The sequence below is a fragment of the Kitasatospora sp. NPDC097605 genome (genome assembly GCF_040302725.1).
Taxonomy (GTDB): Bacteria; Actinomycetota; Actinomycetes; order Streptomycetales; family Streptomycetaceae; genus Kitasatospora.
Window position 1 is genome coordinate 226688 of sequence record NZ_JBEOSF010000006.1, and the last position, 92595, is coordinate 319282.

86 protein-coding genes and 1 riboswitch are annotated in these 92595 nt (G+C 75.2%); of the genes, 41 read left to right on the forward strand and 45 right to left on the reverse strand.

What is annotated here, in order from left to right; translation table 11 throughout:
- Positions 1-32: 32 nt before the first annotated feature.
- Positions 33-1682 (reverse strand): malate synthase A, encoded by a 1650-nt coding sequence (gene aceB, locus ABTX81_RS09880; protein WP_350542722.1) that lies wholly within the window; start codon positions 1680-1682, stop codon positions 33-35.
- A 145-nt stretch (positions 1683-1827) separates the two neighbouring features.
- Here aceB and ABTX81_RS09885 point away from each other — a divergent pair, with 145 nt between their 5' ends.
- Together ABTX81_RS09885 and ABTX81_RS09890 are read left to right on the forward strand one after the other, a co-directional pair.
- Positions 1828-2628, forward strand: a complete 801-nt coding sequence (locus ABTX81_RS09885; RefSeq protein ID WP_350542723.1) for an IclR family transcriptional regulator — start codon at positions 1828-1830, stop codon at positions 2626-2628.
- Between the two features lie 267 nt (positions 2629-2895).
- Positions 2896-3594: a hypothetical protein gene (locus tag ABTX81_RS09890; RefSeq protein ID WP_350542724.1), complete on the forward strand. Its 699-nt coding sequence runs from the start codon at positions 2896-2898 to the stop codon at positions 3592-3594.
- 7 nt (positions 3595-3601) lie between these two features.
- On the opposite strand, the gene ABTX81_RS09895 is transcribed toward ABTX81_RS09890, so the two are convergent.
- Complete coding sequence (locus ABTX81_RS09895; protein ID WP_350542725.1) at positions 3602-4987, reverse strand: glycoside hydrolase family 16 protein; 1386 nt, start codon at positions 4985-4987, stop codon at positions 3602-3604.
- Positions 4988-4992: 5 nt separating this feature from the next.
- Positions 4993-5116, reverse strand: a riboswitch (cyclic di-AMP (ydaO/yuaA leader).
- A gap of 376 nt (positions 5117-5492) precedes the next feature.
- Between ABTX81_RS09895 and ABTX81_RS09900 the strand changes: the two genes are divergently transcribed.
- Complete coding sequence (locus ABTX81_RS09900; RefSeq protein ID WP_350542726.1) at positions 5493-5822, forward strand: MoaF-related domain-containing protein; 330 nt, start codon at positions 5493-5495, stop codon at positions 5820-5822.
- 108 nt (positions 5823-5930) lie between these two features.
- On the opposite strand, the gene ABTX81_RS09905 is transcribed toward ABTX81_RS09900, so the two are convergent.
- Both ABTX81_RS09905 and ABTX81_RS09910 read right to left on the reverse strand, forming a co-directional pair.
- Entirely contained in the window at positions 5931-7079 is a 1149-nt protein-coding gene (locus ABTX81_RS09905; RefSeq protein ID WP_350542727.1) for an alpha/beta hydrolase, read from the reverse strand.
- A 214-nt stretch (positions 7080-7293) separates the two neighbouring features.
- The gene (locus ABTX81_RS09910) at positions 7294-7914 is read right to left on the reverse strand and encodes a TetR/AcrR family transcriptional regulator (RefSeq protein WP_350542728.1); all 621 of its coding nucleotides are present in this window, start codon (positions 7912-7914) and stop codon (positions 7294-7296) included.
- Between the two features lie 127 nt (positions 7915-8041).
- On the opposite strand from ABTX81_RS09910, the gene ABTX81_RS09915 reads away from it, so the two are divergent.
- Entirely contained in the window at positions 8042-8806 is a 765-nt protein-coding gene (locus tag ABTX81_RS09915; protein ID WP_350542729.1) for an SDR family NAD(P)-dependent oxidoreductase, read from the forward strand.
- Between the two features lie 459 nt (positions 8807-9265).
- On the opposite strand, the gene ABTX81_RS09920 is transcribed toward ABTX81_RS09915, so the two are convergent.
- The 5 genes from ABTX81_RS09920 to ABTX81_RS09940 all read right to left on the reverse strand — a co-directional run bounded on the left by ABTX81_RS09920 (position 9266) and on the right by ABTX81_RS09940 (position 13553).
- The gene (locus ABTX81_RS09920; RefSeq protein ID WP_350542824.1) at positions 9266-10438 is read right to left on the reverse strand and encodes a DUF6236 family protein; all 1173 of its coding nucleotides are present in this window, start codon (positions 10436-10438) and stop codon (positions 9266-9268) included.
- 506 nt (positions 10439-10944) lie between these two features.
- A complete protein-coding gene (locus ABTX81_RS09925) occupies positions 10945-11880 on the reverse strand; it encodes a phosphotriesterase family protein (protein ID WP_350542730.1) in 936 nt (311 codons plus the stop codon).
- Positions 11877-12335: a carboxymuconolactone decarboxylase family protein gene (locus ABTX81_RS09930; protein WP_350542731.1), complete on the reverse strand. Its 459-nt coding sequence runs from the start codon at positions 12333-12335 to the stop codon at positions 11877-11879. Before ABTX81_RS09930 ends, ABTX81_RS09925 begins: the two co-directional genes overlap by 4 nt.
- A 14-nt stretch (positions 12336-12349) precedes the next feature.
- Positions 12350-12955 carry a DUF4865 family protein gene (locus ABTX81_RS09935; RefSeq protein ID WP_350542732.1) on the reverse strand — a complete coding sequence of 202 codons (606 nt, stop codon included), beginning with the start codon at positions 12953-12955 and terminating at the stop codon, positions 12350-12352.
- Between the two features lie 31 nt (positions 12956-12986).
- Positions 12987-13553, reverse strand: a complete 567-nt coding sequence (locus ABTX81_RS09940) for a TetR/AcrR family transcriptional regulator (protein WP_350542733.1) — start codon at positions 13551-13553, stop codon at positions 12987-12989.
- 209 nt (positions 13554-13762) lie between these two features.
- Here ABTX81_RS09940 and mgrA point away from each other — a divergent pair, with 209 nt between their 5' ends.
- Positions 13763-14755 (forward strand): L-glyceraldehyde 3-phosphate reductase, encoded by a 993-nt coding sequence (gene mgrA / locus ABTX81_RS09945; protein ID WP_350542734.1) that lies wholly within the window; start codon positions 13763-13765, stop codon positions 14753-14755.
- Positions 14756-14910: 155 nt separating this feature from the next.
- Positions 14911-15120, forward strand: coding sequence for a hypothetical protein (locus ABTX81_RS09950; protein WP_350542735.1), 210 nt, complete (start codon positions 14911-14913; stop codon positions 15118-15120).
- Here ABTX81_RS09950 and ABTX81_RS09955 read toward each other — a convergent pair.
- From ABTX81_RS09955 to ABTX81_RS09980, 6 genes are all read right to left on the reverse strand, one after another.
- Positions 15070-16167, reverse strand: coding sequence for an LLM class flavin-dependent oxidoreductase (locus ABTX81_RS09955; RefSeq protein WP_350542736.1), 1098 nt, complete (start codon positions 16165-16167; stop codon positions 15070-15072). The genes ABTX81_RS09950 and ABTX81_RS09955 overlap by 51 nt on opposite strands.
- A 3-nt stretch (positions 16168-16170) precedes the next feature.
- On the reverse strand, positions 16171-17148 hold the full coding sequence (locus tag ABTX81_RS09960; protein WP_350542737.1) for an ABC transporter substrate-binding protein: 978 nt from the start codon (positions 17146-17148) through the stop codon (positions 16171-16173).
- 98 nt (positions 17149-17246) lie between these two features.
- Positions 17247-17969: an ABC transporter ATP-binding protein gene (locus ABTX81_RS09965; protein WP_350542738.1), complete on the reverse strand. Its 723-nt coding sequence runs from the start codon at positions 17967-17969 to the stop codon at positions 17247-17249.
- Positions 17966-18814: an ABC transporter permease gene (locus tag ABTX81_RS09970; RefSeq protein ID WP_502892741.1), complete on the reverse strand. Its 849-nt coding sequence runs from the start codon at positions 18812-18814 to the stop codon at positions 17966-17968. Before ABTX81_RS09970 ends, ABTX81_RS09965 begins: the two co-directional genes overlap by 4 nt.
- Before the next feature lie 86 nt (positions 18815-18900).
- Positions 18901-19920 (reverse strand): NrtA/SsuA/CpmA family ABC transporter substrate-binding protein, encoded by a 1020-nt coding sequence (locus ABTX81_RS09975; protein ID WP_350542739.1) that lies wholly within the window; start codon positions 19918-19920, stop codon positions 18901-18903.
- 189 nt (positions 19921-20109) lie between these two features.
- Entirely contained in the window at positions 20110-21171 is a 1062-nt protein-coding gene (locus ABTX81_RS09980; protein ID WP_350542740.1) for an ABC transporter substrate-binding protein, read from the reverse strand.
- A 398-nt stretch (positions 21172-21569) separates the two neighbouring features.
- Here ABTX81_RS09980 and ABTX81_RS09985 point away from each other — a divergent pair, with 398 nt between their 5' ends.
- A complete protein-coding gene (locus ABTX81_RS09985) occupies positions 21570-22352 on the forward strand; it encodes an IclR family transcriptional regulator (RefSeq protein ID WP_350542741.1) in 783 nt (260 codons plus the stop codon).
- A gap of 66 nt (positions 22353-22418) precedes the next feature.
- Here the strand turns inward: ABTX81_RS09985 and ABTX81_RS09990 are convergent, their stop codons facing one another.
- The 5 genes from ABTX81_RS09990 to ABTX81_RS10010 form a co-directional block, all read right to left on the reverse strand.
- A complete protein-coding gene (locus ABTX81_RS09990) occupies positions 22419-23267 on the reverse strand; it encodes a winged helix-turn-helix domain-containing protein (RefSeq protein WP_350542742.1) in 849 nt (282 codons plus the stop codon).
- A 944-nt stretch (positions 23268-24211) separates the two neighbouring features.
- On the reverse strand, positions 24212-24895 hold the full coding sequence (locus ABTX81_RS09995) for a GTP-binding protein (RefSeq protein WP_350542743.1): 684 nt from the start codon (positions 24893-24895) through the stop codon (positions 24212-24214).
- Positions 24876-25403 carry a DUF742 domain-containing protein gene (locus ABTX81_RS10000; RefSeq protein WP_350542744.1) on the reverse strand — a complete coding sequence of 176 codons (528 nt, stop codon included), beginning with the start codon at positions 25401-25403 and terminating at the stop codon, positions 24876-24878. The genes ABTX81_RS09995 and ABTX81_RS10000 overlap by 20 nt, the downstream gene beginning before the upstream one ends.
- 8 nt (positions 25404-25411) lie before the next feature.
- Positions 25412-25831, reverse strand: coding sequence for a roadblock/LC7 domain-containing protein (locus ABTX81_RS10005; protein WP_350542745.1), 420 nt, complete (start codon positions 25829-25831; stop codon positions 25412-25414).
- A complete protein-coding gene (locus ABTX81_RS10010) occupies positions 25828-28872 on the reverse strand; it encodes a sensor histidine kinase (protein WP_350542746.1) in 3045 nt (1014 codons plus the stop codon). Before ABTX81_RS10010 ends, ABTX81_RS10005 begins: the two co-directional genes overlap by 4 nt.
- A gap of 518 nt (positions 28873-29390) precedes the next feature.
- Between ABTX81_RS10010 and ABTX81_RS10015 the strand changes: the two genes are divergently transcribed.
- The 5 genes from ABTX81_RS10015 to ABTX81_RS10035 all read left to right on the forward strand — a co-directional run bounded on the left by ABTX81_RS10015 (position 29391) and on the right by ABTX81_RS10035 (position 34919).
- Positions 29391-31235, forward strand: coding sequence for an AMP-dependent synthetase/ligase (locus ABTX81_RS10015; RefSeq protein WP_350542747.1), 1845 nt, complete (start codon positions 29391-29393; stop codon positions 31233-31235).
- Between the two features lie 202 nt (positions 31236-31437).
- Positions 31438-32598, forward strand: a complete 1161-nt coding sequence (locus tag ABTX81_RS10020) for a polysaccharide deacetylase family protein (protein WP_350542748.1) — start codon at positions 31438-31440, stop codon at positions 32596-32598.
- A gap of 106 nt (positions 32599-32704) precedes the next feature.
- Positions 32705-33214: a hypothetical protein gene (locus tag ABTX81_RS10025; RefSeq protein WP_350542749.1), complete on the forward strand. Its 510-nt coding sequence runs from the start codon at positions 32705-32707 to the stop codon at positions 33212-33214.
- Positions 33208-33411, forward strand: a complete 204-nt coding sequence (locus tag ABTX81_RS10030; RefSeq protein ID WP_350542750.1) for a hypothetical protein — start codon at positions 33208-33210, stop codon at positions 33409-33411. Before ABTX81_RS10025 ends, ABTX81_RS10030 begins: the two co-directional genes overlap by 7 nt.
- 593 nt (positions 33412-34004) lie before the next feature.
- Positions 34005-34919 (forward strand): nitroreductase/quinone reductase family protein, encoded by a 915-nt coding sequence (locus ABTX81_RS10035; RefSeq protein WP_502892742.1) that lies wholly within the window; start codon positions 34005-34007, stop codon positions 34917-34919.
- 82 nt (positions 34920-35001) lie between these two features.
- Here ABTX81_RS10035 and ABTX81_RS10040 read toward each other — a convergent pair whose 3' ends face one another.
- From ABTX81_RS10040 to ABTX81_RS10055, 4 genes are all read right to left on the reverse strand, one after another.
- Positions 35002-35802 (reverse strand): SGNH/GDSL hydrolase family protein, encoded by an 801-nt coding sequence (locus ABTX81_RS10040; protein WP_350542752.1) that lies wholly within the window; start codon positions 35800-35802, stop codon positions 35002-35004.
- Positions 35803-36048: 246 nt separating this feature from the next.
- Positions 36049-36435, reverse strand: coding sequence for a VOC family protein (locus ABTX81_RS10045; RefSeq protein WP_350542753.1), 387 nt, complete (start codon positions 36433-36435; stop codon positions 36049-36051).
- A complete protein-coding gene (locus ABTX81_RS10050) occupies positions 36432-37154 on the reverse strand; it encodes a hypothetical protein (protein WP_350542754.1) in 723 nt (240 codons plus the stop codon). The genes ABTX81_RS10045 and ABTX81_RS10050 overlap by 4 nt, the downstream gene beginning before the upstream one ends.
- Positions 37155-37372: 218 nt before the next feature.
- Positions 37373-38221, reverse strand: a complete 849-nt coding sequence (locus ABTX81_RS10055; protein WP_350542755.1) for a DUF8829 domain-containing protein — start codon at positions 38219-38221, stop codon at positions 37373-37375.
- A 400-nt stretch (positions 38222-38621) separates the two neighbouring features.
- Between ABTX81_RS10055 and ABTX81_RS10060 the strand changes: the two genes are divergently transcribed.
- Positions 38622-39791 carry an exonuclease SbcCD subunit D gene (locus tag ABTX81_RS10060; RefSeq protein WP_350542756.1) on the forward strand — a complete coding sequence of 390 codons (1170 nt, stop codon included), beginning with the start codon at positions 38622-38624 and terminating at the stop codon, positions 39789-39791.
- A complete protein-coding gene (locus tag ABTX81_RS10065; protein WP_350542757.1) occupies positions 39788-42904 on the forward strand; it encodes an AAA family ATPase in 3117 nt (1038 codons plus the stop codon). The genes ABTX81_RS10060 and ABTX81_RS10065 overlap by 4 nt, the downstream gene beginning before the upstream one ends.
- Positions 42905-42960: 56 nt before the next feature.
- Here the strand turns inward: ABTX81_RS10065 and ABTX81_RS10070 are convergent, their stop codons facing one another.
- Entirely contained in the window at positions 42961-43230 is a 270-nt protein-coding gene (locus ABTX81_RS10070; protein ID WP_350542836.1) for a hypothetical protein, read from the reverse strand.
- A gap of 68 nt (positions 43231-43298) precedes the next feature.
- Here ABTX81_RS10070 and ABTX81_RS10075 point away from each other — a divergent pair, with 68 nt between their 5' ends.
- A complete protein-coding gene (locus tag ABTX81_RS10075; protein WP_350542758.1) occupies positions 43299-44003 on the forward strand; it encodes a DUF1990 domain-containing protein in 705 nt (234 codons plus the stop codon).
- A gap of 39 nt (positions 44004-44042) precedes the next feature.
- Here the strand turns inward: ABTX81_RS10075 and ABTX81_RS10080 are convergent, their stop codons facing one another.
- The 3 genes from ABTX81_RS10080 to ABTX81_RS10090 form a co-directional block, all read right to left on the reverse strand.
- A complete protein-coding gene (locus tag ABTX81_RS10080) occupies positions 44043-44492 on the reverse strand; it encodes a YjbQ family protein (protein WP_350542759.1) in 450 nt (149 codons plus the stop codon).
- Between the two features lie 218 nt (positions 44493-44710).
- Complete coding sequence (locus tag ABTX81_RS10085; protein ID WP_350542760.1) at positions 44711-44986, reverse strand: hypothetical protein; 276 nt, start codon at positions 44984-44986, stop codon at positions 44711-44713.
- A 453-nt stretch (positions 44987-45439) separates the two neighbouring features.
- The gene (locus tag ABTX81_RS10090; RefSeq protein WP_350542761.1) at positions 45440-45565 is read right to left on the reverse strand and encodes a hypothetical protein; all 126 of its coding nucleotides are present in this window, start codon (positions 45563-45565) and stop codon (positions 45440-45442) included.
- 65 nt (positions 45566-45630) lie between these two features.
- Here ABTX81_RS10090 and ABTX81_RS10095 point away from each other — a divergent pair, with 65 nt between their 5' ends.
- The gene (locus ABTX81_RS10095) at positions 45631-47841 is read left to right on the forward strand and encodes a bifunctional glycosyltransferase/CDP-glycerol:glycerophosphate glycerophosphotransferase (protein WP_350542762.1); all 2211 of its coding nucleotides are present in this window, start codon (positions 45631-45633) and stop codon (positions 47839-47841) included.
- A 93-nt stretch (positions 47842-47934) separates the two neighbouring features.
- On the opposite strand, the gene ABTX81_RS10100 is transcribed toward ABTX81_RS10095, so the two are convergent.
- The gene (locus ABTX81_RS10100; RefSeq protein ID WP_350542763.1) at positions 47935-48147 is read right to left on the reverse strand and encodes an EF-hand domain-containing protein; all 213 of its coding nucleotides are present in this window, start codon (positions 48145-48147) and stop codon (positions 47935-47937) included.
- Between the two features lie 217 nt (positions 48148-48364).
- Between ABTX81_RS10100 and ABTX81_RS10105 the strand changes: the two genes are divergently transcribed.
- Positions 48365-49033, forward strand: a complete 669-nt coding sequence (locus tag ABTX81_RS10105; RefSeq protein WP_350542764.1) for a lysophospholipid acyltransferase family protein — start codon at positions 48365-48367, stop codon at positions 49031-49033.
- Positions 49034-49082: 49 nt separating this feature from the next.
- Here ABTX81_RS10105 and ABTX81_RS10110 read toward each other — a convergent pair whose 3' ends face one another.
- Together ABTX81_RS10110 and ABTX81_RS10115 are read right to left on the reverse strand one after the other, a co-directional pair.
- Positions 49083-50897: an ABC transporter ATP-binding protein gene (locus tag ABTX81_RS10110; RefSeq protein WP_350542765.1), complete on the reverse strand. Its 1815-nt coding sequence runs from the start codon at positions 50895-50897 to the stop codon at positions 49083-49085.
- Between the two features lie 210 nt (positions 50898-51107).
- Positions 51108-51881 carry an SDR family NAD(P)-dependent oxidoreductase gene (locus tag ABTX81_RS10115; protein WP_350542766.1) on the reverse strand — a complete coding sequence of 258 codons (774 nt, stop codon included), beginning with the start codon at positions 51879-51881 and terminating at the stop codon, positions 51108-51110.
- A 187-nt stretch (positions 51882-52068) separates the two neighbouring features.
- Here ABTX81_RS10115 and ABTX81_RS10120 point away from each other — a divergent pair, with 187 nt between their 5' ends.
- The 4 genes from ABTX81_RS10120 to ABTX81_RS10135 all read left to right on the forward strand — a co-directional run bounded on the left by ABTX81_RS10120 (position 52069) and on the right by ABTX81_RS10135 (position 55365).
- Positions 52069-52269, forward strand: a complete 201-nt coding sequence (locus ABTX81_RS10120) for a hypothetical protein (protein WP_350542767.1) — start codon at positions 52069-52071, stop codon at positions 52267-52269.
- 127 nt (positions 52270-52396) lie between these two features.
- A complete protein-coding gene (locus ABTX81_RS10125) occupies positions 52397-53284 on the forward strand; it encodes a hypothetical protein (protein WP_350542768.1) in 888 nt (295 codons plus the stop codon).
- Positions 53281-54258, forward strand: a complete 978-nt coding sequence (locus tag ABTX81_RS10130; RefSeq protein ID WP_350542769.1) for a DUF6895 family protein — start codon at positions 53281-53283, stop codon at positions 54256-54258. Before ABTX81_RS10125 ends, ABTX81_RS10130 begins: the two co-directional genes overlap by 4 nt.
- A 57-nt stretch (positions 54259-54315) precedes the next feature.
- The gene (locus ABTX81_RS10135; protein WP_350542770.1) at positions 54316-55365 is read left to right on the forward strand and encodes a serine hydrolase domain-containing protein; all 1050 of its coding nucleotides are present in this window, start codon (positions 54316-54318) and stop codon (positions 55363-55365) included.
- Positions 55366-55465: 100 nt separating this feature from the next.
- On the opposite strand, the gene ABTX81_RS10140 is transcribed toward ABTX81_RS10135, so the two are convergent.
- The 3 genes from ABTX81_RS10140 to ABTX81_RS10150 are packed head-to-tail and all read right to left on the reverse strand — an operon-like array spanning position 55466 to position 59057.
- Positions 55466-56359 carry an SDR family oxidoreductase gene (locus ABTX81_RS10140; RefSeq protein WP_350542771.1) on the reverse strand — a complete coding sequence of 298 codons (894 nt, stop codon included), beginning with the start codon at positions 56357-56359 and terminating at the stop codon, positions 55466-55468.
- Complete coding sequence (locus ABTX81_RS10145) at positions 56356-57378, reverse strand: alpha/beta fold hydrolase (protein ID WP_350542772.1); 1023 nt, start codon at positions 57376-57378, stop codon at positions 56356-56358. The genes ABTX81_RS10140 and ABTX81_RS10145 overlap by 4 nt, the downstream gene beginning before the upstream one ends.
- Positions 57375-59057: a flavin-containing monooxygenase gene (locus tag ABTX81_RS10150; RefSeq protein WP_350542773.1), complete on the reverse strand. Its 1683-nt coding sequence runs from the start codon at positions 59055-59057 to the stop codon at positions 57375-57377. Before ABTX81_RS10150 ends, ABTX81_RS10145 begins: the two co-directional genes overlap by 4 nt.
- A 186-nt stretch (positions 59058-59243) precedes the next feature.
- Between ABTX81_RS10150 and ABTX81_RS10155 the strand changes: the two genes are divergently transcribed.
- The 3 genes from ABTX81_RS10155 to ABTX81_RS10165 all read left to right on the forward strand — a co-directional run bounded on the left by ABTX81_RS10155 (position 59244) and on the right by ABTX81_RS10165 (position 61974).
- A complete protein-coding gene (locus ABTX81_RS10155; protein WP_350542774.1) occupies positions 59244-60020 on the forward strand; it encodes a MerR family transcriptional regulator in 777 nt (258 codons plus the stop codon).
- A gap of 152 nt (positions 60021-60172) precedes the next feature.
- Positions 60173-61195, forward strand: a complete 1023-nt coding sequence (locus tag ABTX81_RS10160) for an ABC transporter substrate-binding protein (RefSeq protein WP_350542775.1) — start codon at positions 60173-60175, stop codon at positions 61193-61195.
- A gap of 32 nt (positions 61196-61227) precedes the next feature.
- Positions 61228-61974, forward strand: coding sequence for a GNAT family N-acetyltransferase (locus tag ABTX81_RS10165; protein WP_350542776.1), 747 nt, complete (start codon positions 61228-61230; stop codon positions 61972-61974).
- An 11-nt stretch (positions 61975-61985) separates the two neighbouring features.
- Here the strand turns inward: ABTX81_RS10165 and ABTX81_RS10170 are convergent, their stop codons facing one another.
- The gene (locus ABTX81_RS10170; protein ID WP_350542777.1) at positions 61986-62969 is read right to left on the reverse strand and encodes a tetratricopeptide repeat protein; all 984 of its coding nucleotides are present in this window, start codon (positions 62967-62969) and stop codon (positions 61986-61988) included.
- A gap of 20 nt (positions 62970-62989) precedes the next feature.
- Between ABTX81_RS10170 and ABTX81_RS10175 the strand changes: the two genes are divergently transcribed.
- Together ABTX81_RS10175 and ABTX81_RS10180 are read left to right on the forward strand one after the other, a co-directional pair.
- Positions 62990-63460, forward strand: coding sequence for an NUDIX domain-containing protein (locus tag ABTX81_RS10175; protein WP_350542778.1), 471 nt, complete (start codon positions 62990-62992; stop codon positions 63458-63460).
- Positions 63457-63951 carry a GNAT family N-acetyltransferase gene (locus tag ABTX81_RS10180; RefSeq protein ID WP_350542779.1) on the forward strand — a complete coding sequence of 165 codons (495 nt, stop codon included), beginning with the start codon at positions 63457-63459 and terminating at the stop codon, positions 63949-63951. The genes ABTX81_RS10175 and ABTX81_RS10180 overlap by 4 nt, the downstream gene beginning before the upstream one ends.
- Here the strand turns inward: ABTX81_RS10180 and ABTX81_RS10185 are convergent.
- The gene (locus tag ABTX81_RS10185; RefSeq protein ID WP_350542780.1) at positions 63941-64891 is read right to left on the reverse strand and encodes a LysR family transcriptional regulator; all 951 of its coding nucleotides are present in this window, start codon (positions 64889-64891) and stop codon (positions 63941-63943) included. The genes ABTX81_RS10180 and ABTX81_RS10185 overlap by 11 nt on opposite strands.
- Before the next feature lie 72 nt (positions 64892-64963).
- On the opposite strand from ABTX81_RS10185, the gene ABTX81_RS10190 reads away from it, so the two are divergent.
- Both ABTX81_RS10190 and ABTX81_RS10195 read left to right on the forward strand, forming a co-directional pair.
- Positions 64964-65578, forward strand: coding sequence for a maleylpyruvate isomerase family mycothiol-dependent enzyme (locus ABTX81_RS10190; protein ID WP_350542828.1), 615 nt, complete (start codon positions 64964-64966; stop codon positions 65576-65578).
- Between the two features lie 46 nt (positions 65579-65624).
- Positions 65625-66332, forward strand: a complete 708-nt coding sequence (locus tag ABTX81_RS10195) for a bleomycin resistance protein (protein WP_350542781.1) — start codon at positions 65625-65627, stop codon at positions 66330-66332.
- Between the two features lie 108 nt (positions 66333-66440).
- Here the strand turns inward: ABTX81_RS10195 and ABTX81_RS10200 are convergent, their stop codons facing one another.
- Positions 66441-66842, reverse strand: a complete 402-nt coding sequence (locus ABTX81_RS10200) for a VOC family protein (protein WP_350542782.1) — start codon at positions 66840-66842, stop codon at positions 66441-66443.
- Between the two features lie 98 nt (positions 66843-66940).
- Positions 66941-67795, reverse strand: coding sequence for a (2Fe-2S)-binding protein (locus tag ABTX81_RS10205; RefSeq protein WP_350542783.1), 855 nt, complete (start codon positions 67793-67795; stop codon positions 66941-66943).
- Between the two features lie 157 nt (positions 67796-67952).
- Here ABTX81_RS10205 and ABTX81_RS10210 point away from each other — a divergent pair, with 157 nt between their 5' ends.
- The 11 genes from ABTX81_RS10210 to ABTX81_RS10260 all read left to right on the forward strand — a co-directional run bounded on the left by ABTX81_RS10210 (position 67953) and on the right by ABTX81_RS10260 (position 81287).
- On the forward strand, positions 67953-68987 hold the full coding sequence (locus ABTX81_RS10210) for a FecCD family ABC transporter permease (protein ID WP_502892736.1): 1035 nt from the start codon (positions 67953-67955) through the stop codon (positions 68985-68987).
- Positions 68984-70042 (forward strand): FecCD family ABC transporter permease, encoded by a 1059-nt coding sequence (locus tag ABTX81_RS10215; RefSeq protein WP_350542784.1) that lies wholly within the window; start codon positions 68984-68986, stop codon positions 70040-70042. Before ABTX81_RS10210 ends, ABTX81_RS10215 begins: the two co-directional genes overlap by 4 nt.
- Positions 70042-70923: an ABC transporter ATP-binding protein gene (locus tag ABTX81_RS10220; protein WP_350542785.1), complete on the forward strand. Its 882-nt coding sequence runs from the start codon at positions 70042-70044 to the stop codon at positions 70921-70923. The genes ABTX81_RS10215 and ABTX81_RS10220 overlap by 1 nt, the downstream gene beginning before the upstream one ends.
- Before the next feature lie 171 nt (positions 70924-71094).
- Positions 71095-72117, forward strand: a complete 1023-nt coding sequence (locus ABTX81_RS10225; RefSeq protein ID WP_350542786.1) for an ABC transporter substrate-binding protein — start codon at positions 71095-71097, stop codon at positions 72115-72117.
- Positions 72118-72212: 95 nt separating this feature from the next.
- Positions 72213-73481 carry an ATP-grasp domain-containing protein gene (locus ABTX81_RS10230; protein ID WP_350542787.1) on the forward strand — a complete coding sequence of 423 codons (1269 nt, stop codon included), beginning with the start codon at positions 72213-72215 and terminating at the stop codon, positions 73479-73481.
- Positions 73478-75322, forward strand: coding sequence for an IucA/IucC family protein (locus ABTX81_RS10235; protein WP_350542788.1), 1845 nt, complete (start codon positions 73478-73480; stop codon positions 75320-75322). The genes ABTX81_RS10230 and ABTX81_RS10235 overlap by 4 nt, the downstream gene beginning before the upstream one ends.
- Positions 75319-76569 carry an MFS transporter gene (locus tag ABTX81_RS10240; protein ID WP_350542789.1) on the forward strand — a complete coding sequence of 417 codons (1251 nt, stop codon included), beginning with the start codon at positions 75319-75321 and terminating at the stop codon, positions 76567-76569. Before ABTX81_RS10235 ends, ABTX81_RS10240 begins: the two co-directional genes overlap by 4 nt.
- Positions 76566-78269: an IucA/IucC family protein gene (locus ABTX81_RS10245; RefSeq protein WP_350542790.1), complete on the forward strand. Its 1704-nt coding sequence runs from the start codon at positions 76566-76568 to the stop codon at positions 78267-78269. The genes ABTX81_RS10240 and ABTX81_RS10245 overlap by 4 nt, the downstream gene beginning before the upstream one ends.
- Positions 78266-79519, forward strand: coding sequence for a type III PLP-dependent enzyme (locus ABTX81_RS10250; protein ID WP_350542791.1), 1254 nt, complete (start codon positions 78266-78268; stop codon positions 79517-79519). Before ABTX81_RS10245 ends, ABTX81_RS10250 begins: the two co-directional genes overlap by 4 nt.
- 201 nt (positions 79520-79720) lie before the next feature.
- A complete protein-coding gene (locus ABTX81_RS10255) occupies positions 79721-80518 on the forward strand; it encodes an inositol monophosphatase family protein (RefSeq protein WP_350542832.1) in 798 nt (265 codons plus the stop codon).
- 82 nt (positions 80519-80600) lie between these two features.
- Positions 80601-81287, forward strand: coding sequence for a signal protein (locus ABTX81_RS10260; protein ID WP_350542792.1), 687 nt, complete (start codon positions 80601-80603; stop codon positions 81285-81287).
- Positions 81288-81333: 46 nt separating this feature from the next.
- Here ABTX81_RS10260 and ABTX81_RS10265 read toward each other — a convergent pair whose 3' ends face one another.
- Positions 81334-82869 (reverse strand): pyridoxal phosphate-dependent decarboxylase family protein, encoded by a 1536-nt coding sequence (locus ABTX81_RS10265; RefSeq protein WP_350542793.1) that lies wholly within the window; start codon positions 82867-82869, stop codon positions 81334-81336.
- Positions 82866-84293, reverse strand: coding sequence for a diaminobutyrate--2-oxoglutarate transaminase family protein (locus ABTX81_RS10270; RefSeq protein ID WP_502892737.1), 1428 nt, complete (start codon positions 84291-84293; stop codon positions 82866-82868). The genes ABTX81_RS10265 and ABTX81_RS10270 overlap by 4 nt, the downstream gene beginning before the upstream one ends.
- Before the next feature lie 169 nt (positions 84294-84462).
- Here ABTX81_RS10270 and ABTX81_RS10275 point away from each other — a divergent pair, with 169 nt between their 5' ends.
- Complete coding sequence (locus ABTX81_RS10275) at positions 84463-85152, forward strand: class I SAM-dependent methyltransferase (protein ID WP_350542794.1); 690 nt, start codon at positions 84463-84465, stop codon at positions 85150-85152.
- Between the two features lie 135 nt (positions 85153-85287).
- Here ABTX81_RS10275 and ABTX81_RS10280 read toward each other — a convergent pair whose 3' ends face one another.
- From ABTX81_RS10280 to ABTX81_RS10290, 3 genes are all read right to left on the reverse strand, one after another.
- A complete protein-coding gene (locus ABTX81_RS10280) occupies positions 85288-86238 on the reverse strand; it encodes a trypsin-like serine peptidase (protein ID WP_350542795.1) in 951 nt (316 codons plus the stop codon).
- Between the two features lie 142 nt (positions 86239-86380).
- Positions 86381-87127 carry a response regulator gene (locus ABTX81_RS10285; RefSeq protein ID WP_350542796.1) on the reverse strand — a complete coding sequence of 249 codons (747 nt, stop codon included), beginning with the start codon at positions 87125-87127 and terminating at the stop codon, positions 86381-86383.
- Positions 87124-88812, reverse strand: coding sequence for a sensor histidine kinase (locus tag ABTX81_RS10290; RefSeq protein ID WP_350542797.1), 1689 nt, complete (start codon positions 88810-88812; stop codon positions 87124-87126). The genes ABTX81_RS10285 and ABTX81_RS10290 overlap by 4 nt, the downstream gene beginning before the upstream one ends.
- A 273-nt stretch (positions 88813-89085) precedes the next feature.
- Here ABTX81_RS10290 and ABTX81_RS10295 point away from each other — a divergent pair, with 273 nt between their 5' ends.
- Positions 89086-90492, forward strand: coding sequence for a cation:dicarboxylate symporter family transporter (locus ABTX81_RS10295; protein WP_350542798.1), 1407 nt, complete (start codon positions 89086-89088; stop codon positions 90490-90492).
- Between the two features lie 130 nt (positions 90493-90622).
- Here the strand turns inward: ABTX81_RS10295 and ABTX81_RS10300 are convergent, their stop codons facing one another.
- Both ABTX81_RS10300 and ABTX81_RS10305 read right to left on the reverse strand, forming a co-directional pair.
- Positions 90623-91612, reverse strand: a complete 990-nt coding sequence (locus tag ABTX81_RS10300) for a hypothetical protein (RefSeq protein WP_350542799.1) — start codon at positions 91610-91612, stop codon at positions 90623-90625.
- Between the two features lie 44 nt (positions 91613-91656).
- Positions 91657-92211, reverse strand: coding sequence for an RNA polymerase sigma factor (locus ABTX81_RS10305; protein ID WP_350542800.1), 555 nt, complete (start codon positions 92209-92211; stop codon positions 91657-91659).
- Between the last annotated feature and the right edge of the window lie 384 nt (positions 92212-92595).

The window sequence follows — 92595 nt, forward strand, 5'->3', positions numbered from 1 at the left end:
AGCCCAGGAGGGGGCTCAGCCCGGTAGGGGGCTCAGCCCAGCAGGGGCAGCGCGGGCAGGGTCAGGAAGTCCACGAACTCCTCGTCCAGGGCGACCTGTTCGAAGAGCCGCGCGGCCTCGTCCCAGCGCCCGGCGGCGTAGGCCTTCTCGCCGAGCCCGGCCCGCAGCCGCGTCAGCTCCTCGGCGACCAGCCGGCGGACCAGGTCGGCGGTGGCCGGCTCACCGGTGTCGGCGAGGACGACGTCGTTGTGGATCCACTGCCAGATCTGCGAGCGGGAGATCTCGGCGGTGGCGACGTCCTCCATCATGTCGAAGACGGCGACCGCGCCGAGGCCGCGCAGCCAGGCCTCGATGTAGCGGAGGCCGACCTGGACGGCGTTGTGCAGCCCGTGGCGGGTGCAGCTGCCGCCCGCGCCGGCGATGTCGAGCAGCTGTGCGGCGGTGACCGGTCCGGCCGGTCCGGGCACGTCCTTCTGGTGCGGGCGCTTCCCGAGCACGGCGTCGAAGGACGCCCGGGCGACCGGGACCAGGTCGGGGTGGGCGACCCAGGAGCCGTCGAAGCCCTGCCCGGCCTCGCGGTCCTTGTCGGCCTTGACCTTCTCCAGGGCGGCCGCGTTGACCTCGGGATCCTTGCGGCTGGGGATGAAGGCGGCCATGCCGCCGATCGCGTGGGCGCCGCGCCGGTGGCAGGTCCGCACCAGCAGCCGGGTGTAGGCGGCCATGAACGGGGAGGCCATGGTGACGGTGTTGCGGTCCGGCAGGATGTAGTGGGCGCCGGCGTCGCGGAAGTTCTTGACGAGGGAGAACAGGTAGTCCCAGCGGCCGGCGTTGAGCCCGGCGGCGTGGTCGCGCAGTTCGAAGAGGATCTCGTCCATCTCGAACGCGGCGGTGACGGTCTCGATGAGCACGGTGGCGCGGATGGTTCCGTGCGGGATGCCGAGCGCGGCCTGGGCGTGGGTGAAGACGTCGTTCCAGAGCCTGGCCTCCAGGTGGCTCTCGGTCTTCGGGAGGTAGAAGTAGGGCCCGGAGTTGGGGTCGTCCGCGCCTCGGGCGAGCAGCCGGGCGGCGTTGTGGAAGAAGTAGAGGCCGAAGTCGAGGAGCGCGCCGGCCACCGGTTCGCCGTCGACCAGCAGGTGCTTCTCGTCGAGGTGCCAGCCGCGCGGACGGACCACGACGGTGGCGAGTTCGGCGGCGGGCCCGAGGGTGTAGGCCTTGCCGGCGGGGGTGGTGAAGTCGATCCGCCCCTCGAAGGCGTCGATCAGGTTGACCTGGCCGCCGATGACGTTCTCCCAGGTGGGGGCGGTGGCGTCCTCGAAGTCGGCGAGCCAGACCTTCGCGCCGGAGTTGAGCGCGTTGATCGCCATCTTCCGGTCGGTGGGCCCGGTGATCTCGACCCGGCGGTCCTGGAGCGCCCGGGGTGCCTCGGCGACCCGCCAGTCGGCGGCGCGGACGTCGGCCGTCCCGGGGAGGAAGTCCAGGGTGCCGGTGCGGGCGATCTCGACGCGGCGCTCCCGGCGGCGGGCGAGCAGCTCCCGTCGCCGGCCCTCGAACGCCCGGTGCAGGCCGGCGACGAAGGCGAGCGCCTGCGGGGTGAGCACCTCCTCGGCGCGGTCGACCCGCGGGCCCGCGACCGTGACGGCCGCGGTGACGCGAGACGCGCCGGTTCCCTGATCTCCAGCCATGAGCGGGACACTCCTAGGTGAAGGGCGTGATTCTGTAAGGTGGAGACTAGTTTCCGCAATGCAGAATTCCAACGGTTGTTGCGGCGATCGCCGGGACGGCAGCCCGCTCCCCTCCTCCCCCTCCCCGACCGCGAAGGGAACGCCGGTGGCCCCGACCTCCTCCGACAGCGCCGAGAGAACGACGACGGAGCGCGCGAGCAGCGGGGTGCAGTCCGTCGAGCGGGCCTTCCAGCTGCTGGAGGCGCTCGCCGACGCCGGCGGCGTGGCCACGCTCAGCGAGCTGTCCACCTCCTCGGGGCTACCGATGCCGACCATCCACCGTCTGGTTCGTACCCTCGTCCAGCAGGGCTATGTCCGCCAGGACGCCACCCGCCGCTACACCCTCGGCCCCCGGCTGATCCGGCTCGGCGAGACCGCCGGCCGGCTGCTCGGCAGCTGGGCCCGCCCCTATCTGGCGGAGCTGATGGAGGCCACCGGCGAGACCGCCAACCTCGCGGTCCTGGAGGGCGGCGAGGTGGTGTACGTCGGCCAGGTGCAGTCGCGGCGCTCGATGCGGATGTTCACCGAGGTCGGCCGCCGGGCGCAGCCGCACTGCACCGGCGTCGGCAAGGCGCTGCTGGCGCAGCTGCCGGAGGAGGAGGCGCGCGCCGTCCTCGGCCCCGGTCCGCTGCCCGCGCACACCCCGCACACGGTGACCGACCCGCGGGAGCTGATGCGCCGGCTGGCCGAGGTGCGCGAGCGGGGCTACGTGGTCGACGACCAGGAGCAAGAGATCGGGGTGCGCTGCATCGCGCTCGCCGTCCCCGGCGCGCCGGCCCCGACGGCGCTGTCGGTCTCCGGCCCGGAGGCCCGGATCCGGGCGCTGGAGGAGCAGTCCGGCACGGCGTCCCTGGTGCCGGTGATGCAGGGGATCGCGACCCGGCTCGGGCAGGTCCTGGCCCCCTGACGTCCTCCTGGCGTCCTCCTGACGTCCCCCTGTGGTCCTGTGCGCCCCTCTGGCGGCCGCCCGTGCGACAGGCGTTCGCCCGTTCGAGCCACCCGAGGGCGGGTTGCCCCCGGGTTGCCCCGGCCCCGGCGGACCCGTCGGCGACGCTGGTCCGGACGCGGCCCGCGACGGCGCGGGGCGCCGGACACGGAGGGCAGGGTGAGCGGGATGGCCCGCAGCGGATCCGTTCGAGGTCTCCTCGGTAGGTCCCTGGCAGTGGGATGCGCGATGGCGGCGCTGGCCGCCGGACAGGCGTGGGCGGACACCTGCGCGCCGGACGGCGAGGCGCCCGCGCGGGGGGCGAGCGCCCCGGCCGCGGAGCCGGCGGCCGATCCGGGCACGGCGGACACGGGCGGGACGGCGGCGGACGGGGCGGAGGCGGGTGCGGCGGACGCGGGTGCGGCGGCCGATCCGGCTGCGGCGGGCCCGGGCGCGGCCGCCGACCCGGCCGCGGCGGACGCGAGTGCGGCGGGCCCGGGCGCGGCCGCCGACCCGGCCGCGGCCGCCCCGACGTCGGACTCCGACCTCTACGTGGTCCGGATGGACCCGGACGCCGCCTCGCCCGGCGGCACCACCACGGTGCACGCCTTCGTCGGCAACCGCGGCCGGGACACCACGGCCTCGCCGTTCACCCTCGTGGTCACCCTCCCCGAGGGCGTCACCGCCGAGGGCCCGTACTTCCCGGAGAACTGCTACGCGTTCCAGGAGGGCCACCGGGTGCGCTGCTCCTTCCCGGCCGGCCTGGAGCGGTTCCGCAGCGCGACCGCGCTCGTCACGGTCCGGCTGGCGAGCACCGTCCCCGCCCCCGGCACGCTGACCGGGGGCTGGGTGTCGGTGCGCGGCGCCGACGACTGCAACGACGAGAACAACAAGCAGCCGTTCGAGATCCAGGTCGTCGAGACGACCGATCCGCGCCCGGCCGCCTGACCCGCGGCTACCGGTAGACGCGGAGGTAGTCCGCGGCGAAGGTGATCGGCGCGGTGCCCCGGGGCGCGGGGTGGTTCGTCCCCGCGCTCACGGACAGGTTGAGGACCGGGTACGCGGACCAGTCGGCGCCGACGCCCTTGCCGTCCGAGTACACCTTGACCCCGTTGACGTACCAGTCGACGGACGTGGCGCCGTAGTGGGTGCCGATGGTGACCCAGCCGCCCTTCGCGATCGCCCCGGCGTCGAGGTGGGACCGGTGGCCCGGGTTCACGTGGTTGGCCAGCTCCAGCAGGTTCGGGCGGTCGGGGTGGTACTCGAAGGAGTCGACCTGCCCGCCGCCGTCCTTCCACGTCCACAGCGCCGGCCGGGCGCCGGTGCCGGCCGGCAGCTTGACCCGGGCCTCGGTGTAGTCGCCGGCCTTCACCCGGAAGCCCTCGGCGGAGTACTCGGTGGTGAGCAGCCCGGTGTCCCAGGACCGCTTGCCGTTCTCCAGCGTGCCGGTGCCCGGTTCGGCGGTGAAGGTGGCGACGCCGCCGGAGACGGTGACGTTGTCCTGGTCGAGCCGGTCGAGCCGGTCGCCGTCCGGGTCGTGGTCACCGTAGCGGTAGGCGCTGCTCCGGTCACCGGTCCAGCGGGAGCCGTAGGCGACCGGTCCGCTGAACTCCTCGGACCAGGACAGCTTCCTGTCCTTGAAAGGCGCGGCCGTGGCGGGGACGGTGGTGGCGGGGCCGGCGGCGGACACCACGAGCTCCTGGGAGGGCAGGTTGTGCCAGGCGCCGTCGCCGTCCTGCCAGAAGCCGAACCGGGTGTAGGTGCCGACCGGCAGGGTGCGCGGGCCGGTGGTGACCGAGAGGCCGCCCGGGCAGATCCGTGCGTCGCCGACGCTGCCGGGGAAGTCGAGGTTCCGTCCGGCCTCGTCGCGGACGGCGACGCCGACGGTCTTCGCGGTGAAGCAGGCCGAGGAGTGGAGGGTGAGCGAGGCGGTCGACTCCTTGCCCGCGACCAGGGTGGCCGGGGTGAGCGCGTCCTGGGTGACGGTGGGCCGGGCCTCGGCCCGCGCGCCGGTGACGGCCGGGATGCCGAACAGCGCGGCGCCGGTGACGGCGAGCAGCCCGGCGGCGGCGAAGGCGGCGGCGCGGCCCCGGCGGGAGGGGCGGGCGTGGCGGGGCGCGGGGCGGCGTCGACGGCCGAACGCGCGCCGGTCGGACCGGTTGGGCTGATCCGACGGGTCCGGCTCGTTCTGCTGGTCCGGCTCGTTCTGCTGGTCCGGCTCGTTCGGCTCGTTCGGCTCGTTCGGCTGGTCCGACTGATCCTGCTGGCCCGGCTGATCCTGCTGGTCCGGTCGACGGGGCTGATCGGACTGGGCCGGACGGTGCTGCGGGGCGGTGGGCATGGCCGTGGTCCTCTGCGACGCCTGCGAGGTGAGCTGTCGGATTCGGGCGCTGAGGTTGCCCGGCCGCCCGGGGAGCGGCTTCACCCCTAGCCACGGCCCGCGCGCGCAAGCGCACGGCCGGGGCACACTGACCTGGGTCCCCCGCTCCCGTCCGCTGTCGTGCTCGACTGCCGGCCGGCGGGTGGACAGGACTCGGCGTCCCGGCGGCGGGGCTCCACGGTGGCGGAGGCCCCTGCAGGCTAGGCAGTCCGTCCGGACACGGACAACTTCACCGGGGCCGTTGTCGCACAGCTCACACCGATTCGCCCGCGGAATGATCAACGGTGCAGCGGAGTGGATCAGTTGGGGCGGGGGCGCGTTCCGTGGGGCGTCGCGGCGGGTGGCGGGGCCGGTGGCGGGGTCGGCCGGGGTGGTGGATCCGGCGGGGAAAGTGCGCCGCGCGGGCGGGGTGGTCGGATAGGTTGGAACTCCGTCCGCGCCGCCCGACAAGGAGACCCGCCCCACCATGACCGCGCCCCTGCCCGCCTTCGCCGGCCGTACCTACCTGTTCCGGGTCGACAACGGCGCGGCCTTCCGCAACGCCTACTCGGCCGACGGCAAGCGGCTGCGCTGGGAGGGCCTCGGCGAGTCGGCGGGCCAGTGGGAGGACGTCACCCTGCACGTCGCCGAGGTCGGCCCGCAGCTGTACTTCGTGAGCTGGACCGAGGTGAGCGGCATCACCGTCAGCCACGTCATGGACCTGGCCCGGATGACGGTCCGCGCGTTCTGGACGTACGAGGGCGAGGGCGGCCGGGTCGGCGAGCTGCACACCGGGACGCTGGAGCAGGTGGTCTGAGCCCTCGGCCGCACCGCGACGCACCGCACCGCGACGCGCCGCATCACGCCGGGCCGCATCACGCCGGGCCGTCCGGAACAGGTCCGGGACAGGTCCGGAACAGGTCCGTCAGACCGACTGCCCGGCGGCCGGGACGACCAGGTGCTGGGAGATCCACTCCAGCGAGGACGGGAGCAGCCTGCTCCAGGTCTCGAAGTTGTGGCCACCGGTCTCCAGCATGCTGTAGGAGACCTTCATCGGGCTGTGCGCGGCGGCCACGAACGCCTCGGTGTCGCGCCGGTAGTCGCCGTCGCCCTCCCGGGTGCCGGCCAGCAGGACGGCGACCTCGGGCTGCGGCAGGTTCTTCAGCCGCCACATCAGGTCGGCCTCGTTGCGCCGCTGGGCGCTGCCCTTGAAGAGGTCGCCGGTGGTCGGGTCCTCGGCGGCCTGGTAGTAGCCGGAGAGCGAGACGGCGGTCGGGAAGACCTCCGGGTGGCGCATCGCCAGCTTGAGGGCGCAGTAGCCGCCGGTCGAGTTGCCCATGAACGCCCAGGCCTGCGGGTCGGTCGACACCCGGTAGGTCGCCTGGACCGCCGAGGGCACGTCCTTGGTGAAGTACGTCTCGGACTGCGCGCCGCCCGGGATGTCCTCGCACTCGGTGTCCTGCGGCAGCGCCGGCGAGGGGCGCACCAGCACCATCACGGTCGGCTGCATCCGGCCCTCCTGGAGCAGCTTGAGCGCCGCGCCCGGGTAGTTGAGCCGGGTGACCAGGTTCTTGGCGATGCCGGGGAAGCCGGTGCTGACGATCAGGACCGGGAACTGCTTCTGCGCGTACTCCGGCTGGAAGTACTGCGGCGGCAGGTACACGTACCCCTCGGTGGAGAGCCGGGTGGTGGCGCCGTCGATGCGGACCTCGCGGATCTCGCCGGACTTCCCGGGGTCGCGGCCGAGCGCCCCGCCGCCCTGCACCTCGGCGTGGCCGATGGTCTCGACGCGCAGCCGGCCGGAGGCGTCCACCTTGTTCTGGATGACCACCGGGCCGTTGTCGCCGGTGCCCAGCAGGTCGTCCCAACTGCTGTAGAACGCGAAGTAGTTGTTGGCCACCAGGCCGAGCGCGGCGAGCACGGTCAGCTGGGTGGCGAGCAGCGTGCCGATCCGGCCGAGGACGGCCTGCCAGCTCCGCTTCGACAGTCTCGGCCACAGCCAGACCGTTCCGGCCATCGCCGCGACGGCGATCAGGACGGTCAACGCCAGCACCTTGTGGCTCGTCAGACCCATGTTCCGCTTGCTCCCACGCCTCGTACTCCCCCGCTCCCGGGGGAAGGACACCCGGGAGGGCCGCCCCGGTTCCCCCCGTCCGTAGCGAGGCCGTCGCCCGGGCGCGACCACTCAGCCTAGCGTTTGCGCGGGCCGCACCGCCCCCGCCGACCAGCGGTGACGCCCTCGGCCTGGAGGAGGAGGCCACCCGGGGAGGGGGGTGACGCGGGCGCCGTCAGCTGACGCGGTCCCAGAGGCCGAGGCCCCCGGTGAGTTCGCGTACGCAGCGGGCGCCGAGTTCGCGGGGCGAGCCGGGGCCGGTCGCCGGGGCGCCGGAGAGCGCCCACTGCTCCAGGGCGACCCGGATGGCGGCGGTCGCGGCGGCGGCGGCCAGCCGGATCTCCAGGGGGTCGGTCCCCGGCGGGCAGCGGTCGGCGATCGCGGCCCGCAGCCGCTCCTCGGAGTCGGCGTGCACCCGCTGCCAGACCGAGGCGAGGCGGGGGTCGCGCAGCAGCTCGCGGGTCCAGTGCATGGCCTCGCCGGCCCGCGGGTCGACCGGGCTCAGCGACTCGGCCGCCGAGCGCTCCAGCGCCTCGCGGACCGGCAGGTCGGCGGCGCTCTCGGTGAACAGCCGCACCCAGCGCTCGCCGCCGGCCGCGAGCAGCGGGGCGACGGCGTCCTCCTTCTCTGAGAAGTAGCGGTAGAAGGTGCGCAGCGAGATGCCCGAGGCGTTGGCGATCTCCTCGGCGGTGGTGGCCTCGGCGCCGCGCGCGGCGAACAGTTCGGCCGCGGTCTGGGCGATCTCCAGCCGGGTGGTCTCACGACGGCGCTGGGTCAGGGTGGGGCGTCCGGTCACGGGATCAGCGTACGCGAGGCGGCACGTCGAGACTTTTTGGCACAACGTGCCATTCAGGCGTACCGTGCCAGTCATTGCATGAGCACGTGCCCCCTGAGCACGGAGAACGGAACGGAGTACCACCACCATGGAGCGCTTCACCGGACGGAACGTCCTGATCACCGGCGGCGGCTCGGGCATCGGCCAGGCCACCGTGCACCGGATCCTCGCCGAGGGCGGGCGGGTCGCCGCCGTCGACGTCAACGAGGACGGCCTGAAGGCCACCCTGGAGCGCGCCACCGCCGACGGCGTCGCCGACCGCCTCACCACGGCGGTCCTGGACGTGTCGGACGAGGCCGCGGTGCGGGCCGGCGTCGCGGAGGCCGTGGCCGCGCTCGGCGGTCTGGACGTGCTGGTCAACGCGGCCGGCATCCTGCGTTCCGCGCACACCCACGCGACCAGCCTGGAGTTCTGGAACAAGGTGCTCGCGGTCAACCTGACCGGCACCTTCCTGATGACCCGCGAGGCGCTGCCGGCGCTGCTCGCGGGCGGCAAGGGCGTGGTGGTGAACTTCAGCTCCACCTCGGCGACCTTCGCCCACCCCTACATGGCCGCCTACGCCGCGTCCAAGGGCGGCATCCAGTCCTTCACCCACGCGATCGCCGCCGAGTACGCCAAGCAGGGGCTGCGCGCCGTCTGCGTCGCGCCGGGCAGCATCGACAGCGGCATGACCAACAACCCCGGTCTGCCGGCGGACGTCGACTTCAGCCACTTCGCCAAGCTCACCCCGGCGATCGGCCAGGGCTTCGCGGGCCCGGAGACCGTGGCCGGCGTGATCGCCATGCTCGCCTCCGACGACGGCGCCTTCGTCACCGGCACCGAGCTGCGGATCGACGGCGGCACCCACATGTGAGGTGGCCGTGAGGCTCGACGCGGAATTCGGCGCCTGACTCTTCGCCCCGCCGACCATTCGGCGGGGCGAAGAGCCGCCTGACGGGAGGCGCGGGTCGGGGCGTGTGAGTGGCCCGGGCGTCGGCGGTGAGCCGCGAACGGGGCAGGCTCATCGCCTGCCGCAATCCGGCCGAGTGGCCGCCGGTCGTGCTCGCGGCGCGGCGCGGGCCGTTCATGCTTCCCGTGGCAGGAGCGAAAGCCTGCCGGCCGACCGGACCTGGCAGTGCCGGCACCGGGCGCCCCGCCGCGACCGAAGCGGAAGTCGGTGAATCGAAGTCTCGGGGGCGCGGCCATCAGGAGTGTCCACGGAGCCACGTTCACGTGGCCTACGTGACCGATGTCCGGATTCGTAGGCCTGGCTCACATATGTCCGCTTGATTCAGGGCACCCGGCCCGCCGCTGAGTGCGCGTCGGCGTCGGTTCAGATGCCGACGCCGGTTGTGCGCGCGATGCTCCGGCCAGCGCGACGGAGCAAAGTCGCCGGCTTCACGTCCCGCTCGACCTTCAGCAGGTAGCCGGCAGGCGAGGACGTCACGAGGGCATCGCGTTCGCGGGCCACTGCCTGCCTGGTGGCGAGAGCGGCGAAGGCGATGCCGGTGCTGACCGCTGTAGCGGGTCCACCGGCCAGCCATGCGAGCCCCGTACCCGAAACGGTCACCTCCGGCTTGATGGTGAGCGCCGTCACGATGGTGTTCAGCTTGAGGCCGTTCATCGCCTTGCGCAGCGACGCCAGCGGTTGGGCGATGGAGCGTTCGAAGGCCCCCTGGAGGTGGAGTTCGAAGGCTGCCCGGTCGGTGACTTCGCGTGTGGCGTTGGCGATGTCGGCGGCGGCCGCCTCGATGGCGGCGGCGAACGCGGTGAACTCGTCGGCGTACTGGGTCCGCAGACGCAGGATCTTCTCGGTCGGGACGTTCCGCAGGTCTGCGGGCAGGACGCACTGTACGGCCATGAGGGCGAGCCGCGACTGGGCCGCCTCGCGGCCGATCCGCGGTTCCGCTCGGTCCAGGAGGGTGTCGGCGACGCGTTCGCTGGACCATTCGCCTGTGGCGGTGAAGGCGTTGAGCTGATCGGTGACCGGTGCGAACGCGGTGCGACGAGCCAGTTCCTCGGTGATCGCGCACTTGTACGCCCATGCCACGGCTGGGTCGACGGCCAACCACCACACCAGCCGATCCCCGACGTACCCCCGCGCGCTCCGACGGGCGAGCCCGGCCTCCCGCAGGGCTTCCTGCAGCGCATCCGGCACTTCCTCCGGGTACAGCCCCGTCAGGGTGCGGGCGGTCGCTGAGAGTGCCGGAGCCGACTGCCACCGCTCGGTGAAGCGTCGTTCCCCCACGGCGAAGCGGGCGCGCAGCGCGTCAGTGTTCTCCCGGATCGCCGAGACGAAGGCGGGTGCGACCGCCTCGGCGGCCGGCTGCGGGTCGGTGGTCCTGAGGAACCCCGCGTCGTTCAACTCCTTGATGGCGTCGCGGTCCCGCACCGGGAAACCGGGCGGGACCACCCGCGCCAGATTCCTCCAGTACAGGGCCGCCGCCTTGGCCCACGACTCGTCGCGCAGGTGTACGTATGGGTAGTAGAGCCCCGTCTGCAACATCACTGAATCGCCTTCTTTCCCCTCCGGACAGCGACCGACCGTGGTCGAAGCCCCGCAGGATGCTATTCGACCGCCCTCCCGCCCGACGGTCCGGCTACCGGTGGAAGGCTTCGAGTCGACGAGAACGACGTGGGCGTGGATCGGCTTGATCCTGGCCGGCCGCGGGCGGGAGATCGGACACGACACCGCATCGGCGACCAGGGTGGGCCCGCCTCGGTGTTCGAGGTCCCGGCGATGACGGCGCCACCGGAGTGGCGACGTCGTCCCCGAGCTCGCCCGGCAGAGACCGCGAGCTGCTCTTCTGGCTTGATCGGGGGGCACGGTCTGAGCACGATGCTGAAAGGTAGGACTCGAGCGACCCGTCCGCCTTCGGTATGGCGCTCCCAGTGCGTCCCGGTGTCTCCCGTATCGGTGACCGGGACGCCGTTGCGGGCCTCGACGTGGGCGAGATCCTCTCAAAGATCGCGCTCGGCTTTCAGTTGACAGATGACAGGTACTGCCAGCTGTCAGCCCGTCGTGTGGGCTGTCCGCCACTCGGCCGCGAAGGCTCGGGACGGGTTGGCGGTGAGGAGTTGGTGGGGGGCGTCGGGGCCGAACTCGCGGGAGAGGCGGGGCGCGAGGGTGGTGAGGAGGTGGGTGGGGCCGGGGGCGTGGCGGGCGGTGCGGGTGGTGGTGTCGCCGCCGAGGAGCAGGCGGTCGGCGTGGCCGGCCTCCAGGAGGGCGGCCACCGTGTCGAAGAGGTGGTGGTCGGTCGCGTGGTGCGCGCGGGAGGGGCCGTCCAGCGCCAGAAAGGCTCCGGTGGCGGCGAGTTGGCGGTGCAGGCGGAGGTCGGGGTGCCGGTTGAGGTGCCCGAGGATCACCCGCCGGGGCGGGACGCCGTGGTGTTCGCAGAGCAGGTCGAGGACGTCCGGCGCGGCGGTGCCGAGTTCATGGTGGACGGCGATCGGCGCGCCGGTGGCGTGGTGGGCCTCGGCGGCGGCCGTCATGACCCGTCGGGTGTGGGCGTCCAGGCCGTGGAAGTCGCCGGCCACCTTGATCAGCCCGGCGCGGACACCCTCGGGCGCGCCATGCAGGCCGGTGGTGAGCTCGGCGGTGAAGAAACCGGTGAGTCCGGCGTAACGCCGTTCGAGGTCCGACGGGTCGTAGTGGACGGCCTGGTGGAGCCCGGTGGCCGCGACCAGGTGGACGCCGGTCGCCCGGGACAGCGCCGGCAGCGTGTCGGCCCGCCGGCCCATCCCGGCGGGTGTCCACTGGACGAACGCCCGGCCGCCGGCCGCCGCGAAGGCACGCAGCACCTGTTCGGCGGCGGCCGGATCGTCGAGTTCCTCGCCTGGCAGCCTGGGGCTGCGCAGGAAGAGGTGGTCATGGGCGTCGCAGACGCCGAGTTCGGCGGGGTCGACGTCGCCGAGGACGGTGCGGACGGTGCCGACGGCGGCGCTCATTCGGTCTCGGCGAAGGTGGCGGCGGCGACCCGCAGTCCGGCCAGGGCCTTGGGGACGCCGACGTAGGGCGCGAGGTGGACCAGGACCTCGGTGACCTCCACCTTGGTCAGGCCGATCCGCAGGCTGTTGCGCACGTGGTCGGCGAGCTGCGGTTCCACGCCGCCGAGCGCGGTGAGGGCGGCCAGGTTGGCCACCTGACGGTCGCGCAGGGCGAGTCCGGGCCGCTGGTAGGTGCCGCCGAACAGCGCGGTGACGATCCAGTCGGGGAAGCCGGGGGCGAGTTCGTCGAGCGGTCCCAGGGTGTCGGCCCGGGTCCTCGGCCCGACGAGCTCGTCGAGCAGGGCGTAGCCGGCGGCCCGGTCGAGCGGGGCGGCGGTGGGTTCGGCGGCGGTGGGTTCGGCGGCGGTGGGTTCGGCGGGGGTGGGTTCGGCGGGGGTGGCAGGGGCCGGGTTCATCGGGCGGGGTCCTTTCACCAGTGGCGGCCGACGGGCAGCCGGTCGAGTTCGGGGCTGGAGAGGTGGTGCACGCGGTACCGGGTGCCGGGCGCGGCGTCCGGGGCGGCGCCGCGCCAGAGGGCGAAGCGCAGCAGTTCCCAGCGGGCCGGGTCGACGGCGACGGCGGCGGTGTGCAGGTCGGGGTGGTCGGGCAGCGCGGCGAGGGCGTCCTCGACGGCCTCGGCGGGGTCGGCGCCCTCCGGGAGGCGTTCGGCCTGCCGGGTGGCGGCGGTGGGGCGGTCGGCGGTGGGGTCACCTGCGGCAGGGTCGTCGGCGGCGGGGCCGCGACGCAGTCCCGCGCCGAGCCAGTGCCGCACGGCGGGGCGGCCGAAGTCGGCGCTGACGCCGCGGAAGCCGGGCCCCCAGAGGAAGGCGTTCATGCCCTCGGCGGTGCGCCAGAGGTAGAACGGCGCGTACTCGTTGACGGGCGAGCCGTCGAGGCCGCGTTCGCGGACCAGGTAGGCCTTGAGACCGAGGCCGGGGTGGTCGTCGAGCAGGTGGCCCCGGGTGGCGATCCGCCGGTGGATGATGCCCATGTCGTAGTCGGCGGGCAGGGTGATCTCGTACTGCATGGCGTGCACGGCGGGCTCCGTAAGGGGTCGGGCCGGCGGCTCAGCCGGTGCGGTGGGCGGCGAGCAGGGCGAGCGCGCCGCGTACGGCCCGCTCGAACGGTTCGGCGCTGCCGGCGGCGCGGGCGAGCACGTAGCCGCCCTGCACCACGGCGACCACGGCGGCGGCGAGGTCGGCGGGCTCGGCGCCCGGCCGCAGGTCGCCGGCCGCCCGCCCCTCGGCGATCACCTCGGCGATCCGGCCGCGCAGCCAGTCGAAGGTCTCCTCGACGGGCGCGCGCAGCCGGGGGTCGGCCACCACCTCGGGATCCTGGGCCATCCGGCCGATCCGGCAGCCGCGCAGCACGTCGCGCTCGCGCCGCAGGTAGGCGGCGACCCGGTCGTACGCGGTGCCGGGGCCGGCGAGGTCGGCCGCGGCGACGGCGCGCATCTGCTCGGCGCTGCGGCGCAGGGCGGCGGCGGCGAGGTCGGGCTTGCCGTCGAAGTGGTGGTACATGCTGCCCTGGCCGACGCCCGCCCGCTGCTGGATGGCCTTGGGGCTGGTGCCGACGTAGCCGCGTTCCCAGAGGAGTTCCTGGGTGCTCTCGATGAGGCGGTCCTGGGTTGCCATGCCGGTCACTGTACCTACTGGTACAGTCGAATGTACATACCAGTAGGTACAGAATCGGGCGACGGCCCGGGAAGCCACGGGCCGTGGGCCGCCCCCCGGCGGTCCACGGCCCCGTGTGATCGTCGTCCCCACCCGCCCCGCGCGGCACTCCTCGCCGGACGGTGGCGCGGATCACCCCGGGGCGGGTGCGGCCTGGCAGGATGGCACGCATGACCTACCTCGCCGCGGATGACCGCTACGCCTCGATGACCTACCGCCGGGCCGGCCGCAGTGGCGTGCTGCTCCCCGCCGTCTCGCTGGGCCTGTGGCACAACTTCGGTGACGCCCAGCCGCTCGACGTCCAGCGTGCGGTGCTGCGCCGCGCCTTCGACCGGGGTGTCACCCACTTCGACCTCGCCAACAACTACGGCCCGCCGTACGGCAGCGCGGAGCGCAACTTCGGCTACCTCTTCGCGCAGGACTTCCGCCCGTACCGCGACGAGCTGTTCATCGCCTCCAAGGCCGGCTACGACATGTGGCCCGGCCCGTACGGCGAGGGCGGCAGCCGCAAGTACCTGCTGGCCAGCCTGGACCAGTCGCTGGGCCGGATGGGCCTGGACTACGTGGATGTCTTCTACTCGCACCGCTACGACCCGCACACCCCGCTCGAGGAGACCATGGGCGCGCTGGCCTCGGCGGTCCGGGCGGGCAAGGCGCTGTACGCGGGCATCTCCAACTACCCGGCGCAGCAGCACCGGGAGGCGGTGGCGATCCTGCGCGAGCTGGGCACGCCGGTCCTGATGAACCAGTGCGCGTACTCCGTCCTCAACCGCTACGTCGAGGACGAGGGCGTGCTGGACGCCGTCGCCGACACCGGGACCAGCCTGATCGCCTACTCGCCGCTGGCGCAGGGCCTGTTGACCGACCGCTACCTGTCGGGGCAGGTGCCGGCCGGGTCGCGGATGTCGATCGGCAAGTTCCTGCGCGAGGAGGCGCTGACCGAGGCGAAGCTGGAGCAGCTGCGGGCGCTCGACAAGGTGGCGCAGCGGCGCGGGCAGAGCCTGGCGCAGCTGGCGCTGAGCTGGGTGCTGCGGGACCAGCGGGTGGTGTCGGTGATCATCGGCGCCAGCAGCGTGGCACAGCTGGACCAGAACCTCGACGCGCTGGCGGGCGGTCCGCTGACGGACGAGGAGCTGGCCGAGATCGACTCGCTGAGCCGCTGACCTCACGGACGCTCCGGGCCCGCCGGGCACAGTGAACGGGGGACGGCGCGCCACGGTGCCCGGCCGGTCCATGCGTGACCGGCCGGGCACTGCGCTCGTTGGACCGCCCGTACGGGACCGTCCGTACGCGTCCTTCGAGATCTCGGGAGCCCGCCGTGCGGACGTACCTCCTCCGAGCCGTGGCCCGCTTCGCCCGGCAGCTGGCGCTGACCTCGCCGCTGCCGTTCCCCGTCCTGCCCGGGGCGGCGCTGCCGTCGGGCATCCTGGGCGGAGCCCTGCCCGGCTCCCTGCCCGGCGCCCTGCCCGGCGTCCCGTCAGGCGTTCTCGCCGGTGCTCTGCCGCCGGTGGACGCCCAGCGCCGGTAGCACCGTCTCGGCGACCCGGTGGGCCTCCTCCAGCAGCGGGTTGCCGGAGAGGATGAAGGTGTCCACGCCGAGCGACTCGAACTCCTGGAGCCGCTCGATCACCTGGGCCGTCGAGCCGACCACGGCGGTCCCCGGGCCGGGGCGGAACAGGCTCATCCCGGGCCAGAGGTTCGGGTGGACCTCCAACTCCCGCGCCCGGGCCGGGACCTTGCCGCCGTGCTGGCGGAACTGCCGCTGCCAGCCGACCCCGTCCTCCCCGCGCGCCCCGCCGAGCTGACGGGCGTACGTCGCCTCGCTGGTGACGTCGAGCAACCGGTCGGCGGCGGCCCAGGCCTCGTCCTCGGTGTCGCGGACGATCAGGTGCAGCCGCAGGCCGATCCGCAGGCTGCGGCCGTGCGCGGCGGCGCGCTCGCGCACCAGGTCCAACTTCTCCTTCAGCTGCTGCGGCGGCTCGCCCCAGGTGAGGTAGACGTCCACGTGCTGGGCGGCCATCTCGATGCCGGCCGCGGAACTGCCGCCGAACCAGAGCGGGATGCCGCCCGGCTGGACCGGGGCGAGGTCGCGCAGGCTCGCACCGGCGTTCCGCAGGTCGTAGAACTCGCCCTTGTGGTCGAAGACCTCACCGGCGGTGAGACGCTTGACGACCGACCAGTACTCGGCGCTGAGGCGGTAGCGGTCGTCGTGCTCGACGTGCAGCCCGTACTCGCGCAGCTGCTCGGTGGAGCCGTTGACCACGTTGAAGCGCAGCCGGCCGCCGTGCAGGTGGTCGAAGCTGAGCGCCATCTTCGCCAGCAGGGTGGGCGAGATCAGCCCGGGGTGGACGGCCAGCAACGGCTTGAACGCCGGGGTGGTGGCGGCGGCGAGGGCGTTGCCGAGGTCCCACACGTCGTAGAGGTCGGTCGCCAGCAGCGCGCCGGTGTAGCCCAGGCGCTCGACGCTGCCGGCGAGTTGCTGGAGGTAGCGGAGGTCGACGGGGCGGCGGCCGGCCGGCTCCCAGGGGTAGTGGCCCTCGCGCGGGATGATGTACCAGAGGACTTCGGAGGCCATGGGTCAGACCGCCTCGGCGGCCGTGCCGTGTCCGGCTGCGCCGCTTCCGGCGTCTGCGACGGCGGCGGCGTCTGCGGCGGCGTCTGCGGTGACCGCGGCGGCCACCGGCGCCTCCAGCGCGGGCAGGTGGGCGTCGGCGACGGTCACCGCGCGGTCGATGAAGCCGACCCGGTGGAAGATGTCGGCCGCCTCCTGCTGCTCGGCGACGAACCCGGCGCTCGCCGGCTCCAGCCGCCACGGCAGCCCGGCCAGCGCCGTCCGCCAGTCCTCGGCGCTGCCGCCGAGCTCCTCGGCCGCGATCGCGGCGGCCTCCGGCAGGTGCCCGGCCACCCAGGCGTCCGCGCGGCGCAGGGCGGTGGCGATCGCGGCGACCACCTCGGGGCGGTCGGCCGCGAAGGCGCGGCGGGTGAAGAACACCGAGCGGTCGGTGATCACGTCGCCGGTGCGCACCAGCTCGCGGAACTCACCGCTTCGCCGGGCCGCCGCCAGCTCGGCGCCCTGGGCGATCCAGCCGGCGATCGCGCCCTCGCGCAGCCGCTGCGCCTGGTCCTCGCCGGCGGCCGGGCGGACGGCGGTGACGTCGGTGGCGTAGGAAAGCCCCTCGGCGTGCAGGGCCTTGGCGAGCAGGTGGGTCTGCCAGGAGCCGATGGCGAGGACGACGGTGCCGCCCTTGAGGTCGGCGACCGTCCGCACCGGGCCGTCGGCGCGCACCAGCAGCGCGCCGTGGTCGGGGCGGGGCGCGGAGACCGCCGCGTAGACGAGGTCGTGGCCGGCGGCCTGGGCGGTGAGCGGCGGGGTGGAGCCGGTACCGCCGAAGTCGATGGTGCCGTCGGCGAGCAGCTCGCCGGTGCGGGTGCCGTCACGGTAGTGGTGGAACGCGCCGGTCTCGCCGACCTTGGCCAACTCGTCGTCCAGGTAGTCGAGTCGGGAGAGGTAGTAGAGCGAGGGGTTGCTGGCGTGGACGCCGAGGGTGATGGCCAAGGGGATCAACTCCTGTGGTGCGAGCGGGGGGTCTGAGGGGGGTCGGGGGATCTGAGGGGTCTGGGGGTCGGGGTCTGAGGGGGGCGGGGCGTCGGGGTTCAGTGGACGCCGAGGTCGGCGAGCAGGCGGCGGCGCAGTTCGGCGAAGGCGGGGTCGGCCGGGTCGCGCGGGCGCTCGACGGTGACGCGTTCGTCGCGCACCAGCCCGCCGTCGCGGAGGACGGCGACCCGGTCGGCGAGCCGCACGGCCTCGTCCACGTCGTGGGTGACCAGCAGGACGGCCGGCCGGTGGCGGCGGACCAGGTCCCCCACGAGGTCCTGCATGCGCAACCGGGTGAGCGCGTCCAGTGCGGCGAACGGCTCGTCCAGCAGGAGCAGTTGGGGTTCGCGGACAAGCGCCCGGGCGAGTGCGGCGCGCTGCGCCTCGCCACCGGAGAGGGTGGCCGGCCAGGCGTCCGCGTGCCGGTCGAGGCCGACCTCGGCGAGTGCCTTGAGCCCGGTCTCCCGGGTGGCGGCGCCACGCGGCAGGCCGACGGTGACGTTGGCGAGCACCCGCTTCGAGGGGACCAGCCGCGGCTCCTGGAAGACCACCGTGCGCACCGGCGGCACCAGGACGGTGCCGGCGTCGGCCCGGTCGAGGGCGCCGAGGATGCGCAGCAGGGTGGTCTTGCCGGTGCCGCTGGCGCCGAGCAGGGCGACGAACTCGCCGCGGTCGATGGAGAGGTCGACGCCGTCGAGGACGGCCCGGGTGCCGAACACCCGGCGCAGGCCGCGCAGATGGACGGCGGGTGCGGCTTCGGCGGTGGTGGGTGCGGTGCTCATCGGGCACCTCCCTGGACGGCCTTGCGCCAGGGCATCAGGACGCGCTCCAGGAGGCGGACGACGCCGTCGGCGGTGAGTCCCAGCAGTCCGTAGATCAGGATGCAGACGGCGAGGATGTCGGTGCGGGAGTAGTTCTGGGCCTGGGCCATCAAGTAGCCGATGCCTTCGGTGGAGTTGATCTCCTCGGCGGCGATCAGCGCGATCACGCTGAGCGTCATGGACAGCCGCAGTCCGGACAGCAGCGCCGGCAGGGCGCCGGGCAGGACGACGGTGCGCACGATCGCCCAGCGGCCGAGGCCGAAACTGCGCATGGCCTCGATGAGTTTGCGGTCGGTGTTCCGGACGCCGCCGGAGGTCGACACGTACATCGGGAAGCTGGTGGCGACGCCGATCAGCGCGACCTTGGCGGTCTCGGTGATGCCGAACCAGACCATGAACAGCGGGACGAGCGCGAGGAAGGGGACGGTGCGCAGCACCTGGACGGCGGAGTCGAGCAGTTCCTCGCCGAGACGGAAGAAGCCGGTCACCACGCCGAGTACCAGACCCGTGGTGGCGCCGATCAGCAGGCCGAGGCCGGCCCGGGTGAGCGAGACGGTGAGGGCGTCGGCGAGTTGGCCGTTGCCCCACAGTTCGCCGACCGCCTCGGCGACCTGGGCGGGCGAGGCCAGCACGTCCTGGGTGAGCGCGCCGGTGGCGGAGGCGAGGGCCCAGCCGCCGAGCAGGGCCAGCGGGCCGAGGGTGCGCAGGGTGAGGGCGAGGGCCCGGGGGCGCGGGGCCTGGAGGCGGGTGCGGGGCTCGACCAGGCCGGCCGCGCGGGCGGCGGCGGTGCCGGGGTCGGCGTCCAGCCCGGTGGCGGCGGGTGCGGCGGACGCCGCGGGCGGTGCTGCGGGCGGTGCTGCGGGCGATGTGCTCAACGGGTCGGTGGTGGTGGTCACTTGGCACCGGCCCCGAGCTTGTCGACGTCGATCAGATAGGGCTTGACGTCGACCAGCTGCTTGGTGACCTTCTGGTCGGCGAAGAACGCGGCAACGGTGCCGAACCGGGTGACATCGGCCTCGCCGATGGCTCCGGCGGCGGAGCCCTGGCGGGCGACCTCGATCGCGACGCCCTTCTCGGCGGGGGTGACGGCGGTGGGCCCGGAGTCGGTGAAGACGTTCAGGTAGGCGGCCGGGTCGGCCTTCTCCTTGAGGCCGTTCTCGCGCAGGTAGTCGTAGAAGGCCTTGACCACTTCGGGGTGCTTGTCGGCGAAGCCGTTGCGGACGGCCCAGACGGCGTAGTTGTCGGAGCCGACCTGCTGGCCATTGACCAGGAAGTGGGCGCCGGAGTTGGCGATCGACGGGGTGGAGAAGGTGTTCCAGGTGGCCCAGGCGTCGACCTGGCCGGAGTTGAAGACGCCCGCGGTCTGGTCGGCGCGCAGGTAGACGCGCTCGACCTTGTCCGCCGGGACGCCGTTCTTCTCCAGCGCCTTGAGCAGGAGGTACTCGCTGGTGCCGCCCTGGCTGACGGCGACCTTGCGGCCGACGAGGTCCTGCACGCTCCTGATCGGCGAGTCGTTCTTCACCAGGATGCCCTCGCCGACGCCGTCGGGGGCGGTCTGGGCGAACAGCTTGAAGCCGGGCTTCTGGGCGAGCGCGGCGACGGCGGAGGTGATCGATCCCTGGGCGACATCGAGTTGGTCGGCGGAGAGCGCCTGGGCGGCGGGGGCGAACGGGCCGGCGCTGCCGGTCCAGGAGACCTTGGCGTGGACGGCGGCCAGCGCCCGGTCCAGCGAGCCGTCCTTCTTCCCGAGGGCGAGGAAGCCGTTGTTGCCGGGGTCGGGCACCCGGAGCACCACCTCGGCCTTGCCACCGGCGGCGGAGGCCTTCGCCCCGTCGGCGGAGGAGCCGCAGGCGGCCAGGGCGGTGGTGGCGAGCAGTGCGGTGGCGGCGAGGGCGAGGCGGGAGGGATTCACGGGGTCGACTCCTGAGGACGGATGACGGGGGCGGCGGGCCGGGGCGAGGCGGAGGGGGCGGCGGTCGGGGGTTGGGTGTCCGGGGTCCGGGGTCCGGGGGTGACAATTGACAGCTGACAGATTTCAGCTGACAGATAACAGATGATGAAATCTGTCAGCTGTCATCTGTTATCCGTCACTTGTCAGCTGTCAGCCGCCGTGCGTCCGCCCTTCGGCGCGGCGGGCGGCGAGGAGGGTGCGGGCGGCGCGGAGGGGGTCGGGGTCGGTCCAGGCCTGGACGTCCACCGGGCCGGCCAGGAATCCGTGCCGCTCAAGGAAACGCTTCTGCTGCTCCAGGAGGGCGAGGCGCTCCTCGGAGAGATCGAGGTGCAGGGTGCGGTGGCCGCCCCGCGCGTACGCGCCGGCGACGCCCTCCTCCCCCGCCCCGGTCTCGGCGCTCAGGATGCGCGCGACCTCCGACGGACGCTCCGCCGCCCAGTCGGCGGCCTCCAGCAGGACGGCGAGGAAGCGGGCCACCAGGTCCGGGTGCTCGTCCAGCAGCCGCTGGTGGACGGTGATCGGCCGGGGCGTCCCGTTGTTCACCCGGGCCCGGCGATCCGGCACCGCGTCCAGCTCGACGGCGACCTCCGCACCGATCCGGCGGGCCGCCTCGACGGCGAGCGCGCCCTTCACATAGACCGCGTCCACGGAGCCGTCGCGCAGCGCCGCGAGTTCCGCGGCCCACTGCCCGCCGTCCGGCGCGGCCGGCACGTCCACCAACTCGACGTCGTCCAGGGTGAGTCCGGCGAGCGAGAGCGCCCCGTGCAGGCCGGCGAGGGCCATCGCCCGCCAGAAGTCGATCGCGATCCCATGTCGTGGGACGGCGAGCCTGCGGCCGCGCAGCTGCGCGGCGCCGGTGATGCCGCTGCCGGCCCGGACCAGGACGACCTGGCGCTCCTCGATCCAGGTGAGCCCGATCAGCCTGGTCCGCTCGCCACGCGAACGGGCCCAGAGCGCCGGCACGTTGCCGCCCTCGCGGAACAGCCCGGTCAGGGCGTGGGTGTAGTGGTGGTCGGCGGCCACCTCCGGCGGCACGTCCTGGAGCGAGCGGACGGCGATGCCGTCGGCGGCGAACTCCCGGCCGAGCCAGCCCTGGTCGGCCGCGATGCCGGTCGCGGTGGGGACCGGGCAGCGGGTGAACCAGAGGGTGTCGGGCACGTCGGGGCCGGACGCGGTCGGCGCGGCGGCGGTGGGGCTGTCGTGGCTGGGCACGGTGGGCTGGTCCTCTGCGGCAGGGTGCGCGGACGCGGCGGGGCGCGGCACGGCACGGGTCACCAGGTGTGACGGGGCGGGGAGTTCGTAGGGTGGTCGGCGCGGACGGGGGCGGCGCGTCAGCGACAACAGGCGCAGGGGGAGGGGCACCGGCGGTTCATCACGGCGCTGCTCCTTCCCGCGGTCGGCGGCGCGGTGGACGGCTCTCGTCCGGTGCGCTGCGTCGAGCGTTCCACGACCGGCGGGCACCGGACAAGGGTTTGCCACATCATGGGATCGGTTGTTCATGAACGGCATCCTTTTGCAACGCCGTTGACACATTCCCGCAGCACGCGCTGCCATAGTCTGGGAGCGACTCCGGTGAACCGGCCGGAGCCAAGGACAGAACGAGAGGTGCCATGGCCGAGGCCGTCACCGCCGTCCAGAGCCCGCCGGCCGGCGCCCAGGCCGTCCAGCGGGCCCTCGGGTTGTTGCACTGCTTCCACGACAACGGCCCCGATCTGAGCGCCTCGGACCTGGCCCGCCGGATGGGTTTGTCGGTCTCCACGGCGCACCGGCTGGCCCGCACCCTGGTCAGCGCCGGATTCCTGGAGCAGGACGAGCAGACGGCCCGCTACCGGCTCGGCCCGGCCGTCGCCGAGCTCGGCCAACTCACCTTCCACCAGCGGGGTCTGCACCTGGCCGCGCCGGAACTCGACCTGCTGTCACGCCGCACCGGCGCCGCCGCCGACCTGGCGATCCGCAGCGGCCCGCACGCGGTGATCCTGGTCGGCGCCTCCGTCCGGCCGGACACCGGGCTGGGCCTGCGCCGCCCGCTGCACTCCACGGCGCTCGGCAAGGTACTGCTGGCCTGGCCGCGCCCGGGCGACACGGGGGTCTCGACGCTGGGCCCGCTGCCCCCGTTCACCGACCGGACCATCACCGAACCGGAGCTCCTGGACGAGGAGTTGGCGAAGGTCCGGACGGCCGGCTACGCGCTCAACGACGGCGAGTCGGCGGCCGGCGTGCGGACGGTGGCCGTGCCGGTGCTCGACGGCGCCGGGCAGGCCCGCTTCGCCCTGGCCGTCCGCTCGACGCCCGCCCACCTCACCGACGGGCGGCTGGACTGGTTCCTCGGCCACGCGCGGTCGTGCGCCGGCGCGCTCGCCGTCCTGCTGCTGCCGCCGGACCAGCGAATATGACGATGCGTCAATGAAGCTCCACGGGCCGGGCGTTCAGGGGGAACGCCCGGCCCCGGATACGAGGGATCAGGCGACCGGGGTGTACTTGTAGCCCACCCGGCGGACCGTCACGATGCTGTCCCGGTAGGCCACGCCGAGCTTGCGGCGCAGCCGGGCCACGTGGACGTCCACGGTGCGGCCGTCGCCGACGTGGCCGTAGCCCCAGACGGCGGAGACCAGGTGGTCGCGGGTGTGCACCCGCTGGGGGTGCTCGGTCAGGTGGGCGAGCAGCTCGAACTCCAGGTAGGTGAGGTCGAGCAGCCGCCCGTCCACGTAGGCGTTGCGGCGCTCCACGTCGACCGTGATGCCCCGGCCGGCGGGCCGCACCGGACGGACCGGGATCCCGGCGGCGGGCGCGGCGGCCACGGACGGGGCGTTGACGGACGGGGCGTTGACGGGCTGGGCAGCGGCGGACAGCCCGGAGGTGAAGGGCGCCGGGCCGAAGGGCGCGGCACCGGACGGGCCGGCGGCGGGGGCCGGGGCCGGCGCCGGGGCACCGATCGACGCGACCGGGAAGCCGGTCGGCGCGGCGCCGCCCTCGGTCGGGACGAGCACCAGGTAGCCGACCATCGACTGCCCCGCCGAGGCGCCGAACTGCGCCCCGTACTGGGCGAGCAGGGCCTGCGGCAGCGAGCCCTGCGGCAGCGCGGCGACCACCGCCGCGCCCTCCGGCAGCGCCGCGAGCAGCGCCTGCGGAGGGAGCGACGGCACGACCGGGGCCGGGCCGGGCGCCACCGGGGACACCGACGGGACCGCCGCGCCGGGCGGGACGGGCCCGCCGTGCCGGCGTTCGGGGTTCGGGGAGACGGAGCGGACCGCGCGCAGGTGCGGGGTCGCGGAGGGGAGGGAGAGGGTGGCGGTGGAGGTGGTGGACATGATGCCGCTCATTTCGCGCGTGACGGACGGGGTGGAGTCGTCTGCGCGTCGACCGGGCGTACTGCCGAGGACTGACCCGGGGTCAGCGGAGGGAGTGCCGGGACGCGCTGGGCGAACCCGGACACGTCTGGTCGAACAGGTGCGGCTGCCGGGACGTCCAGAACGGCTCGAGGTCGACGCGCCGACCTCTTCCTCCGTCCGCGGCGTGGTTCCCGCGCCGATCCGACCGGGTGGACCCCGCGCGCGGCCGCGTCGTCCCGACCGCCCCGGCCGTCCCCGCCGCGACGCGGGCGGCGGCGCTGACGGTGGCGGTGGTGACGGCGGACGGGTGGCGGGTGGTGCTGACGAGGTTCACTGGTGCTCTCCGCGAAGCGGGCAGGGACGACGGCGGCCCACCGGACGGCTGTCCGGTGCTGCCGGGTCGACGGTGCGAGGGGTCGCCGCGTTCCGCGGGGCCCGGTCGGACGATCCGGACGGGCCGGGCCGGCCGGGAGGGTTCCCCGGGCGGTGGGCGGCGGCGACGGTGAGGTGGTCGGCGAAGGGTGACGACGTCAGCGACAGCAGGCGCTGCAGATGAGCGCGTGGTCGATGTACCGCCGGACGGTCAGCGCCGGGGTGACCGGGACGGGACGGTCCGAAGAGGCGGACGCGGCCGGGGCGTGTCGCTGCTCGGCGTTCACGGTGCGGCCCTCCCCCCTCTGGTCCCGGTGCGCCGGCACGTTCCTGTGCCGTGCTGCGGCGCGCGTGCCGGACGCACTCGGTGTGTGGCACGTCGGAGGCATCCCGGCGACGGGCCGGGCGGCCTCCGTCCACAGAGCCTTCCACGCCGGGCCGGTCAAGGCAACCTGCCGGACGCCGACCGTCCGGCATGTGAACACCGAAATGAGACGCTGACGCGTCGCCACCCACCGTGGCGGGGACGGACGGCGCCGGCCGGGCCGGGCTCAGGCCGTGGCCGGCGCGCTCCCGCGGCGGGCCGCCGCGTGTTCGACCAGCGCCACCAGCAGCTCCTTGCCGTCCTCGCGCAGGCGAGCGTCGCAGAGCACCACCGGGATCCCCGGGTCCAGGTCGAGCGCGTCCCTGACCTCCTCGGGGGCGAAGACCTCACTGCCCTCGAAGCAGTTCACGGCCACCAGGAACGGGATGCCGCGCTGCTCGAAGAAGTCCACCGAGGGGAAGCAGTCCGCCAGCCGCCGGGTGTCGGCCAGCACCACCGCGCCGAGCGCGCCCCGGGCCAGCTCGTCCCAGACGAACCAGAACCGGTCCTGGCCGGGCGTGCCGAACAGGTAGAGGGCGAGCCCGGGCCGCAGGTCGATCCGGCCGAAGTCCATCGCCACCGTGGTGGTGCGCTTGGCCTCCACGCCGGCGGTGTCGTCCACCGGCCGGCCCAGCTCGCTGAGCTCCTCCTCGGTGCGCAGCGGGCGGATCTCGCTGACCGAGCCGACCAGGGTGGTCTTGCCGGCGCCGAACCCGCCGGCGACCAGGATCTTCACCGCGACCGCCGGGCCGCCCCGCCAGCGCGGGTCGTTGGCCCGGTCGTGGCCGGACGGCGCCGGGACGGACGGCGCGTGGGTGGACGGCACCGGGGCGGCGGCGGTCGCGGGCAGGTCAGAGCGCACGGAGTCCATTGATCACGTCTCGCAGCAGGCGCTCGTCCGGCAGCTCGGCGAGCGGAACGGGTCGGGTGACGCTGATCAGGTCGGCGTCGTAGAGATCGCCGAGCAGGACGCGCACGACGCTGACCGGCAGGTCGGTGAAGGAGCCGAGCTCGGCCACGGAGATCGGCTCCCGGCGGCACCAGGCCAGGATGGTCTGGTGCTCCGGGTCGAGCACGTGCGCGGGCACGGCGCCCGTGGCCGGCGCGGGGTCCTTGGCGGTGATCAGCGAGATCAGGTCGAACAGGCCGTCCTCGACCGGCCGGGTGCGGCCGCGGGTCATCGAGTACAGCCGCACCACCGGGCCGGCGTCGTCGTCGAACCAGCGGTCGTCGACCGGGGTCCGCGCCTGGAACAGGTCGAGCCCGGGCTCGTTCCCGTCCGGGCCCTGCGGCCCCCGGTCCTCCGGTCGCGGGGCGCCCGCTCCCGGGCCGTCCGCTCCCGGATCCGGGGGCACCGACGCCGGCTCCTCGTCCGCCATCGGACCGCTCATCTCCCGGGCGGGGCCACGTCGGCGCGCGGCTCGGCGGCCAGGTGCTCGCCGACCCGCTTGACCAGCAGGGCCATCTCGTAGGCGATCTGGCCGATGTCGGCCTCGGCCTCGCTCAGCACCGCCAGGCAGCTGCCGTCGCCGGCCGCGGTGATGAAGAGGAAGGCCTCGTCCAGCTCGACCATGGTCTGGCGCACGCCGCCGACCTTGAAGTGCCCGCCGGCGCCCTTCGCCAGGCTGTGGAAGCCGGCGGCGACGGCGGCCAGGTGCTCGGCGTCCTCCCGGTCGAGGTCGCGGGAGGCTCCGGTGGCCAGGCCGTCGCTGGAGAGGATCACCGCGTGCCGCAGCGCGGCGACGCGTCCGACCAGGTCGTCCAGGAGCCAGTTGAGGTCTCCGGGCGACTGCGTCGAGGTGGTCATGAATCTGTTCCTTCCGCTGGAGCGGGTGGTGCGGGTGGTGCGGGTGGTGCTGGTGATGCCTGTCGTGCTCGTGGGGCCGGTGGTGCTTGCGGTGCGGCTCGAACGGATCGAGCGGGTCGTACCGGTGGTGCGGGTGGTGCGGTGCCTTCGGACGGCCCGTCGGACAACGGACCGGCGGGTGCGCCGGGTTCCGCCGTGGCGCGCGGAGCGCGGACGAACCTGGTCGGCGGCGGGACGGGCGCGCGGCGGGCCAGCGGCGCCGGTTCGCCCCCGGCGGGGCCGGGCAGCGCCGCCGGGGCGGGCGCCGGACTGATCGCGCGGCGCCCCGGGTCCGGCGGCTGCCAGCCGGGCGCGGGCCTGACCACGGGCGACGGCGCGGACGCCGGCGCGGACGACGACTGGGGGGCGGGCGGAGCACCGGTGGCGCCCCGGCCTCGGGTGAAGCCGCGCTGGAACGAGGCGAAGGCGGCCCGGGCCTCCTCGGGCGAACGCTCGCGCGCCGCGTCGGCGCCGCCGTCCGGACGGCCGTCGGCCGGGGTGGCGGCAGCGGCCTCCGCCGCCCGCTCGCGCAGCTGCGGGGCGAGGCTCGCCTGCCGGACGCGGCGGGGCAGGCCCCCCGTCGGGGCACCGTCACGCGGGGCACCGTCACGCGGGGCACCGTCACGCGGCGGGGCGGCGTCCACCGGCCCCGTGGCCGCGGCGTCCGCCACGGCGGCCACGCTCTGGACCTCGACGCCCGGCGCCTCGGCGCCCTCGGCCTCGACGCCCTGGGCCTCGGCACGCCGGTGCCGCCCGGTGCCGGGCCCGGCCGGCTCGCCGGCGGGCGCCGGGACGAGCACCGGCCCGCCGTTACCGCGCGAGCGGCGCGGCAGCCCGCCCGGCGTGCGCGCGGGTTCGGGCGCCGAGGGGCGCGGCCCCCCGCTGATCCGGTGCCGCCCGCCCGCACCGCCCGAAACCCCCGCGCCGCCCGCGCCGTCGCTTCCGCCGGCACCGTTCGCCGCCGCGTCCGCGCCGAGCGCCGGCACCGCGACGAGGTCGCGGCGACCCGCCGCCGCCCGCCGCCCCCCGGCCGCGACACCCGTGCCCACGCCCGTGCCCGTACCCGAGGCCACGCCCGCCGACGGCGGCGGCTCCGGCAGCCCGTCCGGCGCCTCCGCCAGCAGTTCGCGCGGTATCAGCACCACCGCCGTGGTCCCGCCGTACGGCGAGGGCCGCAGGTGCACCCGGATGCCGTGCCGCCGGGCCAGCCGGCTGACCACGAACAGCCCGAGCCGGTCGGTGTCCGCGAGGTCGAACTCCTGCTCCACGGCGAGGCGTTCGTTGATCCCGGCAAGGGCCTGCTCGCTCAGCCCGAGCCCCCGGTCGTCGATCTCCAGCGCGAAGCCGTGCGCGACCACCTCGCCCTGGACGGTGACCTGGGTGGCCGGCGGGGAGTACACCGCCGCGTTCTCGACCAGTTCGGCGACCAGGTGGGTGACGTCCGCGACCGCGCTGCCCAGCAGCCCGGTGCCGGGGAACGGCCGGACGATCACCCGCGCGTAGTCCTCGACCTCGCCGACCGCCGCGCGCACCACGTCCACCATCCGCACCGGCTTGCGCCAGGCCCGGCCCGGCGAGCCGCCGGCCAGGATGATCAGGCCCTCGGCGTGCCGGCGCATACGGGTGGTGAGGTGGTCGACCTTGAAGAGGTCCTCCAGCTCCGCCGGGTCCTCGGTGCGCCGCTCCATGGTGTCGAGCAGGGTCAGCTGGCGGTGCAGCAGCACCTGGCTGCGCCGGGCCAGGTTGACGAAGACCGCGGAGACGCCGCGCCGCAGCTCGGCCTGTTCGACGGCGGCCTCGACGGCGGCCCGCTGCACGGCGTTGATCGCCCGTCCGACCTGGCCGATCTCGGCGGGGCCGAACTCCAGCTCGGGGGCCTCGGCGGCGACGTCCACCGCCTCGCCCTTGCGCAGCCGCAGCATCACCGAGGGCAGCCGGGTGCCGGCCAGCTCGTTGGCGGCGTTGCGCAGGCCGATCAGCTCGCGCACCAGGCCGCGGCCGATCCGGTAGGAGATCAGCACCGAGAGCACCACGGCGACCAGGCCGATCACACCGGCGATGCCGCCGCGCCAGAGCAGGCCGATCGCGTACGAGTGGTCGCGGTCGTCGATGGTGCCCGCCAGCCGGGCGTTGATCGCGGCGAGGTCGCCGAGCGCGTGGTCGGCGGTCTGGCGCCAGTCGTCGCCGTTGATCGCCTGGACCACCCGCTCGGGGCCGCCGGCGCCGACGAAGTCCGCCTCGGCCCGGGCGAGCGTGGCCCAGGCCTCGCCGCCGCGCAGGGCGATGTAGTCGGCCTGGTCGACCGGGTCCAGCTCGGCGATGTAGACGGTGAACAGGGCCTGCTGGTTGTGCAGGGCGTCGAGCGCGACCTGGTACTGCTCGGCGGTGGGCCGGCCGGCCGCGGTGCGCAGGCCCTCCATGGCCGCGTCCTCCTGGGAGAGGTACTCGCGGGCACGCACCAGCTCGGTCAGGATGGTGCCCTGGCGCGGGAGCTGGCCGCTCTGGCGGGCGACGAAGGCGGACCGGAAGCCGAAGGTGGGCTTGACCAGGTCGGTGTACTGGGCGAGCGCGAACTCCCAGTTGAGCGCGGCGCGGCCGACCTGCGCGCGCAGCGGGGGCAGCTGGTCGGCGGCGGCGAGGATCTGCAGCAGGCGGCCGCGCTGGGCCTCGTCGAGCCGGCCGTTCCCGGCGTCCTTCTTCTGCCGCAGCACGGCGAGGTCCCGGTCGGTGACGGCCTGGGCCTGTTCGAGGGCGTCCCGGGCGGCGCGCGAGGCCGGGTCGGCCAGCCGTTTGACGGCGGCCCGGCGCTCGTTCTGCAGGTCGTGCGCGTACTGGTCGACCGGGGTGCCGAACTCCTTGTACGTCCTGCTGAGGTCCAGCCGGCTCCAGACGTCCCCGGCGGTGGTGAGCGTCGCGTACGCCCAGAGGGCGGCGAGGGCGACGATGGGCACCAGGAGCAGCGCGATGATCTTCGCGCGGATCGAGCTGCTGCGCAGACGCATGGAGTCCTCGGTCGGGAAGTGCCAGGCGCGGACGGGGTGCGGGCGGCGGGGTCGGTGGGGGTGTGGATCGGCGCGGACGGGGGCGTGCTGGTACGGACCAGGGGCCGGTCCGGGGGGCTGTTTCAGGACGGACCGGGAAGCCCCGGCCGCAGGTCTGCGAGACTCTACTACGCCCTGACCACTCGTTCGAGGGTCGAACCCGGCCTCTCTTCGCCCCGGGCCGGATCGTGTCCGGATCGGCACCAAGATCACCGGTTTCGCACCCCGCCACCCCGCCGACCGGCACCCCCGCGACACCGCCCCCGCACCGCACCGCACCCGCACGGCCGACCGGCGGCGCGGACGCGGCCGACCAGCAGCGCGGACACCGCGCGGCGGCGGCGGGCGATCGTTCCGCGACACTTTCCGCACGGACCGGTGCCGATCTCGTCGCGTCCTGGTCACAACCCTGGGCAGTCGGCACGCCATCCGATAGTTTCGCTCCACCTGCAGGACCGGCAGGACTGATCGGGGGGATCGTGCGCGAGTTCACCACCCCCGCCCCGGCCGGACCGCCGGCCGCCGGCGGGCTGGCCGACTCGCTCTACGACACCGCCGAACGCTCCCCCGGCCTGGTCCAGTTGTGCCGCCGCGACGAGGGCCCCCGGGGCACCGCCGGGAGCGGCTGGCAGGACGTCACCGCGGCCGCCTTCCGCGACGAGGTGCTCGCCCTCGCCAAGGGCATGCTGACCCGGGGCGTGCGCTACGGCGACCGGGTCGCCCTGATGTCCCGCACCCGCTACGAGTGGACCCTCTTCGACTACGCGCTCTGGTCGATCGGCGCGATCCCCGTCCCCGTCTACCCCACCGCCGCGCCCGAGCAGGTCCGCTGGATCCTGGCCGAGACCCAGGCGGTGGCCTGCCTGGTCGAGGACGAGGACCACGCGATGACCGTCGGCGCGGTCTGCGACGCGTTACCCGACCTGACCGGCATCTGGCAGCTGGACCGGGGCTGCGTGGCCGCGATCGTCGAGGACGGACGCGGGGTCCCCGACTCGCTGGTCCACCGCCAGCGGCTCGGCGTCACCGCCGACACCGTCGCCACCGTCGTCTACACCTCCGGCACCACCGGCCGCCCCAAGGGCTGTCTGATCACCCACGGCTCGCTGGCCACCGCGGCCGACGCGCTGCTCGACTGCTGGGAGGAGGCGCTGCGCGACACCGGCGGCCACCAGCCCTCCACCGTGCTGTTCCTGCCGCTGGCGCACGTCTACGGGCGGATGGTGCAGATCGCGACCGTGCGCGGCGGCTTCCGGCTCGGCCACGTCCCCGAGATGTCCACCGACGCCCTGCTGCCCGCGCTCACCGCGCTGCGCCCGACCTTCCTGCTCGTCGTGCCGTACGTGCTCGACAAGGTGTTCCAGCAGGCCCGGCGCACCGCCGAGGAGGCCGGGCGCGGCGAACTGTTCGACCAGGCCCGGCAGGTGGCCGTCGACTGGGCCGCCTGCCGCGAGCAGCGCGTCTTCGGGCGCGGACCCGGCCCGGGGCCAGGACTGCGCCTGCGCCACCTCGCCTACGAGCGGACGGTCTACCAGCGGCTGCGCACCGTGTTCGGCGGCCGGCTGCGGACGCTGATGTGCGGCGGCTCGACGCTGGAACGCGAACTCGGCCTGTTCTTCACCGGGATCGGCTTCCAGCTGTACACGGGCTACGGGCTCACCGAGACCTCGGCCGCGATCACCGGCAACCCGCCCGGGCGCTCCAAGGTCGGCACGGTCGGCCGCCCGGTGCCCGGCGCCACCGTGGCGATCGCCGACGACGGCGAGGTGTGGGTGCGCGGCCCCGGCGTCTTCGGCGGCTACCTCAACCACCCGCGCTGCACCGCCGAGTCGCTGTTCGACGGCTGGTTCGGCACCGGCGACCTCGGCAGCCTGGACGAGGACGGCTACCTGACCATCACCGGCCGCAAGAAGGACATCATCGTCACCAGCAGCGGCAAGAACCTCGCCCCCGCCGCCCTGGAGATCCGGGTCGAGACGCACCCGCTGGTCTCGCAGTGCCTGGTGGTGGGCGACGACCGCCCGTACGTGGCCGCGCTGATCACCCTCGACCCGGCGGCGCTGGCGCACTGGCTGAAGGGGCGCGGACGCGGGCAGGCGGACCCGTGGGCGGTGCTCGGCGACGCGGAGCTGCACACCGAGATCCAGCGCGCCGTCGCGGCGGCCAACACCGCCGTCTCGCGCGCCGAGTCGATCCGCGCGTTCCGGTTGCTGCCCCGGGAGTTCGGCGTCGACCAGGGACTGATGACGCCCTCGCTGAAGCTGCGGCGGGCGGCGATCACCGACTACTACGCGGCGGACATCGAGGAGCTGTACGCCCCCTGACGGGCCGTCTCGTCCCTTTTACGGCAGCGCTGGTGGGGAGCTCCCCGGCCGGCACTCCTTGACGATCGGAGTGGTCCAGTCCATTGTTTTGCTCCGGTCAGAGTGCGGCACGCCGACGGCTCCCGCCCCCTCCGGGAGCACCCCCACACCCGTTCTCCGCGCGCCCGCCCCAACGGTCGCGTCCCCACGCAGGAGTCCCCACGTGTCCATCTCCTCGCGCATGCCCGCACGCCTGTCGGCGCTCGCCGCCACCGCCGCCCTGCTGGTGGCCGGCCTCGCCGGGCCCGCCGCGGCCTCGGCGAACGAGAACGCCGCCGTGGCCGGGGCCGCCGCGCCCACCGTCGACCTGGCCACCAACCCCGGGTTCGAGATCCCCGCCTCCTCGCTCGCCGACTGGGGCAGCGTGCCCGGCTGGCGCTGTTCCGGCGGGCCCGCCGAGGCGTCCGTCACCAGCGCCGCCCCGCACTCGGGCGGCTCCGCCCTGGCCGTCACCCCGGCGGGCGACGAGTCCACCGGCGAGTGCGCGCAGACCGTCTCGGTCCAGCCCGGCGCCACCTACACCGCCTCCGCCTGGGTCCGCGGGAAGTTCGTCTTCCTCGGCGCCACCGGCGGCACCGACCGCCCGACCGCCCCCGCCTGGACCGAGGACACCCACGGCGGCTGGCAGAAGCTCACCACCCGGTTCACCGCCGGGCCCACCGCCACCACCGTCCGCCTCGCCGTCCACGGCTGGTACGAGCAGGGCCCGTTCGCGGTCGACGACGTCCGGGTGGAGGGCCCCGCGCCGGCCCCGGCGACCGCCGCCGCCTCGGTGGCGACCAGCGACAAGGTGGTCTTCTTCACCGTCGACGACGGCTGGCAGACCAGCCCGGAGGCCGAGCGGTTCATCGCCGACCACCAGCTGCCGATCACCGCCTTCCCGCTGCCGATGGCCGCCGCCGCCGACCCTGGCTACTTCCGGCGGGTCACGGCCGTGCCCGGCTCCTCCGTGCAGAACCACAGCGTCTCCCACCCGGACCTCACCAAGCTCTCGCCCGCCGAGCAGCAGGTGGAGATCTGCGACGCCCGGGACTCGCTGACCCTCCGGTTCGGCACCGCGCCGACCGTCTTCCGCCCGCCGTTCTTCGCCTGGAACGCCGACACCCTGCAGGCCGCCGCCAACTGCGGCATGCGCACCGTGCTCACCGCCGACGCGGACTTCAGCTGGGGTGCCTCCAACATCTGGCACGAGGGCACCCTGTCGCCCGGGGACGTCGTGCTGATGCACTGGAGCGACACCCTGGCCGGCGACCTCCAGCGCGCCCTGGCCGCCGCCGAGGCCGCCGGCCTCAAGCCCGCGGGCCTCGCGTCCTACCTGCACTGACCGCGCCGCTCCGCACCGCCGGCCCCTCTTCCGGGGTCCGGCGGTGCGTCCGTTCCGCGCCCCGCCCGTGGCCGGGACGAGATCCTCCGCCGTCAGACTCGTCCGCATGGGGAGAACGGGGGCACGAACCGTCCGCCGGACACCGCGCGCCCGCCGGGCGCCGCGCGGCGCCGTGGCCGCCCTGACCGTGGTGCTGCTGCTGACGCTCGGCGGCTGCTCGGGGCCGCGCCGCCACATCACCGGCGTGCGGGTCGAGAACGGCGAACCGGTGGTGCTGCTGCGTGCCTGCCACCACGCGGACTACGACCGCATCGAGATCTACGAGGCCGTCAGCCGCACCTGGGTCGCGCTGCGGCCGCCGCCCGGCACCGGCGGGCCGCGCTCCTTCCCGCTGAACCGTCCGCCCGCCGACTGGGCCTCCGACGGCGGCCCGCTCCCGGCACCCGACGGCCGCCCGCGCAGCTACGGCATCGATGTGCGCAGCACCGAACCCGCCGCCTCCCGCGTCTCCTTCAGCACCGACGACCTCGCCCGCCTCTCCCCCGGCCAGGTCTGGGCACACGCCCGGATCTGGACCCTGGAGGAGTTCGACTCCTACGCCCGCACCGCGTGCTGAGCGTCCTGCGCGCCCCGGTCTCGTCGCGGTCCCGTCCCGGCGGGCGCAACGAGGACTCCGCCCCGGCCGCCGACGGCGTGGCGGTGCTGCCGGACGGCGCGCGCCTGCCCGCCGCCCTGGACACCGGGTGCGTGCACGGGGGCACCCGCCGCCGCGCCCCCTCGTCCGTGCCGCGCGCCCCTCGCGGCCGGCTGTGACCTGAGCGTCCCGTTCGCCCCTTCGGCCACGGTCGCCGTCGCCAGGATCGACGGCGACCGGGCTCGGGACGGTCTCGGACCACCGGGTGTAGGCCGCCACCACGGCCCAGCACCTGGCCATGGCCGCCCAGTTGGCGCCGCTGACGCCGATCCGGCGGCGGCCGGGGAGGCCCTCGTCGGCGCGGTCCCGCTCGCCGACGAAGTCCGGGCCGCCGCGCTCCTCGGCGAGGGGGCCGCCCGGGCGGTCGACGGCTTCGGCGTCCTCGGCCGGACCGGGCTGCTGGATGCCCTCCGTGCCCGGGGGCCCGACCGCCTCGTCGCCCGCACCCGGGTCGCCGGGGATGCCGGTACGACGGTCCGCGTGGGCCGACGGGCGTTGACAGGGCATGGGCCGGGTGCTCTGATGGGGCGCGTGCAGCGTGGCGCCGGCCAAAAAGATGTGGGCCGGCCGGCGACCGGGCCGGCACCCGAGTTCGAGGGGCGACGCGCGATGAGTACCTACTCCGCTCCCCTGTCCTGACCCTTTTCCCGCGCGGCCACGGCCGAGGCGGTGGCCGCTCTTCCGTGTTCGGAGATCCCACAGACGCATGCCCATGTCTTCTTCATCTTCATCTTCATCGTTCAATCAGACCGTCATCGAGGAGTTCCGCGCCAACGCCGGGAGGGTCGGAGGGCCCTTCGAGGGCGGGGACCTGCTGCTGCTGACCACCGTCGGCGCGCGGACCGGGCGCGAGCACACCGTGCCGCTCGGGTTCGTACGGACGCGGGGACTGCTGCTGGTCGTCGCCTCGGCGGCCGGGGCGGCCGAGGACCCGCAGTGGTACCGCAACCTGCTCGCCCACCCGGTGGTGGGGGTGGAACTGGGCGAGGAGGTGTTCGACGCGATCGCCGTCCCGGCCGAAGGGGCGCGGCGGGACCGGCTGTTCGAGGCCGTCGTCCGGGCCGCGCCCGGGTACGGGGACTACCAGCGGCACACCGCGCGGGTGCTGCCGGTGGTGGTGCTGGAGCACTCCGAGGCCGACGCACCGCCGCGTGCGGTCACCAGCCTGGCGGACAAGCTGCTGGAGGTGCACGACTGGTTGCGGGGCCAGTTGCGGCAGTTGCGGGCCGAGACCGAGGCGCACTTCGCCGGCGGCAGCGGTGGCCACGGCGACGGCGGTGGCGTTCCCGCGCTCGGACTGCAGATCCGTCAGCACTGCCTGGCGTTCTGCCAGGGGCTGGCCGTTCATCACACCGGCGAGGACCGGGGCGTCTTCCCGGCGCTCGCCCGAAGCCATCCGGAGCTGCGGGGCGTGCTGGAACGCCTGGCCGAGGAGCACCGGGTGCTGTCCGGGCTCAAGGAGGGGCTGGCCTCGCTGGTGGCCGGCATCGGCTCGGCCGGGCCGGAGGCGTTCCGGGCCGAGCTGGACCGGATGACGGCGGAGCTGGAGGCCCATCTCGCTCACGAGGAGCGGGAGCTGCTGCCCGCGCTCGCCGCGATCCCGTTCCCGCCGCCACCCGGCCGGTGACGTGACCGGCCCGGGTCCGCCGGCCCCTCCCCCTGTGAGGGGCCGGCGGGCCCGGGCCCGTTCAGGGCCTGGACGGGTCCGATCAGACCTGGGCGGAGAAGACCGGGAGGTAGCCGCCCGACTGGCCGGCGGCCTTGGGGTGGTAGCTCTCGTCGACCGGCAGCGTGGTGCTGTTCAGCCAGGTGGTGCTGGAGCCGCAGATCTCGTGCTCGCGGAAGATCGAGCGGACGTCGCCGAAGGCGAAGCCCGCGTTGGCCGCGCGCTTGGCGACGACCTCGTCGAGCACGTCGGCGGCGCTGTTGATGGCGGCCCGCTTGGTGTCGCCGATGCCGAGGATGCAGCTGCCGCCGACCTTGTACATGTGCGGGTAGCCGAGCACCACGACCCTGGCGTTCGGCGCCTTGGCGCGGATCGCCGAGTAGACCGTGTCCAGCTGGCCGGGCAGCGTGTTGTTGGCGTAGTTCTTCGCGGTGGCGACGGCGTTGAGGCAGGCGCTCTCGGAGTCCAGGACGCACGTCTGCATCGTGCTCGCGAAGCCCGCGTCATTGCCGCCGATGCTGATGCTGACCAGCGTGGTGGTCGAGCTCAGCGCGGAGATCTGGTTGTTGAGCACGTCTCCGGTTCTCGCGCCGGAACAGGCGACGAACTTGAAGGATGACGGCGCGTGCGCGTTCTTCCACAGGTACGCGTACGCGTTGGTGCTGCGCTTGCAGCTCCCGCTCTCGCTCGTGTAGCTGCCGGCACCGACGCCGGAGGAGTACGAGTCGCCGAGGGCGACGTAGTTGACACCGGCGGCGTGGGCCGAACCGGCCGTGGCCAGCGTGGTGAGGGAAAGGAGGGCCGCGGTGACGGCGACGGACATGGCGCGGACAGGGCGGTGCATGGGGCCTCCTGGTCAGTGACGTGCGTCACGCAATTTGATACCAGGCGGTAGCTAAGGTGTGAAGCTGTCATGCCAAGTCAATTGACGGAAAGTCTGACAACGGGGTGATGAACGCGCCGTTTCTCACTACGGGCGACGGGGCGAGCGCCGCAGGTGAGCGCCGGGGCGACCGGACCGGACGGCCGGGGCGGGCCATGGACGGGGCCACCGGACAGGGCATCACCCGGACGGACGAGGGACGAACGGTCAGCCGGACGCGCCGTCGTGGAGGACGACCTCCAGCTCGAAGCCCTGGCGGTCGATCAGATGGACCGCCTCGCCGGTGTCCACCCGGACGGTCCAGCCGGCGGCGAGGGCGGCGGCCACCGCCGCCCGGCCGCCGTGCACGGCGAGGTGGTTGAGGCCGGCCCGCAGCCGCTGGTGACCGCCCGGCAGCAGCGCCGGTGACTGCTCGATCACCAGGTAGGCGTCACCGAGGCGCCAGCTGCGGCCGCTCGGCCAGTGCTGGAACGGCTCGCACCCGAGCGCGAGCAGCACCGGGCCCCATTGCTCCACGGCGATCGCCAGGTCGTCCGTCCACAGCTCCACATGGTGGAACAGGCCCCGGGAGCGGGGCGGGCCGGAGGCGCTCACCGGTCACCGCGCCGGCCTGACGGACGGCCCGTCGGGCCGTCCGTCAGGCCGGCGGCCCGACCTTCCGTCAGACCGTCCACCGGACGGCCCGGGTCGGCGGGTGCGGCGCCCGGGGCCGCCTCCGGGTACACCTCGCAGCCGTCCAGCGGCAGTTCCTCGATCGTCTCGTTGGCCGCCGCGGGCACGCCGAGCCACCGGACGGCGGACGTCACCGCCGCCCGCGCCTGGCGCAGGCCGGGCGTGCCCCAGCCGAGCAGCTCGACCGCCAGGCCGGGGGCCACCAGCAGCCGCCGGTAGTGCCGCCCCGAGGCCGGGTCGGGCACGCTCGGGCCGACCGCCCGCAGCGCGGCGGCCATCCGGACCCGGGCGCACTCGTTCCCGCCGTTGGCCGACCCCACCCGGTCGTAGAGGTAGCCGAGGTAGTACGCCGTGCCGATCAGCGCCTGCGCCTCCTCGCCCGCCTCCCGGGCCAGCGCGGAGCCGGGGTCACCGGCGTCCTCCGGCTCCAGCGAGCCGCCGGGCAGCGAGACGATGCCGTCCTTGGGGTTGACCAGGGTCAGCACCCGGCCGTCGGGCGCAAACAGCCATCCCCACGACTGCTTGACCGCGAGCCCGGGGGGAACCCGCTCCCCCGGCCGCCACGGCCACCCCGCGGTGGGACGCCGGCGCACCCGGCCGAGCAGCTCGGCGATCTCCGCGCTGTACTCGATCCGGCTCATGCGTCCCCCCTTTCGGTGTCGGGCTCGCCGGACCGACGGTGCGCGGGGACGTTCGCGATACGCGGGTTCGGGGCCGAGCGGAGCGGGCCCGGCGGTGTGGGGCACCGGCCGTTCCCACTGTTGATCTTCCCCGAAATCTTCCCCGAACAGGCGGTCGATGAACAGTCCCCAGCGCCGCTCGGTGGACAGCGGGGGCCGAACGCCCTGGTCAGCGACGGTCAGCCCAGGGGCCCACCGCCCTCCTCCGTCGAGGGCGGCGCCGGGAGCGGGAAGCCCGGCAGCGGGACGGCGGCCGGCGGGAAGGGCAGGCCCCGGCCGACGTCGTCGGCCAGCTCGTCCAGCACCTCCCGGGCGGTCATCGGCCGCAGCCGCCCGCCGTGCAGCGCCCACCCGCGCACCGCGTGCCCGCCGGGCGCCGCCGGATCGCCGTGCAGCACCATCGCCCCGGTGCCGCCGACGGCCAGCCCCGCCGCCAGCGTCACGCAGAACGCCTCCCCGTCCCGCCCGCCCGCGGCGAACCGGCCCCGCTCGACCAGCAGGTCGCTCGCCGAGGTCAGCTCCTCGCCGTCCTCGGGGCCGTGGCAGCGCACGGTCAGCAGGTGGAGCCCGTCACCGGCGCCCGCGGCCACCGCCGACCACACCTCCACCGCGTGCCGCATCACCGCCACCAGCCGCCGATCGCCCGGCGGCCCCTCGCCGGCCGCCGTCAGCAGCGCCGCCATCGCGATGGAGATCCGCAGCCTGGCCCGGTGGTCGTCGGCCAGCTCCGGCAGCAGCACGGCCAGCCGCTGCCCGGCGTAGACGAACGGCTCCCCGGCCAGCTCCGGATCGGCCGCGTACGCGACCCGGGCCGCCGCGTCCCCGGGGTCGAAGCCGAGCGCCGCGCAGTACTCCTCGTAGTCCGCCGGGTCGAGCATCCGCAGGTGGACCTCGAAGCCGTGCCCGCCGAGCGCCCGCAGCTGGACCGCCACCCGCCGCAGGTAGGACCGGAACGACAGCCCGCCGAACAGCCCGTGCCCCGCGAGGTCGGCGAAGTCGGCGGCGCGGACCACCACCGCGAGCGCCACCGGCTGCGGCGGCGGCGCACCACGCGGCCGACCCCACCGCGAACCCCGCGCACCGGGCCCACCCGGCCCGCCGCCCGGCGGCCGCCCACCGGGACCTCGCGCCCCCGGCCCACCCGGCCCGGGCCGCCGCCCCGCACTCCCCCCACGCATGCCGTCCCGCACGACCATGCCCCCTTCCTCCCGCCGTCGACACATGTCGCACCGGTCCCACGAGCCCCTCGGCTCCCGGTGACGGCGACCATACACACGGTCACCGACAATCGACGCCGAGCGACCGTCGGCAGGCGGGAGGGGGCCGGGCGGAGTCCGGGGCGGCGAAGGGCGGACGGGGCGCAGGAGGACGGGTGGGGACCACCGTCGCGGACCGGATTGTCGGTGCCGCCCGTTATGGTCGGGGACCATGCGACTGCTGCATACCTCCGACTGGCACCTGGGGCGATCGTTCCACCGGGAGAGCCTGCACGACGCCCAGCGCGCCTTCCTGGACCACCTGGTGGCGGTGGTCCGGGCCGAACGCGTGGACGCCGTGCTGGTCGCCGGCGACGTGTACGACCGCGCGCTGCCCGGGCTGGAGGCGGTGGCGCTGTTCGACGACGTGCTGCACCGGCTGGCCGACCTCGGCGTGCCGACGGTGTTCATCAGCGGCAACCACGACTCCGCCCGCCGCCTCGGTGTGGGCGCGGGCCTGATCGGCCGGGCCGGCGTCCACCTGCGGACCGACCCGGGCGAGTGCGCCGAGCCGGTGGTGCTGGCCGACGAGCACGGGCCGGTCGCCGTCTACGGGCTGCCGTACCTGGAGCCGACGCTGGTCCGGGAGCGGTTCGGCCTGGCGCGCGGCGGCCACGCTGCGGTGCTCGGCGCGGCCATGGACCAGGTCAGGGCCGACCTCGCGGCCCGGCCGGCCGGTACCCGCGCGGTGGTGCTGGCGCACGCCTTCGTCACCGGCGGCGAGCCCAGCGACAGCGAGCGCGACATCGCGGTGGGCGGGGTCGCGGCCGTCCCCGCCTCGGTCTTCGACGGCGTGCACTACGCCGCCCTCGGCCATCTGCACGGCTGCCAGACGCTCGCCCCGCACCTGCGCTACAGCGGCTCCCCGCTCGCCTACTCCTTCTCCGAGCACGAGCACCGCAAGAGCATGTGGCTGGTCGACCTCGCGGCGGACGGCGCGGTCACCGCCGAGCGGGTGTACTGCCCGGTGCCCCGCCCGCTGGCCCGGCTGCGCGCCCGGCTCGAGGAGCTGCTCACCGACGAGCGGTACACCGCCGACGAGCACTCCTGGGTGCAGGCCACCCTCACCGACCCGAGCCGCCCGAGCGAGCCGATGGAGCGGCTGCGCCGCCGCTTCCCGCACACCCTCCAGCTGCTCTTCGAACCGGAGGAGACCACCGCCGCCGCCTCCTCGTCCTACGCCGCCCGGGTCGGCGGGCGGACGGACCTGGAGATCGCCGAGGGCTTCCTGCGGCACGTCCGCCCCGGCGCCGAGCCGGACGCGGCCGAGCTGGACTGGCTGCGCGAGGGCTTCGAGCGCGTCCGGGAGACCACCGACCGGAAGGCGGAGCTGCCCCGATGAGACTCCACCGGCTGACCGTGACCGCGTTCGGCCCGTTCGCGGCCACCGAGACGGTCGACTTCGACGCGCTCGCCGCCGGCGGGCTGTTCCTGCTGCGCGGCGCCACCGGCGCGGGCAAGAGCAGTGTGCTGGACGCGGTCTGCTACGCCCTCTACGGCGAGGTGCCCGGCACCCGCCGCGCCAACCGGCTGCGCAGCGACCACGCCGAGCCGGACCGGCTGACCGCCGTCCGGCTGGAGCTGACGCTGGGCGGGCGCCGGCTGGAGATCACCCGCGTCCCCGAGCAGCCGCGGCCGAAGAAGGTCGGCCGCGGCATGACGGTCGAGCGCGCCCAGACGCTGCTGCGCGAGTGGTCGGCCGACGGGGCGGACACCGGTGACGGCGCGCCCGGCTGGCGGGCGGTCAGCAAGTCGCACCAGGAGGCCGGGGAGGAGATCCACCGGCTGATCGGCATGAGCCGGGACCAGTTCTGCCAGGTGGTGCTGCTGCCGCAGGGCGACTTCGCGCGGTTCCTGCGGGCGGACTCGGAGGAGCGCGGCAAGCTGCTGCGCCGGCTGTTCGACACCGAGCGGTTCCAGTCCGTCGAGGCCTGGCTGGCCGAACAGCGCCGGTCCCACGAGGCCGCCGTGCAGGCGGGGCGCCGCCGGCTGCGGGACCTCGCGAGCAAGGCGGAACAGGCGGCCGGGCCGGGCGCCGATCCGGCCGTCGGCCGGGTGCCCGGCGAGGAGGAGGGCGGCCCGGCGGACACCGATCTCACCGAGGGCGTGCTGGGCTGGGCGGCCGTGCTGCGCAGCGGCGCGGCCGAGCAGCTGACGGTCGCCGGCGCGGCGCTGGCGGGCGCGGAGGAGGCCCACCGGGCCGCGCAGCGGGCGCGGGAGGCCGCCGAGCAGCTGGCCGACCGGCAGGAGCGGCACCGGCAGGCAGTGCGCGAGGCGGCCCGGCTGGCCGAGGACGAGCCCGCCCGGGCGGCGGACCGGCGGCGGCTGACGGCGGCGCAGGCGGCGGTCGGCGTCGAGTCGGTGCTGCACCTGCGCGAGCGCGCGGCGGAGGCGTACCGGCGGGCCCGGGAGGAGGAGCACCGGCACCGCGCGGTGCTGGCCGAGCTCGCCGACGGCCCGGCGGGACGGGCCCTCACGGCGGACGGCGGCTCCCAGGACGGTGGCTCCGGGCCCGGCGGCCCGGCGCTGGCCCACGCCGAGGCCGAGGAGCTGGCCGAGGCCGAGCAGCGGCTGCGCGCGGAGGTCGTCCGGCTGGAGGCGGCCCGGGAGGACGAGCGGCAGTGCGCCGAGCTGGACGGCGCGCGCTCGGCGCTGGCCGCCGACCTGCGGCGCGCCGAGGACCTCGCCGAGGAGGCGGGCGACTGGCTGGCCGACTTCGAGCCCCGGCTGGCCGCCCTCCAGGCGGAGGAGTCCGCCGCCCGGGACGCCGCCGGGAGCGTCGAGCGGCTGGACGCCCGGCGCGCGGAGCTGGCCGCGCGCCTCGCCGCCGCCCGTGAGCGGGACGGGCTCGATCTGGAGATCGACCACGCCCGGCCGCGCGTGCTGGCGCTGCGGACGGAGGCGCTGGACGCCCGGCAGTACGGCCTGGACCTCCGTGAGCGCCGGCTGGCCGGGATGGCCGCCGAGCTGGCCGCCCGGTTGAGCGCCGGGGAGCCGTGCCGGGTCTGCGGCTCGGCGGAGCACCCGGCCCCGGCCCGACCGGTCGGCGAGCCGGTCCGGGCCGAGGACGAGGAGCGGGCCCGGCGGGCCCAGACGGCCGCCGAGCAGGCCGCCGACACGGCGGAGCGGGGGCTGTCCGGCCTCCAGGTGCGCCGGGCGGCGGCGGCCGGCGCGTCCGGTGAGGAGCCCGCCGAGGCCCTCGCGGGCGCGCTGGCCGGGTTGGAGGGCGAGTACCGGGAGGCGCTCCGGGTCGCGGAGGGGCTCGGCCCGGCGGGCCGGGCGATCGAGCGGCTCACCGCGGAGCAGGCCGTCCGGCGCACCGCGCTGGCCGGGGCCCGCGAGCGGAGCGCCGAGCTGGCCGCCCAGGCGCGGACCCTGCACGCCGAGCAGGGGAAGCTGGCCGCCCGGGTGGCGGCGGCCCGGGGCGGCGCGCCGTCGGTGGCGGCGCGCGCGGCCGCCCTGGACCGGCTCGCCTCGGCCGTGGCGGCGCTGGCGGCGGCGGCCCGGGCCGCCGCCGAGGCGGCGCACCAGCTCAAGCGGGCCGACGACGAACTGGCCGGCGCCGCGGTGGCGGCCGGGTTCGCGAGCGCGCGGGACGCCGCCGCCGTCCTGCTGCCCCGGCCGGAGCGCGAGCGGCTGGAGCAGCGGCTGGACCGGCACCGGGCGGAGCTGGCGGCGGCCGAGCGGCGGCTCGCCGAACCGGAGCTGGCCGCGGCCGCCGCCCTGCCGCCCGCCGACCTGCCGGGCACCCGCGCCGCGCTCGGCGCCGCCACCGACCGGCTGCGGGCCGCGCACGCCGCGCGGGACGCGGCCCGGGTGCGGTGCGAGGCGCTCGCCGCGATCGGGCGGCAGCTGGCGGAGCTGGCCCGCTCGCTCGCGCCGGAGCTGGACCGGTACGCGCGAATCGGCCGGCTGGCCGCGCTGGCGGCCGGCACCTCGGCCGACAACCGGCTGCGGATGCGCCTGGAGTCCTACGTCCTGGCGGCGCGCCTGGAGCAGGTGGCGGCGGCGGCGAGCGACCGGCTGGTCCGGATGTCCGGCGGGCGCTACACCCTGGTCCACAGCGACGACCGGGGCACGGGCAACAAGCGCTCGGGGCTGGCGCTGCGCGTGGTGGACGCCTGGACCGGCACGGAGCGCGACACCGCGACGCTCTCCGGCGGCGAGAGCTTCTTCGCCTCGCTGGCCCTGGCGCTCGGCCTCGCCGACGTGGTCACCGACGAGGCCGGGGGCATGCCGCTGGACACCCTGTTCATCGACGAGGGCTTCGGCAGCCTCGACGAGCACACCCTGGAGGAGGTGATGGACGTCCTCGACGGTCTGCGCGAGCGGGACCGCGCGGTCGGCATCGTCAGCCACGTCGCCGATCTGCGCAGCCGGATCCCGGCCCAGCTGCTGGTCCGCAAGGGCCGGCACGGCTCCACCCTGGCCCTGGCGGGGCGGGAGGACGCCTGACGCCTGACGCCGGGCAGGCGGAGCGGTCGCGGCGGACCGGGCGCGGGCGCGTCCCGTCAGCCGGAGCAGGCGATCCGCTGGGCCTGCTGCCAGGTGCAGACGGGGCAGAGCGTGCTGCCCGGGTGGTCGGCGGGCAGTTCGGTCGGCTCGCCGCACAGGACGCAGTCCGCGCGCGGGCCGGTGAGGTCCGGGTCGGGCAGCAGACCCGCCACGGTGTCGCCGTCGCCCGGGGCGAGGACGCAGAGCTGCTCGGCCCCGGCCGCCGCGGCGCCGTCGGTGTCCGGAGTGCCGGCGGGGACCCTGTCGTTCACGGCTGTCTCGCTCATGGCGCCCTCTTTACTCCTCGCCCGGGCCCGGCGCAAGGCCCGCCGGAGCGGGCGGCTACGGTGGCGGCATGCCCTTCTCCCCCGCCACCGCCCGGCCGACGTCCGCCCTGGAACGGCGGCTGTCGGCCGCCCGGGCCGCCGCGCCCGGCTACCGCGAGGTGGGCGCCACCCGGGACGCCCGGCTGCCGGACGGCTACACCCACCTGCGGCGGCGGGTCCACCTCGGGCACGGCCCTCAGGTCCTGGCGCGCGCCGGGAGGTTCGTCCTCGGCTGGGGCTGCCAGCTGGGCACCGGTTTCGCCGTGTACCCGTACGTGCCCGTCGAGCCGGGGGCGACGGTGCTGCTGCGCCTCGCCCTGCCCGGCACCCGGTGGCCCCGGCTGGTGATCCCGTGCCGGGTGGTGTGGACGGTGGAGGAACCGGACCGGATCGGCTTCGCCTACGGGACGCTGCCGGGGCACCCGGAGTGCGGCGAGGAGGCGTTCGTGGTGTCCATGGACGCCTCGGGCGAGGTGTGGTTCGAGGTGAGCGCCTTCGCCCGGCTCGCCGCCTGGTACGCGCGGCTCGGCCGCCCGGTCGCCGTGCTCTGCCAGTACCTGGCGATCGAGCGGTACCTCTCCGCGGTCGTCGAGGCGGTCGGCGAAGCGGCCACCGGAGCAGCCACCGGAGCGGCCGTCGAAGCAGCCGTCGAAGCAGCCGTCCAGGCGACCGGCGAGGCGATCACCGAAGCGGCCGTCCCCGAGGCCCCCGGGAACGGGCCGGCGGCGGGCTGAGCCCTGCCCGGCGCCGCCCGCCCGGGGGCTTCGGCCCGGTCAGCCCAGGAAGGAGAGCCGGACGGTCCGCCGCGGATTGTCGCCGTTGGTGTCGACGAGGACCACCGACTGCCAGATGCCCAGCGCGAGCCGCCCGTCGATCACCGGCAGGGTCGCGTGCGGGGCGAGCAGGCCGGGGACGACGTGGTCGCGGCCGTGGCCCGGGCTGCCGTGCCGGTGCTGCCAGCGGTCGTCGGCCGGCAGCAGGTCGCGCAGGGCCGCGAGCAGGTCGGCGTCGCTGCCGGATCCGGTCTCCAGCACGGCGATCCCGGCCGTCGCGTGCGGGACGAAGACGTTGAGCAGGCCGTCCCGTCCGGGGGCGTGTCCGTCGAGGAACCGGGCGCAGCGTTCGGTGATGTCGAGTGCGACCTCGTGGCTGCCGGTGGTGATCTCGAAGGTCTCGGTCCGGAAGGACGGGGTGTGGGGGGTGGTGTGGGTGTGGTCCGCCATGGCGCCATCCTCGCCCACGTCAGGGGGTGGTCCACCCAGCCTCGCCGACTCCCCGTGCCGGTGGGGCAAGTCGGCATATCATGAGAGGTTCAGACCAATCCGGATGGCGCCGGGGCGGCCCGGCTCCGGGCACGCCGAAGACCCGACGGTCGCGGTGATCCGTCGGGTCGGTGCAGGTGGGTGCGGGGCGGCGGTGCGTCCCGAGGCCGGCCGGCCTCTCAGCCGCGGCCGCGCCCGCCGAAGAGCCCGCGCCGCAGCCGGCGCAGCGGCGCCAGCAGCCTGACCCGCGCGTGGCGGCGCGGCGGCGCGGTCGGGGCGCCGACACCGCGCGGCGTCAGCTCCCTTATCAACCCGAGCGCCTCGGCGGTGTCCACCGCCGGGAGTGCGGGCGCGCCGAGCACAGCCAGGTGCCGGTCGATCCGGCGGCCGGTCGTGCCGACACCGCACTGGATCGCCGGCACGCGGGGCCGAGTCCGCACTTGCATGTGTTCCATCTGATTTCCCACCCCTACGAGGCGCCAGGGCCGTGAGGCGAAGACTATCCGCGACAGACGGTCTTCGCGCAACCGTCCCGGTGTTCTGCCACCGTACCGTGCGGCGTCAACTGACACCGCACCAGGGGCGGCCCGGGCGGTCACGACTAGGCATCAATGATGGTGCACGACCGGGCGTTCGTCAGCGGGTTCGCCGGGTCGCGCACCCGGCGCCCGCCACGAAGCCGCGCGCCGGGCGCACGCAGTCACCGGACCTTCACTCTCCGTGCCCGCCTGTCACCCCTCGGGAGATCCACTTCCGACTCCAGCTCGGTACGACTATCCGTTTAGGAAGTGAACACAGACGAGGGATTGACGTGGGCCCTGACTCCAAGCAATATCTGTAGCGATCACGCGGGCGCGAGCCGCGCCCATCGCCGTGTTCGACTGATGAAGATTCCGGCTCCCCCGTGCCTACTGCCAGGCCGCCTCGACGCTGCGGCGGCCAGGCTCGGGCGGTGCCCGGACCGGCGGCCGGCCGTAGAGGGTCGGCCGGGCCGCCACCAGGCTGCCGGTGCCGCCCCGCACGGGGTCAGGCACCGGCGGCTCCAGCGTCATGGACCTGCGGATTCCGCCCCGGCGCCGCCTCGGTAGACTCGGCCAGCGTGCCAGTCCTCCTCAGCATCGTGCTCCCGGTCCACGGGGTGGAGCGCTTCCTGCCCCGCTGCCTCGACTCCCTCCTGGCGGACACCCCCTCCACCGAGTCCCGCGTCGAGGTGATCGCGGTCGACGACCGCTCCCCCGACCGCTGCGGCGCGATCCTGGACGAGTACGCGGCCCGCGACCCGCGTCTGCGCGTCCTGCACCTCGCCGAGAACCAGGGCCTCGGCGGAGCCCGCACCGCCGCCCTCCCCGAGACCCGGGGCGACTACGTCTGGTTCGTCGACAGCGACGACTGGGTGCCCGAGGGCACGGTCGCCGCCCTGCTCGACGAGCTCACCGCCGAGACGGAGCGCGCCGGGCGCGGCGAGGCCCCCGCCGACGTGCTGCTGACCGACTTCACCCACGTCTACCCCGACGGCGGCACCGAGCCCAACCCCTGGCGGCACGTGCTGACCGGCTCCCCGCTCGTCGCGGGCTGCACGCTGGCCGAGCACCCCGCGCTGTTCAAGACCGTGATGTCGGTCTGGAACAAGGTGTTCCGCCGGGAGTTCCTGCTCGGTCTCGGCGTCTCCTTCGGCCGCGGCTACTACGAGGACATCTCGGTCACCTACCCGGCGCTGCTCGCCGCCGGGCGGCTGCGCTACCTCGACCGCCCCTGCTACTTCTACCGGCGCGGCCGGGCCGGGGCGATCACCAGCACCGCCTCCGCCAAGCACGCCGACGCCTTCGCGCAGTACGACGCGATCTTCGCGTTCCTGGACCGGCCCGACCGCCCCGGCGAGCCCGTCCCGCAGGCGCTGCGCACCCTGGTCTTCGAGCGGACCGTGCAGCAGGCGCTCACCGTCTACGACACCCCGGGGCTGGTCCCGGCCGGGCTGCGGCCCGGGTTCTTCCGCCGGATCGCCGAGCACTTCGCCCGGCACCGCCCGGTGGGCTACCGCTTCCCCGGGGGCGTGCGCGGGGTGCGGTACCGGCTCGCGGCGCGCGGCGCCCGGCGCGCGTACGGGGAACTGCGCCGGACGGGGCGGCTGCCGCGCGAACTCAAGCGCGGGGCCCGCGCGGTGGCGCCGGCCCTGAAGAAGGGGGTGCGCGGCAGCGCCCGGTTCACCGCGTACAACGCCTTCCGGCGGATGCCGCTCAACCCGGGGCTGGCGGTGTACGCCGCGTACTGGCACCGGGGTTACGCGTGCAGTCCGGCCGCCATCTACGAGAAGGCGAAGGAGCTGGCGCCGGCGATCCACGGTGTCTGGGTGGTGGAGAACCGGACCCAGGCCGCGACGCTACCGGACGGCGTGCCGTACGTCATCGTCAACACCCCGGCCTACCTGAAGACGATGGCCACGGCCAAGTACTTCGTGAACAACGTCAACTTCCCGCGCACGATGGTCAAGCGCCCCGGCACGGTGCACGTCCAGACGCAGCACGGCACGCCGCTCAAGGCGATGGGCATGGACCTCAGGGACCACCCGGTGGCCGCCGACGGGATGGACTTCGACCGGCTCCAGGAGGCCGTCGACCGCTGGGACTTCCTGGTCTCCTCCAACCCGCACACCAGCGAGCACTTCGCCCGCGCCTTCCCCGGCCGCTACGAGATGCTGGACACCGGCTACCCGCGCAACGACCGGCTGGCGAACGCGACGCCGGCCGAGTCGGCGGCGATGCGCGAGCGGTTCGGGCTGGCGCCCGGGCAGACCGCCGTGCTGTACGCGCCCACCCACCGGGAGGCGCGCGGCGGCTACGTACCGCTGCTGGACGTGCGGGAGCTGGCGCGGCAGTTGGGGCCGGGGTTCACGCTGCTGGTGCGCACCCACTACTTCCACACCGGCGGCCCGGGCGACCTGACGGAGCAGGAGGGCGCGGCGCGGATCGTGGACGTGTCGGCGCACCCGACCGTGGAGGACCTCTACCTGGCGGCGGACGTGCTGGTCACGGACTACTCGTCGATGATGTTCGACTACGCCGTGCTGGACCGGCCGGTCGTGATCTTCGCGCCGGACTGGGAGGAGTACAAGCGGGACCGGGGCGTCTACTTCGACCTGTTCGAGCAGCCGCCGGGCGCGCTGACGACGGATCCGCAGGGGCTGGCGAAGGCGCTGCTGGCCGGGGACCCGGAGCCGGCGGCGCGGGCGGCGTTCCGCGAGCGGTTCTGCCCGTGGGACGACGGCGGGGCCGCCGAGCGGGTGGTCCGCCGGGTGTTCCCGACCACCGGCTGAGGCGGCTGAGGCGGCCACGGCCGGGCGCGCGACGACCGCCGGCGCGGGCGGCGACGGGCCCCGGGGCGCTCCCCGGGGCCCGTTCGCGTCGCGTCAGCCCTGGCGCGCGGCCAGGAACTCGTCGAAGGTCAGCTCGCCGTCGTGGTTGGTGTCCATCGTCTTGATGACGGCCTCGGCCACGGCGATCGAGGTGGTCAGGTCGCCGAGCTCGCGCGCGACCAGAGCGTACTCGGCGGCGGTGATCCGGCCGTCGCCGTTCACGTCGTACTTGTCGAACGCCGCGCGGATGTCGTTGACGTCTGCCATGGAGCCCTCCCTGGGACTGTTCAGATGCTGATGTGTAATTCCGACGGCCGTACCCTACCGGGCCGTGGTGAGCGCCACGGCCGGCGGGAGTGGACGGCGTCCGGGGTGGGTGTCGTAGTCTGCGGTTCTGATCCCGGCCCGGCCGGGCGAACCGAACGCCGCTCGTCGTAACCCCAGGCCCGGGCACCTCTCGGGCGTGCTCGTCCAGGGAGGGACCATGCTCGATCTCGTCACCAGGCTGGTGCTGAAACCGCTCGCCCGGGGGATCTGGCGGCCCACCATCGAGGGCATCGAGAACGTGCCGCGCAAGGGCGGCGTCATCCTGGCCAGCAATCACCTCTCGTTCATCGACAGCGTGGTGATCCCGCTCACCGCCCCGCGCCGGGTGCACTTCCTGGCCAAGGCCGAGTACTTCACCGGCAGCGGGCTCAAGGGAGCGCTGTCGCGCGGCTTCTTCCAGGGGATCGGCGCGGTGCCGGTCGAGCGCGGCACCTACCGCTCCGCGCAGGCCTCGCTGGAGCGGGCGCTGGAGATCCTGGAGGACGGCAAGGCCTTCGGCATCTACCCCGAGGGCACCCGCTCGCTGGACGGCCGGCTCTACCGCGGCAAGACCGGCGTGGCCTGGCTGGCCCTGACCGCCGGCGTCCCGGTGGTGCCGGTGGCGCTGGAGGGGCCGGAGGGGATCCTGCCGGTCGGCAAGCGGCTGCCGCGGCTCAAGAAGGTGACGGTCCGTTTCGGCGAGCCGCTGCACTTCGACGAGCTGCACGGGCAGGCCCGTTCGCTCAAGGCCCGCCGCCAGGTCACCGACGAGGTGATGGCGGGGATCCAGCGGCTCTCCGGCCAGGAGGTCGTGGAGACGTACAACGAGGTCCCCAAGGCCGCCTGAGCCCCGGGTCCGGCGGGACCCCGCGCGACCCCGCGCGACCCCGCCGGCGTCAGGGCGCGACGGCCGCCACCGGGGACTCCCGGCGCAGCAGCGCGGCGTAGCGGCCGTCCGCCGCCAGCAGCTCCTCGTGGGTGCCGAGTTCGGCGACCTCGCCGCGATCCAGCACGGCGATCTGGTCGGCCCCGCGCACGGTGGAGAGCCGGTGCGCGACGGTGATGGTGGTCCGGCCCGCGGCGAGGGTGTCGATGGCCTCCTGGACGGCGCGTTCGGTGCTGTTGTCCAGCGCGCTGGTGGCCTCGTCGAGGATCAGTACCGGCGGGTTGCGCAGGATGGTGCGGGCGAGCGCGAGGCGCTGCTTCTCCCCTCCCGAGAAGCGGTAGCCGCGCTCGCCGACCAGGGTGTCGTAGCCGTCCGGCAGGGCGGCGACGGTGTCGTGGATCCGCGCGGCCCGGGCGGCGGCGACCAGTTCGTCGTCGGTGGCGTCCGGCTTGGCGAAGCGCAGGTTGTCGGCGACCGAGGCGTGGAAGAGGTAGGTCTCCTGGGAGACCACGCCCACCGCGCGGGCGAGGGTGTCGAAGGACAGCTCGCGCACGTCGACCCCGTCGAGGGTGACCCGGCCGCCGGTGACGTCGTAGAGCCGGGGCACCAGGTAGCTGAGCGTGGTCTTCCCGGAGCCGGTCTCGCCAACCACCGCGAGCGAGCCGCCGGCCGGGATCCGCAGGTCCACCCCGGCCAGGGTGGGCCGCTCCTGCGCGGGGTCGTAGCGGAAGTCGACGCCCTCGAAGCGGACCTCGCCGCGGACGGTATCCAGGGTGACGGGGCGCTCGGGCTCGTCGATCTCCACGGTCAGGTCGAGGTACTCGAAGATCCGCTGGAAGAGCGCGAGCGAGGTCTGCACCTGGACGCCGGTGGCGAGCAGGCTGACGGTCGGGCGGAACAGGCCCTGCTGGAGCGAGACGAAGGCGACCAGGGTGCCGACGGAGACGATCGGGGCGCCGCCGGCCGCGGTCATGCCGGCCGCCCAGTAGATCACCGCGGGCATCGCGGCCATCACGATCTGGATGGTGTTCATCCGCCAGCGGCCGGCCATCGAGGCGCGCACCTCCAGCTCGGCGAGCCGGTCGGACTGGCCGGTGAACTCGCGGGAGAGCGACGCGGAGCGGCCCATCGTGCGGCCGAGCAGGATGCCGCTGACCGAGAGCGACTCCTGCACCGCCGAGCTCATCGCGGCGAGCTGCTTCTGCCGCTCACCGGTGATCTTCTTGCGCTCGTTGCCGACCCGGCGGCTGATCCAGACGAACAGCGGCAGGAGCAGCAGCGAGACCACGGTCAGCCGCCAGTCCAGCGCCGCCATGGCGACCACCGAGGCGACCACGGCGGTGAAGTTGGAGACCAGGGAGGTGGCGGTGGAGGTCACCGTGGACTGCATGCCGCCGATGTCGTTGGCGATCCGGGACTGCACCTCGCCGGTGCGGGTTCGGGTGAAGAACGCCAGCGACATCCGCTGCAGGTGGCGGTAGACGGCGGTGCGCAGGTCGTGCATGACCCGCTGGCCGACGGTGGTGGAGATCAGCGTCTGCAGCACGCTGAAGACGCTGTTGACCACGGCGGTGCCGACCATGCCGAGCACCAGGACGGTCAGCAGTCCGGTGCGGCCCTGCGGGATGGCGGTGTCCAGGACGGCGCGCAGCAGGAACGGTGTGGTCACCGAGACCACGGCGGAGGCGGCGACCAGCAGGCCGACGACGGCGAGGCGGCCGGAGTAGGGGCGGAAGAGCGCGAGGATGCGGCGCCACTGGGTCGGCGGGCGCGGGTCGTCCTCGGCGCGGGCGGGCGGGGTCCACTGGATGCCTTCGGGGCGCACGGGCTGGCAGCCTCCCTCGGACGGCCGGGCGGGCGCGGCACCGCTGGGGCGCGCGCCGACGGCGGGTGGGCGGTCGGGCGGCCGCCAGCATAACGAGAGAGGCTCATAGTTAGCAAAGCTAATAGTGAGATGCCCTCCGCGATGGCGGTCCGGCCGCGCCCGACCGCGCCGGCCCTCCGTCCTGGTCTCCCGCCCTCCCGGCGTCCCCGGTCAGGTGGTGCGGTAGGTGCGGGCCGCCTTGGAGGAGACACCGCCGAGCTTCCCGGACGGCAGCACCCGGGCGACCGCCACCGCCAGCTTGTAGCGCCTGCTCGGCACCGAGACCGAACGCCCCCGGGCCAGGTCGCGCATCGCCTCGTCGACCACGCGCTCCGCGGACAGCCAGCCCCAGGACGGGATGTTGTCCGTGCCCATGCCGGCCCGCTGATGGAACTCGGTGCGGGTGAAGCCCGGGCAGAGCGCCATCAGCCGCACCCCGGTGCCGCCGAGGTCGCGCATCACGCCCTGGGTGAAGCTCACCACCCAGGCCTTGCTCGCCCCGTAGGTGCCGCGCGGCAGGAACGCCGCCACCGAGGCCACGTTGACGACCGCGCCGCGCCCGCGCTCGCGCATTCCCGGCAGGGCGGCCGTGGTCAGCCGCAGCACCGCCTCGATGTGCACCTTCAGCATGTCCAGCTCGTCCTGCAGCGGCACGGTGGAGAACGCGCCCCGGTTGCCGAAGCCGGCGTTGTTCACCAGCAGGTCCACCGGGTGCTCGCGGTCGGACAGCCGGGCCTCGACGTCGGCGATGCCCCGGTCGGTGGCGAGGTCGGCGCCGAGCACCTCCACCTCCACGCCGAACCTCCCCCGCAGGTCCGCGGCGGAACGTTCCAGCCGCTCGGTGTCCCGGGCCACCAGGACGAGCCGGTAGCCGCTCCGCGCGAACCGGCGGGCGAACGCGGCTCCGATGCCGGCGGTCGCGCCGGTGATCAAGGCAGTGGTCATGCAGCGACCGTACCTACTCCCGGGTATCCGCGACAGCCCGGCCGTGCCGCTGCGCCCTTGCGCGGTGCCTCATCGTGACGACGGTGACGGAGCGTGCAGGGGTGGCGCCGGTGGGTTCGTGCTCGTATCGTCGATCGAGGGGGCATCGCCGGACCAGGCGGTGGAACTTCGATGAGGAGGCACTCAGATGCTTGCTCAGACCACCCGTACGACGCGGGCCCCGCTCGCCACCCGGGCCGAGATCGACGCGCTCGGTACGTTGATCACGGAGGACGAGGCGGCCGTCAGCGACGCGCCCACGTACCAGCCCGAAGCCGCAGGCCTGCTCCTGCTCCTCGGACTCCTCCTGCTGTCGCCGCACAAGCAGCCCAAGGAGAAGACCCGGTAGACCCGGTTGATCCGGTCGGACCCGGTCGAACCCTCGGCCGGGTCAACGGCCCGACCGGGGGCCCCGACCGACCGGCCGACCGGACCCGAAGGTCCTGAGCACGCTCCAGACAGGAGAATCCCACTCCATGCCGTTCGCCGACACCACGCTCCGCGACGAGTACGCGGCGGCCGTCGAGCGAGTGGCGGGCCGGGTCCTCGACGCCCTCCGGGGTGCCGCGGGCCCGGCCGCGCCCACCCGCCCGTCCGCCCCGGGCGCCACCCGGCCCGACCGCCCGGCGCCCCCGACGCCCGACCCCCTCCTGGACGAAGGCCCCCTCTCCAAGGCCTCGCTGGCGGCGGTGCGGGTCCTGGGGCCCGACCTCTTCGCCGCCCCGCTGCTCGCCGGCCTCCCCCTCGACGGGCCGACCGCCGACGCCGCCGCCGAGGCCGTCGAAGCCTTCCCGATGACCGAGACCTCCCCCGCGACCGGCTCCGCCGCCGGGCACCCGTCCCCGTCGGACGCCGCGCTCGCCAACGCCTGGCGCGACCGGGCCACCGCACGGCTCGTCGAACTGGCGGGCCGCCCCGCCCCGGCGACCGGCCCCGAGCCGGCGTGGCCCCCGGAGCCGACGGCGGGCGACTGGCCGCGCTGGACCGTGGCGATGGCCCGGCTCTCCGCGCTCGCCCTCCCCCGGCTCGACGGCCCCGTGCACGAGCTGGCCCGGCGCCACTCGCTGACCGTGGCGCGCGGCGTCACCCGCTCCATGCTCCGCCGCGACTACCGCACCGCCGCCCGGCTCGCCCGCTGGCTGGCCTGGAACGAGGCGAACGGCGGACCGGCGCACCTCGAACTCGGCCCCGTGCTGGACCGGATCCGGGCGGTCGGCGACGGCAGCACCCGCATGTGGCTCGAACTCGCCGTCGCCGAACGGCTGTCGGACGCCGGCGAGGCGTCCGGCGGGACGCCAACGGGGACCACGGACCGGACCGCTCCCCAGCACCCGGGCGACTCCCAGGACGGAGCGGCGGCATGACGGACAGTCAGATCATCGCCATCGCCCAGCAGGTCGGCTCGAAGTCGCTGCGCTGGCTGCACTCCTTCTACGAGAGCGGCCTCGGCGGCTTCGAGGAGGACGTCACCACCGACCTCGCCAACCCCAACGAGATCTACAAACCGCTCGGCGAAGTCGCCCTGGCCACCGGCCTGCTGCTGCGCGAGGGGGTCGCCGGCGCCGACGACACCCGGATCGCCCGCCAGATCATCGACCTCGCCTGGGCCGAACTGCGCGAGGGCGACCTGCTGTACGACCGGCAGCTGCGCTACCCGCTGATGACCGACCCGCTGGAGGTCTACGTCCACTTCGCGCGGGCCGGCTACCGCCACCGCCCGCTGGAGGAACAGCTGGCGACGCTGAACCGGCTGCGCTCCGTACGGGCCGCCGAGCAACTCCCCAGCCGCCGCCTGGCCTCGGCCAACGGCCGGCGGGTGATCGGCCTGGACCAGCTGGAGGACTGGGACGAACTGGCCGCCACCACCTGGCTGGGCGCCACGCCCGAGCCGTGGCTGATCGACTGGCTCACCGCCTACTACGTCACGCACTCCGTCTTCCACCTCACCGACTGGGGCGCCCGCCCCGAGTGCCTGCCCCCGCACATCCGCGACTACCTGCGCGACTGGCTGCCGGCCTGGCTCGACGTGTGGCAGGAGGTCGGCCACTGGGACCTCGTGGGCGAACTGCTCATCGTCGCCGCCTGCATCGGCGAACTCGGGCAGGGCACCACGGGCTGGGCCGCGCTGGCGGCCGCCCAGCAGCCGGACGGGCTCCTGCCCAAGGACGCCAACACGGCGACCGAGGGCGACCCCGCCCAGCTGCTCACCGACCACGGGCACACCGCGGTGGTCGCCGTGGTCGCCGCCACCACCACGCTGGCCCGCGCGCTCGGCGGCACGACCGGGGCGGCCGCGGGCGCGCCGGCGGTGGCGGTCGGAGCGCCGCCGGAGAGCTAGGTGGACCCCCGGGGCGGACCCGCGTGGGAGGACGACGGCCCTTGGGGCGAAAGGGAGTTGGCCGACCTGGTCCGGTCCGCCGGGCCGGGCGCCAGCGCCGTGACGCTCGCCGTGGCGAGGGGCGAGCGGCAGGCGGTGCGGTGCGCCGGCCGGGTGGATCACGCCGGCGGCGAACCCTGCACGCCCGACACCGTCTTCGAACTCGGCTCCATCACCAAGACGTTCACCGCCCTGCTGCTCGCCGACCTGGCCGCGCGGGGCGAACTCGCCCTCGACGACCCGGTGGAGCGCCACCTCCCGGACGGCTGGCAGCCCGCCGACGTCCGACGCGGCGGGCCGATCCGGCTGCTGCACCTGGCCACCCACACCTCCGGGCTGCCGAGGCTGCCGCCGGGGCTGGTGAGCAGCGCCGTCCCGGCCTGGGGCAGCAATCCGTACGCCGCGTACGGCGAACGGCGGCTGCGGGCGGGCCTGGCCCGGACCACCGTGCGGCACCGGCCGGGCGAGCGGTTCGGGTACTCCAACTTCGGGGTCGGGCTGCTCGGGCGGCTGCTCACCGAGGCGGGTCGCGGCGCCGGCTACCCGGAACTGCTCGCGGAGCGGATCTGCCGGCCGCTCGGGCTGCGCGCCACCACCTGCTCGCCCGACTCGCCGCACCGGGCGATCGGCCACCGGCACGGACGTCCCCTGCCGCCGTGGCGCATCCCCGGGCTTCCGGGCGCGGGCGCCGTCCGGTCCAGCGGCGCGGACCTGCTCCGCTTCCTGGGCGCGCATCTGCGGCCGGGCGAGGGCGGGTCGGCGGACGGCGCCCTGGGGGAAGCCCTGCGGGAGGTGCAACGGCCGCGGCTGAGGCTGCCGCGCTCGGGCGACCAGCTCTGCCTGGTCTGGAACCACCGGCGCACCCCGGACGGCCGCGACCTGCTCTTCCACTCCGGCGGCACCCGCGGCTGCACCACACTCATCGCGTTCTGCCCGCAGACCGCCACCGCCCTCGCCGCCCTCTGCAACACCGGCCCGAGCCGGCGGGACAACTTCGCGCAGGCGGCCTACGACGTGTTCAAGCGGTTCGCGGCTGCGGCGGACGCGGAGCGAGGGCGGGGCGGCTGACACCTGACAGATGACAGCTGACGGATATTGAAATCTGTCAGCTGTCATCTGTTATCTGATATCTGTCAGTTGTCAGCTGTCATCTGTCAGCCGGACTTCGTCAGTGCCGCTCGGAGCGGGCGGCCGTGTCGGCGGCGCCGCCCGCACCGACCGCGCGCAGGCGGGTGGCGGCGGTCGCGGCGAACTGGGGCGCGAGGCGGGCCACGTCACGGGAGCCGACCAGGGCGATCAGGGACGGCAGGGCCCAGCGGATCGGCTGCATACCGCGCAGCCAGGCCTGGGCGTAGACGTGGGCGGAGCGCCGGGCGATGCCGGCGACCAGGCGGTCCACCGCCGGCTCCAGCGGGTAGGTCTTGTTCGCCGGCCACGGCAGCCGGGAGCGCATCTGCTTGAGCACGGTGTCCTCGTCCGCCCCGCGCACCATGTCGGTGTCGGTCCAACTCAGGTATCCCACACCGACCTTCACGCCCTCGTGGGCCACCTCGGCGCGGATCGCGTGGGCGAACGCCTCGACCCCGGACTTGCTCGCGCAGTAGGCGCTCATCAGCGGCGCCGGGGTGAGCGCGGCCAGCGAGGCGATCTGCAGCAGGTAGCCGCGGCTCTCGGTGAGCACCGGGAGGAAGGCCCGGGCGGTGGCCACGCTGCCGAGCAGGTTCACCTCGATCACCCGGCTGAACGCCCGGTGGTCGTTCTGCAGCAGCGGGCCGCCGATCGCGATGCCCGCGTTGGCGACCACGGTGTCGACCCGGCCGTAGTGCTCCTTGATCCGCCCGGCGAGCACGGTGAGCGCCTCGACGTCGGTGACGTCCGCCTCCCAGGCGGTGGCGTCCGGGCCGCACTGGGCGGCGACGGCCTTCAGCTCGTCCGGCTCCAGGCCGACCAGCGCGACCTTGGCACCGCGGCGGGCGAGGGCGCGGGCCAGGGAGGCCCCGACGCCGCGCGCGGCTCCGGTGACGACGGCGACCTGGGCGGAGAGCGGCGGGGTGGCGGTCATGCGACGGCGGTCCTCTCGGGGTCGGTGCTGGTCGTGGCGTCGATGCTGGTCGCGGCGTCGGTGCTGGTCGCGGCGTCGGCGGCGGCCTCGGCCCCGTCGGCGCGGGTGCCCGGCAGGTGGGCGGCCGCCATCCGGTCGATCTCGGCGGCGATCTCGGCCGGCCGCTCCAGGGGCGCCATGTGGCCGACGCCGGGCAGCAGGAGCAGCCCCTGCGGGTCGGCCAGCGCCGCGACCATCCGGTGCGCGTGCACCGGCGGGGTGAGCCGGTCCTCGGCGCCGACCACGACGGAGGTCGGCGCGGCGAGCCGGGCCAGCCCCGCGCGGACGTCCAACCGCTCCAGCACCCGGGCCCAGTTGGCCCGGACGCCGGTCGGGCAGGCGTGCACGATCCGCACCGCCGCCTCGATCCGCTCGGCGGGCGCGCCGGCCCCCATGATCGCGTATCCGAGCGCGGCCCGGGTGGCCGGACCGACCGGCCCGAGCGGCAGCCGGGAGCGCAGGATCCGCCGGTGCAGGAAGCGCCGAACCCCCCGGGAGCGCACCACCCCCGGGACCACGCGCAACTCCTCAACCAGGCCCGACGGTCCGGTGGACACCAGAACGGCGGCCGCCGTGCGCTCGGCGACCTCGGGGCGGACGGCACCCGCCATGACGGTCATACCACCCATGCTGTGGCCGGCCAGCACGGCGCGCTCGCCCTGCGGGACGACCCGGGTGAGCACCGCCGCGAGGTCCTCGCCCAGCGCGCGGGTGGAGTAGCGCACCCGGCTCGGCGGGATCTCGCTGCGGCCGTGGCCGCGCTGGTCGTAGGCCACCACCCGGTACCGGTCGGCGAGCCGGCGGATCACCGGCGCCCAGAACCGGGTCGAGCAGGTCCAGCCGTGGGCGAGCACGATCGTCGGGGCTCCGGGCTGTCCGTGGACCTCGACGTGCAGCCTGGTCCCGTCGGCCGACACGACGTCCAACTCCTCGGCGGGAACGGGCTGGAGGAAGTCGGCGGGGATCGACGGGCGGCTCATACCAGGACCTCCCCGGCCTCGGCGGTGGTGACGGGACGGCCCGGGCGGCCCTCCCGGCGCAGGATCAGTTCGTATTCGGCGAGGTCGACCTTCCGGGTGGCGCGGCGGAAGGAGGTGGTCGACCCCGGCCAGAGCACGGTGTTCTTGCCGCTCCTGTCCAGGTACCAGCTGCGGCAGCCGCCGGTGGTCCAGACGGTGCGGTCCATCCGGTGCTGGAGTTCGAGGTTCCAGCGGCGCTGCGCCCGGGCGGTGGGCTGCATGGCGGTCGCGCCGATCTCGTCGAGCTTGGTCAACGCGTCGATCACGTAGTTGAGTTGGGACTCGATCATCAGGATCATCGAGCTGTTGCCGAGGCCGGTGTTGGGGCCGATGACGAAGAAGAAGTTCGGGAAGCCGTGCACGGTGGAGCCGCGCAGTGCCTCCATGCCCTCCTTCCACTCCTCGGCGAAGCTGGTGCCGTTGACCCCGAACACCCGGGATCCCATCGGCATGTCGGTGACGTGGAAGCCGGTGCCGAAGACGATCGCGTCCGCCTCGTGCTCGCTGCCGTCGGCGCCGACCAGGGTCGATCCGCGCACCTCGCGCAGACCGCCGGACACCACCTCGGTGTTGGCGGCGGCGAGCGCCGGGTAGTAGGTGTTGCTGAGCAGGATGCGCTTGCAGCCGATCCGGTAGTCCGGGGTGAGCCGGGCGCGCAGGGCCGGGTCGGCGACGCCGTCCGCGAGGTGCCGCTCGGCGATCCGCTGGACCACCTTGAGCAGGCCCGGCCGCCGGACGAAGGCGTCGACCTGGAGCTCGCGCAGTGCGAACAAAGCGCTGCGGCGGACCTTCGCGGTGAACGGGAACCGGCCGTGCAGCCGCTTCTCCAGCTCGGTGATGGTCCGGTCGCGGCGCGGCAGGACCCAGGCCGGGGTGCGCTGGAAGACCGTCAGCCTCCCCACCCGCGGCTGGATCGCCGGGATGATCTGGGCGGCGGAGGCCCCGGTGCCGACCATCGCGACGCGCTTGCCTGCGAGGTCGAAGTCGTGGTCCCAGCGGGAGGAGTGGAACACCTGGCCGGGGAAGGAGTCCAGGCCGGGCAGGTTGGGGATCTGCGGGTCGGCGAGCGGTCCGGCGGCGGCGACGACGGCGTCGGCGGTCCACCGGCCGGCCGTGGTGGTGATCCGCCAGTGGGTCCGCTCGACGTCCCAACGGGCCTCGACGACCTCGGTGTTGAGCCGCACGTGGGGGCGGAGCCCGAAGACGTCGGTGACCTTCTCCAGGTAGGCGCGGATGTCAGGCTGGCCGGAGAAGCTGCGCGGCCAGTCCGGGTTGGGGGCGAAGGAGAAGGAGTAGAGGTGCGAGGGGACGTCGCAGGCGCAGCCGGGGTAGCTGTTGTCGCGCCAGGTGCCGCCGACCGAGTCGGCGCGTTCCAGGATGACGAAGTCGGTGATGCCGGCGCGGCGCAGCCGGACGCCCGCGCCGAGGCCGCCGAAACCGGAGCCGATGACGGCGACCCGGACGTGCGGGACGGGCCGTTCCGGGGCCGACTGCGCCTGCGCGGGCTGTTCCTGGGCGGGCTCCTGCGCGGGCTCCTGGGCGGACTGCCCGTCGGACGCGGCCTGGTCGGGGACGGTCGCGGCGGCGCCGGCTTCGGCGTCGGACGCGCGGGGGCGGGGGCGCTTGCTGCTGGATGCCATGCGGCGTCCTCCTGGAGGGGTGGGGGCCGTGGGGCGCGCGTCGCCGCTGCTCGGAGCGGCGCGGTGCGGATCACACCAACCGTGCCAGCAATCACTGGCACGGTTGGCAGGTTAGCCCTTGTTGACAGTTGATGGAAGAAGCCCGACCGACCCGATCGGACGAGCACCGGTCCTATGCTGAGCGCCGTGGACAAGGTCGAAGCCGCCGGCGAGGGCAGACATCGCGAGTTCCGGGTGGAGGAACTGGCCGAAGCGGCCGGCATCACCACCCGCACCCTGCGCTTCTACCGCGAGCGGAAGCTGCTCCAGCCACCCCGCAAGGAGGGCCGGATCGCCTGGTACGGCGAGGCCCACCTGGCCCGGCTGCGGATGATCGCCGAACTGCTGGAACGCGGCCACACGCTGGGCGGCATCGCCGAGCTGATCGGCGCCGGCGAGAGCGGGCGGGACGTCGCCGAGCTGATCGGCCTGGAGGCGGCGATCGTCGCGCCGTGGTCCGACGAGACGCCCGTCCACGTCGACTGGGAGGAGCTGAAGGCCGCCCTCGGCGACGAGCTCACCGAGGAGAACACCGCCGAGTCCATCGCCCAGGGCTTCATCACGATCGAGGAGGACGGGATCACCCATGTCAGCCGGCGGCTGATGGACGCCACCACGGCGCTGGTCGCGGAGGGCGTGCCGCTCTCGGTGGTCCTGGAGGCCAGCCGGCAGACCCTGGAGCACGTGACGGCGATCGCCGAGATCTTCACCTCCCTGGTGCGCGACCACCTGCTCGGCGCGCTCGCCGCCGACGGCCCGCTGCCGCCCGGCGAGGCCGCCCGGCTGACCGAACAGGTCCTGCGGATCCGCCCCCTCGCACGGACGGTCACCGACGCCCAGTTCGCGCTGGCGATGGACCGCCGGGTGCACGCCGAGTACGACGAACTGCTCCGCCAGCGCATGGAGCAGCACGAGGACGACTGACAGCTGACAGCTGACGAAATCTGTCAGCTGAAATCTGTCATCTGTCAGCTGTCACGCGGCCCGCAGGCGTAACGATCCGCGCCACCGGGCAGGGAACGGGACGCCTCGCCGTCTGCCCGTCTGCCCGTCTGCCTCCGGAACGGAGTCGCCCGATGCCCGATGCCGTCCCCGCCCTTCCCCTCCCCGCGACCCCGACCCCGGCCCCGACCCCGACCCCGGCCCCGACCCGCCGCCGGCTGCTCGCGCTGACCGCCGGGCTCGCCTCCGGGCTCGCGCTCACCGCCTGCGGGTCCGGCGGCCCGGCGAAGGCGGGCGGGGCGAGCGCCCAGGACGGCCGCGTCGTACGGCACGCGCGCGGCGAGAGCACCGTTCCGGCACGCGCCGGCCGGGTCGTCGTCCTGGACACCGACGCCCTGGACTCCGCCGTCACCCTGGGCATCACGCCCGTCGGCGCCACCACCGTCGCCGCCGGCGCGCCGCTCTCCGCCTACCTCCCCGCCGAACGCCTGGCCGGCGTCAAGACCGTCGGCACCATCGGCTCGCCCGACCTGGAGGCCGTCGCCGCCCTCCGCCCGGACGTCATCCTCGGCAACCAGGTCCGCGACGACAAGCGCTACGACGAGCTCTCCAAGATCGCGCCGACCGTGCTGAGCAAGACCACCGGCCCCGCCTGGAAGGAGAACGTCCGCCTCCACGCCGAGGCCCTCGGCCGCCGGAGCGAGGCGGCGGCGGCCGAGCAGGCGTACCGGGCGAAGCTCGCCGAACTGGTCACCGCGCTCGGCGGCAAGGAGAAGGCGGCCGCCCTCAAGGTCGAGATGGCCCGTTTCCTGGCCGGCGCGCCCACCCGCCTCTACCTCAACGACACCTTCATCGGCTCCGTCCTCACCGACCTCGGCGTCGGCCGCCCCGCCAACCAGGACAAGCCCGGCTTCTCGATCGAGATCAGCCCCGAGCAGGTCGACCAGGCCGCCGCCGACGTCATCTTCTACTCGGTCTACGGCGATGTGACCAAGTCCGACCAGCCGAAGATCGTCAGCGGCACGCTCTGGCAGAGCCTCGACGCCGTCCGCGACGGCAAGGTCCACCAGGTCGACGACAACCTCTGGATGCTCGGAATCGGTTACACCGGCGCCGGTCTGATCCTCGACCAGATCCACCACCACCTCGTCGGCTGACGGCGACCCGGCCCCGGCCCTACCATCCGATCATGATCGAAGGTAAGTCAGTACGACTGCGCGCCATGCGCGCCGAGGACGCGAAGCACCAGCTCCGGTGGCGCAACGACCCCGAGGTGGTCCGGCTGGCGGCGGCCGGGGATCCGCGCTTCGGCCCGACCACCGCCGAGGCGCTGGCGGAGCGGTTCGAACGGATACTGCGCCTCGACCCGCGCGAGGCCGGCATGCTGACCGTCGAGGAGACGTCCGGCGGCCGCCCGATCGGTCTGGTCGACTACCGGGGCCTCGACCCCTACGAGGGCGTCGCCGAGGTCGGGGTCGCCATCGGCGAGCGGAAGTTCTGGGACCGCGGCTACGGCTCCGAGGCCCTCGGCCTGCTGGTGGACCACCTGTTCGGCGCCTTCCCGCTGCACCGGATCGAACTGGACACCTGGAGCGGCAACCCCCGCGCCGCCCGCGCGTTCACCCGGCTCGGCTTCCGCGAGGAGGGCCGCCGCCGCGCCGCCGTACTGGTGGCCGGCGTCCGCTACGACCGCCTGCTGTTCGGCATGCTCCGCGACGAGTGGGAGGAACGCCGCCGCCCCGCACCCGACAGCGGTCACGACACCCCCGACGACGACCGCCCCGCCGGACCGTCCGACACGCCGCCCACCACCCCCGACGCCTCCGACACGCCCGCCGCACCCCCGGCGCGTCGTGACCGCGGCGCCGAGAGCGCCTCCCGGGCGGCCTCCGACGTCGGCTGGGGCTCCGTGAGCACGATCCTCGCCGTCGGATAGCGAACAGCTTCCTACGGCTTCCGGAGCAGGACGTCGGATCTGCCGACTTCCCACTCCGTACCTGCGATTGGAACCGCTTCGCGTCCGGATCCCCCGTCAGGCGGTCCGGAGGCGGCGGCCTCGGCGGCGAACTCGGCGGGCAGGGCGGGGCCGGCGCAGGCGTGGTCGATCAGGCGGCCGCGGTAGGTGTGGTTCGGCAGGTGGGGTGCCAGTTCGACGAGTTCGCGCAGGGCGTCGGGGGCACCCGTGAGGCGGGCGCGGTAGGCGGCGTCGGCGGCGCGGAGGGTGGGGTCGGCCGGTTCGTGCTCCAGCGCCCGGGCGGTGAGGCGGACGGCGGTGGCGAAGTCGCCCTGATCGGCGCGGATGTCGGCGAGGTCGAGGTACAGGGACCAGTTGGCCGGGTCCAGGGCGAGGGCGCGCTCGAAGGCCGCCGCGGTCCGCTCGGGATCCCCCAGGGAGCGCCAGGTGCCCGCCCGCACGACCTCCGTCAGCATGGTCCGCTCGATCGCGTCGGCCCGGTCGCAGAGGGCGAGCGACGCGTCGGTGCGACCGCAGGCCCACAGGAAGATCGCCATCCTGGCCATCGCCTCCGGCACCGGCTCGCGGGCGCACACCGCGTCGATGGCCCGGAGCCACGGACGGAGCGCCCCGCGCGTGCGGTCGGTGTCCAGGGCGTGGCCGTGGTCCGTCGTCCGCAGGGCGGCCTCGGCCAGCGCGGCCGCGCTCACCGTTCCCAGGAAACGCGCGTCGTTGAACCGCGGGGCTTCGGCCCAGGCGATCGTGGGCCGCGCGCCGGTGACCGCGTACGACCGCGCGAGCACCGTCCCCGGGGAGCCGGCGTCCCGCAGGAGTTCGGCCAGGTCCGTCCGCCGCTCCTCCCACAGTTCGGCGAGGACCGCGTAGGGCTCGGGATCGTGGGGCGCGGCATCCGCCCGGAAGCGAGCCCCCCGGGGCGGGAAAGGCGGGGTCGGGAGGGGGTCGCAGGGGTGCGGCATTCGGCGGGAGGATGGCGGGCATGACGAGGCGTGACTACGAGGACGACCCCGGGGCTCCGGCGGCCAACAGTCTGGTGCCGGCGGCCTCGGTCGTCGTGGTCGACGAGGTGACGGGGCGGGTGCTGTTGCAGCGGCGCACGGACAACGGGATGTGGGCGCTGCCCGGGGGGACGATGGAGCTGGGGGAGTCGATCGGGGAGTGCGGGGTGCGGGAGACGTGGGAGGAGACCGGGATCGAGGTCGTCGTCACCGGGATCGTCGGCACGTACACCGATCCGCGTCACGTCATGGCGTACGACGACGGGGAGGTGCGCCAGGAGTTCTCGATCTGCCTGCTGGGGCGACCGGTCGGGGGTGTGCTGCGGACGTCCGACGAGTCGTACGAGGTCGGGTGGTTCACGCCGGAGGAGACGGACGGGCTGCCGATGGTGGCGGGCGTGCGCAAGCGGCTCACGGACTGGCGCGGCGGCGGCGGGCCGGTGGTCCGGTGAGCGCGGGGTTCGCGCTCCGGGTGCTGACGCCCGGCGATCCCGCCGACTGGCCGCTGTGGCGGGAGGCCCGGCTGGCGGCGCTGGCGGACGCGCCGCACGCGTTCAAGGTGCGGTTGGCGGACTGGTCCGCGGGCGGCGAGGAGGTGTGGCGGGCGCGGTTCGCGCGGGTGGACGCCGTGCACGTGCTGGCCGTGGCGGCGGACGGGCGGCCGGTCGGGATGGCGGGCGGGGTGCCCGGGGACGGGGTGAGCGAGCTGCGGTCGGTGTGGGTGGGGCCGGCGGCGCGGGGCCAAGGGGTCGGGGACCGGCTGCTCGCCGCCGTCGAGGCGTGGGCGCGGGGGCGGGGCAGCGCGGCGCTGCGGCTCGCCGTGCTGCCGGGCAACACGGCGGCCGTCGCGCTGTACCGGCGGCACGGGTTCGCCGACACCGGTGACGCCCACGACGCGAGCGGAGCGACCGAGCGGGTGATGGTCAAGCGGCTCACGGCGTGAGCGGCCCGGCCGCGTCGAACGCCGCCCGCAGGCGGGCGAGCAGGGCGCGTGCGGCGGGGCGGGCCGGGCCGGTGGTGGGCCAGGCGAGGGCGACCCGGCCGCGCGGCTCGGGTGCGACCAGGCGGCGCACGCGCACGCCGAGGGCGTCGGCGGCGCCGGGTGCCGGTCGCGGCAGGACGGCGACGCCGAGGCCGCGGGCGGCGAGGTCGGCGAGCAGCGGCGGGGTGGACGCCTCGAAGGCGACGCGCGGCCGCACGCCCGCCTCGGCGCAAGCCCGTTCGAGCGCGCCGCGCACTCCGGTGCCGGGCGGCAGGCCGATCAGCGGGTGGTCGGCGAGGGCCGCGACCGGCAGGGGGCCGGGGTCGGCGGCGAGCGGGTGGCCGGGGGCGATCGCGGCGACGAGCGGCAGGTCGACGACCAGGTGGACGTCGAGGCCGGGCGGCGGTTCGGCGCTCTCCAGGCCGACCAGCGCGAGGTCGAGTTCGCCGCGCCGCAGGGCGGTGAGCATCCGTTCCGAGGTCGATTCGCGCAGCGAGATCTCCACCCCGGGGTGCTCGGCGTGGAAGTCGGCGAGCAGCCCGGCGAGGTCCGGCACCCGAGCGGCGCCGGGCCCGCCCGGGACGCCCGCCCCGCCCGGGACGCCCGCCACCATGCCGATCGCCACCTGACCCGTCAGCAGTCCGGCGTACGCGTGGGCGCTCTGCCGTACGCCCTCGACGGCGGCGAGCGCCGCCCGCGCGTACGGCAGCACGGCCGCCCCCGCCTCCGTCAGGGCGACCGCGCGTCCGGTACGGTCGAGCAGCCGCTGGCCCAACTCGCGCTCCAATTGGCGGATCTGCGCGCTGATCCCGGGTTGCGCGAGGTGCAGGCGCTCGGCCGCCCGGGTGAATCCGCCCTCCTCGACCACCGCCACCAGGTACCGCAACTGCCGAAGCTCCATAACCCGGGATTCTAGAGGCCAGAAGAACCCGCTCTTGGACTTATGACCGCCTCGTCCCGCAGCCTGGTGATCATGAAGAACGCCCACTCGTACGACACCTCCGCGCTGCGCGCCGCGATCGCCGCCGAGCGCGGCGAACTCGCCGACCTCCTGGACGGCTTGTCCACCGAGCAGTGGAACTCGCCTTCGCTTTGCGCGGGTTGGCGGGTGCGCGAGGTGGCGGCGCACCTGAGCATGGGATTTCGCCACCGGATCCCGCGGATCGCCGTCGAGCTGGTCCGCTCGGGCGGCAGCCTGCACCGGACGACCGACCGCTTCGCCCGCCGCGACGCCACCGCGCTCACCGGGGCCCAACTCGCCGACGCGCTGCGGGACAACGCGCACCATCCGTGGACGCCGCCGGTCGGCGGCCTCGCCGCGGCGCTGGGGCACGACGTCGTACACGGCCTGGACATCACGGTCGCCCTCGGCCTCGACCGCCGGGTGCCCGCCGAGCGGCTGCGTCCACTGCTGGCCGGCGTCACGCCGCGCACCCTGCGGTTCTTCGGGGCCCGCCTGGACGGCGTCGGACTGCGGGCCACCGACCTCGACTGGTCGTACCCGAGCGGCGGACGGACGGTCGCCCGACCGGCGCAGGAGCTCCTGCTCCTCGTCTACGGCCGCCGTGTTCCCGGGGTCGACATCTGACCGGAAGCGTCCGATTCACGGTCAACCAGGGGTAAAGTCAGCGGGCATGGTCGAATCGACGGTTCCGATCCTGCCCTGTCAGGCCCTCCCACCGGTGCTCGAGTTCTACACCGCGCTCGGCTTCGAGGTGACGCTCCATCAGCGGAGCCCCAACCCGTACGCCGTGGTCCAGCGCGGCTCCATCCAGCTGCACTTCTTCGGCATGAAGCAGTACGACCCGGCCGCCTCCTACAGCACCTGCCTGGTGCGCACGGACGACGTGGACGCGCTGCACGCCGCGTTCCGGGAGGGCCTGCGCTCCGCCTACGGGCGGGTGCCGACCCGCGGCCTTCCCCGGATCGGCCCGGTCGGCGACACCTCGCACGGCGTACGGCAGTTCCTGGTGACCGACCCCGGCGGCAACTGCCTGCGGATCGGCCAGCCGATCCGCGCCGACCAGCGGCACCGCCCCTCCCCCGAGGAGCCGTTCGCGAAGGCGCTGCACCACGCGGCGCTGTTCGCCGACTCCAAGGAGGACCCGGCCGCGGCCGCCCGGGTGCTGGACCGCGCGCTGGCCCTGCCGGACGGGCCGCCCGCGCCGGTGCTGCTGTTCCGCATCCTCGCACTGCGCGCCGACCTGGCGCACCGCCTCGCGGACGGGGCGAGCGCCACGGCGTTCACCCGGCGGGCCGAGCAGGTCGCGGCCGAACTCACGGCGGAGGAAAGGGAGTCGGTCGGCGACGACCTCAAGCGGCTCGCGGACGTCCTGCTCTGACCCGTCGTCAGTCGGCGGGCATCCGCACCCGAGGGTCCTTGAGCAGCGCGAACGGCGCGCACGGCACGAACAGTGCGCCGGCGCGCTGCTCAAGGACCCTGCGGGCGGTCAGGAGGTCCAGTCGCGGACGCAGAGCACCAGGCGGTAGCCGTCCGGGTCGGCCACGGTGACGCCGTACTCGTCCCAGTACGGGTTGTGGGCCGGCACGCGCGTGCCCCCGGCGTCCTCCAGGCGCCGTACCAGCGCCTCGTCCACGGGGGCGCCGAGGTAGACGACGAAGAGGTCGTCGACGGTGGGCGCGGGCTCGACGGGGTGGTCGGGGTCGCGGGTGAGCTCGAAGTGCCAGCCGCCGCCGGGCGGGCCGACCATCAGGAGGTCGTGCTCGCCGGGGACCCGCTCGGTGCTGCGCCACAGCACGGTGAGGCCGAGGCCGTCGACGTAGAAGCGCTCGGCGGCGGCGAGGTCCCGGGAGGGGCGCGCGAGGCGGACGTGGGTGGTGGAGTCGATCACGGGCGCCGAGCCTACCCGGCGCGCTCCGGCCCGTCCCCCGATCGGAGAAGCCGGCCGGACCGGGGCCGAACGGGGCCAGGCCGAGGCCGGACCGGCCGTCAGAGCCGGCGCAGCCGCTCCTCGTCTCCGGTGCGCGGGCAGGTGATGCAGGCCCGGTCGGGCTCGATCGCGTAGTAGAGGCAGCAGCCGAGGCGGGTCCGGGTGTGGTGGGTGCGCCCGTCCTCACCGCGCAGTGGCCGGAAGTCGGCGGCTCCGGGGAGCGGGTCGGTGCGACCCGGCAGGACGGCCGTCGCGGCGGCGACCGCGGCGTCCTCCTGGGCGCTGCCCGGGCCCGGGGCGCACGCGTCGAGCCGCTTGCCGAGGTACCAGATGGCCGAGGCGAGGTCGTCGGTGACCATGCCCCAGAGCGCGCGGGTGCCGCGCCGGGTGGGGGTGGCGAAGGCGGCGAGCAGCGGTTCGGCGTGGGCGACGACGGCGGCGCGCAGCTCGGCTCGCAGCTCGTCCTCACCGGGGAGCGTGACATAGGCGCCCGGGCGGAGCGCGAGGTCGCCGGTGGGGGCGTGCAACCAGAGGTTCGCGCCGTCGATCGAGGGGACGCGCCTGGTCAGCCACCAGGGTCCGGCGATCAGCGCGCAGAGCGACCAGAGGTAGTGGTGCAGCAGCCGGGAGGCGGCGACGTGCGGGCGGGGGGCGGTGCCGTGCGCGGCGGCGACCGGGGCGATCCGGGCGGCCTCGCCGGCCAGCGCCTGCGCCAACGCGTCCGGATCGCTCGCCAGTTCGTCGGCGGAGTACCAGCCGTCCGCCCGGTCGGGGGCGGTTTCGTCCGCAGCGAGCAGCCGTACCCGGAGCACCGGACAGAGGTCCAGCAGTCGCCGGTAGTCGGCGTCCAGCACGTTCGCGGGAGACGGCACGACGGGCACGGCGGCGGGCAGGGGACCACCCGTGAAGATCATCGGCACTCCCGAGATCGCGTTAGGTGAGGCTCACCTTATAGGCAGTCGGCGACCACGTCGCGCCGGCCCCGATCGATCGCCCCCCGACACCCCCGGTACGGACCAATCCGGCCAGGACTTGACGGAATTAGGCATGCCTAACCTAATATCTCCCCCCGTGCTGACCACCGATCCGCCGGCCCCCGCGCCCCCGGCTCCGACCCGCCGCTCGCCGGCCCGGCTCCCGCTGGTGTTCGCCGTCGCGCTCGGCGTGCTCGCGCTGTGCGCCGCGCTGAGCCTCGCGCTCGGCTCCCGCACGATCCCGCTCGCCACCGTCCTCGGCGCCCTGACCGGCAGTGAGCACGGCAGCGACGCGGACGTGGTGACGGGCCTGCGGGTACCGCGCACGCTCATCGGCCTGGCCGTCGGGGCCGCGCTCGGCGTCGCCGGGGCCGTCGCCCAGGGCGTCACCCGCAACCCGCTCGCCTCGCCGGTCACCCTCGGCATCAACGCCGGCGCGAGCTTCGCCGTGGTCGCCGCGATCTACACGTTCGAACTGACCCGCCCCGTCGAGTACGTCTGGTTCGCCTTCGCCGGGGCGGCCCTCGCCGCCGTCGCCGCGTACGCGATGTCGCGCCGCGGCGGGGACCTCGACCCGGTGCGCCTCGCGCTCGGCGGCACCGTGCTCACCGTGGTGCTCACCTCGTGGACGTCCGCGCTGATGCTGGCCAGCCACCGCACCCTGGACGAGGCCCGGTTCTGGCTGGCCGGCTCGGTCGCCGGACGCCAGCTGGACACCCTGCTGCCGGTGCTGCCGTTCCTGGCGCTCGGCCTGCTCGGCGCGTTCGCCGTCGCGCCCTCGCTCAACGCGCTCGCGCTCGGCGACGAGAGCGCCCAGTCGCTCGGCGTGCCGGTGGCCCGGATCCGGGTGCTGGGCGGGACCGCCGTGGTGCTGCTCGCCGGCTCCGCCGTCGCCGTCGCCGGGCCGATCGCGTTCATCGGCCTGGCCGCCCCGCACCTGGTGCGCCCGCTGCTCGGCAACGACCACCGGGCGCTGCTGCCCGGCTGCCTGATCGCCGGTCCGGTGCTGCTGCTCGCCGCCGACGTGCTCGGCCGGCTGGTGGCCCGGCCCTCCGAACTGGAGGTCGGCATCGTGACGGCCTTCCTCGGCGCGCCGCTGCTCGCGGTGCTGGCCCGCAAGGTGGCCCGATGAGCGCCCCGGCCCTGGAGCGGGCCGCGGCGGCCGGCCGCACCGGTACCTCCGTCGCCCGCCGCCGCGCCCGCACCGCCGCCTGGTCCGTGACCGTGGCCGCGCTGCTCGTGCTGCTCACCGGGGTCGCGCTCGGCACCGGGCAGGTCGAGATGACCGCCTGGCAGGCGCTGCGCGCGCTGGCCGGGCTCGGCGATTCCGGCGACGTCCTGGTGGTCCAGGAGTTCCGCGCCCCGCGCGTGGTCTCCGCGCTGATCGCGGGCGCCGGCCTCGCGGTGGCCGGCTCGATGCTCCAGCGGCTGTTCCGCAACCCGCTCGCCTCGCCCGACACCATCGGCGTCACCGGCGGCGCGTCCTTCGGCGCGGTGCTGATGCTCGCCACCGGCGCCTCGCAGGAGCTCATCCCGCTGGCCGCCCTGGGCGGCGGACTGCTGGCGGCCCTGCTGCTCGGCGGCTTCGCCTGGCGCTCCCGGATGGCCGTCACCCGGCTGGTCCTGGTCGGCCTGGCGGTCCAGCAGGGCCTGGCCGCCGCCGTCAATCTGATGATCGTCCGTTTCCCGGCCGAGCTGGCCTCCTCGGCGATGCAGTGGACCACCGGCTCGCTCTACGGCCGCAACTGGACCGAGGTCTGGATCGGCGGCACCGCCGTCGCGGCCGGCGCCGCCGCCGTGGTGCTCTGCCAGCGGCGGGTCGCCGTCCTCGACCTGGGCGACGACTCGGCCGGCGGCCTGGGCCTGAACCCGCGGCGCGACCGCGTCCTGCTGCTCCTGCTCACCATCGCGCTGGCCTCGCTCGCCGCCGCGCTCACCGGGCCGGTCGCGTTCGTCGCGCTCGCCGTGCCGCACCTGGTCCGGATGCTCGCCGGGCCGCCCACCCTCGGCACGCTCGGCCTCACCGCGCTCACCGGCGCCCTGCTGCTGCTCGCCTCCGACCTCCTCGTGCTCCACGTGATCCCCGTCCACGGCCTGCCGGTCGGTGCCGTCACCGCCACGCTCGGCGCGCCCTGGCTCCTGGTGCTGATGATCCGCCAGGGCCGGCTTCCCCAGAGGAGCAGCTGATGACGACCCCCGATCCGGCCATCAACACCACGAACGCCGCCACCGCCACGGCCACCACGGCGGTGGCCGACAGGCCGGCCAACCGGCTCTCCGCCCACGGCCTCGGCCTGCGTTACGGCAACCGGACCGTCGTCGACGGCCTCGACCTCGACCTGCCCGGCAACGCCGTCACCGCCATCGTCGGGCCCAACGCCTGCGGCAAGTCCACCCTGCTGCGCGGCCTCGTGCGGCTGCTCGACCCCGCCGCCGGCACCGTCACCCTGGACGGCTCGGACATCCACCGGATGCCCGCCCGGGCCCTGGCCCGGCGGATGGGCCTGCTCCCCCAGCAGCCCGTCACCCCCGAGGCGGTCACCGTCGAGGCGCTGGTGCGGCTCGGGCGCTTCCCGCACCAGCGGATGCTCACCCCGTGGTCCAAGGCCGACCAGGCCGCCGTCGAGGAGGCGCTGGCCCGCACCGGCATGACCGGGCTGCGCGACCAGCAGGTCGACCGGCTCTCCGGCGGCCAGCGCCAGCGCGCCTGGATCGCGCTCGCGCTCGCCCAGGACACCGATCTGCTGCTGCTCGACGAGCCCACCACCTTCCTCGACCTGCGCCACCAGATCGACGTCCTCGACCTGGTCGACGACCTGCACGCCGAGGCCGGGCGCACGGTCGTCATGGTGCTGCACGACCTCGGCCAGGCCGCCCGGTACGCGGACCACCTGGTGGTCCTCCAGGACGGCCGGCTCGCCGCCGCCGGCGCGCCGGGCGAGATCCTCACCGCCGAGCTGGTGGAGCGCGTCTTCCAGGTGCCCTGCCAGGTGGTTCCCGACCCGGAGACCGGCACGCCGCTGGTCGTGCCGAAGGCCCGGTCGAGACGGGCCGCCGGCCGCGGCTGACGCCGGCCACCGACCGCCGTACCCCCCTTCCGACCCCGCCGCTCCACCGCCCCGCCCCCTTCGCCTGCGGCCGCCCGTCCGCGGGCCGCGCCGACAGCCCGTCCTGCCCTGCTGCCCGCCCTGCCCTGCTGCCCGCCCGCCCTGCCCCGCCCGAGACAAGGAACCCCCCTCATGAACCGCTCCACCCGCGCCCGCAGACTCCCCGTCGCCGTCCTGGCCGTCGCCCTCTCCACCACCCTGCTCGCCGCCTGCGGCAGCGGGGGCGACGCCAAGAGCGGTGACACCGCCGCCAAGCCCGCCGGGGACACCGCCTCCGCCGCCGGTGCGGCCGCCGCCTTCCCGCGCACCGTCACCCACGCGGCCGGCACCGCCGACATCAAGGCCCAGCCCAAGCGCGTCGTGGTCCTGGACAGCGGCGAGCTGGACGACGTCACCCTGCTCGGCATCACCCCGGTCGGCGCGGTCTCCCCGCACATGAAGACCGAGGGCGGCTTCCCGGGCTACCTCAAGGACAAGATCAAGGACACCAAGGACGTCGGCCCGATGAACGAGCCGAACCTGGAGCTGATCGCCTCCCTCAAGCCCGACCTGATCCTCTCCTCGAAGGTCCGGCACGCCAAGGTCTACGACAAGCTCAACGCGATCGCCCCGACCGTGCTCGCCGAGACCACCGGCTTCCCGTGGAAGGAGAACCTCGCCCTCTACGCGCAGGCGCTCGGCAAGGAGGCGGAGGCCAAGAAGGCGCTCGCCGACTACGAGGCCCGCGCCGCCAAGCTCGGCGAGGCGATCAAGGCGAAGAACGGCGGCACCGCGCCGACCGCCTCCGTGGTCCGCTTCGTGGCCGGCCCGACCCGCCTCTACCAGAAGCAGTCGTTCAGCGGCGTCGTGCTGAAGGACGCCGGCCTGGGCCGCCCGGCCTCGCAGGACGTCGACAAGTCGATGCTGGAGGTCAGCGCCGAGCAGATCAACCAGGCCGACGCCGACCTGGTCTTCGTCACCGTCGCCGACGACCCGACCAAGACCAAGCAGAGCGAGGTCCAGAACACCCCGGTCTGGCAGGGCCTGAACGCCGTCAAGAACAACAAGGTGTTCAACGTGCCGGACGAGACCTGGATGTCGGGCATCGGCGTCCAGGCCGCCGACGCCATGCTCGTCGACATCGCCAAGGCCGCGGGCGTCGACGCCCCCCAGTAGGCCCGCGCCACGCCCGGAGGCACCGGGGGGCGGGCCGTGCGGAGCCCGTCCCCCGTCCTCCTGCCCACCACCACGCGGAGAGGACCCGCCCTGCCATGCGCCTCTACCTGCTCGCGCTCAACCCGACCGACTCGGTGACCGACGGGTTCCTCCCGGCCGCCGCCCGGCTCGGGCTCGACGTCACCGTGCTCACCGACCAGCCCGACGCCCACCGCCGCGCGTACGCCCAACTGCCGTACCGGCCCGAGGTGGCGGAGTGCGAGGTGCACGACTTCCGCGAGGTGGTCGGGCTGCTCTCGCGGCTCACCCGGGGGGACGGGACGCCGTTCGCCGTCTTCAGCAACAGCGACCACCTGCAGACCCAGACCGCGCTCGCCGCCGAGTACTTCGGCCTGCCGGCCAAGGACTGGAAGGCCGCCCTGCGGGCCAAGAACAAGGGCCAGCTGCGCCGCCACCTGGCCGCCGCCGGGCTCGACGCCGTCCGCTGCGCCGAACTCGCCCCGGACCAGGACCCGGCCGTGCTGGCGGAGGCGGACCTGCCCTTCCCCGCCGTGCTCAAGCCGCGCGAGGGCGTCGCCAGCGAGGACGTCACGCTGGTCGCCGACGCCGCGGAACTGGTCCGGCGCGCCGAGGAGATCCAGGCACGGCGCCCCGGCGCCGCGCTGGTCGTCGAGGAGTTCCTGGCCGGGGAGCTGTGCACCCTGGAGACCCTCGGCGACGGCCGCCGGCGGCACGTCCTCGGGGGCTTTCGCACCAGGCTCTCCCCGCCACCGGACTTCATCGAGGAGGTCCTGGAGTTCGTCCCCGCGCACCCGCCGGCCGTGGTCGCGCAGGTGCTCGCCCAGCTGGACGCGCTCGGCGTCGGACTCGGCGCCTGCCACACCGAGTTCGTCGTCCAGCCGGACGGCCGGGCCCGGATCGTCGAGGTCAACTACCGCGCCATCGGCGACCAGTGCGACCTCATGCTCGCCGAGATCCTCGGCATCCCGCTGTTCGAGCACATCCTCGCCGTCCACCTCGGCCGGGAACTGCCCGCCGACCTCGGCGAACGCTGCGCCGCCACCACCATGCGGGCCCGCAACGAGGCGGTCTGCGCCGACCGGGCCGGGACGCTCACCGCCGCGCCCGGGCCGTACGACGAGCCGGCCGGCGAGCGGGCCGACGGCGAGCGGGCCGACGGCGTGCGGGCCGACGGCGTGCGGCTCGCCTACCGGCCGCTGCGCGCCGTCGGCGAACGGCACGAGCACTACCGCACCAACCGGGACTACCTGGGCGTGATCTGGGCGGTCGGCCCCGAGCAGGCCGCCGTCGACGCCGCCGTGGCCCGCTTCACGGCCGCCAACCGCTGGGAGATCACCCCGTGAGCGCCCCCGCCGCCTCCGCCTCCGCCTCGCCCGCCGTCTCCTCCGCCGACGCCCTCGCGCTGCGGGTGCTGTCCGCGCTGCTGCGCGAGGACGTGCTCGGCCTGCGCACCCGTGCCACCCTGGAGCAACGGACGGACGGGGCCTGGCTGGTGGCCGCCGGACAGCGGATCGCCGTCCCCGTCGCCGCCGACGGCTTCCAGAGCGAGCACGCCGCCCGGCTCCCGCTCGTCGAGCTCGACGGCTGCCGCACCGGCGACCTGGACACCGTCCTCACCGCCCTCGCCGCCCTCGCCGACGCCGAGGACCGGCCCGGCTGGGCGGCGTTCGCCGAGGAGTGCCGCCGGACCCTCGACGCCATGGAACTGCACGAACGGGTCCGCGACGAGGTGCACACCGCGCTCACCGACCTCTACGGCGCCGACCCGGCCCGCTGGACCGGCCCCGCCGCCGCCCTCGGCCACGACACCCTGGCCGCCTACCTCGACCACCCGGTCTACCCCACCGCGCGCGGCCGCGCCGGCCTCGACGAGCGGCAACTGCGCGCCCACGCACCGGAGTTCCACCCGGCCTTCGAGCTGCGCTGGCTCGCCCTGCCGGCCGGCACGCTCACCCGGCACGGCGAGCGCCCGCTGCCCCGCTGGTGGCCCACCCAGAGCTGGCTGGGCCTCGACCTGCCCGGCGGCGACCGGGCCTGGGAGACCCTGCCGGTCCACCCGCTCACCGTCGGCCCCGCGCTGGACGAGGCGCTGCGCGCCACCGGCCTCGACGGACGGGCCGTACTCGCCGAACGCCCCTACCTCACCGTCGTCCCCACCCTGTCGATGCGCACCGTCGCCGTCGCCGAGGACCCGGCCCACCATCTGAAGCTCCCGCTCGCCACCGCCACCCTCGGCCGGCTCAACCGCCGCACCATCAAGCCCGGCACGCTGCGCGACGGCGCCGCCGGGCAGCGGCTGTTCGAGGCCGTGCTGGCGCGCGAGCCCCGCTTCGCCGGGCGGATCCTGCACGCCGACGAGCAGACCTGGGCACACGCCGGGCACGAGCTGCTGGCCGTGCTGCTGCGCCGCCAACCGGCCGGGCTGGAGCGGTCCGTGACCGTCCCGCTCGCCGCCCTGCTCGCCCCGGCGCCCCGCGCGGGCACCCCCGGGAGCGGGGCCGGGGCCGGGACCGGGACCGGGACCGGGGGCGGGACCGGGGGCGGTGGGCGCCTGGTCGTCGACCATCTCGCCGACCGCTTCTACGACGGCGACCCGGCCGCCCTCTACGACGCCCTGCTGGAGCTGCTGCTCGACTGGCAGACCACCCTCTTCGGGTACGGCGTCGCCCTGGAGTCCCACCAGCAGAACACCTCGCTCGTCCTCGACGAGGACGGCGGACCGCGCCTGCTCTTCAAGGACGACGACGGCCCGCGCGTCCACACCGGCCGCCTCGCCGCCGCCCTCGGCGACCTCGCGCCCGCCGGGGACGAGTTCGACGACGCCCGGATCTTCGCCGACGACGACCGGCCGCTCACCGACCTGTTCGCCACCATCACCGGCCACCTGTGCACCGGCGCCCTGGCGTTCGGCCTCGCCGCCCACGGCCGGGCCGGACTCGACGAGCTGCTGGCACTGCTGCGCAAGCGGCTCACCGAGGCCGTCGAGCGGACCGGGCCGGCCGCGGAGCCGCTGCGCGCCGCGCTGCTCGACGCCGAACGGCTGCCGGTCAAGGCGATGGTCACCGCCGGCACCCTGCTCAGCAAGCAGCGCTCGGGCGCCGCCGACATCAACAAGCACTACACCGACGGACCCAACTATCTGCTTCCGCAGAAGACTTCCGAGCCGGCGGGCAGCGGTCGGTGACGGTCGACGCGCCGCCCGCGGCCGGGCTCCCCGGCACCGCCCGCCCCGGCGGGCTCGGCCGCCGCCAGGTGCACGCCGTCGCCGCGTGCTACTTCGTCGCCTCCTTCGCCGCCCTCGGCCTGCCGCCCTACCTGACCGCGATCCTGCCCGGACTCGGCGACCCGGACGGCAGCTGGGCGGGCCTCCTCTACATCGTGCCGACCGTGTTCAGCGCCCTCGGCGCCCCGCTCTGGGGGCGGCTCGCCGACCGCTTCGGGCGCAAACGGCTGCTGCTGCGCGCCCAACTCGGCCTCACCGTCTCCTTCCTGCTGGCCGGCGCCGCCGACTCGCTGACCGCGTTCACCCTCGCCCTGGTCCTCCAGGGCTTCCTCGGCGGCACCTTCGCCGCCACCACCGGCTACCTGGCCGCCGCCCTCGACGGCGCGCGGCTGTCCCGGGCGCTCACCCTGATGCAGGGCAGCGCGCGGGCCTCGCTGGTGGCGGCGCCGATCCTGGTCGGCGCGCTGTCGCCGTGGATCGACCCGCACCGGCAGTACCTGCTGATGGCCGTCCTGCCGCTGACCGCCGCCGGCTTCCTCGCGCTGCTGCCGGAGCCGGGCCGGCCGCCTGCCCTCGCCGCGCCCGGGGCCTCCCGCACCGACGAGGCATGCCGGGAGACCGAGGACGGCGGGGCCCCGCGCCGGGCACCGCTGCGCGTCCTCTACGCCTTCGAGTTCGCCTTCGTCTTCGCCACCGTCATCTCCTTCCCCTACCTGATCTCGCTCGCCGAGCAGCGTCTGCCCGGCGTCTCCGGCACCACCACCGGCGTGCTGTTCGCCCTGCCCCACCTGTGCTACCTGGCGTTCGCCGCCCGCACCCACACCGTCTTCCTGCGCCGCCCGCACACCGGCCTGGCCCTCGGCTTCGTCCTCGTCGCCCTCGGCCTCGCCGGACACGCCGTGGCCGGCACGCTGGCCGCCTTCGCCGCCGTCCGGCTGCTGCTCGGCGCCGGACTCACCCTCGGCCTGGTCTGCCTCGCGGTGCTGGCCGCCGAGGCCGCCCGCGGCCGGGCGCCCGGGCGGATGTTCGGCACCCTCGAATTCGTCTCCAAGGGCGGCGCCGTCGCCGCCGGCGCCGTCGCCGCGCTGGCCAACGGCCGGTTCGGCGCCGCCTCCCCCGTGCTGGCCGGCGCCGCCGCCGCACTCCTGGCCGCCCTCGCGGCCACCGCGTTCACCTCCCCCGTCCGCCAGCGTTGGAGCCACCCATGACGCACCGACTGCCCACCGCCGACCATGTGGTGGCCCACACCCTGGTCAACTGCCTACTGCGCGAGGTGTCCGCGCCCGAGCACCAGACCGCCGTCACCGACGGCCGGCTGCTGATCCGCCTGCCCCGGCGCGGCGCCCTGCTCCGGGTCGCCCTGCGCCGCACCTCGCTGCTCGGCGCGCACCGCTTCACCGGCCCGGTCGAGGAGGAACACCCCGACGGCTGGCGCGAGTTGGACTGGCACGCACTCGCCCGGCACGTCCAGGGCGAACTGGAACTGCGCGGCGGCACCGTCAACGAGGAGTTCCTCGGCCAGCTCGCCTCCAGCCACACCGCCGTCACCGCCGCCCTGGCCGCCCGCCCGGCACCCGGCCCCGACCGCTACCTGGAGTCCGAGCAGGCGCTGCTGTTCGGGCACCGCTTCCATCCCGCGCCCAAGTCCCGCTCCGCCGAGCGCGGCGACTGGCGCGACTACGCGCCCGAGGCCCGCGCCGCCTTCCCGCTGCGCCACCTCGCCGTGCGGCGGGAACTGGTCGCCGAGTCCGCCGCCGACCCCGCCGCGACCGCGCTGCTCGACCGGCTCGGCCCCGTCCCCGACGGCTACCGGCTGCTGCCCGCCCACCCGTGGCAGTACGGGCTGATCGGCGACCACCCCCTGCTGAGGGGCGCCCTGGAGCGCGGCGACATCCTCGACCTCGGCCCCGGCGGCGCCCCGTTCACCGCCACCGCCTCGGTGCGGACCCTGTACGGCGCGGGCGCGTTCCTCAAGTTCAGCCTGAACGTGCGGATCACCAACTGCCTGCGCAAGAACGCCGCTTACGAGCTGGCCGGCGCCGTCGCCCTCACCCGGCTGCTCGCCCCGGTGCTGGCCGACCTCGCCGAGCGGTTCCCGGACGCGGCCGTGCTGCGCGAGCCGGCCTTCCGCACCCTCACCGTGCCCGGCGCCGACGGGCGGCCCGACCGGGCGCTGTACGAGGGGTTCGGGCTGATCGTCCGCGAGGGGCTCGGCGGCGCGCTGCGCCCCGGCGTCACCCCGCTGCTGGCCGCCGCCGTCGCCGACGAGTACCCGACCAGCTCGGCGCACGTCTCCCGGCTGCTGCCCGACCCGGCGGACCCAGCGCGGGCGCTCGACTGGTGGACGGCCTATCTGCGGCTGCTGCTCCCGCCGGTGCTGGCCGCCTACTTCGACCACGGCGTGGTGCTGGAGCCGCACCTGCAGAACGTGCTGATCGGCGTGGACGCCGACGGGTGGCCCGCGCAGGTGCTGTTCCGCGACCTGGAGGGGACCAAGCTCCTCCCCGAGCGGCACGCGGCGACGCTCGCCGCGCTGCCGGCCGAGGTGGCGGGGCCGATGGCGTACGACGCCGAGCGGGGCTGGGACCGGGTGGTGTACTGCCTGCTGGTCAACCATGTCGCCGAATTGCTGGCCGCACTCGCCGATCTGCACCCGGCGGCGGAGGGGGCGCTCTGGGAGGCGGTGCGCCGGGTCCTGGCCGAGTACGCCGCCGCGCACGGCTGCCCGCCCCGGCTGCGCGCGCTGCTGGCGGGCGTACCGCTGCCCGGCAAGGCCAACCTGCTCACCCGCTGGGAGCGCAAGGCCGACCGCGCGGCCGGCTACGTCCGGCTCGCCTCGCCGCTGGCGCGCTCCGTCCTGGCCGAGGCGGCGCACGCCCGGCCCGTCACCGCCGGAAGGACCCGATGACCGCCACCGCCACCGCCGCCACCACCGCTGTTCCGGCCACCGAGGCCGTCCGCCGCCGGGTCGCGGGCCTGGCACCGGAGCAACTGCCCGCCTACGTCTACGACCTGGCCGCGCTGCGGGCGCACGCCTCGGCCGTGCGGGCCGCCCTGCCGGAGCGCGTCGAGCTGTACTACGCCGCCAAGGCCAATCCCGAGACACCGGTACTGACCGCGCTGCGTGACGCCGTGGACGGCTACGAGGTGTCCAGCGGCGGGGAGTTGGCCCATGTGCGGGCGGCGGTCCCGGGCGCACCGCTGGCCTTCGGCGGGCCGGGCAAGACGCCCGCCGAGATCGCCGCCGCCGTCGACGCCGGCGTGCACCGCTGGCACGTGGAGAGCGAGCAGGAGCTGCACCGGCTCGCCGCCGTCCTGGCCGAGCGGCCGGACGCGTCGGTGGACGTGCTGCTGCGGGTCAACCTGCCGGTCGGCGCGGGCACGCTGGACTCGGTGGCGCTGGCGATGGGCGGGCGCCCGACGCCGTTCGGGCTGGACCCGGACCGGGCCGAGGCCGCCGTCCGGCTGCTCACCGAGCCGGTCGGCCCGCTGGGCGCGGTCCGGCCGCGACTGCGGCTGCGCGGCGTGCACGCCCACCTGGCGAGCGGGCTGGCGGCGGCCGAGCAACTGGCGCTCGCCGAGCGGATCGTCGGCTGGTCGGTCCGGCTGGCGGAGCGGCACGCGTTCCGGCTGGACGAGGTCAACGTGGGAGGCGGCATGGCCGTCGACTACGGCGACCCGGCGGCCCGCTTCGACTGGACGGCGTTCGGCGAGGGCCTCGGCAGGCTGCTGGACCGCTACCCGAGGCCGGCCCTGCGGATCGAGCCCGGGCGGGCGCTCACCGCGTACTGCGGCTGGTACGCCACGGAGGTGCTGGACGTGAAGCGCAGCCACGGCGAGGACTTCGCGGTCGTCCGCGGCGGCACCCACCATCTGCGCACCCCGGCCACCCGGGGCCACAGCCAGCCGTTCGACACCCTGCCGGTCGCCGCCTGGCCGCACCCCTGGACGCGCCCGGCGGTGACCACCGGCCGCGCCACCCTGACCGGCCAGCTCTGCACCCCGAAGGACGTCCTCGCCCACGCCGCCCCGGCGGCGGCCGGCCTGCGCACGGGCGACCGGGTGCTGTTCGGCATGGCCGGGGCGTACGCGTTCAACATCTCGCACCATGACTTCCTCATGCATCCCCGCCCGGGCTTCCACTACCTCGACGACTGACAGCTGACAATTGACAGATTTCAGCTGACAGATTTTGAAATCTGTCAGCTGTTATCTGTCATCTGAAATCTGTCAGCTGTCATTTGTCAGCGGCCCCGCCCCCCTGGGCCCGCCCCCGGCCCCGCTCCCCCGCCCCGCCGCACGCCGACTCCGCACTGACGTGCGAAAGTGGTAGCCGGCGAAGGGAGCGGGCACGTGCTGATGGAGAAGGTGGCGGAGATCATCGCCGAGGCCTCGGCCGAGGTGGTGGAGCCCCGGTTCCGGGCGCTGGCGGCCGGCGAGGTGATGGAGAAGGCGCCCGGCGAGGTGGTCACCGTCGCCGACCGGGAGGCCGAGGTGATCATCGCCCGCCGACTGCGCGAGCTGCTGCCCGTCCCGGTGGTGGGCGAGGAGGCCGTCGCCGCCGACCCGGCGCTCGCCCGGGCACTGCACGCGGAACCCGCCGCCTGGCTCGTCGACCCCGTCGACGGCACCTCCAACTTCATCGCCGGCCGCCCCGAGTACGCCGTCATGGTCTCCCTGGTGCGCGACGGCCGGACGGTCGCCGCCTGGATCCGGCACCCCGTCACCGCCACCACCTACACCGCCGAACTCGGCGCGGGCGCCTGGCGCGACGGCCACCGCCTCACCCGCACCCCTGCCGGCGCCGACCCGGCCAAGTGGCGCGGCTCGGTGAAGAGCCGCTTCCTCGACCCGTCCCGCCGACGCCTGCTGGAGACCAACACCACCGCCTTCGGCGAGATGACCCCGGGCCGCCACGCCGCCGGCGTCGAGTACCCGGACATCGCCGAGGGCGCCATGGACTTCATGCTCTACTGGCGCACCCTCCCCTGGGACCACGCGCCCGGCTCCCTGCTGGTCACCGAGGCCGGCGGCCGCTCCGCCCGCCTCGACGGCACCCCGTACCGCCCCGAGGCCCCCGGCGGCGAGGACGGCCTGCTGGTCGCCGCCGACCCGGCCACCTGGGAGCGCTGCCGCGAGATCCTCCTCTCGCCGTAGCAGCCGTAGCGGCCGTGGCGGCCCTGGCAGCCACGGAAACCCGGGAGCGCGGAAGCGGGGCGGGACCCTACACTTCCCGATCATGAATTCACGGCAACCGGCCGCGCTGGCCCTCGGCGCACTCCTGCTGACCGCGCTCGCGGCCTGCACCTCCGCACCCGGCCCCGGCCCCGGCTCCGCGGCCTCCGCCCCGCCCCTGCCGGGCGAGGAGCCGGCGGAGTCGCCGAGCCCGCCCGTGGCGGTGCGGACGCTGACCTCGCCGGAGGTGCAGAGCGGCTGGTGGGGCTGGGCGGTGTCGGTCGAGACGGAGCTCAGCCCGGTGCTCGACACGACCGGCCGACGGTGCGCCGAGCACCAGCGGGAGGGCATCTGGTACCTGGCCGGCACCACCGGCGGGGAGGTCGTCGAGCGGACCTGCACCGTCCCGGTCGGCCTCCCGCTGCTGTTCCCGCTGGTCACGACGTTCGGCGAAGCCTCCGACTGCCAGGACTTCATGGACACCGCCAAGGGCTCCGCCACACTGGACGGCGCCCCGCTGGCCGCCGAGCCGCTCGGGGCGACCCGGATCCAGCTGAACGGCACCCCCGGCAACCCCTTCGGCGAGCGGATCGGCAACACCTGGTCCTGCGGCCTGTGGGTGCGGCTGGACCCGCTGACGCCCGGCGACCACGAGCTGACGATCCGGGGCGAGTCCGCCGCGTTCGACTTCTCCACCGGGGTGGACTACCACCTGCGGGTCGCCGTGCCCACCCCCACCGGAGCCGTCTGAGTCCGGAATCCCCGGCCCCGGTCCCGGTCCGGGGTCCCGGCCCGGGCTACCGCGCCGCGCTCCACGCCTCCCGGCCGGCCCGGACGACCTCGCCGAGCAGGCCGGCGACCTCCTCGGCGGTGGTGTGCGGATTGAGCAGGGTGAGCTTGAGCCGCACCCGCCCCGGTCCCGCGCCGGGCAGTTCGGTGCGCCCGACCACGGCGCGGCCGCCGCGCAGCAGCGCGCGGCGCAGCTCCGCGTTGACCCGGTCCACGGCCCCCTCGTCCGGGGCGTCCGCCGGGCGGTAGCGGAACAGCAGCGCGGTCAGCACGGGTTCGGCGTGCAGTTCGAGCTCCGGCTCGGCACGGACGGCGTCGGCGGCGGCGCGGGCGAGATCGTGGCAGGCGTCGACGAGCCGGCCGAGTCCGGCGCGGCCGAGGGTGCGCAGGGTGACGGCGAGTTTGAAGGCGTCCGGGCGCCGGGTGGTGCGCAGAGAGAGGCCCAGCAGGCTCGGGTAGCCGGCCTCTTCGTCGTCGGCCGGGTTGAGGTAGGCGGCGCGGCGGGCGAGCGAGACGTAGGTCTCGGCGCGGCGCACCAGGAAGACCCCGGCGGCGGCGGGCTGCCAGCCCAGTTTGTGCCAGTCCAGCGAGACGGAGTCGGCGCGTTCGATGCCGGCGAGCAGCGGGGCGAGCCGGTCGGACAGCAGCGCGCCGCCGCCGTACGCGGCGTCGACGTGCAGCCAGGCGTTGTAGCGGGCGGCGAGGTCGGCGGCGACGGGCAGCGGGTCGACGGCGCCGGTGTCGGTGGTGCCGGCGGTGGCGACGACGGCGACGGGGGTGGCGCCGGCCCAGCTCGCCTCGGCCAGGGCGCGTTCGAGGGCGGCGGGGTCCATCCGCAGCTCGCGGTCGACGTCGACGGGGACGACGGCCCGTTCGCCGAGGCCGAGCAGCGCGGCCGCGCGCTGGACGGAGAAGTGCGCGGCCCGGGAGGCGAAGACCAGGGGCCGGGTGCCGGCGGGCAGGCCGAGCAGGCCGTCGAGTTCGACGATGCCGTCGAGCTTCTGGTCGCGGGCGAGCATCAGGCCCATGAGGTTGGACTCGGTGCCGCCGGAGGTGATGACGCCGGCGGAGCGGGCCGGGTCGTAGCCGACCAGGCCGGCGAGTTCGGCGAGCAGCGCGCTCTCCAGCGCGGTCGCGGCGGGGGCCTGGTCCCAGGAGTCCTGGGAGGGGTTGAGGGCGCTGACGGCGAGGTCGGCGGCGGCGGCGACGGCGAGCGGCGGGCAGTGCAGGTGGGCGGCGCAGTAGGGGTCGGCGGGGTCGGCGGCGCCGTTTGCGAGGATTTCGGTGAGGCGGGCGAGGGCCTCGGGGCCGTGCGCGGCGGTGAGCGCGTCGGCGGTGCGGGCGGCGAGGTCGGCGGGGCGGCCGGTGGGCAGCGGGCCGCCGCGCCGGGTGGCGCCGGTCTCCAGCGCGTCGAGGACGGTGGCGAGCAGCGGGCCGAGCGCGGCGGGCCCGCCGAGGCCGCCGGAGAGCGCGTCGAGCAGCGGCCCGTCGTCCACGCCGCCGCCGTCCATACCGTCCATACCGTCCCCGCCGTCCGCGCTCATGCCGGCACCCCCGGTTCCGGAGCGGCGCCCGGGGCCGAGGCGGCCGCGATGGCGTCGGCGAGCCGGTCGAGCACCGCGGCGGCCTGCTCATCGGTGACGGTGAGCGGGGGCAGCAGCCGCAGCACGGCGTCGTGCCGCCCGCCGAGTTCCACGATCAGGCCGCGCGCCAGGCACGCCTCCCGGACCCGGACGGCGAGTTCGGGGGCGGCCGGCCGCGCCCCGCAGGCGTCGGGTTCGGCCGCCGGGTCGACGAGTTCCACGCCGATCATCAGCCCGCGTCCGCGCACGTCGCCGATCACCGGCAGTTCCCCGGCCAGCGCCCGCAGCCGTTCGGTCATCCGCGCGCCGACCACCGCGGCCCGTTCGGCGAGCCCGTGGGCGGCGACGTACCGCAGGGTGGCGGCGCCGGCCGCCATGGCGAGCGTGTTGCCGCGGAAGGTGCCGGTGTGCGCACCGGGCCGCCAGCCGTCGTACTCCTCGCGGTAGACGACGACGGCGAGCGGCAGGCTGCCGCCGATCGCCTTGGAGAGCACCATCGCGTCGGGCACGATGCCGCTGTGCTCGACCGCCCACATCGCGCCGGTGCGGCCGACGCCGGTCTGCACCTCGTCGACGATCAGCGGGATGCGGCGGGCGGCGGTGATCCGGCGCATCGCGCGCAGCCAGTCGTCGGGGGCGGGGACGACACCGCCCTCGCCCTGGACGGCCTCCAGGACCATCGCGGCGGGCGGCACCACGCCGCCGGACGGGTCGTCGAGCAGCCGCTCGACGTAGGTGGCGGACAGGTCGGCGCCCGCCGGCCCGCCGACCCCGAACGGGCAGCGGTAGCCGTAGGGGTAGGGCAGCCGGACCACGTCGCCGCCGCCGGGCAGCGGCTCCTTGACGGCGACGTTGCCGGTGAGCGCGAGGGCGCCGGCGGTCATCCCGTGGTAGGCGCCGGTGAAGGCGAGGGCGCCGGAGCGGCCGGTGGCGGTCTGCATCAGCTTGAGGGCGGCCTCGACGGCGTCCGTCCCGGCGGGGCCGCAGAAGTGCACGCGCGCGCCGTCGGCGAAGGCGGGCGGCAGGCTCTCGAACAGCGCGGTGGTGAAGTCGTCCTTCTCGGCGGTGGCGAGGTCGAGCAGGTGGAGCGGGGCGCCGCTGTCGAGGGTGCGGCGGATCGCCTCCAGGACGACGGGGTGGTTGTGGCCGAGGGCGAGGGTGCCGGCGCCGGAGAGGCAGTCGAGGTAGCGGCGGCCGTCGGCGCCCTCGACGGTCATGCCGTTGGCGCGCACCGGGACGATCGGGAACGAGCGCGCGTAGGTGCGGGCGGCGGACTCCCGGACGCGCTGGCGCCGCAGTACGGCGGCGCCCGGGGCCGCGGCGGCCGGGGCGGGGGCTGGCACGGGGACGGTCGGACCGGTGGCGGGATCAGCGGCGAGCGTCAAGGCGGACTCCCAAGAATTTAGGTGAGCCTAACCTTACTTCTCCGGTCCGTCCGGATCCGCCCCGGGCCGCCAGAACCACCCGCGCGGGTGACAGCGGGCCCGTTTCCCCAACGAGCGAACCGCCCGGAGGTCACGGCCCGGGCGACTCATCGCACGCTACTCTCACCGCATGCCGACCACCCCACCCGCCCCGCACCTCGGCCCCCACGGCTCCGGGCGTCCCGACGACGCCGCGCACGGCACACACGACTCCTACGCCGCCGAACTCGCCCGCACCCGCGAGTTCTTCGCCGTCCGCGCCGCCGGCTGGGACGCCAAGTTCCCCGACGACGGCCCGCGCTACGCCGCCGCCGTCGCCGAACTCGCCCTGCTCCCGGGTGACTCGGTGCTCGACGCGGGCTGCGGCACCGGCCGCGCCCTGCCGCCGCTGCGCGCGGCCGTCGGCCCGTCCGGCCGGGTGCTCGGCGCCGACGTGACCCCGGAGATGCTGCACGAGGCCGCCGCCCGCCACCCCGGCGCCGCCGACCTGCTGCTCGCCGACTGCGCCCGGCTCCCGCTGCCCGACGCCGCGCTGGACGCCGTCTTCGCCGCCGGCCTGCTCTCCCACCTGCCCGACCCGGCCCGTGCCCTCGGCGAACTCGCCCGGGTGGCACGCCCCGGCGCCCGGCTCGCCCTGTTCCACCCCGTCGGCCGCGCCGCGCTCGCCGCCCGCCACGGCCGCGCCGTCACCCCGGACGACCTGCGGGCCGAACCCCGCCTGCGCCCCCTGCTCGCCGCCGCCGGCTGGCGGCTCATCTCCTTCACGGACGTCGACGACCGCTACCTCGCCCTCGCCGAACACTCCCCGGCCGGCGGGTGACCCACCCGCGGGTGACCCGCCGGCGGACGACCCACCCGCCGACGACCCACCCGCAGACGACCCGCCCCCGGGTGAACCGACCCGGGGGCCGAGCGGCCGCGCGGCCGGCCGGGGAGCGCCGTGACGGACGGACCGTCAGGTGATCGAGCCCTGCCGGGTGTACATGCCCCAGACGTTGTCGTCGAAGTAGGGGGTGTCGATCTCCAGGCCGTCGTGCGCCCTGGTGACCCCGTTGACCGCCGTCTGCAGGGTGTTCGGATCCACCCACAGCCACGGTCCGCCACTGGAGCCGGGGCCCAGGGTCCGGCAGGGCAGCTCCAAGAGGATGGGGAAGAGGATCAGCCGCTCCAGGGTCCCGGCACAACTCACCTGGCTGGTGCCGTCGTCGATGTGCCCCGGGTACCCGATGGCGGTCACGAAGGTCTCCTCACGCCGGTTCACCACCAGACCGTTGCCGCCGGTCGCGTCGACCACCTTCCGCCCGTCGGCGTTGGGGTTGAGGGTGACCATCGCGACGTCCCACTCGGGGGCGTCCGACTCGTCCAGCCAGTTGTTGAACACCCTGGCCTGCTTCCAGCTGAACGTCCCGTACGGGTGCGGGAGGGCGCCGTTGTAGGCGGGCACGTAGATCCAGTCGGTCTTGAACCACTTCGCCTCGCCGCCGTTCATCCGGCTGCCCTTGCCCGCGACACAGTGCGCCGCCGTGATCACCATCATCTTCGAGGGGCTGTTGAGGGCGCTGGCCGTGCAGGTCTTGTTCACCAGCTCGACCGTGTCGAAGTAGAACACCCGCCCCACCGTCCGGTCGACCGACCGGTTGGCCGTGAGGCGGGCGGCCGCGGCGTCGACCTCGGCCCGGTCCCGCGCGTCGCCACCGGCGGCCTTCGTCTCCTCGGCGACGGTGGCCGCCATCCGCTCCGGCGTCCAGTACGCGCGGGCCGCCGCGTCGTCCGCCGCGCTCGCCTCCGAGGCCGACGTGCCGGCGGTCCGGTCGGGCCCGGGCGCCGCCGCGTCGGCGGTGCCGACCGTCCCCAGTCCCAGGGCGAGCGCCAGCGCGGCGCCGCAAAGGCTCCTCAGCAACTTCACTTCGGTCCCCACTTCCGTGTCCGTCGGGCGGCCGGGTGACCGCCGTCACGACAGCGTGCCACCGGGCCCGGGCGCTTCGCCTGAGTACGGGTACTCAGGCGACGCACGCGAACTGGCTTGGGAAGCCGGGGCGTTCACCTGTTCAGCCGGTACCGCGACCGTTCCCGCCGCCCGTCCAGCGGTAGCACAGCTCGGGCCGTCCGACGGTGCCGTACTGGGGCTCGCGGACGGCGAGCCCGGAGTCGACCAGGTGCTCCAGGTAGCGGCGGGCGGTGATCCGCGAGACCCCGGCCGCCGTGCCCGCCGCGGCGGCGGACAGGCCGGTGCGGGCCGCGCGCAGCACACCGGCGACGGTGTCCAGCGTCGGCGCGCACAACCCCTTGGGCAGGGCGGTGCGTTCGGGCGCGCGCAGCAGCGCGAGCGCCTGGTCGACCTCGTCCTGCCCGGTGGCCGGCCCGGTGCGGGCGAGGGTGTCCCGGTAGCGGGCGTAGCGTTCCAGGCGGTCATGCAGCGCCGCGGCGGCGAACGGTTTCAGCAGGTACTGGACGACGCCCGCGGAGACGGCCTGGCGGACCATCGCGAGGTCGCGGGCGGAGGTGACGGCGATGACGTCGACGGGGTGCCCGGCGGTGCGCAGGGTGCCGCAGAGCTGGAGGCCGTGGCCGTCGGGCAGGTAGAGGTCGAGCAGCAGCAGGTCGACGGGGCGCCCGGCGGCGCGCTCGCGCTCCAGGAAGCGCAGCGCCTGTGCGCAGCCGTGCACGGTGCCGGCGGTGCGGAAGCCCGGTTCGCGGTCGACGTAGAGGGCGTGGGCGGCGGCGGCCACCGGGTCGTCCTCGACGACCAGGACGGAGATCGCGGGGCGCGGCGGCCCGTCCGGCGCGCCGCTCACGGGGCCACCACCAGGCTGCCGTGACCGTGCCCGCGCTCCCGAGCGCTCTCGGTGCCCTCCGCGCGCTCCGGCCGGGCGAGCGGCAGGCGGACGGTGAGGACGGCGCCGCGGTCCCGGCCGACCTCGACGGTGCCGCCGTTACGCCGGGCGGCCTGCGCGACCAGGGCGAGGCCGAGTCCGCGCCCGCCGCCCCGGCCGTCCTCCTTGGTGCTCCAGCCGCGCCGGAACACGTCGTCGACCGCGCCGGGGGCGATGCCGGCGCCGGTGTCGGCGACCCGCAGCAGCAGGTGCTCGCCGTCGATCCGGGCGGTGACGGTGACCTCCGGCGGCTCGGGGCTCTCAGCCGCGCCGGCGATGGCGGCGTCCACGGCGTTGTCGATCAGGTTGCCGAGCACGGTGATCAGGTCGCGCGCGCACAGGTGCGGCGGCAGCACCCCGTCGTCGATGGAGCTGTCCGGGGTGAGCGTCAACTCCACGCCCCGCTCGGCCGCCTGGGCGGCCTTGCCGAGCAGCAGGGCCGCCAGCACGGGCTCGCCGACGGCGGCCACCACCCGGTCGGTGAGCCGCTGGGCGAGGGCGAGTTCGGCGGTGGCGAACTCCACCGCCTCGCGGTGGCGGCCGAGTTCGATCAGCGAGACGACGGCGTGCAGCCGGTTGGCGGCCTCGTGCGTCTGCGCGCCGAGTGCCTCGGTGAAGCCGCGCACCGAGTCCAACTCACCGCTCAATGACTGGAGTTCGGTGTGGTCACGAAGGGTGAGGACGCGGCCGAGGCCGGTGCCGATGGTGGAGGTGTTGAGCACCACCACCCGCTCGGCCGTCAGGTGCACCTCGTCGCGGACCGGGCCGGCCCCCGAGACGGCGGCCACCAGCGCCGCCGGCAGGCCCAGCTCCGCGACCGGTCGGCCCTCCACCGGCCCTTCCAGGGCGAGGAGTTCACGCGCGGCGTCGTTGCAGAGCACCACCCGGTGGTCGCGGTCGAGCAGCACCAGCCCCTCCCGGACGGCGTGCAGGGTGGCCTGGTGGTACTCGTAGAGGTGGCTGAGCTCGGCCGGCCCCATGCCGTGGGTGTGCCGCCGCAGCCGGGAGTTGGCGAGGTAGGTGCCGATCCCGCCGACGGCCAGCGCGGCCGCCGCGACGCCGGCCAGGGCGAGCAGCGGGCCGCGCAGCTGCGCGGAGATGGACTGCACCGTGATGCCCGCGCTGACCAGGGCGACCACCCGGCGCCGCTCGTCCAGCACCGGGGTGACCACCCGCACCGACGGGCCGAGCGTGCCGGTGTACGTCTCGCTGCGGGTCTCGCCGGCCAGCGCCCAGTCGGTGTGGCCGAGGAAGGTGCGCCCGATCTGCTCGGGCAGCGGGTGGGTCCAGCGGACGCCGCCGGTGTCCATCACGGTGACGAAGGAGACGCCGGTGTCGACCCGCACCCGCTCGGCGTACGGCTGGAGCACGCCCGTCGGGTCGGGCGCGGCGACGGCGTCGCGGACGGCCGGGGAGTCGGCGACGGCGCGGGCGACGGCGGTGACCTGGCGGCGGGCGGCGTCCTCGGCGCGGTCGGCGGTGAACAGGTACGCGAGCACCGCCCCGCCGGCCACCACGGCGGCGACGATGACCACCTGGACGACGAAGAGCTGTCCGGCCAGGCTGCGCACCAGCCGGCGCGGCGGAGGGAGGGTTCGCGCGGACATGCCTGTCAGTGTGCACCACGGCCGCGGCGGGCCGACCCGCCCGTGCTGCCCGTGGTGCGCGCGCTCTGCCCGTGGTGCATTGGGCGTCCCGGCGCGGAGCGGGCTTCCCGGCGTTCCGGTGCCCCCGTGAACTCTATGAACGCAAACGTGACCCGCGTCACGCCGGCCCCGCATAGTCGGAGCGGCCCACCACCCGGGGCCGCCAGGAAGCCGTACGGCCGCGCACCCCCACGCAGGCGCGCCGCACGGCACAGCACGGCGAAGGAGCCGCGGATGTCGATCACCGGAAAAGCAGCGGGGGCGGGCGCGAGAGCGAAGGACCGCACCCACTACCTCTACCTCGCCGTGATCGCGGCGGTCGTCGCGGGCGTCGTGGTGGGGCTGGCCGCACCGGGGTTCGCGGTGGAGCTGAAGCCGGTCGGCACGGGCTTCGTCAACCTCATCAAGATGATGATCAGCCCGGTCATCTTCTGCACCATCGTGCTCGGCATCGGCTCGGTGACCAAGGCCGCCAAGGTCGGCCGGGTCGGCGGCCTGGCGCTCGGCTACTTCCTGACCATGTCGACCGTCGCCCTCGCCATCGGCCTGCTGGTCGGCAACCTGCTGGAGCCCGGCGGCGGCCTCCACCTGACCGCCGCGCTCGCCAAGTCCGGCCACGCCCAGGCCGCCGCCGGCGGCGCGCAGTCCACCACCGACTTCCTGCTCGGCATGATCCCGACCTCCCTGCTCTCCGCCCTCACCGAGGGCAAGGTGCTGCAGACCCTGCTGGTCGCGCTGCTGGTCGGCTTCGCCCTGCAGGCGATGGGCCCGGCCGGAGCGCCCGTGCTGCGCGGCGTCGAGCACGTGCAGCGGCTGGTCTTCCGGGTGATGGCGATGATCATGTGGGTGGCGCCGGTCGGCGCCTTCGGGGCGATGGCGGCGGTGGTCGGCGCCACCGGCACCGCCGCGCTGAAGAGCCTCGCCGTCATCATGGTCGGCTTCTACCTGACCTGCGCGCTGTTCGTGGTCGTGGTGCTCGGCACCCTGCTGCGCCTGGTCGCGGGCGTCAACATCCTCACCCTGCTGCGCTACCTGGGCCGCGAGTTCCTGCTGATCCTCTCCACCTCCTCCTCGGAGAGCGCGCTGCCCCGGCTGATCGCCAAGATGGAGCACCTGGGCGTCAGCCGCCCGGTGGTCGGCATCACCGTCCCGACCGGCTACAGCTTCAACCTGGACGGGACCGCGATCTACCTCACGATGGCCTCGATCTTCATCTCGGAGGCGCTGGACAAGCCGATGTCGGTGGGCGAGCAGCTGTCGCTGCTGGTCTTCATGGTGATCGCCAGCAAGGGCGCGGCCGGGGTCACCGGCGCCGGGCTCGCGACGCTGGCGGGCGGGCTGCAGTCGCACAAGCCGGCGCTGGTGGACGGCGTCGGGCTGATCGTGGGCATCGACCGGTTCATGTCCGAGGCCCGGGCGCTGACCAACTTCGCGGGCAACGCGGTCGCCACCGTGCTGATCGGCCAGTGGACCGGGGAGTTCGACCGCGAGCGGGCCCGGCAGGTGCTGACCGGCGCGGCGCCGTTCGACGAGCGGACGCTGCTGGACGCCGACGGCCACGGCGCCCCCGCACCCGCCGGCGGGGAGGCCCCGGCGCCCGGGACCACCGTCCCGGGACCGGTGCCGGCGGCCGCCGCCTGAGCCACCCCGGCCACCCCGGCCGATCCACCCCCTGACTCCCCCGGTCCGGCGCCCCGCCCAACCCCCCGGAAAAGGCGCCGGACCGGGGGTTCCGCGTTCCCCGGCCCCGCCGTCCGCGCCCTCCGCGCGCTCAGACCTCCTCGGACCCGCTGAGTGCCCAGCTCAGGCCGGTCGCCGGGTCCTCCAGGGCGAGGTGCAGATGCCGCAGCCGGTCCGCCGGGTCGTCCCAGGTGAAGCAGCGCATCCTCGCGACCAGCGCGCCCACCTCCACCCGGAGCGCCGGCCCGGGCCGCCCGGCGCCCGCCCCGGCCATCGCCGCCAGCACCCGCCACAGCGCCAGCCGCCCGTGCGCCGCGCCGTGCGCCCGGTCCGCGACGCCCGCCTGCACCAGCGCCGGCCAGGCGAGCACGAACGGCAGGTACCCACCGGTGACCAACCGTCCGGGCGCCAGCCGCGCGGCGGCGTGCGGCGCCGTGCCCCGCACGCAGACCGCCCGCGCCCAGCCGGCCAGCTCGGCGAGCGCCCGGGTGGCCGGCTGCCCGGGCAGCCGCGCGCCGGGCTCGGGCAGCTCCACCGGGGCCAGGCCCTCGCGGCTGGCCGGCAGCGTCAGCAGCGCGCTGCGCGACCCGCCGTCGCGCAGGTACTCCCGCACCGCCGCGCCGCCCTCGCCCCGGCCGGGTGCCTCCCACGGCTCCAGCAGCAGCGGGACGCCCTCCCGGTCGGGCTCGGCGTCCCGGGAGAGGTCCTCGCCGAGCAGCACCCGGGTCTGCGCGACCAGCCGCCGCACCGGGGGCGGGCCGAGCAGCGGGGCGAGCCGCCGCCAGGAGTGCCGGGTCGCCAGCACCTCCCAGAGCGGTCCGGCGTCGTGGTCGGCGACGTCGGCGGCGGTGCCCGGGCCGCCGTCCGGATCGAACAGCCGGGCGGCCACCTCGGGCGGCGCGGCGTAGGCGATCAGATGGCCGAGCGGGGCGGTCGCGGCGGCGGCCCGGCTGTGCGCGGGAGCGCCCGGCGCGCCGAATGCGACGGCCGCGGCGCGGGCCTGCCGGTAGGCGCCCAGCAGTTCGGTCCAGCGGCCCTGGTCCGCCAGCGAGCGGAGCCGGTGCTCCTCGTGCGTGATCACGATTTTCAGCGTACGGGCGGGAGGCGCCCAGAGCTGACAGGCCGTCAATTCGGTGCGTCGGAACAGGCCCCGGAGCCGGGCCCGGGCCCGCTGTCGACCCGGGTGCCGACCCCCGTCCCGTCGGCCGTCCCGCGCTCCCGTTCGAGCACGGTCCGCAGCCGTTCCAGCGCCCGCCGCCGGGTGAGGGCCAGGGTGGAGCGGTGCACGCCGAGCAGGGCCGCCGCCTCCTCCAGGCCGTACCCGTCGAGGTCGACCAGCAGCACGGCGCGGGCCTGTTTGGCCGTCAGGCAGCCCAGCAGCCGCACGACCTCCCAGTGCGCCTGCAGCTCGGCCTGCCCGCCGGCCTCGCCGCCGAGCGCCTCGACGTCCTCCAGCGCCTCGAAGGGCACCAGCCGGCGGCGGTCCCGGCGCCACTCGTCGCGCACCACGTTGACCATCGCGGTGAACGCGTAGGCGTAGGGCCGGGGGTGGCCGAGGAAACGGGCGGGCCGCCGGGCGATGCGCAGATACGCCTCGTGGACGACGTCCCCCGCGCCGAACGGATTTCCGAGCAGGCGCGCGGCCGCCCGGTGGAGCCTGGGCAGCAATTCCGTGAACACCCGGTCGAATTCCTCGGAATCGGTCCCGGATCCGATCCCGGGCCCTGATCGGATCCCGGGCCCGCTCCCGGATTCGGCCCTGGAATCGACCCTGGATTCGTTCCCGGGTTGCACCGCGCCGGCCCCGCGGCGGTGCTCCCGGCCCTCTTCGCCCCGACAACCCGGCACACTCGCCATGCCGCCCCCTCGGAAATCGGCACCCCGCGACCCGGGGCGGCCGTGGCGCTTTTCCCGCCACGGTTCGCCGTCCTCCTGCCCGCTGCGAATCCCGGTAATGCGTCGGCGCCGCCGAACAGGGGGGAAACGGATCGACCGCCACTTCGACCAGCTCGTGCCGGCCCTGGGCGGGCACTGGAGAGCGTGACCCTCATACCTGGGTAGTAC

Coding starts and splice junctions, on each gene's coding strand:
- aceB (WP_350542722.1), bottom strand. CDS start 1,682: ATGGCTGGAGATCAGGGAACCGGCGCGTCTCGCGTCACCGCGGCCGTC.
- ABTX81_RS09890 (WP_350542724.1), top strand. CDS start 2,896: ATGGCGGCGCTGGCCGCCGGACAGGCGTGGGCGGACACCTGCGCGCCG.
- ABTX81_RS09895 (WP_350542725.1), bottom strand. CDS start 4,987: ATGCCCACCGCCCCGCAGCACCGTCCGGCCCAGTCCGATCAGCCCCGT.
- ABTX81_RS09900 (WP_350542726.1), top strand. CDS start 5,493: ATGACCGCGCCCCTGCCCGCCTTCGCCGGCCGTACCTACCTGTTCCGG.
- ABTX81_RS09905 (WP_350542727.1), bottom strand. CDS start 7,079: ATGGGTCTGACGAGCCACAAGGTGCTGGCGTTGACCGTCCTGATCGCC.
- ABTX81_RS09915 (WP_350542729.1), top strand. CDS start 8,042: ATGGAGCGCTTCACCGGACGGAACGTCCTGATCACCGGCGGCGGCTCG.
- ABTX81_RS09920 (WP_350542824.1), bottom strand. CDS start 10,438: ATGTTGCAGACGGGGCTCTACTACCCATACGTACACCTGCGCGACGAG.
- ABTX81_RS09925 (WP_350542730.1), bottom strand. CDS start 11,880: ATGAGCGCCGCCGTCGGCACCGTCCGCACCGTCCTCGGCGACGTCGAC.
- ABTX81_RS09930 (WP_350542731.1), bottom strand. CDS start 12,335: ATGAACCCGGCCCCTGCCACCCCCGCCGAACCCACCCCCGCCGAACCC.
- ABTX81_RS09940 (WP_350542733.1), bottom strand. CDS start 13,553: ATGGCAACCCAGGACCGCCTCATCGAGAGCACCCAGGAACTCCTCTGG.
- mgrA (WP_350542734.1), top strand. CDS start 13,763: ATGACCTACCTCGCCGCGGATGACCGCTACGCCTCGATGACCTACCGC.
- ABTX81_RS09955 (WP_350542736.1), bottom strand. CDS start 16,167: ATGGCCTCCGAAGTCCTCTGGTACATCATCCCGCGCGAGGGCCACTAC.
- ABTX81_RS09965 (WP_350542738.1), bottom strand. CDS start 17,969: ATGAGCACCGCACCCACCACCGCCGAAGCCGCACCCGCCGTCCATCTG.
- ABTX81_RS09985 (WP_350542741.1), top strand. CDS start 21,570: ATGGCCGAGGCCGTCACCGCCGTCCAGAGCCCGCCGGCCGGCGCCCAG.
- ABTX81_RS09990 (WP_350542742.1), bottom strand. CDS start 23,267: ATGTCCACCACCTCCACCGCCACCCTCTCCCTCCCCTCCGCGACCCCG.
- ABTX81_RS09995 (WP_350542743.1), bottom strand. CDS start 24,895: ATGGACTCCGTGCGCTCTGACCTGCCCGCGACCGCCGCCGCCCCGGTG.
- ABTX81_RS10000 (WP_350542744.1), bottom strand. CDS start 25,403: ATGGCGGACGAGGAGCCGGCGTCGGTGCCCCCGGATCCGGGAGCGGAC.
- ABTX81_RS10005 (WP_350542745.1), bottom strand. CDS start 25,831: ATGACCACCTCGACGCAGTCGCCCGGAGACCTCAACTGGCTCCTGGAC.
- ABTX81_RS10010 (WP_350542746.1), bottom strand. CDS start 28,872: ATGCGTCTGCGCAGCAGCTCGATCCGCGCGAAGATCATCGCGCTGCTC.
- ABTX81_RS10025 (WP_350542749.1), top strand. CDS start 32,705: ATGGGGAGAACGGGGGCACGAACCGTCCGCCGGACACCGCGCGCCCGC.
- ABTX81_RS10035 (WP_502892742.1), top strand. CDS start 34,005: ATGTCTTCTTCATCTTCATCTTCATCGTTCAATCAGACCGTCATCGAG.
- ABTX81_RS10040 (WP_350542752.1), bottom strand. CDS start 35,802: ATGCACCGCCCTGTCCGCGCCATGTCCGTCGCCGTCACCGCGGCCCTC.
- ABTX81_RS10050 (WP_350542754.1), bottom strand. CDS start 37,154: ATGAGCCGGATCGAGTACAGCGCGGAGATCGCCGAGCTGCTCGGCCGG.
- ABTX81_RS10060 (WP_350542756.1), top strand. CDS start 38,622: ATGCGACTGCTGCATACCTCCGACTGGCACCTGGGGCGATCGTTCCAC.
- ABTX81_RS10065 (WP_350542757.1), top strand. CDS start 39,788: ATGAGACTCCACCGGCTGACCGTGACCGCGTTCGGCCCGTTCGCGGCC.
- ABTX81_RS10070 (WP_350542836.1), bottom strand. CDS start 43,230: ATGAGCGAGACAGCCGTGAACGACAGGGTCCCCGCCGGCACTCCGGAC.
- ABTX81_RS10075 (WP_350542758.1), top strand. CDS start 43,299: ATGCCCTTCTCCCCCGCCACCGCCCGGCCGACGTCCGCCCTGGAACGG.
- ABTX81_RS10080 (WP_350542759.1), bottom strand. CDS start 44,492: ATGGCGGACCACACCCACACCACCCCCCACACCCCGTCCTTCCGGACC.
- ABTX81_RS10085 (WP_350542760.1), bottom strand. CDS start 44,986: ATGGAACACATGCAAGTGCGGACTCGGCCCCGCGTGCCGGCGATCCAG.
- ABTX81_RS10100 (WP_350542763.1), bottom strand. CDS start 48,147: ATGGCAGACGTCAACGACATCCGCGCGGCGTTCGACAAGTACGACGTG.
- ABTX81_RS10105 (WP_350542764.1), top strand. CDS start 48,365: ATGCTCGATCTCGTCACCAGGCTGGTGCTGAAACCGCTCGCCCGGGGG.
- ABTX81_RS10115 (WP_350542766.1), bottom strand. CDS start 51,881: ATGACCACTGCCTTGATCACCGGCGCGACCGCCGGCATCGGAGCCGCG.
- ABTX81_RS10120 (WP_350542767.1), top strand. CDS start 52,069: ATGCTTGCTCAGACCACCCGTACGACGCGGGCCCCGCTCGCCACCCGG.
- ABTX81_RS10125 (WP_350542768.1), top strand. CDS start 52,397: ATGCCGTTCGCCGACACCACGCTCCGCGACGAGTACGCGGCGGCCGTC.
- ABTX81_RS10130 (WP_350542769.1), top strand. CDS start 53,281: ATGACGGACAGTCAGATCATCGCCATCGCCCAGCAGGTCGGCTCGAAG.
- ABTX81_RS10140 (WP_350542771.1), bottom strand. CDS start 56,359: ATGACCGCCACCCCGCCGCTCTCCGCCCAGGTCGCCGTCGTCACCGGA.
- ABTX81_RS10145 (WP_350542772.1), bottom strand. CDS start 57,378: ATGAGCCGCCCGTCGATCCCCGCCGACTTCCTCCAGCCCGTTCCCGCC.
- ABTX81_RS10150 (WP_350542773.1), bottom strand. CDS start 59,057: ATGGCATCCAGCAGCAAGCGCCCCCGCCCCCGCGCGTCCGACGCCGAA.
- ABTX81_RS10160 (WP_350542775.1), top strand. CDS start 60,173: ATGCCCGATGCCGTCCCCGCCCTTCCCCTCCCCGCGACCCCGACCCCG.
- ABTX81_RS10165 (WP_350542776.1), top strand. CDS start 61,228: ATGATCGAAGGTAAGTCAGTACGACTGCGCGCCATGCGCGCCGAGGAC.
- ABTX81_RS10170 (WP_350542777.1), bottom strand. CDS start 62,969: ATGCCGCACCCCTGCGACCCCCTCCCGACCCCGCCTTTCCCGCCCCGG.
- ABTX81_RS10175 (WP_350542778.1), top strand. CDS start 62,990: ATGACGAGGCGTGACTACGAGGACGACCCCGGGGCTCCGGCGGCCAAC.
- ABTX81_RS10185 (WP_350542780.1), bottom strand. CDS start 64,891: ATGGAGCTTCGGCAGTTGCGGTACCTGGTGGCGGTGGTCGAGGAGGGC.
- ABTX81_RS10190 (WP_350542828.1), top strand. CDS start 64,964: ATGAAGAACGCCCACTCGTACGACACCTCCGCGCTGCGCGCCGCGATC.
- ABTX81_RS10195 (WP_350542781.1), top strand. CDS start 65,625: ATGGTCGAATCGACGGTTCCGATCCTGCCCTGTCAGGCCCTCCCACCG.
- ABTX81_RS10205 (WP_350542783.1), bottom strand. CDS start 67,795: ATGATCTTCACGGGTGGTCCCCTGCCCGCCGCCGTGCCCGTCGTGCCG.
- ABTX81_RS10215 (WP_350542784.1), top strand. CDS start 68,984: ATGAGCGCCCCGGCCCTGGAGCGGGCCGCGGCGGCCGGCCGCACCGGT.
- ABTX81_RS10220 (WP_350542785.1), top strand. CDS start 70,042: ATGACGACCCCCGATCCGGCCATCAACACCACGAACGCCGCCACCGCC.
- ABTX81_RS10225 (WP_350542786.1), top strand. CDS start 71,095: ATGAACCGCTCCACCCGCGCCCGCAGACTCCCCGTCGCCGTCCTGGCC.
- ABTX81_RS10230 (WP_350542787.1), top strand. CDS start 72,213: ATGCGCCTCTACCTGCTCGCGCTCAACCCGACCGACTCGGTGACCGAC.
- ABTX81_RS10245 (WP_350542790.1), top strand. CDS start 76,566: ATGACGCACCGACTGCCCACCGCCGACCATGTGGTGGCCCACACCCTG.
- ABTX81_RS10250 (WP_350542791.1), top strand. CDS start 78,266: ATGACCGCCACCGCCACCGCCGCCACCACCGCTGTTCCGGCCACCGAG.
- ABTX81_RS10255 (WP_350542832.1), top strand. CDS start 79,721: ATGGAGAAGGTGGCGGAGATCATCGCCGAGGCCTCGGCCGAGGTGGTG.
- ABTX81_RS10260 (WP_350542792.1), top strand. CDS start 80,601: ATGAATTCACGGCAACCGGCCGCGCTGGCCCTCGGCGCACTCCTGCTG.
- ABTX81_RS10265 (WP_350542793.1), bottom strand. CDS start 82,869: ATGAGCGCGGACGGCGGGGACGGTATGGACGGTATGGACGGCGGCGGC.
- ABTX81_RS10275 (WP_350542794.1), top strand. CDS start 84,463: ATGCCGACCACCCCACCCGCCCCGCACCTCGGCCCCCACGGCTCCGGG.
- ABTX81_RS10290 (WP_350542797.1), bottom strand. CDS start 88,812: ATGTCCGCGCGAACCCTCCCTCCGCCGCGCCGGCTGGTGCGCAGCCTG.
- ABTX81_RS10295 (WP_350542798.1), top strand. CDS start 89,086: ATGTCGATCACCGGAAAAGCAGCGGGGGCGGGCGCGAGAGCGAAGGAC.